At 54.7% G+C, this 115,343-nt stretch carries 105 protein-coding genes, 1 tRNA gene, 1 pseudogene, 2 riboswitches and 1 other annotated feature (1 of these 110 running past the window's edge); of the genes and pseudogenes, 63 read left to right on the top strand and 44 right to left on the bottom strand.

Annotated elements, in window-relative coordinates; all coding sequences use genetic code 11:
* The 4 genes and pseudogenes from gpmI to trmL all read right to left on the bottom strand — a co-directional run.
* A protein-coding gene (gene gpmI / locus R2I50_RS00540; RefSeq protein ID WP_316607106.1) for a 2,3-bisphosphoglycerate-independent phosphoglycerate mutase crosses the window boundary here: on the bottom strand, positions 1 to 244 show its start. 1,277 nt of this gene lie to the left of the window's left edge; the window shows 244 of its 1,521 coding nt (coding positions 1–244); it begins with the start codon at positions 242 to 244; the stop codon falls past the left edge of the window.
* 59 nt (positions 245 to 303) lie between these two features.
* Positions 304 to 1,095, bottom strand: a complete 792-nt coding sequence (tpiA, locus tag R2I50_RS00535; protein WP_316607105.1) for a triose-phosphate isomerase — start codon at positions 1,093 to 1,095, stop codon at positions 304 to 306.
* 60 nt (positions 1,096 to 1,155) lie between these two features.
* Positions 1,156 to 2,305, bottom strand: a pseudogene (locus R2I50_RS00530) (phosphoglycerate kinase).
* A gap of 204 nt (positions 2,306 to 2,509) precedes the next feature.
* Positions 2,510 to 3,052 (bottom strand): tRNA (uridine(34)/cytosine(34)/5-carboxymethylaminomethyluridine(34)-2'-O)-methyltransferase TrmL, encoded by a 543-nt coding sequence (gene trmL / locus R2I50_RS00525; protein ID WP_316607104.1) that lies wholly within the window; start codon positions 3,050 to 3,052, stop codon positions 2,510 to 2,512.
* A gap of 84 nt (positions 3,053 to 3,136) precedes the next feature.
* Here trmL and R2I50_RS00520 point away from each other — a divergent pair, with 84 nt between their 5' ends.
* Complete coding sequence (locus tag R2I50_RS00520; RefSeq protein ID WP_316607103.1) at positions 3,137 to 3,334, top strand: hypothetical protein; 198 nt, start codon at positions 3,137 to 3,139, stop codon at positions 3,332 to 3,334.
* A 273-nt stretch (positions 3,335 to 3,607) separates the two neighbouring features.
* Entirely contained in the window at positions 3,608 to 4,132 is a 525-nt protein-coding gene (locus R2I50_RS00515) for an S-ribosylhomocysteine lyase (protein WP_316607102.1), read from the top strand.
* Between the two features lie 99 nt (positions 4,133 to 4,231).
* Here the strand turns inward: R2I50_RS00515 and R2I50_RS00510 are convergent, their stop codons facing one another.
* Positions 4,232 to 5,383, bottom strand: a complete 1,152-nt coding sequence (locus tag R2I50_RS00510) for a GH25 family lysozyme (RefSeq protein WP_316607101.1) — start codon at positions 5,381 to 5,383, stop codon at positions 4,232 to 4,234.
* 157 nt (positions 5,384 to 5,540) lie between these two features.
* Between R2I50_RS00510 and R2I50_RS00505 the strand changes: the two genes are divergently transcribed.
* The 3 genes from R2I50_RS00505 to R2I50_RS00495 are packed head-to-tail and all read left to right on the top strand — an operon-like array spanning position 5,541 to position 7,096.
* The gene (locus R2I50_RS00505; RefSeq protein WP_316607100.1) at positions 5,541 to 5,996 is read left to right on the top strand and encodes a hypothetical protein; all 456 of its coding nucleotides are present in this window, start codon (positions 5,541 to 5,543) and stop codon (positions 5,994 to 5,996) included.
* A gap of 48 nt (positions 5,997 to 6,044) precedes the next feature.
* The gene (locus R2I50_RS00500; protein WP_316607098.1) at positions 6,045 to 6,704 is read left to right on the top strand and encodes a zinc-ribbon domain-containing protein; all 660 of its coding nucleotides are present in this window, start codon (positions 6,045 to 6,047) and stop codon (positions 6,702 to 6,704) included.
* Entirely contained in the window at positions 6,701 to 7,096 is a 396-nt protein-coding gene (locus R2I50_RS00495; protein WP_316607097.1) for a hypothetical protein, read from the top strand. The genes R2I50_RS00500 and R2I50_RS00495 overlap by 4 nt, the downstream gene beginning before the upstream one ends.
* A gap of 31 nt (positions 7,097 to 7,127) precedes the next feature.
* Here the strand turns inward: R2I50_RS00495 and R2I50_RS00490 are convergent, their stop codons facing one another.
* The 18 genes from R2I50_RS00490 to queD form a co-directional block, all read right to left on the bottom strand.
* A complete protein-coding gene (locus tag R2I50_RS00490) occupies positions 7,128 to 7,916 on the bottom strand; it encodes a polysaccharide deacetylase family protein (RefSeq protein ID WP_316607096.1) in 789 nt (262 codons plus the stop codon).
* A 75-nt stretch (positions 7,917 to 7,991) separates the two neighbouring features.
* Positions 7,992 to 9,404 carry a cysteine--tRNA ligase gene (gene cysS / locus R2I50_RS00485; RefSeq protein WP_316607095.1) on the bottom strand — a complete coding sequence of 471 codons (1,413 nt, stop codon included), beginning with the start codon at positions 9,402 to 9,404 and terminating at the stop codon, positions 7,992 to 7,994.
* Position 9,405: 1 nt separating this feature from the next.
* Positions 9,406 to 10,137, bottom strand: coding sequence for a serine O-acetyltransferase (epsC, locus tag R2I50_RS00480; RefSeq protein WP_316607094.1), 732 nt, complete (start codon positions 10,135 to 10,137; stop codon positions 9,406 to 9,408).
* Between the two features lie 140 nt (positions 10,138 to 10,277).
* Positions 10,278 to 10,512: a binding site (T-box leader), on the bottom strand.
* Positions 10,513 to 10,620: 108 nt separating this feature from the next.
* The gene (gene pgsA, locus R2I50_RS00475) at positions 10,621 to 11,262 is read right to left on the bottom strand and encodes a CDP-diacylglycerol--glycerol-3-phosphate 3-phosphatidyltransferase (protein WP_316607093.1); all 642 of its coding nucleotides are present in this window, start codon (positions 11,260 to 11,262) and stop codon (positions 10,621 to 10,623) included.
* A complete protein-coding gene (gene rimO, locus R2I50_RS00470) occupies positions 11,259 to 12,587 on the bottom strand; it encodes a 30S ribosomal protein S12 methylthiotransferase RimO (protein ID WP_316607139.1) in 1,329 nt (442 codons plus the stop codon). Before rimO ends, pgsA begins: the two co-directional genes overlap by 4 nt.
* Positions 12,577 to 13,197: a regulatory protein RecX gene (locus tag R2I50_RS00465; protein ID WP_316607091.1), complete on the bottom strand. Its 621-nt coding sequence runs from the start codon at positions 13,195 to 13,197 to the stop codon at positions 12,577 to 12,579. Before R2I50_RS00465 ends, rimO begins: the two co-directional genes overlap by 11 nt.
* 8 nt (positions 13,198 to 13,205) lie before the next feature.
* The gene (gene recA, locus R2I50_RS00460) at positions 13,206 to 14,321 is read right to left on the bottom strand and encodes a recombinase RecA (RefSeq protein ID WP_316607089.1); all 1,116 of its coding nucleotides are present in this window, start codon (positions 14,319 to 14,321) and stop codon (positions 13,206 to 13,208) included.
* Between the two features lie 223 nt (positions 14,322 to 14,544).
* A complete protein-coding gene (gene prmC, locus R2I50_RS00455; protein ID WP_316607088.1) occupies positions 14,545 to 15,429 on the bottom strand; it encodes a peptide chain release factor N(5)-glutamine methyltransferase in 885 nt (294 codons plus the stop codon).
* Positions 15,383 to 16,414: a DUF1385 domain-containing protein gene (locus R2I50_RS00450; protein ID WP_316607087.1), complete on the bottom strand. Its 1,032-nt coding sequence runs from the start codon at positions 16,412 to 16,414 to the stop codon at positions 15,383 to 15,385. The genes prmC and R2I50_RS00450 overlap by 47 nt, the downstream gene beginning before the upstream one ends.
* Before the next feature lie 24 nt (positions 16,415 to 16,438).
* Positions 16,439 to 17,902 carry an ATP-binding protein gene (locus R2I50_RS00445; protein ID WP_316607086.1) on the bottom strand — a complete coding sequence of 488 codons (1,464 nt, stop codon included), beginning with the start codon at positions 17,900 to 17,902 and terminating at the stop codon, positions 16,439 to 16,441.
* Positions 17,903 to 18,073: 171 nt separating this feature from the next.
* The gene (locus R2I50_RS00440) at positions 18,074 to 18,778 is read right to left on the bottom strand and encodes a response regulator transcription factor (RefSeq protein WP_316607085.1); all 705 of its coding nucleotides are present in this window, start codon (positions 18,776 to 18,778) and stop codon (positions 18,074 to 18,076) included.
* Between the two features lie 32 nt (positions 18,779 to 18,810).
* Positions 18,811 to 20,109: a VCBS repeat-containing protein gene (locus tag R2I50_RS00435; RefSeq protein ID WP_316607084.1), complete on the bottom strand. Its 1,299-nt coding sequence runs from the start codon at positions 20,107 to 20,109 to the stop codon at positions 18,811 to 18,813.
* 69 nt (positions 20,110 to 20,178) lie between these two features.
* Entirely contained in the window at positions 20,179 to 20,832 is a 654-nt protein-coding gene (gene trmB / locus R2I50_RS00430) for a tRNA (guanosine(46)-N7)-methyltransferase TrmB (RefSeq protein ID WP_316607083.1), read from the bottom strand.
* 242 nt (positions 20,833 to 21,074) lie between these two features.
* Positions 21,075 to 21,572: a preQ(1) synthase gene (queF, locus tag R2I50_RS00425; protein WP_316607082.1), complete on the bottom strand. Its 498-nt coding sequence runs from the start codon at positions 21,570 to 21,572 to the stop codon at positions 21,075 to 21,077.
* Between the two features lie 84 nt (positions 21,573 to 21,656).
* Positions 21,657 to 22,334 (bottom strand): 7-cyano-7-deazaguanine synthase QueC, encoded by a 678-nt coding sequence (gene queC, locus R2I50_RS00420; protein ID WP_316607081.1) that lies wholly within the window; start codon positions 22,332 to 22,334, stop codon positions 21,657 to 21,659.
* A gap of 19 nt (positions 22,335 to 22,353) precedes the next feature.
* A complete protein-coding gene (folE, locus tag R2I50_RS00415) occupies positions 22,354 to 22,920 on the bottom strand; it encodes a GTP cyclohydrolase I (RefSeq protein ID WP_316607080.1) in 567 nt (188 codons plus the stop codon).
* Entirely contained in the window at positions 22,921 to 23,583 is a 663-nt protein-coding gene (queE, locus tag R2I50_RS00410; protein WP_316607079.1) for a putative 7-carboxy-7-deazaguanine synthase QueE, read from the bottom strand.
* Entirely contained in the window at positions 23,580 to 23,999 is a 420-nt protein-coding gene (queD, locus tag R2I50_RS00405; protein ID WP_316607078.1) for a 6-carboxytetrahydropterin synthase QueD, read from the bottom strand. Before queD ends, queE begins: the two co-directional genes overlap by 4 nt.
* Positions 24,000 to 24,403: 404 nt before the next feature.
* Between queD and R2I50_RS00400 the strand changes: the two genes are divergently transcribed.
* The 9 genes from R2I50_RS00400 to R2I50_RS00360 all read left to right on the top strand — a co-directional run bounded on the left by R2I50_RS00400 (position 24,404) and on the right by R2I50_RS00360 (position 36,989).
* Entirely contained in the window at positions 24,404 to 25,633 is a 1,230-nt protein-coding gene (locus R2I50_RS00400) for an argininosuccinate synthase (protein ID WP_316607077.1), read from the top strand.
* A 68-nt stretch (positions 25,634 to 25,701) separates the two neighbouring features.
* On the top strand, positions 25,702 to 27,075 hold the full coding sequence (gene argH / locus R2I50_RS00395; RefSeq protein WP_316607076.1) for an argininosuccinate lyase: 1,374 nt from the start codon (positions 25,702 to 25,704) through the stop codon (positions 27,073 to 27,075).
* Positions 27,072 to 27,995, top strand: coding sequence for an N-acetyl-gamma-glutamyl-phosphate reductase (gene argC / locus R2I50_RS00390; RefSeq protein ID WP_316607075.1), 924 nt, complete (start codon positions 27,072 to 27,074; stop codon positions 27,993 to 27,995). Before argH ends, argC begins: the two co-directional genes overlap by 4 nt.
* Before the next feature lie 147 nt (positions 27,996 to 28,142).
* Complete coding sequence (argJ, locus tag R2I50_RS00385) at positions 28,143 to 29,363, top strand: bifunctional glutamate N-acetyltransferase/amino-acid acetyltransferase ArgJ (RefSeq protein ID WP_316607074.1); 1,221 nt, start codon at positions 28,143 to 28,145, stop codon at positions 29,361 to 29,363.
* A gap of 51 nt (positions 29,364 to 29,414) precedes the next feature.
* The gene (argB, locus tag R2I50_RS00380; RefSeq protein WP_316607073.1) at positions 29,415 to 30,284 is read left to right on the top strand and encodes an acetylglutamate kinase; all 870 of its coding nucleotides are present in this window, start codon (positions 29,415 to 29,417) and stop codon (positions 30,282 to 30,284) included.
* A gap of 58 nt (positions 30,285 to 30,342) precedes the next feature.
* Positions 30,343 to 31,497, top strand: coding sequence for an aspartate aminotransferase family protein (locus R2I50_RS00375; RefSeq protein ID WP_316607072.1), 1,155 nt, complete (start codon positions 30,343 to 30,345; stop codon positions 31,495 to 31,497).
* Between the two features lie 142 nt (positions 31,498 to 31,639).
* Positions 31,640 to 32,626 carry an ornithine carbamoyltransferase gene (gene argF / locus R2I50_RS00370; RefSeq protein ID WP_316607071.1) on the top strand — a complete coding sequence of 329 codons (987 nt, stop codon included), beginning with the start codon at positions 31,640 to 31,642 and terminating at the stop codon, positions 32,624 to 32,626.
* A 146-nt stretch (positions 32,627 to 32,772) separates the two neighbouring features.
* Positions 32,773 to 34,212 carry an NAD(P)/FAD-dependent oxidoreductase gene (locus R2I50_RS00365; protein ID WP_316607070.1) on the top strand — a complete coding sequence of 480 codons (1,440 nt, stop codon included), beginning with the start codon at positions 32,773 to 32,775 and terminating at the stop codon, positions 34,210 to 34,212.
* A 452-nt stretch (positions 34,213 to 34,664) separates the two neighbouring features.
* A complete protein-coding gene (locus R2I50_RS00360) occupies positions 34,665 to 36,989 on the top strand; it encodes a SpoIIE family protein phosphatase (RefSeq protein ID WP_316607069.1) in 2,325 nt (774 codons plus the stop codon).
* Between the two features lie 215 nt (positions 36,990 to 37,204).
* Here the strand turns inward: R2I50_RS00360 and R2I50_RS00355 are convergent, their stop codons facing one another.
* Positions 37,205 to 38,758, bottom strand: coding sequence for an alpha-amylase family glycosyl hydrolase (locus R2I50_RS00355; protein ID WP_316607068.1), 1,554 nt, complete (start codon positions 38,756 to 38,758; stop codon positions 37,205 to 37,207).
* A 79-nt stretch (positions 38,759 to 38,837) separates the two neighbouring features.
* On the bottom strand, positions 38,838 to 39,350 hold the full coding sequence (locus R2I50_RS00350; RefSeq protein WP_316607067.1) for a hypothetical protein: 513 nt from the start codon (positions 39,348 to 39,350) through the stop codon (positions 38,838 to 38,840).
* A 433-nt stretch (positions 39,351 to 39,783) separates the two neighbouring features.
* Between R2I50_RS00350 and R2I50_RS00345 the strand changes: the two genes are divergently transcribed.
* From R2I50_RS00345 to rpe, 4 genes are all read left to right on the top strand, one after another.
* Positions 39,784 to 40,332, top strand: coding sequence for a DUF6512 family protein (locus R2I50_RS00345; protein ID WP_316607066.1), 549 nt, complete (start codon positions 39,784 to 39,786; stop codon positions 40,330 to 40,332).
* A 168-nt stretch (positions 40,333 to 40,500) separates the two neighbouring features.
* The gene (gene rlmB / locus R2I50_RS00340) at positions 40,501 to 41,256 is read left to right on the top strand and encodes a 23S rRNA (guanosine(2251)-2'-O)-methyltransferase RlmB (RefSeq protein ID WP_316607065.1); all 756 of its coding nucleotides are present in this window, start codon (positions 40,501 to 40,503) and stop codon (positions 41,254 to 41,256) included.
* A 49-nt stretch (positions 41,257 to 41,305) separates the two neighbouring features.
* Positions 41,306 to 44,167 (top strand): hypothetical protein, encoded by a 2,862-nt coding sequence (locus R2I50_RS00335; RefSeq protein ID WP_316607064.1) that lies wholly within the window; start codon positions 41,306 to 41,308, stop codon positions 44,165 to 44,167.
* Positions 44,168 to 44,208: 41 nt separating this feature from the next.
* Positions 44,209 to 44,859 (top strand): ribulose-phosphate 3-epimerase, encoded by a 651-nt coding sequence (gene rpe, locus R2I50_RS00330; RefSeq protein WP_316607063.1) that lies wholly within the window; start codon positions 44,209 to 44,211, stop codon positions 44,857 to 44,859.
* Positions 44,860 to 45,106: 247 nt separating this feature from the next.
* Here the strand turns inward: rpe and R2I50_RS00325 are convergent, their stop codons facing one another.
* Entirely contained in the window at positions 45,107 to 45,742 is a 636-nt protein-coding gene (locus tag R2I50_RS00325) for a hypothetical protein (RefSeq protein ID WP_316607062.1), read from the bottom strand.
* A gap of 120 nt (positions 45,743 to 45,862) precedes the next feature.
* Between R2I50_RS00325 and R2I50_RS00320 the strand changes: the two genes are divergently transcribed.
* Positions 45,863 to 46,957: a hypothetical protein gene (locus tag R2I50_RS00320; protein WP_316607061.1), complete on the top strand. Its 1,095-nt coding sequence runs from the start codon at positions 45,863 to 45,865 to the stop codon at positions 46,955 to 46,957.
* Positions 46,958 to 47,009: 52 nt separating this feature from the next.
* Here R2I50_RS00320 and R2I50_RS00315 read toward each other — a convergent pair whose 3' ends face one another.
* Both R2I50_RS00315 and R2I50_RS00310 read right to left on the bottom strand, forming a co-directional pair.
* Positions 47,010 to 47,552, bottom strand: a complete 543-nt coding sequence (locus R2I50_RS00315; protein WP_316607060.1) for a phosphatase PAP2 family protein — start codon at positions 47,550 to 47,552, stop codon at positions 47,010 to 47,012.
* A 157-nt stretch (positions 47,553 to 47,709) separates the two neighbouring features.
* Entirely contained in the window at positions 47,710 to 48,273 is a 564-nt protein-coding gene (locus R2I50_RS00310; RefSeq protein WP_316607059.1) for a hypothetical protein, read from the bottom strand.
* 412 nt (positions 48,274 to 48,685) lie between these two features.
* On the opposite strand from R2I50_RS00310, the gene mgtE reads away from it, so the two are divergent.
* On the top strand, positions 48,686 to 50,065 hold the full coding sequence (mgtE, locus tag R2I50_RS00305; RefSeq protein ID WP_316607058.1) for a magnesium transporter: 1,380 nt from the start codon (positions 48,686 to 48,688) through the stop codon (positions 50,063 to 50,065).
* A gap of 380 nt (positions 50,066 to 50,445) precedes the next feature.
* Positions 50,446 to 51,786 carry a dockerin type I repeat-containing protein gene (locus tag R2I50_RS00300; protein WP_316607057.1) on the top strand — a complete coding sequence of 447 codons (1,341 nt, stop codon included), beginning with the start codon at positions 50,446 to 50,448 and terminating at the stop codon, positions 51,784 to 51,786.
* Positions 51,787 to 51,840: 54 nt separating this feature from the next.
* Here R2I50_RS00300 and R2I50_RS00295 read toward each other — a convergent pair whose 3' ends face one another.
* Entirely contained in the window at positions 51,841 to 53,109 is a 1,269-nt protein-coding gene (locus tag R2I50_RS00295; protein WP_316607056.1) for a chloride channel protein, read from the bottom strand.
* Positions 53,110 to 53,388: 279 nt separating this feature from the next.
* On the opposite strand from R2I50_RS00295, the gene R2I50_RS00290 reads away from it, so the two are divergent.
* From R2I50_RS00290 to R2I50_RS00280, 3 genes are all read left to right on the top strand, one after another.
* The gene (locus R2I50_RS00290; RefSeq protein WP_316607055.1) at positions 53,389 to 53,799 is read left to right on the top strand and encodes a hypothetical protein; all 411 of its coding nucleotides are present in this window, start codon (positions 53,389 to 53,391) and stop codon (positions 53,797 to 53,799) included.
* 121 nt (positions 53,800 to 53,920) lie between these two features.
* The gene (locus R2I50_RS00285; protein WP_316607054.1) at positions 53,921 to 55,333 is read left to right on the top strand and encodes an MBOAT family O-acyltransferase; all 1,413 of its coding nucleotides are present in this window, start codon (positions 53,921 to 53,923) and stop codon (positions 55,331 to 55,333) included.
* A 64-nt stretch (positions 55,334 to 55,397) separates the two neighbouring features.
* The gene (locus tag R2I50_RS00280; RefSeq protein WP_316607053.1) at positions 55,398 to 56,540 is read left to right on the top strand and encodes a DHHW family protein; all 1,143 of its coding nucleotides are present in this window, start codon (positions 55,398 to 55,400) and stop codon (positions 56,538 to 56,540) included.
* A 75-nt stretch (positions 56,541 to 56,615) separates the two neighbouring features.
* On the opposite strand, the gene trpS is transcribed toward R2I50_RS00280, so the two are convergent.
* Both trpS and R2I50_RS00270 read right to left on the bottom strand, forming a co-directional pair.
* Positions 56,616 to 57,632, bottom strand: a complete 1,017-nt coding sequence (trpS, locus tag R2I50_RS00275) for a tryptophan--tRNA ligase (protein ID WP_316607052.1) — start codon at positions 57,630 to 57,632, stop codon at positions 56,616 to 56,618.
* Between the two features lie 128 nt (positions 57,633 to 57,760).
* Positions 57,761 to 58,954, bottom strand: coding sequence for a PLP-dependent aminotransferase family protein (locus R2I50_RS00270; protein ID WP_316607051.1), 1,194 nt, complete (start codon positions 58,952 to 58,954; stop codon positions 57,761 to 57,763).
* A 218-nt stretch (positions 58,955 to 59,172) separates the two neighbouring features.
* Here R2I50_RS00270 and R2I50_RS00265 point away from each other — a divergent pair, with 218 nt between their 5' ends.
* The 4 genes from R2I50_RS00265 to rbr all read left to right on the top strand — a co-directional run bounded on the left by R2I50_RS00265 (position 59,173) and on the right by rbr (position 62,291).
* On the top strand, positions 59,173 to 60,396 hold the full coding sequence (locus tag R2I50_RS00265; RefSeq protein WP_316607050.1) for a DHHW family protein: 1,224 nt from the start codon (positions 59,173 to 59,175) through the stop codon (positions 60,394 to 60,396).
* A 15-nt stretch (positions 60,397 to 60,411) separates the two neighbouring features.
* Complete coding sequence (locus R2I50_RS00260; RefSeq protein WP_316607049.1) at positions 60,412 to 61,101, top strand: NUDIX domain-containing protein; 690 nt, start codon at positions 60,412 to 60,414, stop codon at positions 61,099 to 61,101.
* A gap of 232 nt (positions 61,102 to 61,333) precedes the next feature.
* Positions 61,334 to 61,708: a desulfoferrodoxin family protein gene (locus tag R2I50_RS00255; protein WP_399552805.1), complete on the top strand. Its 375-nt coding sequence runs from the start codon at positions 61,334 to 61,336 to the stop codon at positions 61,706 to 61,708.
* A 43-nt stretch (positions 61,709 to 61,751) separates the two neighbouring features.
* Entirely contained in the window at positions 61,752 to 62,291 is a 540-nt protein-coding gene (gene rbr / locus R2I50_RS00250; RefSeq protein ID WP_399552804.1) for a rubrerythrin, read from the top strand.
* A gap of 69 nt (positions 62,292 to 62,360) precedes the next feature.
* On the opposite strand, the gene R2I50_RS00245 is transcribed toward rbr, so the two are convergent.
* The 3 genes from R2I50_RS00245 to R2I50_RS00235 form a co-directional block, all read right to left on the bottom strand.
* Positions 62,361 to 64,712, bottom strand: coding sequence for an alpha-galactosidase (locus R2I50_RS00245; protein ID WP_316607048.1), 2,352 nt, complete (start codon positions 64,710 to 64,712; stop codon positions 62,361 to 62,363).
* A gap of 80 nt (positions 64,713 to 64,792) precedes the next feature.
* The gene (locus R2I50_RS00240; RefSeq protein ID WP_316607047.1) at positions 64,793 to 66,208 is read right to left on the bottom strand and encodes an MFS transporter; all 1,416 of its coding nucleotides are present in this window, start codon (positions 66,206 to 66,208) and stop codon (positions 64,793 to 64,795) included.
* Between the two features lie 153 nt (positions 66,209 to 66,361).
* Positions 66,362 to 67,828, bottom strand: a complete 1,467-nt coding sequence (locus tag R2I50_RS00235) for a DUF6937 domain-containing protein (RefSeq protein WP_316607046.1) — start codon at positions 67,826 to 67,828, stop codon at positions 66,362 to 66,364.
* 362 nt (positions 67,829 to 68,190) lie between these two features.
* Here R2I50_RS00235 and R2I50_RS00230 point away from each other — a divergent pair, with 362 nt between their 5' ends.
* The 7 genes from R2I50_RS00230 to R2I50_RS00200 all read left to right on the top strand — a co-directional run bounded on the left by R2I50_RS00230 (position 68,191) and on the right by R2I50_RS00200 (position 74,773).
* The gene (locus tag R2I50_RS00230) at positions 68,191 to 68,745 is read left to right on the top strand and encodes a biotin transporter BioY (protein WP_316607045.1); all 555 of its coding nucleotides are present in this window, start codon (positions 68,191 to 68,193) and stop codon (positions 68,743 to 68,745) included.
* Entirely contained in the window at positions 68,742 to 69,119 is a 378-nt protein-coding gene (locus R2I50_RS00225; protein WP_316607044.1) for a DUF1284 domain-containing protein, read from the top strand. Before R2I50_RS00230 ends, R2I50_RS00225 begins: the two co-directional genes overlap by 4 nt.
* 6 nt (positions 69,120 to 69,125) lie before the next feature.
* Entirely contained in the window at positions 69,126 to 69,698 is a 573-nt protein-coding gene (locus R2I50_RS00220) for a manganese efflux pump MntP family protein (protein ID WP_316607043.1), read from the top strand.
* A 126-nt stretch (positions 69,699 to 69,824) separates the two neighbouring features.
* Entirely contained in the window at positions 69,825 to 70,565 is a 741-nt protein-coding gene (locus R2I50_RS00215; RefSeq protein ID WP_316607042.1) for an IspD/TarI family cytidylyltransferase, read from the top strand.
* Positions 70,555 to 71,628 (top strand): NAD-dependent epimerase/dehydratase family protein, encoded by a 1,074-nt coding sequence (locus R2I50_RS00210; protein WP_316607041.1) that lies wholly within the window; start codon positions 70,555 to 70,557, stop codon positions 71,626 to 71,628. Before R2I50_RS00215 ends, R2I50_RS00210 begins: the two co-directional genes overlap by 11 nt.
* An 85-nt stretch (positions 71,629 to 71,713) precedes the next feature.
* Entirely contained in the window at positions 71,714 to 73,423 is a 1,710-nt protein-coding gene (locus R2I50_RS00205; RefSeq protein WP_316607040.1) for a CDP-glycerol glycerophosphotransferase family protein, read from the top strand.
* A gap of 186 nt (positions 73,424 to 73,609) precedes the next feature.
* Positions 73,610 to 74,773 carry an InlB B-repeat-containing protein gene (locus R2I50_RS00200; protein ID WP_316607039.1) on the top strand — a complete coding sequence of 388 codons (1,164 nt, stop codon included), beginning with the start codon at positions 73,610 to 73,612 and terminating at the stop codon, positions 74,771 to 74,773.
* A 103-nt stretch (positions 74,774 to 74,876) separates the two neighbouring features.
* Here R2I50_RS00200 and R2I50_RS00195 read toward each other — a convergent pair whose 3' ends face one another.
* The gene (locus R2I50_RS00195) at positions 74,877 to 75,674 is read right to left on the bottom strand and encodes an SDR family oxidoreductase (protein ID WP_316607038.1); all 798 of its coding nucleotides are present in this window, start codon (positions 75,672 to 75,674) and stop codon (positions 74,877 to 74,879) included.
* Complete coding sequence (locus R2I50_RS00190; protein WP_316607037.1) at positions 75,671 to 76,846, bottom strand: pyridoxal phosphate-dependent aminotransferase family protein; 1,176 nt, start codon at positions 76,844 to 76,846, stop codon at positions 75,671 to 75,673. The genes R2I50_RS00195 and R2I50_RS00190 overlap by 4 nt, the downstream gene beginning before the upstream one ends.
* A gap of 153 nt (positions 76,847 to 76,999) precedes the next feature.
* Between R2I50_RS00190 and R2I50_RS00185 the strand changes: the two genes are divergently transcribed.
* On the top strand, positions 77,000 to 77,716 hold the full coding sequence (locus R2I50_RS00185) for an acyl-ACP thioesterase domain-containing protein (RefSeq protein ID WP_316607036.1): 717 nt from the start codon (positions 77,000 to 77,002) through the stop codon (positions 77,714 to 77,716).
* A gap of 59 nt (positions 77,717 to 77,775) precedes the next feature.
* On the opposite strand, the gene R2I50_RS00180 is transcribed toward R2I50_RS00185, so the two are convergent.
* Positions 77,776 to 78,243 carry an rRNA maturation RNAse YbeY gene (locus R2I50_RS00180; protein WP_316607035.1) on the bottom strand — a complete coding sequence of 156 codons (468 nt, stop codon included), beginning with the start codon at positions 78,241 to 78,243 and terminating at the stop codon, positions 77,776 to 77,778.
* Positions 78,244 to 78,683: 440 nt separating this feature from the next.
* Positions 78,684 to 79,541, bottom strand: coding sequence for a DegV family protein (locus tag R2I50_RS00175; protein ID WP_316607034.1), 858 nt, complete (start codon positions 79,539 to 79,541; stop codon positions 78,684 to 78,686).
* A gap of 147 nt (positions 79,542 to 79,688) precedes the next feature.
* Between R2I50_RS00175 and R2I50_RS00170 the strand changes: the two genes are divergently transcribed.
* Entirely contained in the window at positions 79,689 to 80,177 is a 489-nt protein-coding gene (locus R2I50_RS00170) for an NAD(+) diphosphatase (protein ID WP_316607033.1), read from the top strand.
* Positions 80,178 to 80,244: 67 nt separating this feature from the next.
* Here R2I50_RS00170 and R2I50_RS00165 read toward each other — a convergent pair whose 3' ends face one another.
* Positions 80,245 to 81,768, bottom strand: a complete 1,524-nt coding sequence (locus R2I50_RS00165; protein WP_316607032.1) for an alanine/glycine:cation symporter family protein — start codon at positions 81,766 to 81,768, stop codon at positions 80,245 to 80,247.
* Positions 81,769 to 81,913: 145 nt separating this feature from the next.
* Positions 81,914 to 82,031, bottom strand: a riboswitch (glycine riboswitch).
* 204 nt (positions 82,032 to 82,235) lie between these two features.
* Between R2I50_RS00165 and fliB the strand changes: the two genes are divergently transcribed.
* Together fliB and R2I50_RS00155 are read left to right on the top strand one after the other, a co-directional pair.
* Complete coding sequence (gene fliB / locus R2I50_RS00160) at positions 82,236 to 83,159, top strand: flagellin lysine-N-methylase (protein WP_316607031.1); 924 nt, start codon at positions 82,236 to 82,238, stop codon at positions 83,157 to 83,159.
* Positions 83,160 to 83,194: 35 nt separating this feature from the next.
* On the top strand, positions 83,195 to 83,848 hold the full coding sequence (locus R2I50_RS00155; protein ID WP_316607030.1) for a nitroreductase family protein: 654 nt from the start codon (positions 83,195 to 83,197) through the stop codon (positions 83,846 to 83,848).
* A gap of 69 nt (positions 83,849 to 83,917) precedes the next feature.
* Here the strand turns inward: R2I50_RS00155 and R2I50_RS00150 are convergent, their stop codons facing one another.
* Positions 83,918 to 84,388 (bottom strand): hypothetical protein, encoded by a 471-nt coding sequence (locus tag R2I50_RS00150; RefSeq protein WP_316607029.1) that lies wholly within the window; start codon positions 84,386 to 84,388, stop codon positions 83,918 to 83,920.
* 261 nt (positions 84,389 to 84,649) lie between these two features.
* Between R2I50_RS00150 and R2I50_RS00145 the strand changes: the two genes are divergently transcribed.
* From R2I50_RS00145 to R2I50_RS00120, 6 genes are all read left to right on the top strand, one after another.
* Positions 84,650 to 85,342: an iron-sulfur cluster assembly scaffold protein gene (locus tag R2I50_RS00145; RefSeq protein ID WP_316607028.1), complete on the top strand. Its 693-nt coding sequence runs from the start codon at positions 84,650 to 84,652 to the stop codon at positions 85,340 to 85,342.
* Between the two features lie 14 nt (positions 85,343 to 85,356).
* Positions 85,357 to 86,352 carry a GGGtGRT protein gene (locus tag R2I50_RS00140; RefSeq protein ID WP_201428497.1) on the top strand — a complete coding sequence of 332 codons (996 nt, stop codon included), beginning with the start codon at positions 85,357 to 85,359 and terminating at the stop codon, positions 86,350 to 86,352.
* A 243-nt stretch (positions 86,353 to 86,595) separates the two neighbouring features.
* A complete protein-coding gene (locus R2I50_RS00135) occupies positions 86,596 to 88,086 on the top strand; it encodes a UDP-glucose--hexose-1-phosphate uridylyltransferase (RefSeq protein ID WP_201428496.1) in 1,491 nt (496 codons plus the stop codon).
* Between the two features lie 18 nt (positions 88,087 to 88,104).
* Complete coding sequence (locus tag R2I50_RS00130) at positions 88,105 to 90,516, top strand: glycoside hydrolase family 2 TIM barrel-domain containing protein (protein ID WP_316607027.1); 2,412 nt, start codon at positions 88,105 to 88,107, stop codon at positions 90,514 to 90,516.
* Positions 90,513 to 90,965 carry a C-GCAxxG-C-C family protein gene (locus tag R2I50_RS00125; protein ID WP_316607026.1) on the top strand — a complete coding sequence of 151 codons (453 nt, stop codon included), beginning with the start codon at positions 90,513 to 90,515 and terminating at the stop codon, positions 90,963 to 90,965. The genes R2I50_RS00130 and R2I50_RS00125 overlap by 4 nt, the downstream gene beginning before the upstream one ends.
* A 133-nt stretch (positions 90,966 to 91,098) precedes the next feature.
* Complete coding sequence (locus tag R2I50_RS00120; RefSeq protein WP_316607025.1) at positions 91,099 to 92,598, top strand: YdcF family protein; 1,500 nt, start codon at positions 91,099 to 91,101, stop codon at positions 92,596 to 92,598.
* Positions 92,599 to 92,705: 107 nt separating this feature from the next.
* On the opposite strand, the gene R2I50_RS00115 is transcribed toward R2I50_RS00120, so the two are convergent.
* The gene (locus tag R2I50_RS00115) at positions 92,706 to 93,116 is read right to left on the bottom strand and encodes a rhodanese-like domain-containing protein (protein ID WP_316607024.1); all 411 of its coding nucleotides are present in this window, start codon (positions 93,114 to 93,116) and stop codon (positions 92,706 to 92,708) included.
* 273 nt (positions 93,117 to 93,389) lie between these two features.
* Between R2I50_RS00115 and R2I50_RS00110 the strand changes: the two genes are divergently transcribed.
* Entirely contained in the window at positions 93,390 to 94,556 is a 1,167-nt protein-coding gene (locus R2I50_RS00110) for an iron-containing alcohol dehydrogenase (RefSeq protein WP_316607023.1), read from the top strand.
* Between the two features lie 137 nt (positions 94,557 to 94,693).
* Positions 94,694 to 95,470: a C39 family peptidase gene (locus R2I50_RS00105; RefSeq protein WP_316607022.1), complete on the top strand. Its 777-nt coding sequence runs from the start codon at positions 94,694 to 94,696 to the stop codon at positions 95,468 to 95,470.
* Positions 95,471 to 95,864: 394 nt separating this feature from the next.
* Here R2I50_RS00105 and R2I50_RS00100 read toward each other — a convergent pair.
* Both R2I50_RS00100 and R2I50_RS00095 read right to left on the bottom strand, forming a co-directional pair.
* Positions 95,865 to 95,941: transfer RNA gene (locus R2I50_RS00100), tRNA-Arg, on the bottom strand.
* Positions 95,942 to 96,148: 207 nt separating this feature from the next.
* Positions 96,149 to 96,907 carry an alpha/beta hydrolase gene (locus R2I50_RS00095; protein ID WP_316607021.1) on the bottom strand — a complete coding sequence of 253 codons (759 nt, stop codon included), beginning with the start codon at positions 96,905 to 96,907 and terminating at the stop codon, positions 96,149 to 96,151.
* Positions 96,908 to 97,043: 136 nt separating this feature from the next.
* Between R2I50_RS00095 and R2I50_RS00090 the strand changes: the two genes are divergently transcribed.
* The 8 genes from R2I50_RS00090 (at position 97,044) to R2I50_RS00055 (ending at position 106,402) form a co-directional block, all read left to right on the top strand.
* A complete protein-coding gene (locus R2I50_RS00090; RefSeq protein ID WP_316607020.1) occupies positions 97,044 to 97,529 on the top strand; it encodes a hypothetical protein in 486 nt (161 codons plus the stop codon).
* Positions 97,530 to 97,786: 257 nt separating this feature from the next.
* Positions 97,787 to 97,913, top strand: a riboswitch (TPP riboswitch).
* Positions 97,914 to 97,967: 54 nt separating this feature from the next.
* Positions 97,968 to 98,264 carry a thiamine-binding protein gene (locus tag R2I50_RS00085; protein ID WP_316607019.1) on the top strand — a complete coding sequence of 99 codons (297 nt, stop codon included), beginning with the start codon at positions 97,968 to 97,970 and terminating at the stop codon, positions 98,262 to 98,264.
* Positions 98,233 to 99,015 (top strand): ABC transporter permease, encoded by a 783-nt coding sequence (locus R2I50_RS00080; RefSeq protein ID WP_316607018.1) that lies wholly within the window; start codon positions 98,233 to 98,235, stop codon positions 99,013 to 99,015. The genes R2I50_RS00085 and R2I50_RS00080 overlap by 32 nt, the downstream gene beginning before the upstream one ends.
* 39 nt (positions 99,016 to 99,054) lie before the next feature.
* Positions 99,055 to 100,089: an ABC transporter substrate-binding protein gene (locus tag R2I50_RS00075; RefSeq protein WP_316607017.1), complete on the top strand. Its 1,035-nt coding sequence runs from the start codon at positions 99,055 to 99,057 to the stop codon at positions 100,087 to 100,089.
* A complete protein-coding gene (locus tag R2I50_RS00070; RefSeq protein WP_316607016.1) occupies positions 100,089 to 100,841 on the top strand; it encodes an ABC transporter ATP-binding protein in 753 nt (250 codons plus the stop codon). The genes R2I50_RS00075 and R2I50_RS00070 overlap by 1 nt, the downstream gene beginning before the upstream one ends.
* A gap of 110 nt (positions 100,842 to 100,951) precedes the next feature.
* Positions 100,952 to 101,761 carry a metallophosphoesterase gene (locus R2I50_RS00065; protein WP_316607015.1) on the top strand — a complete coding sequence of 270 codons (810 nt, stop codon included), beginning with the start codon at positions 100,952 to 100,954 and terminating at the stop codon, positions 101,759 to 101,761.
* Positions 101,761 to 102,285, top strand: a complete 525-nt coding sequence (locus R2I50_RS00060) for a CYTH domain-containing protein (protein ID WP_316607014.1) — start codon at positions 101,761 to 101,763, stop codon at positions 102,283 to 102,285. Before R2I50_RS00065 ends, R2I50_RS00060 begins: the two co-directional genes overlap by 1 nt.
* Before the next feature lie 271 nt (positions 102,286 to 102,556).
* On the top strand, positions 102,557 to 106,402 hold the full coding sequence (locus R2I50_RS00055; protein WP_316607013.1) for an InlB B-repeat-containing protein: 3,846 nt from the start codon (positions 102,557 to 102,559) through the stop codon (positions 106,400 to 106,402).
* 287 nt (positions 106,403 to 106,689) lie between these two features.
* On the opposite strand, the gene R2I50_RS00050 is transcribed toward R2I50_RS00055, so the two are convergent.
* Positions 106,690 to 108,387, bottom strand: coding sequence for a hypothetical protein (locus tag R2I50_RS00050; RefSeq protein WP_316607012.1), 1,698 nt, complete (start codon positions 108,385 to 108,387; stop codon positions 106,690 to 106,692).
* A 160-nt stretch (positions 108,388 to 108,547) separates the two neighbouring features.
* On the opposite strand from R2I50_RS00050, the gene R2I50_RS00045 reads away from it, so the two are divergent.
* From R2I50_RS00045 to rplB, 8 genes are all read left to right on the top strand, one after another.
* Positions 108,548 to 109,858, top strand: a complete 1,311-nt coding sequence (locus R2I50_RS00045; RefSeq protein ID WP_316607011.1) for a Na+/H+ antiporter NhaC family protein — start codon at positions 108,548 to 108,550, stop codon at positions 109,856 to 109,858.
* A gap of 117 nt (positions 109,859 to 109,975) precedes the next feature.
* On the top strand, positions 109,976 to 111,013 hold the full coding sequence (locus tag R2I50_RS10105; protein WP_399552802.1) for a GNAT family N-acetyltransferase: 1,038 nt from the start codon (positions 109,976 to 109,978) through the stop codon (positions 111,011 to 111,013).
* Between the two features lie 40 nt (positions 111,014 to 111,053).
* Positions 111,054 to 111,800 carry a hypothetical protein gene (locus R2I50_RS00030; RefSeq protein WP_316607010.1) on the top strand — a complete coding sequence of 249 codons (747 nt, stop codon included), beginning with the start codon at positions 111,054 to 111,056 and terminating at the stop codon, positions 111,798 to 111,800.
* Between the two features lie 423 nt (positions 111,801 to 112,223).
* Positions 112,224 to 112,535: a 30S ribosomal protein S10 gene (gene rpsJ, locus R2I50_RS00025; protein ID WP_201427156.1), complete on the top strand. Its 312-nt coding sequence runs from the start codon at positions 112,224 to 112,226 to the stop codon at positions 112,533 to 112,535.
* Between the two features lie 146 nt (positions 112,536 to 112,681).
* The gene (rplC, locus tag R2I50_RS00020) at positions 112,682 to 113,314 is read left to right on the top strand and encodes a 50S ribosomal protein L3 (protein ID WP_316607009.1); all 633 of its coding nucleotides are present in this window, start codon (positions 112,682 to 112,684) and stop codon (positions 113,312 to 113,314) included.
* Positions 113,315 to 113,330: 16 nt separating this feature from the next.
* Positions 113,331 to 113,954 (top strand): 50S ribosomal protein L4, encoded by a 624-nt coding sequence (gene rplD, locus R2I50_RS00015; RefSeq protein WP_316607008.1) that lies wholly within the window; start codon positions 113,331 to 113,333, stop codon positions 113,952 to 113,954.
* A complete protein-coding gene (rplW, locus tag R2I50_RS00010; protein WP_316607007.1) occupies positions 113,951 to 114,241 on the top strand; it encodes a 50S ribosomal protein L23 in 291 nt (96 codons plus the stop codon). The genes rplD and rplW overlap by 4 nt, the downstream gene beginning before the upstream one ends.
* Positions 114,242 to 114,437: 196 nt before the next feature.
* Positions 114,438 to 115,271, top strand: a complete 834-nt coding sequence (gene rplB / locus R2I50_RS00005; protein WP_316607006.1) for a 50S ribosomal protein L2 — start codon at positions 114,438 to 114,440, stop codon at positions 115,269 to 115,271.
* Positions 115,272 to 115,343 lie beyond the last annotated feature (72 nt).

Here is a 115,343-nt window from a genome sequence, read left to right as displayed (position 1 = left end):
TGGTGATGCGGGTGAGCTCCTGGTAGACGATGCGGCCCGCGCCCATGTTGGTGTGTCCGACCTCGCTGTTACCCATCTGACCGTGCGGCAGACCTACGTCCAGACCCGACGCGCCGATCATGGTAACGGGATTCTTGAAGAACAGCTGATCAAGATACGGGGTACGCGCATAGGTGATGGCGTTGCCGTACTTGGGCGCGATGCCGAAGCCGTCCATAATGATTAATGCAATCGGTTTTTTCATATAATAGTCCTCTCTGTGGTGGGGTGATAAAGTCTTGAACCCTCACCGAAGTGTCAAAATCAGAACTCCGCGGGCTTAGTCGCCGCGACGATCGCCGCGAACTTCTCAGCAACCAGAGAAGCGCCGCCAATCAGGCCGCCGTCAACGTTGGTCTTAGCCAGCAGCTCGGCAGCGTTCTTGTCGTTCATGGAACCGCCGTACTGGATGGTAACGCCCGAAGCGATCTCCAGACCATACAGAGTCTTTAAGCACATACGGATAAACTCACAGACTTCCTCCGCCTGCTCAGCAGTAGCGGTCTTGCCGGTGCCAATCGCCCATACAGGCTCGTAAGCGATGACGACGTTCGCCATCTCCTCGGGGGTGACATCCCACAGGTCGAGCTTGATCTGACGCGCGATGACCTCGTTGGTGATGTTGCACTCGCGCTCCCACAGCAGCTCGCCGACGCAGACGATGGGCTTGAGTCCCGCCGCAAGAGCCGCCTTGACGCGCTTGTTGACGGTCTCGTCGGTCTCGCCGAAGTACTGTCTGCGCTCGGAGTGACCGATCACGACGTATTCTACGCCGATCTCCTTGAGCATACCGGTGCTGATCTCGCCGGTGAACGCGCCGCTCTCAGCCCAGTGGCAGTTCTCGGCGCCGATCTTGATATTGGTTCCCTTGGTCGCCTCGACAGCGGTCGCAAGGTCTACGTAAGGAACGCAGGCGACAACCTCACACGCAGCGTCGGATACGAGGGGGATGATCTCCTCGAGCAGCGCCTTCGCCTCGGAGGGGGTTTTGTTCATCTTCCAGTTGCCCGCGATGATGGTTTTTCTCATACTTTTGGTTAAAGCGTCAAGTATCATAATAAAATTCCTTTCGTATGGTAATAGAGGGCGACGAGAGCCGCCCTCATTCAATGTTGATTAGTCTTTGTCGGCGATAGCCGCGATACCGGGCAGAACCTTGCCCTCGAGATACTCGAGAGAAGCGCCGCCGCCGGTGGAGATGTGGCTCATCTTGTCGGCGAAGCCGAGGTTGACGACAGCCGCAGCGGAGTCGCCGCCGCCGATGATGGTGGTAGCGTCGGTCTCAGCCAGAGCCTTTGCGACAGCGATCGTGCCCTCAGCGAGGATCGGGTTCTCGAATACGCCCATAGGACCGTTCCATACGACGGTCTTAGCGGACTTAACAGCCTCGGCATAGAGCTCGCGGGTAGCGGGACCGATGTCCAGACCCATGCAGTCCTCGGGGATCTCGCCCGAAGCATAGACCTCGGTCTCGATGGGAGCGTCGATCGGATCGGGAAAGCTCTTGGTGCAGACGGTGTCGATGGGCAGGAGCAGCTTCTTGCCGAGCTCCTCCGCCTTCTTGATCATCTCGTTGCAGTAGTCGAGCTTGGTGTCGTCTACGAGGGAAGTGCCGATCGCCTTACCCTGCGCCTTAGCGAAGGTGTAAGCCATGCCGCCGCCGATGATCAGGGTGTCGCACTTCTCGAGCAGGTTCGAGATAACGTTCAGCTTGTCAGCAACCTTAGCGCCGCCGAGGATCGCGACGAAGGGGCGTACGGGAGCCTCTACCGCGTTGCCGAGGTAGTCGATCTCCTTCTGCATCAGGTAACCGACAGCGGTCTCCTTGATGTGGTCGGTAACGCCGACGGTGGAGCAGTGAGCGCGGTGAGCGGAGGTTCTTGGTCTCTTCCTTGCGGAAACGGGTGTTCTGGAGCAGAACGACGTCGCCGTCCTTCATAGCGGCAACAGCAGCCTTGGCGTTCTCGCCGACGACCTCGTCGTCGTTCGCGAAGACGACGTCCTGACCCAGCAGCTCACTAAGACGAGCGGCAACGGGAGCCAGAGAGAACTTCTCCTCGGGGCCGTTCTTCGGCTTGCCCAGGTGAGAGCACAGGATCAGCTTGCCGCCGTCGGCAATGATCTTCTTGATAGTGGGGAGTGCTGCGGTGATACGGTTGTCGTTGGTGATAACGCCGTCCTTGAGCGGGACGTTGAAGTCACAGCGGCAGAGTACCTTTTTGCCCGCGAAGTTGATGTCATCAACGGTGTACTTGTTGAGTTTCATGATAAAAACATCCTTTCTGTATATCGGACGTCCGCGAATTCTAAGCCAAGAAAGCAATAGTGGTTACTTAAAGCTAACCGCAAACTTCCGATACCATAATTTTACTTCATAATTATATAACAAAACACCAATCCATGCAATAGGAAAATGTAAGTTTTATGCACAGATGTACAAAAAAGCCCGCTGTTTTCAAGCGGGCAGTAATCATAAGGTCGTCGTCGGCTGTTCCGCGTCCTCCCAGTGGTGGCGGTGGAGCTCGCCTTTGGTGAGGAGCTCGGGGTAGTTCCACTGGCGGAGTACCTCGTAGCAGCCGACGGCGACGGAGTTCGCAAGGTTCAGCGACCTTGCTTCGTCAATCATCGGGATGCGTACACAGCGATCGGGGTACTTCATGAGAACATGCTCGGGGATGCCGCGGGTCTCCTTGCCGAAGATGATGTACGCGCCGTCGGGGTAGCTGACCTCGCTGTGCGTATGGCGCGCCTTGGTGGAGAAGAAAAAGTATTCTCCGCCGTCGGTCTTTTTGAAGAAGTCGTCGATCGAATCGTAGTAGGTGATGTCGACGAGATACCAGTAGTCCAGCCCGGCTCTTTTCAGATTGCGGTCGGTGATCTCGAAGCCGAACGGGCGCACGAGATGGAGCCTCGCGCCGGTGGCGGCGCAGGTGCGGGCGATGTTGCCGGTGTTCTGCGGGATCTCGGGCTCAAAGAGCACGATGTTCAGTACTTTTTTGTCAGTTTTTTCCAAAAGAAATTCCCTCTTTTATCTTAGTATATACCGAATCCCTTTGCAGACAATAATGATGAAATGATGTGCAAAGGAGGTTTGAAGATGAATAAAAATATGTCGTGTGAGAAGAAGGGCGGAAGCTTGTGGTGCATCATCGGCGGTATGCTCGCGGGAGCGGCGGTCAGTCTTGTCGGGGTCGCCATGATGCAGAACAACAAGAAGACCCTGCAGAAGAAGGCGGATAAGGTCGCCGACGCACTGGGCGATCTGGTCGACAGCGCGAAGGATATGTTCCAGTAACGGCTTTTCGGAGCTTCATACTAAGTATCATTAAAACACTTTAACATTTATTGCGTTAAATTCCGCATAGCGGTGTTGTCGTCCTTGACATCGTCCTTGACATACGCCAGTATGCCTGCGTCCTCCGCCTTGCTCTGCGAAATTTCTCGCTAACAAATTTGTTAAAGCGTTTAATGGATACTTAGTATAAAGTGCGTTTTTTCAATCTTGCTTATTTGAGCTTTTTATGTTACACTTAGACTTAGAATGATAAAGTGTAAAGGAGACAGCAAGATGGAACTGATACAAAGCTTTTCGGTCGATCATACACGCATCATCCCCGGTATTTTTGTCAGCAGGGTAGATACCGTCGCGGGCGCTTCGGTCACGACCTATGATATCCGGCTCAAAAGACCGAACAGGGAGCCGGTGATCGACGTAGCGGCGATGCACTCGCTCGAGCATATCATTGCCACTTATCTGCGCAACGATCCGGAGTACAAGGACGAGATCGTCTATTGGGGTCCGATGGGCTGCCTGACAGGCTTCTATCTGATCATGAAGGGCGACAGAACGCCTCAGGAGATCTATGGACTGCTCCTGAGCGCCTTTAAGTCGGTGGATGATACCGAGGAGGTTCCCGGCGCGACGCCTGTCAACTGCGGCCATTACCTTATGCATAATCTCGGTATGGCGAAGTGGTACGCGGCGGAGTTTGTCACCTATCTGGAAGCGAACCGCGATAATCCGGAGATCTTCGAGTATCCTAAGACGGAGCGGCTCGTCACCGACGACGGTCAGCACTTCTTCGATTCATAACCGTTTTAAAAAGCGCTTACATCCGTAGGCGCTTTTGTTTGTTGTAAATATTCCAAAAAGCACTCTACCGTTTGTCACTACGCGGCGATCTCACCCGGATCACTCGCTGAAATCGGTGAAGCTTAGGTTCAGATCGACCGTGCCTTCTATGCCGTCGATCGTGCCCTCCTTGGTATATTGCCACATGTCAAATTTGTAGTACATGTTCGGGAAGTCGCGGTAGTCGGCGAGCCAGAAGTCGTAGTCCTTCATGGTCTCGAAGTCGTAGCGGGTGAACATCTGGTCGGTATTGGAGTAAACGATCGGCTTGTAGCCTGATTCGCTGATGGTATCGCAGAACGCCTCCGCCATCAGCGTCAGCGTCTCGCCGGTCACATTGTCGGTACGCGCTTCATCGTCGCCGATATTCTCCCAGTCAAAGGCGATCGGATAGCTGAGCTTTCTGCCGTTCAGCTTTTTTAGGATGAAGTTCGCTTCTTCCTTGGCTTCCTCGACGGTGGTCGCCTGTGAGAGGAAGTAAGCGCCGATCTTCAGCCCCGCCGCCTGAGCCTTCTCGTAGAAGTCCTCAAAGACGGTGTCCTCATACATGGTGCCCTTTTCACCGTAATATCTGCCGCCGACGCGAAGCATAACGAATTCGACGCCGGCGTTTTTCAGCGCTTCAAAGTCGACGCCGGACTGGAATTCGCTCAGATCGGCGCCGAGGTGTGAGATCTTCACCCCGTCCTCATAGTAGGCATAGGTGCCGTCCTTCTCTGTGGTCAGATTTTCTTTGGTGAGGGTATTCAGCTTGGCGCCCTTGGCGGTCTGTATCTCGAGCTCGCCCATCTCCGAGTCGGTGACGGTGACGACCTTGCCGCTTGCGGTAGGCTCGGCGGTACTGTCGACGTTCCCCGGCGCGACCATACGGTACACGCCGAAGCCGATGCTGCCGATCAGCAAAACGGTCAGGATGATCAGCACAGCGATCAGCGGCGTGCGGTTCTTCTCTTTATTCTTTGGATTCTTCATATCTTCCTCTGTTTTGGGTTTAACGGGTTCTTCTGCGGGAATCTCCTCGGCTGTCGGTTCGGGCTGCGCCTTATCCTCGGAGGTGTTCTCCTCAGGCTCAGATGTCGGATCATCGGCGGGAGCGGATTGTTCCTCCATCTCGCCGAGAGTGCTTTTCAGCTCCGCCAGCTCGCGGTCGAGCGCCTCCAGCGGATCGCCCGCGGTGTACAGATTCTCGTTATTATCGTCTAAATAAGCCATAAATCGCTCCGTATTCTGAAAAAATATACGAATAGAATACCACAAATCGCGATTATTGTAAATAAACTTCATAATAAGTTTACTTTTACTTGAAAAAATGTTCAAGGTCGTTTATAATATTACCGATAATGTGATGAAATTGAAAGGAGGCGTACGCTTGCATATACCCGGACATCCCGACCTGTCAACCGAAGACTTGATCAGAGCAGTCGATAACTGTCAGACCATCGAGCAGATATTTTCTTTTGTGAAGCATACCGGACTCGTGATAGGGATGAAGAGCCAGCAGAGCGCCTCTTCTCTCCCGAAGCCCGCTCCGGTGCCGATGCCTCAGCTTGCCCCTCTCGACAGCCTCAAACGTCAGGTGAAGGCGGCGATCTACGAGGCGGATCACCGTGAGAAGCGTGAGGATATCCTCAAACAGATCGACAGCTGCAACACGATCATCCAGATATTCCAGCTGGTGCAGCGCCATAATATCGTGATACAGATGAAGAGCCAGCAGAGCGCGTCGTGCCTGCCCAAGCAGAACGTTCCCCTGATCCCCGATAAGTCGCCGCTGGACAGCCTGAAGGAACAGGTTAAGGAAGCCGTCATGAACGGCGGATATTAACGAATCAATATTACGTAAATCGAGTTGCATAACAGAAAGAGAGGTTTCATGATGGCGAGATTCTGTCCGAACTGCGGCGCCGAGGTCAGTGAGCAGAATGTGTTTTGTACCGTCTGCGGTACGCCGATGGAAGCTCAACCGCTTCCGCAGGAGCCGTCCCATAGCCCTCAGCAGCCTGTTATGCCCGTACTGAACGAGCGCCCCGTCTACAGCGTCAACACCTTACGTCCCGCCGAGTCGCATTATACCGCACCGCATGAACAGTACAGCGCTCCTACGCCCTATCCCGCTCCGGCAGAATCTATGCCGCCCGTACGAAAGAAGCACACCGGACGATTGGCTTTTTTGGTTGCCTTTTTAGCAGCGTTGATCGCAAGCCTCGCTTTTTTTGCCATATCATGGGGATGGTTTACAGATAAACACAGCCTTGACGGTGATTATACCTTGAGCGGTTTTGTCAGCGGCGGCGAGGATTTTTCCGCGTCGATCGCTTCCGTCAGCGGCAGTTATACGCTGACCGTCCGCGGAAATGAGTGTACGATGACCCTTGGCGAGGGGAGCGACACCTATCACTATACCATCGATCAAAGTGCTCATACCCTGTCGAACGGCACCGGTGTGACGAGCTTTACAGTCAGCGATTCCGCTGCGGGCAAGTCTATCACCATTCAGTCGGATGACAGCGTGATGACCTTCACAAAACGATGAAGAAGCTGATTGTACTGATTGTCGTTTTGTGCGCGGCGCTCGGCTTTTCCGCCTGCGGTAAGGTCGATATCTCCGGGAGCTATCAGCTGATTTCTCTGAGCGCGAGCGCTTATGACTGGAATCTCGATCCGAGCCTCGATATGCTCGATGATATCATTCTGACCGTTAAAGATAAAGAGGCGACGCTGGCTCTGCCCGACGATACAATCGCTTTGACCGTTGATTACAGAAAGAAAGTTTTCACGGATGAGGAGGGCTTGTCTGCGCCTTATCTCTATGAGAATGGCACGCTGACGCTGACCAGCTCTGCAGGCTCCGAGATGGTGTTCGAGCGGCTAGATACGCCGGCAAAGTCAAAAAAGCCTGCTAATAGCACGGCGGATTCAAAATAATCTTTTTATAAAAAAGTAAAGCACTTCCGAGTTAATCGGAGGTGCTTTTTTCATGCTGAGTCAGTATCATTTTTCCCTCGTGATCGGTCGTATAATCGCCTTCGGGAATGATTTGTGAGATCGGGACAATGGTATAACCCTCGGCGCGGATCGCTTCGATGATACGCGGCAGTGCCTCGGGTGTGTTCTCGGCGCCGTTGTGCAGAAGGATGATCGAACCGGGCACGAGCTTACTTTGGATGCGGCTGACCATTTCATCGGGGGAAGGGTTCTTCCAGTCGAGACTGTCGATGTTCCACTGTACGCAGTACATCCCTTCATCCCTCAGGTTCTGCACGAGCTTGTTGTCGTATTCTCCGTAGGGTGGACGAAACAGAGTCGGGCAGCTGCCCGTCAGCTTTTCGACCGCCTCATTACAGGCGCGGATCTCTTTAAGCTGATCCTCTACGCTGAGCCGCGCCATATGGGGATGGGTCGCGCTGTGGTTGCCGACGTCGTGGCCGCGCGCGGCGATTTCCCTAACGTCGTCGGGGTATTTGTCGACCCACTGCTTGACGAGGAAAAAGGTGCTCTTGATCTCGTATTTATCGAGGATATCCAGCAGGGTCACGGTCTGTTCGTTCCCCCAAGCCGCGTCGAACGAGATGGCGCAGACCTTCTCCTGTGTATCGACATAGTAGATCGGGATCTCGCGAGGCTCGCTCATGGTTGCGACGATCTGTCCCGCAGTGGAGCTTGCGACGACCATCGCCACTGCACCGATCATTACGCATGAGAGTAGGATCATGAGCCGCCGTTTTGTCAGTACCAGAAATTTCATATTATCACCGATACAGTATATGTCCTCTCGACGCAAAAAATACCGCAGCCCTCACTTGAGAACTGCGGTATGATATTATTCGATACTCCAGGTCGTACCCTCTTTGCTGTCCTTCAATATGATCCCCGAAGCCTTCAGCTCGTCACGGATCCGGTCGGCTTCCGCCCAGTTTTTGGCTGCCTTGGCATCTTTGCGTTTCTCGATCAGTGCCTCGATCTTTGCGACGTCTACGCCCTCTGCGGGTGCTGTATCCGCGGCTTTCTTCTCAGCCGCTTCGATCAGCCCCAGCGACAGCACCTTGTCGAAGTCCGCAATCAGATAACGCTTGGTCGCGTCGGAGATATCGCCCTTTAAGACGTCGTACAGCGCCGTGATCGCGAGTGAGGTGTTCAGGTCGTTGTCGAGCGCTTCTCTGAACTTCTCCTGATACGCCTTTGCCGCCTCGAGGTCGGGCTCGCCGTCGGCGCTGAGCTTCGCGATACGCGCGACCAGCTTATTGTACGCCTGTACGGTATTGTCGAGGTTCTCAAAGCTGAATACCAGCGGCTTGCGGTAGTGTGACTGCAGGCAGAAGAAGCGGTATGCCAGCGGATCGTAGCCCTTCTCTTCGAGCAAAGAAACGGTCAGGAAACCACCCTTGGATTTCGACATCTTGCCGCGCTTGTCGAGCAGATGGAGCACATGGAACCAGTACGGGCACCACTGATGGCCGAGGTACGCTTCGCTCTGGGCGATCTCGTTGGTGTGATGGGGGAAAGCGTTGTCCACGCCGCCGCAGTGGATGTCGAGGTACTCGCCCGCGTGCTTAATGGAGATGGCGGAGCACTCGATATGCCAGCCCGGGTAGCCTAAGCCCCACGGCGACTCCCACTTGAGCGCCTGATCCTCAAACTTACTCTGGGTGAACCAGAGGACGAAGTCGTTCTTGTTGCGTTTGTTCTCGTCCTCGGTGACGTCCTCGCGCACGCCGACCTGCAGCTCATCCTCGTTCATGTTGCCGAAGACATAGTAGCTGTCGAGCTTGGAGGTGTCGAAGTAGACGTTGCCGCCCGAAAGGTACGCGTAGCCCTTGTCGATCAGGGTCTGTACCATCTCGATGAACTCGGGGATGCAGTGGGTAGCGGGTTCGACGACGTCGGGGGTCTTGATGTTGAGCTTCGCGGTGTCGGAGAAGAACGCGTCCGTGTAGAACTGCGCGATCTCCATGACGGTCTTGTGCTCGCGCTTTGCGCCCGCGAGCATTTTATCCTCTCCGGTATCCGCGTCGGAGCTTAAGTGACCGACGTCGGTGATGTTCATGATGCGCAGAACGTCGTAACCGATATAGCGGAAATACTTTTCCAGCACATCTTCCATGATGTAGGTGCGCAGGTTGCCGATGTGAGCGTAGTGGTAGACGGTCGGTCCGCAGGTGTACATCTTGACCTTGCCTGCTTCGTGCGGAATGAATTCCTGTTTTGTACCGCCGAGTGTATTGTATAGAATCATTTTAATCTTCCTTTCCTTTTTCATCGCTTCCCAATCCTTGGGGAGCTGTCACTGTAGGTGACTGAGCATTGTTTTTGAGACGATCGGCATTTTTGTTCAACCTGTTTTTCAGATATTGTACCTCCAGTCCTAACTGCTGGATCTCGTTATGCATACGGCACAGCTCCTGCGCGACGGGATCGGAGTAGTGGATCTGGTCGAGTAGGTCGGGGCGTACGCCGTTGATCCTTACTACGCGGGCGGGTACGCCGACAGCGGTGCTGTTCGGCGGGATCTCGGAGAGTACCACGGCTCCCGCGGCGATACGCGAGTTATCGCCGACCTTGAACGGACCGAGAACCTTAGCGCCCGAACCAACCATCACATTGTCGCCGAGGGTCGGATGGCGCTTGCCTTGATCTTTACCGGTGCCGCCGAGGGTGACGTTCTGGTAGATCAGGCAGTTGTCGCCGATGATGGTGGTCTCGCCGATAACGACGCCCATACCGTGGTCGATGACAAGTCCCTTGCCGATGGTGGCGCCGGGGTGTATCTCTACGCCCGTTTTGTGGCGGGCGCGCTGGCTCAGCCACCGGGCGATGAACTTCATGTTGTGGATATGAAACCAGTGGGCACGGCGGTATTTGCGTACCGCCTTGTAGCCTGAGTAGAGGAAGAATACCTCCATCCGGTTGCGTGCCGCCGGGTCGCGCTGCATTACAGCGTTCAGGTCGGCTTTCAGTGTGTCGAACATTGTGATCAAATCCTTTTATCATGGTGAACGGAGAACAGAGAACGGTTGCGGAAAAGCTTCGCTTTTTGAATGATTATCAATCGTAGTGGGATAACCCATCCTTCATCTATCGCTGTAATCTGAAAAAAGCGCCGTCATCCCATAGGGACGACAGCGCCGTGGTTCCACCCAAATTTGGCATTATATAAGGTATAATGCCCTCTAGCCCTTAACGCGGGCTGACGCGCGGCGATACTCGGGATCATAATACCTGTATCCTTTCCCGTCGCGGGCTCATAGGCGCATTTCATCCGGCGTCCACTCAGACGGCTTTCAGCATATGCCGTCCTCTCTGTCAGCTTCTGCGGGATTACTTCTCCTAATCGCTGCCTTTTTATATATCTATCCTATTATATACGATATCTTCGGATTTTGCAACTATTATTATAAATGTTATTGTGAGAAGTCGGGGGTCAAGCCGACGACGCGGCAATCGCAACCGATTTACATATCGCTGATGACTTCTATATTATCTTTCAGGTACTTCACGCCGGAGATCACGGTGACGACCGCAACGATCCATATGAGCACCTGACCGATGATGTTGAATACATTATATATAGTATCGAGGGTCCAGTACGCGGTCCAGTTATACGACTGAAGATGACCGAAGGGTACGACCCAGCCCACCATAGCGAGTGAGATTATATCCAAAGCGGTCTGCATCAGGAAGATCGCGCCGATCGCGACGATCTGGGACACGGTCTTGACCTTGCCCCACATATTGGCGGCGATGACCTTGCCCTTCGCGGCGGCGACGAGCCTTACCGAGGTCACGGCGAACTCGCGGAAGATGATGATGATCAGCGGGACGGCGCCGCACAGCCCGAGCTTGACGAAGCACACCAGCACCGAGATCACGAGGATCTTATCCGCCAGCGGATCGGCGAATTTACCGAAGTCGGTGATCAGGTTATCCCTGCGCGCGATCTTTCCGTCCAGCGCGTCGGTGATCGAGGCGATCCCGAACAGGACTGCCGCCGCTAAAAGGTGGAACGGAAAGTCGATCAGGATACACGCGATCACGGCGGGTACCAGCAGGATCCGCAGCATGGTCAGCTTGTTGGGCAGGTTCATTTTTTTCATAACATCTCTCCTGTCAGATCACAGTCGATATGGTCGGTGATGTGTACGCGAACAATGTCGCCCGGGCGAGGCTTTGTCTCGCCGACGGTGAAGAATACGCAGGGGTCGACCTCCGGCGCGTCAAACAGCGAGCGTCCGAACCAGCAGTCGGCATAGCGGTCGAAGCCGTCGACCAGTACGTCGAGTTCCTTGCCGACCTGATCCTCGCACCAGCTGTCGATGATCAGCGCCTCCTGCTCGCTGATGATCTCAGCGCGGCGGTTCTTGACATCCTCGTCGATCTGATCCGGCAGCAGAGCGGCGGGCGTATCCTCCTCCTGTGAGTAGGCGAAGCATCCGAGCCGCTCAAAGCGCGTCTGTGCGACAAAGTCGCTCAGCTCCTCAAAGTCCTCCTCCGTCTCACCGGGGAAGCCCGCGATCAGGGTGGTTCGCAGCACGACGCCGGGGATCTTCTCGCGGATATGGCTCACGAGCGTCAGAAGGCTTTCCTTATCGCCGCGGCGGTTCATTGCGCGCAGCACTCTGCCGTTACAGTGCTGCAGCGGCAGGTCGATATATTTGACGATTTTTTCTTCCTCGCGGATGGTGTCGAGAAGCTCGTCGGTGATACGGTCGGGGTAGCAGTAGAGCACGCGGATCCACTGCAGACCGTCGATTTTGCAGAGCTTTCTGAGCAGCTCCGCGAGCTTTAGCTCACCGTAGAGATCCTCGCCGTAGCGGGTGGTGTCCTGCGCGATGACGTTGAGCTCTTTGACGCCGTTTCTGACGAGGCGCTCGGCTTCTTCGATGATGTTCTCCATTCTTCGGGAGCGGAACGAGCCGCGGATCAGCGGGATCGCGCAGTAGGTGCAGCAGTTGTCACAGCCGTCGGCGATCTTGAGGTACGCCCAGTGGCGCTCGGTGCTCTGTACGCGGCCGCCCTCCATCGGCAGTTCCATCTTGTCGGGAAAAACCTCGGTCTTCTCGCCGTCGAGTGCCTTTTGCACCACATCGGCGATATCGGCGTTCTTGCCGATACCGATGACCGCGTCGACCTCCTCGAGCTCCTTCATGATTTCGGTATTATAGCGCTCGGCGAGGCATCCGGTGACGATGATCGCTTTGATCTTGCCTTCCTTTTTCAGTTGAGCAAGCTCCAAAATTTCGTCGATGCTTTCCTGTTTGGCGCTTTCGATGAAGCCGCAGGTATTGACGATGACGGCGTCCGCCATCGCGGGGTCTTCCTTGAGCTGGAAGCCCGCCTGATTCAATTGATACATCATCATCTCGGCGTCTACGCGGTTTTTGGCGCAGCCGAGGGATACGATTCCTACGCTACTCATAATCGTCCTCTATCTCTGTATATTCACGCAGCACGCTTTTTATGTCCGCGTAGCGGAAGCCCATGCGCGCCAGCGCGTTGGCGGCGCGGCGCTGATCCTTCTCGTCAAGGATCGCGCGCGCGTATTTTCTCTCTATCACAAGGCGAATCTGATCTTTTTCGTCGATGACGAGATCGTCGACTACTTCATCGATCAGGTCACGGTCGATGCCCTTCTCGCGCAGCTTCTCGCGAACGCCGCGCTCGGAGAGATGCTTGAGGTTCACGAGATCGGCGGCATATCGGCGCGCGTAACGCCCGTCATCGATCAGCCCGAGTTCCTCCAGCCGTCCGACCGCCGCCTCGCAGGTATCCTCCCTGTAATCGCGTCTGAGCTTCGTTAAAAGCTCGTGCCGTGAGTGATCGCGGAAGGAGATCAGCCACATCGCCTTGTCCTTACAGCGCTTTTTATCGGAGGCTTGCACACAGTCGTGCAGTTCCTCGTCGGTGATCTCGCGCCCCACGTCGAAGCGATGGGACAGGAGCACCTCGGTGTCGAGCTTCATCGCCTCTTCACCGTCGATATAGAGCGCAGAGAGCCCCTTACGACGGGGCTCAACAGCGGTTATTTGCATTTTATTGATCAATCCTCGACCAGAATGTCGATCTTAGCGCTCTTTTTCTTCTTCTCGGCGGGAGCGGCGGGAGCCGGAGCAGGCTCGGCGGCTACCGGCTTCGCGGCAGCCTTTGCGGGCTTCTTCGCGCGGGAAGTGAGCTTGTCGACATTCTCCCAGAGCTTAGCTTCGATCTCGTTACGGAGCGCGTCGTCGTTTTTCAGCAGCTCCTTGACGTTGTCGCGGCCCTGACCCAAACGGGTCTCACCGTAATAGAACCATGCGCCGCTCTTCTGTACGACGTCTGCTTTCACCGCAAGGTCAATCAGCTCGCCGACGCGGCTGATGCCTTCGCCGTACATAATATCGAACTCTGCTTCCTTGAAGGGAGGGGCGATCTTGTTCTTGACGACCTTGGCGCGGGTGCGGGAGCCGACCATCTCGCCGTTGGACTTGAGGGTCTCGATGCGGCGGATGTCGATACGAACGGAGGAGTAGAACTTCAGCGCTCTGCCGCCCGTGGTGACCTCGGGATTACCGTAAACGACGCCGACCTTCTCACGCAGCTGGTTGATGAAGATCGCGACGCAGTTGGACTTGTTGATCGCGCCGGCAAGCTTACGCAGCGCCTGAGACATCAGCCGGGCGTGCAGACCGACGTGGCTGTCGCCCATCTCGCCCTCGATCTCCGCCTTGGGGACCAGCGCGGCGACCGAGTCGATGACGATGACGTCGATCGCGCCGGAGCGGATCAGCGCCTCGGCGATCTCGAGCGCGTCCTCACCGGTATCGGGCTGAGAGACCAGCAGGCTGTCGACGTCGACGCCTAAGGCGGCGGCGTAGACCGGGTCGAGCGCATGCTCTACGTCGATGAAGGCGACGTTGCCGCCGTTCTTCTGACCCTCCGCGATACAGTGCAGGGACAGGGTGGTCTTACCCGAACTCTCGGGTCCGTAGATCTCGACGATTCTGCCGCGGGGCAGACCGCCGATACCCAGCGCGATATCCAGGCTCAGCGAGCCTGTCGAAATATGCTCGACATTCATATGCGTGTTCTGACCCAGGCGCATGACAGCACCCTTGCCGAACTGCTTCTCGATTTGTGATAACGCGGTTTCCAGAGCTTTGTTCTTATCCAGAGCCATGAAAAATCTCTCCTTTGGTTTCTGATTCAAATAGCATTGTGAGGGCGAAGATTATTCGCCTGTAGTGATCTCAACTGATGAAATTATAGCATATATGTTTGAAATAATCAAGATTTTCGAACAAAAAATCTATTTTCAGCAAACAGTGAAAGGTGATTGATGAACGGTGAAAGGGGGTTCTGTTCGCATACGATTTAAAGGAACCCAAACGCGAAGCGTTCCCTTAACCATTCTTCGTTAACCGTTCTCCATATTCGGCTGTTACCGCGCGGGTGATGCCCTGGATATCGGGGTAACCTATTATATTGGTATATCCGGCGGCTTTCAGCAGGTTTGCGACATAGTCGAACTGCCCTTCACCTAGCTCGAAGGCGATAGTTCCGCCGTCTTTCAGCTTCGGCGTCCATAATCGGATGATCAGCTCGTAGAAATCGTACCCGCTTTCGCCGCCGTCCAGCGCGAGCCTCGGCTCATACTGAACCTCATTTTGCAAGTCGGCGATATCGTTCGAGCGGATGTAGGGCGGGTTCGATACGATCATATCGAGTGAACAGTCGCCGAAATCGACGACACAATCCTTTATATCGGCGCGGATTGCCTTGACGTCCGCCTGATTCAGTGTGATGTTTTCTTTAAGATAGGCGAACGCCTCGCCGCTTTTCTCCACGGCGTAAACCGTTGCGTCAAGCTCCTTTGCGAGCGTGATCGCAATGATGCCCGAACCCGAGCACAGATCAACGATACGCGGACGGGGAACGGACCTTATCATGCGCAGCGCTTCACCGACGAGCACCTCGGTGTCGTCGCGGGGGATCAGCACGCCCTGTCCAACCTTATAATCTCTGCCCATGAAGCTCCACATACCAAGCACATACTGGATCGGCTCGCCCGACGCGCGTCTTTTCGCCATCGAGACCGACCTGTCGAGCTGTTCGGAGGACAGGATCGTTTCATATTTTAATCGCAGAAGATTCGGCTGACAGCTCATGACCGCCGCCAGGATCTCTCTCGCGTCGCCTGCGGGATTCTCTGTCCCCGCATGGGCGAGTATTATTTCAAGCTTACGGAGTTGCGCAAGCGCAGTTGTTGACGATGTCGGAGCCATCATCGGGGATCACCGCCTTCATGGCTTCGATCGCGCACTCGATCATCTCGTCCTCGGGTTCCTTGGTAGTGATACGCTGAGCCCAGAGACCGGGAGTCGCGAGGATACGGGTCAGCTTGTTGTCGTGTCTGCCGCAGAGCTTGATGAACTCATATCCGAGCCCCACCATGACCGGCAGGAGCAGCAGACGGAAAACGGGGTTGAGCAGCTTGACGCCGAAGGGAGCGACGGGAATGAACAGTCCGACGAAGATGCTGACTAAGAGCGTGACCACGAGGAACGAGGTGCCGCAGCGGGGATGGAAGCGGGACTGCTTACGTACGTTCTCTACGGTCAGCTCCTCGTCGTTTTCATAACAAAAGATGGTTTTATGTTCCGCGCCGTGATATTTGAACACGCGCTTCATATCCGCCATCTGGGACACCAGCAGCATATAGCCGATGAACAGTGCGATCTTCAAAACGCCGCAGAAGGCGGATTTCACGAACTGACCCGCCACGGTGTAGGAGACCGCCTGCGTCGCGGGGTCGACGACCTTGAAGGCGCCGCCCAGCGTCCAGTCAAAGAGCGCCGCCGGCAGAAACACGAAGAGTCCCAGCGCCAGCGCTATGCCTAAGACGGAGGCGATGACCATGACGACGTTCATTAGCTTGTCACCAAAGGTTTTTTCGAGCCACTTTTCAAATTTGGAGGGTTCCTCCTCCTCGACGGTACCCGCCTCGAGCGCCTTGTCCGCGGCGAGCCCCAGCGCCTTGTAGCTCAGGCGCATGCTGTCGATCATACCCGCGATACCGCGGATCAGCGGCAGCTTCCAGAACTTCGCCTTGAACAGCGGCTTGACCTCGATATCCTCGGTGTAGATATGATCCTTATCGATCCTGCACGCTACGGTGGTGCGCTTGGGACCGCGCATCATGATGCCTTCGATCAGCGCGGAACCGCCGATGGAGGTGATGCGTTTTTGCTGTTTTCTGTCTTGTTCTTTCATAAGTACCTTCTTATCGTTGATGTTTTACGCTGTAGGCGGGGTGATGCCTCCCAGCGGCTGAGAGTCGTCGTCCAGCGCTGCCGCCTCGTTATAGATCGGGATGGTGATGGTGACGGTGGTGCCGACCTCGGGCGAGCTCTCGAGCTCAAGCGAGCCCTTATGCATCTTGATGATCTCGTCGGCTACCGCCAGTCCGATGCCGGAGCCGTTGATCTTCTGATTCGCTTTATAGAATTTTTCTTTGACCTTAGGCAGATCCTCCGCCGCGATGCCGCAGCCGTTGTCGGCGACGACGACCTTGACGGTGTGCTCCTTAAAGTCCTGATATACCTGCACGCCGATCATACCGCCCTCGGGGGTGTATTTCAGCGCGTTGTCGATTACGTTGAGGAATACCTGCTTGAGTCGGTTGCGATCGCCGTAGATGATCGGCATCTCCTCGGGATCGTCATACAGCAGGTGCTTGCCCTCCGATAGGGCGCGTTCCTTGAGCATATAGACTGCCTCGTCGATCTCGGCGAGGATATCCATACGCGCCATCTGCATAGTCAGTCTGCCGCTCTGAAGCTTCGAGAAGTCCAGCAGCTCCTCGACCAGCGAGGTCAGGCGCGAGCTCTCCTTGACGATGACGCTCATACCCTTCTCGAGCGTGATGCGGTCGGGTACGCCGTACTGCATGGTCTCCGCCCAGCCCTTGATGGCGGTCAGCGGAGTGCGCAGCTCGTGCGATACGCGCGAGATAAAGTCGTTCTTGAGCTTTTCATTCGCATCGAGCTCCTTCGCCATGTCGTTGATGCTGTCGCACAGATCGCCGATCTCATCGTCGTACATTTTATCGATTTTTGCGGTAAAGTCGCCTTGTGCGATGCGACGGGCGGTGTCGCTCATCTCATTCACGGGCTTTACGATGGAACGGATGAAGTAGTAGCCCGATACCGCGACGACCGCGATGATAATCAGACCAACCGCAGCAGCGATTAGGGTGTAGATGAGCACCTTAGCGTCGGCATTACGCAGAGAGGATATATAGCGAACCGCGCCCAGTTCCGCTCCTTGTGCGTTGCGGATTACGCGGCTGACAGCCATGATCTTCTCACCCGACGGATTACGTCCGATGTAGCGCGCCTTTCCGTCACTGTTCCTGAGCGCGTTCTTGTAATCCGGTATGTCCTCTTCATCAGTGCCGAAGCCGGTGGACGACGTTACTACCTTACCGTCAGCGTTAATGACCTCGATCTCCATTTCATCCTTGTAGTCAAAGTCAGCTGCGTAAACGGAAGCCGCCGACTGAAAGAGCTCGGCGTTCTCAGCGGTATAGCCGGGAAAAACGGACGCGAGCTCCTCGCCGTGAGTCGTCAGCGCAGCTTCAACCGTATTGTAGCATAAGGAGTGTACGGAAACGGATAAGGTTATGACCAGCAGAATTATGATGGCTAATATGACGCAGAAGGTATTGATCAGCCAGCGCCGGTTGATACCCTTAAACATGTATTCACTCCCTCTCGTTTTGGTTAATGGTGAATAGTGAATAGTGAATGGTGAAGGGAGGGCTTTTCCTCAGCCGGAGACGGCATCCCTCTCCCCGGGGAAGGGAATGACCGACATGATGCTTTCTTCTGTATTTCAGTACTCATTATTCATTGATCTGTCTTTGACAAATCACACGGTATCCCATTTGTAGCCCAGACCCCATACGGTTACAATGTACTTGGGGTTGGACGGCTCGTCCTCGACCTTCATACGCAGGCGGCGGATGTTGACGTCGACGATCTTTTCCTCGCCGACATACGCCTCGCCCCAGACATGGTTAAGGATGTCGGTACGGTCGAGCGCAACGCCGGGATTGGAGAAGAAGTATTCCATGATCTGAAACTCGACCTGCGTCAGCTCGATCATCTTGCCGTTCTTCATCAGCGCGCGGTTTCTGAGGTTGAGGGTGAAGATACCGCTCTGCAGCTCTTCCTTGAAGTTGTTCTCGTTCTTCTGCTCCGAGAGGGAGACGCGGCGGTACAGCGAGTCGACGCGTGCGGTCAGTTCCGAGGGGGAGAAGGGCTTGGTGATGTAGTCGTCGGCGCCCAGCATGAGGCCGGTGACCTTGTCCATCTCCTGGGTGCGTGCGGAGAGCATGATGATACCGATGCCGGAGTTGCGGTTTCTGAGCTCCTTACAGACCTGTAAGCCGTCGATGCCGGGCATCATGATGTCGAGGATCGCGACGTCAAAGTCGCCGTTTTGCTCCTCGTACTTCTGCAGAGCCATCTCGCCGCAGTCAGCCTCGACGACCTCGTAGCCGGCTCTTCTGAGATTGATCACGACGAAGTCGCGGATAGCGGCTTCATCTTCGCATACCAAAATCTTTTTCATAAGAATAACCTCCGTTCAGGATTATCTGTATTTTAATTATTATCAATCAGCGTAAAGCTGTTTTTGATTTCTTTATCGGACAGGGGACATTTGTCGCTCCTGATGCAGGTGTAGACGGCTGAGCCGCTCTCACGGATGACCTCCTCGGAGATGGTCGAGCTGTCAAAGTCGCCCGCGTCATAGCGCTTGATCGTCAGGAGAACTTCGCCGAGCTGAGGCTCGGTTCCCTTGTAGGTCAGCGCATGCAGTGTGAAGGTGTTCTCGCCGTCGTAGCGGGCGGTGACGGTGGTCGAGAGCTCCGCGTCGAGTTTGAGCATAAAGCCTGCGGGTTCGCACAAAAAGGTGGTGACCTTTGAGAGCGGGATCAGGCTCGAGGGATCGTAGCAGCACCACTGCGCCAGCGCGCAGACATGCGAGATATCTTCCTTCCCGCTGTGTGCCGTCAGTGAACAGAGCGGGAATTCGATCATTCCGTCGTCGTCTATATCTCTCGACAGCAGCGGAATGGTGCGTCCGTAGCTCGCATAATTAGCGGATACGAACAGCGGATTGGTCAGCGCATCTTCCGCCCGGTCAAACATAATCAGTTGGGTGGCATACTTGCCGTCCTCGGTTACCCCGTCCGCGATAGCACCCTTTTGACCCGAGCCGATATCGGAAAACTGCAGTAAGGGGTAGGCGGTTATATCGGGATCGATCTCGCAGGACGAGCGTACGGTAAAGACGCTTCCGTCATAGCTCAGCAGCTTCGCCGTAGCAGTCGCTTCGGGACTGACGGGTGTGAGGATCAGCACGTCCTCGCCGCTGTCGCCGTCAAAATCGCCCGTGATGTAATCGGTGAAGCCTTGTGCGATATCGACCTGCTTGAGCTCCGAGTTCATGAGGTACATACTCAACGAGGCGGCGGGTAAACCCGCGTCACAGCTGATGAGGATTTCATCAATGCCGTCTCTGTCGATATCGGCGAAGCGCATGCTGCCGATGTTCGCCGACTGCAGCTCGGCGATGCCGACACTCTTGTAGCTGCCGCCTTTTTTCTCGGCGGCAAGAATCCTCGCGCTGCCGCCGACGGTATATAGAGCGATCGCCTCGTCGGTTCCGTCGCGGTCGAGGTCACGCATGATGACGCCGCTCTTGCGGTCGCCCGCGTCGGGATAGATGAGTTCGTAGTTTTTGCCCGCGTCCTTCTCGATCATCTGCTGGATGTCGGCGCGGTCACCCGCGGCGTGGGGAGGGGAGAGAATGTCGCGTCCGTTGAGGCTCAGAGAGGTACAGCCTGACAGCAGCGCCGCCACTGCCGTGACAGCCGCGATCATGCGGTAACGTTTCATTCTCCTACCTCCTTGGTGTAGTCGTTGTAGGGGCTCGTAAAGAGCCGCTGCAAGCCTGACCAAATGTGCTTATACGGTCGCTTCCAGATATTTGATGGGGATACCCTCGTCGGTGAACATTTGCTCATGCTCGGTGACAATGTTGTCCTTGATGTCGCTGTTGTGCAGGTCGCGGGTGATGAAGCGGATATGATACTTCGCTTCTTCAAAGTAACCGACGCTGTCCTCGAAGAGCATGTCGTCATCGGTCTTGAAGTAGATCACCGCGTCCTTTGTCAGAAATTCGCGGTACATACTGAGCTTCTTCGGGTAGGTCAGCCTGCGCTTTTGATGCTTCAGGCGCGGCCATGGATTACAGAAGTTGATATACATCACCGCGATCCCGTCCTCCGGAGCGATGATCCTGTCGAGCTGCTCGACGTTGAAGCGTGCCAGCGCGATGTTGTCCGGCGTTCTGCCTTCTTCCGAGAAGATGCGTTCGATGTTGCGCCTGCCGACGCCCAGCATATCATTCTTGATATCTACTGCGATAAAGTTCTTGTCGGGATCGCGCTTCGCTTTCTCGGCGATGAAGGTACATTTGCCGCAGCCGATCTCAAGCTCGATGGGATGATCGTTGCCGAAGAACTCCCGCCAGCGCCCGCGATAGCTCTCGGGCTCCTTGACGTAGTAGCGGCAGGCGTTCAGCTCGGGCTCCGCCCATTTCTTCTTTCTGATTCTCATATACCTTGGTTTTCCTGTCCTGTTTTATCAGGGATAACCCTAATAACCCATGATATAGTTATATACACTACAATAGTATAACAAACTGTTGTGTTTTTTGCAATCTTTTTTTACATATATATGGCAAAAAATTGATAAAAACGGCGTAAAATTTACAATTTGTTAAAATGGTAAATCAAAAATGACGATTTAAAAACAAATAAGCCGCCGCGAATTTCACGCGACAGCTTATGTTAATTCGGTTATCGGTTGTCGATCTTTTCGGGGTAGAGGTCGTGCTGAGCGAGTCTGTCCCACGCCAGCTTCTCGAACTTGGTGCCCGGCTTTCCGTAGTTGCAGTAGGGGTCGATGGAGATACCGCCGCGGGGGGTGAACTTGCCCCACACCTCGATGTAGCGGGGATCCATCAGCTTGACAAGGTCCTTCATGATGATGTTCATGCAGTCCTCGTGGAAGTCGCCGTGGTTGCGGAAGCTGAACAGATACAGCTTGAGTGATTTGCTCTCGACCATGATCTTGTCGGGGATGTAGGAGATGTAGACGGTCGCGAAGTCCGGCTGACCCGTAATGGGACACAGGCTCGTGAACTCCGGACAGTTGAACTTGACAAAGTAGTCGTTGTCGGGATGCTTGTTGGGGAAGGTCTCCAGCACCTCGGGGTTGTAGTCGCTCTTATATTCTATATGATTTCTTCCGAGCAGGGTGATGGTACCGCGCTCGTTCTCGGTTCTGCCGGTCATATTGTCCTCCGTGATAATAAAATGTCATTGCGAGTTTCTGCCACGCATGTCGGGAGCTGTGTCGATCTCAACAGATTAATGTAATCAGAGCGCGGGGTCTATGACACCGTTCGCCTCAAACGCAGCCGCTCTGTCGCGGCAGGTGCCGCATACGCCGCAGGGCTTTTCGCCGCCCTCGTAACAGCTCCAGGTCAGCTCGTAGGGTACGCCTAAACGCAGCCCCTCGGCGACGACCTGCGCCTTGCTCATGCCGATAAAGGGCGCTTTGACGCTCAGCTGATTGCCGCTGCCGAGATAGATCGCGCGGTTGATGCTCTCGTTGAACTGTGCGGAGCAGTCGGGGTAGGCGCTGCCCGCCGCGTCGTCGCTGTGAGCGCCGTAGTAGATCTCGCTGCAGCCGTGTGACAGCGCTATGCTCGCTGCCGTCGAGAGGAACAGACCGTTCCTGAACGGTACATAGGTGGAGACAGGCGAGCCGTCCGTCTGCGCGAGCTGATCGGCGTAGCTCTCCTTGGGGATCTCGACGTCGGAGCCTTGCAGCAGGGAGCAGTCCGAGCCTTCAAAGATCGTAGAGAGGTCGAGCGTCATCAGCCTGACGCCGTAGTGCTTCGCGAGCTTCTGTGCCGCCTCGATCTCCTTTGTATGCTTTTGTCCGTAACTGACCGAGAGCGCCAACACCTCGTCGGCGCCGTATTTTTCTATCGCGAGTGCAAGACAGGTGGTGCTGTCTACGCCGCCGCTGAATAATACCAATGCTTTCATACTTTTCTCCTCGAAATTATTATACTTCTACCAGTTTTTTCAGCTCGCGATCGGTTCTGAACGCGCCCATATAGGTGGTGGTGACGGTTTTTGCGGAAGGGTTGCGGATGCCGCGCGCCGTCATACAGCTGTGACAGCCGCTGATGACTACGCCTACATCGGGTGTATCCGCCGCCTCGGCGATGATCTCGGCGATATCCTTGCCTAATCGTTCCTGCAGCTGCAGGCGTTTCGCCGCCATGTCGCAGATACGCGCGATCTTGCTCAGTCCCAGTACCTTGCCGCGGGGGATGTACGCGACGTTGACCGTCATATCGTACATCAGCGCGAGGTGGTGCTCACAGTAGCTGAACACCGTGATATCACGCATCACGACGGCGCTGTCGATGTCACTGCCCGCCTCGTTCGTGAAGGTCTTGCCGAACATCTCGGCGATCTCGTGATTGGTATAGGCGGTGCCGGCGAGCGTTTCTTCCAGCATCCTCGCGACCCGTGCCGGCGTCTCGACCAGCCCTTCGCGCCCGGGATCCTCGCCGATCGCCTTGAGTATCTCATATACGTGGTATTCGATTGCTTTTGTATCCATTTATACCCCTCTTTCGTTCGGATCCCATATAAACTTGTGCAGCTGTAATTGCAGCCGAACATTTGTCATGTTATATCGTTGCATGTATTCAACCATCGCCGCGGGCTCGATCTGACCGAACACGGGGCTGAGAAAGATGTGACAGGGTGAATCGTTCAGGTAAGCGCCGATGATTTCTCGCGCACGTTCCAGATCGCCGGTACTCCCGACGACGAATTTCACGGAGTCGTGCTTGTTCAGAAGAGCAAAATTCTCGACTCGCATATGTTCCTCCATCCCGCTCGACGGCAGCTTGTAGTCCGTGGTAAAGACCGGCCGACGGGGGAGAGCTGCGAGGCGCTCGAGCGGGATACTGCCGTTGGTCTCGATCTCGACGCGATTGCCCTGTAGGATCAGCAGATCGATCAGCTCGGCGATATCCGTTTGCAGCAGCGGTTCGCCGCCTGTCAGCGTGACGTTGATCACGCCGCTCTCCTTGACCCATGCCGCCAGCTCGTCGGGCTTCTGCTCGGTAAACGGCGCGTCGGGCTTATTCGCCCATGAGGTATCGCAGTAGGAGCAGCGCAGGTTACAGCCCTTGAAGCGAACGAACGCCGAGAGCTCGCCCGCGTGAGCGCCCTCGCCGTTGATGCTGATGAATTTTTCGACTGTTTTCATACTCATGCCTCGTAGCTCGCGCAGTTATCCGGCGTTTCGTAGACGGTAACGCGGGTGACCGGCAGCTTTCTGTCGGTCAGCACATCGTAGAAGTATCGCGCGAAGTTCTCCGCCGTCGGACGAAATTCGACTTCGATGATGCGGAAGCCCTCTTCCGAGAGCGCCTGAGTCGTTTTCGGCTTCAGGGAATCTTTCTCGACGATCAGCGCGTGATCGAAGCTGTCCGCCAGCGCCCGCACTTCCTTTTTCAGATCGCCGAAGTCGATCACCATCCCGCGTTTCTCGCCGTTGTCGATCAGCGTATCGCTGCCCGCGCGGACCTCGATCGTCCAGCGGTGACCGTGGATATTGGCACATTTGCCGTTGTAGCCCTTGAGAAAGTGCGCGCTGTCAAAGGCGGCTGAGGTTTTCAGTGTGTACATAATGCTTCTCCGTAATAAATCGGTTGAGATTGATAAAAAGAAAAGCGCCTGCCATCGCAGACGCATCCGAGTCGGTATAAGGGCATAGTAAGCCCCTTGGATGCCCTGGTTTTGTTTAACGACAGGATGGCGCAAACGAACTGTCGGTTTGTGTTTATCCTTATGGATTATAGAGGCTTTATGCGCTTTTGTCAAGTATTATATAAGATACGCGCGCGAAAAATCCCTCTGATGACTTGATTAATCACCAAAAGTCGGCTATAATAATAGGCGGAATTTGTCAAGGCTGACAGAAAATGCAAAAATCTGCAATAATATGCAAATATTCCTTGACAAATATGCGATTTGATGTATAATAAATGCATAAACAACAAATCTAACGCATATTCATTCGGAGGTACATTATGAACGCAATCAATAAGGAAAACATTAAAAAGGTCGTCCTCGCTTATTCGGGCGGTCTGGATACATCCATCATCATCCCGTGGCTGAAGGAAAACTACAATAACTGCGAGGTCATCGCGGTATCCGGCAACGTCGGTCAGAACGACGAGCTGGGGGGCTTAGAGGAGAAGGCGATCAAGACCGGCGCCTCCAAGCTCTATATCCTCGATCAGACCGAGGAGTACGTTGACGAGTATATCATCCCTACCATGAAGGCGGGCGCTGTCTACGAGGATTACCTGTTGGGTACCTCTACCGCTCGTCCCTGCATCGCGAAGGGTCTCGTCGAGATCGCCCTCAAGGAAGGCGCAGACGCGATCTGCCACGGCTGTACCGGTAAGGGTAACGATCAGGTGCGTTTTGAACTGGCGATCAAGCACTTCGCGCCCAACATGCCCATCATCGCTCCGTGGCGTGAGTGGACGATCAAGTCCCGTGAGGAGGAGATCGAGTACGCCGAGGCGCACAACATCCCCCTGAAGATCAACCGCGAGACCAACTACAGCAAGGACAAGAACCTCTGGCATCTGTCCCATGAGGGTCTGGATCTTGAAGATACCAACAACGAGCCGACATACGAGAAGCCCGGCTTCCTCGAGATGGGCGTTTCCCCGATCGACGCCCCCGACGAGCCCACATACGTGACTATCAACTTCGAGAAGGGCATCCCTGTCGCGATCGACGGTGAGAAGATGTCCGCGAAGAATATCATCTTGAAGCTCAACGAGCTGGGCGGCAAGAACGGCATCGGTATCATCGATATCGTCGAGAATCGTCTCGTCGGCATGAAGTGCCGCGGCGTATATGAGACCCCCGGCGGCACCATCCTCTACAAGGCGCATGAGGCGCTCGAGTCCATCTGCCTCGATAAGCTGACCATGCATGAGAAGCAGAGGCTTTCCATCACCTTTGCCGAGCTCGTCTACAACGGTCAGTGGTTCACCCCCCTGCGTGAGGCGCTCTCCGCCTTCGTCGATAAGACCCAGGAGAAGGTCACCGGCTACGTCAAGCTCAAGCTCTACAAGGGCAATATCATCAAGGCGGGCGTTGACAGCCCCTACAGCCTCTACAGCGAGGAGATTGCGACCTTCGGCGAGTCCGATTATGACCAGAAGGACAGCGCGGGCTTCATCAACCTCTACGGTCTGCCGATCAAGGTCCAGGCAGTTGTTGATGAGAAAAACAAGTAATTTACACACAACCATCTGGGTCGGGATAATCTCCCGACCCTCACGGCGTATATAAAGGAAAGATTCTTATGGCTAAAATGTGGGCGGGACGTACCGCCGGAGACACCAGCAAGCTGGCTGACGAATTCAACAGCTCCATCGGCTTTGACAGTCGTATGTATAAAGAGGATATCACGGGCTCTATCGCGCATGCCCAGATGCTTGCGAAGCAGGGCATCATCGAGCGGTGGGAGGCTGACGCGCTGTGTGACGAGCTGTTGAAGATCCTCGACGATATCACCTCGGGTAAGCTCGAGATCGATATGAACGCCGAGGATATCCACATGTTCGTGGAGGAGGAGCTGACCCGCCGCGTCGGCGACGTCGGCAAGAAGCTCCATACCGCGAGATCGAGGAACGACCAGGTTGCACTCGATCTCAGAATGTACCTGATGAACCGTGTGGACGAGCTCTCATCTGAGATAAAGCGCCTGATCCTCGCGCTGACCGAACAGGCTGAGAATTATAAAGAGGCGATCATGCCCGGCTATACGCATCTGCAGCGTGCCCAGCCGATCATGTTCGGTCATCACCTCTTAGCCTACGCCATGATGCTCCTGCGTGACCGCGAGCGCCTTGCGGACTGCAAGCGCCGCATGAATATCTCGCCGATCGGCTGCTGTGCCTTAGCGGGCACCACCTACGATACCGACCGTTACTTTGAGGCGGAGCAGCTGGGCTTCGACGATATCGCGATGAACTCGCTCGACGGCGTTTCCGACCGCGATTATGTGATCGAGCTTCTGTCCGATCTCTCCATCCTGATGATGCACCTCTCCCGCCTGTCGGAGGAGATCATCCTCTGGTCGAGCTGGGAGTTCGGCTTCGTCGAGCTTTCCGACGCTTACACTACCGGCTCTTCCATCATGCCGCAGAAGAAGAACTCCGATATGGCGGAGCTCGTACGCGGCAAGACCGGACGTGTCTACGGCGACCTGATGGGCGCTCTGACCGTCCTCAAGGGTCTGCCCCTCGCATATAACAAGGATATGCAGGAGGATAAGGAGGGCGTGTTCGACGCGGTCGATACCGCCTATATGTCCCTGCAGATCTTTGTCGGCATGATCTCGACCATGAAGGTCAAGACCGAGAACATGAAGAAGGCGGCTCAGCGCGGGTTTATCAACGCGACCGACCTTGCCGATTATCTCACGAAGAAGGGCATGCCCTTCCGTTCGGCATATAAGATCTCGGGCTCCATCGTCGCCTATTGTATCGCGAACGGCGAGGTGCTGGAGACCCTTCCGCTCGAGAAGTACAAGGAGTATTCCGACCTGTTCGAGCAGGATCTGTACGATGATATCGACCTGTACACCTGCGTCAATAAGCGCAACTCCGTCGGCGGCACCTCCGTGCAGTCGATCGAGCAGCAAATTAAATATGTGAAAGAGAAATTGCAATGATAAAAGTTTTTATAGACGGCAGCGCCGGCACGACCGGCCTGAGGATCCGTGAGCGCCTCAGCGAGCGTAAGGACATCGAGCTGATGCTTCTGCCCGATGAACTCCGTAAGGATATCTCGGCGCGTGCCGAAATGCTCAACAACAGCGATATCAGCTTTTTGTGCCTGCCCGACGCGGCGGCGGTGGAGGCGGTTTCGCTGATCCAAAACCCCAACGCCGTGGTGATCGACACCTCGACGGCTCACCGTACCGCCGAGGGCTGGACCTACGGCATGCCCGAGCTCAGCGGACTGAGAGAACAGCTCGGCTCCGCGACCCGTATCGCAAATCCCGGCTGTCACGCCAGCGGCTTCATCTCGCTGGTCAGACCGCTCGTCGAGCTCGGAATCATCGGGAGCGACATTGCCCTTTTCTGCTACTCGCTGACCGGTTATTCCGGCGGCGGCAAGAAGATGATCGCCGAGTATGAGAGCCCCGACCGCTCCCCGCTGCTCAGCGCTCCCCGCGTTTACGCCCTCCCTCAGGCGCACAAGCACCTCCCCGAGATGGTCAAGCTCTGCGGACTTGAGAAAGCGCCGGTTTTCAGCCCCATCGTCGCCTCGTACTACAGTGGTATGGAGGTCAGCGTGAGCCTTATGCGCGAGGATGTGAACGGCACCCTGGAGGATATCAGAACGGCGTATAAAGATTATTACAAGAGCGGCCTGATCCGTTACGACGACAGTACCGAGGACGGCTTCATCAGCGCCGCCGCCTACAGCGGCCGTGACGATATGGCTGTCGCCGCGTTCGGCTGCGACGACCGTATCACCCTGATCTCGCGCTTCGATAACCTCGGCAAGGGCGCTTCGGGCGCCGCGATCCAGAACATGAATATCCGTATGGGTCTCCCCGAAGATACGGGACTGGTGATCCGATAAAGCGTCATTGCGAGCCCCTTCGGGGCGTGGCAATCCCACAAAGAGGAGCAAAGCGCTTTTCACTGCAACCGTCATTTCCGACAGGGGGATTCCCACGTCGCAGGTATATTGCCTGTTCCTCGGAATGACAATGATAAAGGAAGGTATATGAATATGAAAATGATTGACGGCGGCGTGACCGCGGCTCAGGGCTTTATCGCCTCGGGCGTACATTGCGGCATCCGCAGAAATACATCGAAGAACGACCTCTCGCTGATCGTCAGCGAGATCCCCGCCTCCGCGGCGGCGGTCTACACCACCAACCTCGTCAAGGGCGCTCCCCTGACCGTTACCAAGGCGCATATCGCCGACGGTAAGGCGCAGGCGGTGATCTGCAACTCCGGCAACGCCAATACCTGCAACGCCGACGGTATTGAGATCGCCGAGGGTATGGCGGCGCTGGTATCAAGCGCGCTGGATATCGATTCTGCCGACGTCGTTGTGGCGTCTACCGGCGTCATCGGCCAGCCCCTGAGCCTTGAACCCATCAAGGCCGGAATGGATGAGCTGGTCGCGGGACTGAGCGTTGAGGGCGGTCACGAGGCGGCTCTCGGTATCATGACGACCGACACGATCCCCAAGGAGGTCGCGGTCGAGTTCACCTGCGGCGGCAAGACCTGCCGTATCGGCGGTATCGCCAAGGGCAGCGGCATGATCCATCCGAACATGGCGACTATGCTGGTATTCATCACCACCGACGTTGCGATCGCTCCCGAAATGCTGCAGAAGGCGCTTTCGGGCGATATCCAAAATACATTCAATATGATCTCTATTGACGGCGACACCTCCACCAACGACATGGTGACCGTGCTCGCGAACGGTATGGCGGGCAACGACGAGATCACCGCTGAGGGTGAGGATTTCACCGCCTTTATGCAGGCGCTCAACACCGTGACCGTAGCGCTGTGCCGCATGATCGCCGGCGACGGCGAGGGCGCGACCAAACTGCTCGAATGTCAGGTCAGCGGCGCGGCTTCCCTCGATATCGCCAAGACCGTCGCGAAGTCCGTTATCTGCTCGAGCCTGCTCAAAGCGGCAATGTTCGGCGCCGACGCGAACTGGGGCCGTGTGCTCTGCGCGATCGGTTACTCGGGCGCTCCCGTCGACGTGAATAAGATCGACGTCAGCTTTAAGAGCGAGAAGGGCGAGATCCTCGTCTGCAAGGACGGCGCGGGCGTCGCGTTCAGCGAAGAAAAGGCGAAGGAGATCCTGCTCGAGAAGGAGATCGAGATCCTCGTCGCCCTGAACGACGGCGATTTCTCCTCCACCGCCTGGGGCTGTGATTTAACATACGATTATGTCAAGATCAACGGAGATTATAGGACTTAATGAATCGGCTTCGCCGTGATTTGTACTTTGTGCATGAAAACAGAGGTAATTATGAGCAACGATTTTTCGAATGCGGAGAGGGCGGAGGTACTGTGCGCCGCTCTCCCGTATATTAAGAAATACACCGGCAAGATCGTCGTCGTCAAGTACGGCGGCAACGCCATGATCAATGAAGAGTTAAAGCAGCAGGTCATGCAGGATATCGTTCTGTTATGGCTGATCGGTATCAAGGTCGTGCTGGTCCACGGCGGCGGTCCCGAGATCAACGATATCATGCGGCGCGTCGGTAAGAAGCCCGAGTTTGTAGACGGCTTGCGCGTGACCGATAAGGAGACCATCGAGATCGTCCAGATGGTGCTCTCCGGCAAGGTCAACAAGACCCTCGTTAACCTGATCGAGTCCAAGGGCGGCAGAGCGATGGGCATCTCCGGCATGGACGGCAGACTGATCGAGGCGGAGATGAAGGATGAGCGCCTCGGCTTCGTCGGCAACGTTACGAAGATCCGTCCCGAGCCGATCATGGATCTGCTTGAGAAGGGCTATATCCCCGTCGTGTCCACCATCGGCTGTGACAAGGACGGCAACGCCTATAACATCAACGGCGATACCGCCGCCGCCTATATCGCGGGCGCGATCAACGCCGAACGCCTGATTATGATGACCGATATCGCGGGCATCCTCAAGGATAAGGACGACCCCTCGAGCCTGATCCCCCAGATCACGGTATCTCAGGCGCAGACCCTCTATCGTGACGGCATCATCTCCGGCGGCATGATCCCCAAGGTCGGCTGCTGTATCGAGGCGATCTACCGCGGCGTCCAGAAGGTCATCATCATGGACGGCAGAGTGCCGCACTCCATCCTTATGGAGCTGATGACCGACGAAGGCGCCGGTACGATGGTTCTGGCGGACGAGAAATAACGCGCCGAGGAAAAGACCGTTTTCATCATAAATTGCCTTCGGCTTTAAAGGAGAAACAATGAGCATTAAACAGACTGATGAGCGCTATGTAGCGCATACCTATAAACGCTTTGATATCGCGATCGCCGCCGGTGAGGGCTCGATCTGCTATGACGATAACGGCAAGACCTATATTGACATGACCTCCGGTATCGGCGTCAATTCCTTCGGCTATGCCGATCCCGTGTGGGCGGAGGCTGTCGCGAACCAGGCGAAGCTTCTCCAGCACACCTCCAACCTCTATTACGCTTCCCCCTGTGCCGAGCTGGCGGAGATTCTCTGCACCCGCACCGGGATGGATAAGGTGTTCTTCTGCAATTCCGGCGCCGAGGCGAACGAGTGCGCCGTGAAGGTTGCGCGTGCTTATGCCGCCGCGCATAAGGGCGCCGATTATTACAACATCATCACGCTCAACAAGAGCTTCCACGGCAGAACACTGACGACCCTCGCCGCGACCGGACAGGAGAACTTCCATACGAAGTTCACCCCTCTCACCGAGGGCTTCCTGTACGCTGACGCGAACGATATCGAGGGACTCGAGCGGCTCGTCGCCGATAACAAGGTCGCCGGTATCCTGATCGAGACCGTACAGGGCGAGGGCGGCGTGAACGCCCTTGATAAGGAATTTGTGCAGGCTTGCGAGCGACTCTGCCGCGAGAACGATCTCGTCTTTATGGTGGACGAGGTGCAGACCGGCAACGGACGTACCGGCAAGCTCTATTCCTATATGCACTTCGGCGTTCAGCCCGACGTCGTATCGACCGCGAAGGGGTTGGCGGGCGGTCTGCCGATGGGCGCGACCCTGATGAGCGAGCGCGTCAGCGGCGTGCTCGGCTACGGCGACCACGGCTCCACCTTCGGCGGCAATCCCGTATGTGCCGCCGCCGCGATTTCGGTTATGAACCGTATGGACGAGGCGTTCTTGGCTGATGTTGCCGCTAAGGGCAGGTATATCAAGGAGAGGGTCGAGCAGGCGGGATATCCTGTCAGCGGACTGGGTCTGATGATCGGTATCGTGCCGAAAAAGCCGGTCTCCGAGGTGCTTGCCGCCTGTATGGAGAACGGTGTTCTCTGCCTTTCCGCTAAGGAGAAGCTGCGTTTGCTCCCCCCGCTGAATATCCCCATGGATCTGCTCGAGAAGGCGGTCGATGTGATCATCGCAGCGCTGGGATAAAGCCGAAAGCGCTGATGATGAAAGCTTTATATACACATTGTTTTATTATTTCTAACTTTAAGCTTTGGGTTTTAAGCATTAAGTTTTGAGCTTTAAGTTTTGAGCTTTAAGCTTTAAGCTACAATAATTTGGTGGTGATAGTATGAACCTGAAAAACAAGCATTTCTTAAAGCTGCTGGACTTTACCCCCGACGAGATCGCGGGTCTGCTCGACCTCGCCGCCGATTTGAAGGCGAAGAAGAAGGCGGGTATCCCGCACCGTATGTGCGAGGGCAAAAGTATTGCGCTGATCTTTGAAAAGACCTCTACCCGCACCCGCTGTGCGTTCGAGGTCGCCGCTGCCGATCTCGGTATGCATCCGACCTACCTCGACCCCTCCGGCTCCCAGATCGGTAAGAAGGAGAGTATCGCCGATACCGCGCGTGTGCTCGGACGCATGTACGACGGTATCGAGTACCGCGGCTACGGTCAGCAGATCGTAGAGGAGCTCGCGAAGTACGCGGGCGTTCCCGTGTATAACGGCTTGACCAACGAGTTCCACCCGACCCAGATCCTCGCCGATTTTCTCACTATCCGCGAGCATTTCGGCTCCTTAGAGGGTAAGAAGCTCGTTTATATGGGCGACGCGCGCTATAACATGGGCAACTCCCTGATGGTCGGCTGTGCCAAGATGGGGATGCACTTTGTCGCCTGCGCGCCGAAAAAGTATTTCCCCGATCCTCAGCTCGTCGCGCAGTGTCAGGCTGTCGCCGAAGAGACCGGTGCGACCCTTGAGTTCATCGAGGATCCCATGGTTGCCACCAAGGGCGCCGACGTGATCTACACCGACGTATGGGTCAGCATGGGAGAGCCGGATGAAGTCTGGGAGGAGCGCATCCGCGACCTCAGCCCCTATCAGGTGAACAAGGCGCTGATGGATAACGCCGGCGCGCAGTGCCGCTTCATGCACTGTCTGCCCGCTTTCCATGATCTGAATACCACGATCGGTAAGCAGATCCATGAACGCTTCGGTATCGACTGTATGGAGGTCACCGACGAGGTCTTTGAGAGTGATCGGTCCATCGTCTTTGACGAGGCTGAGAACCGCATGCACACCATCAAGGCGGTCATCGCCGCAACGCAGGCATAATTGTAAGATACGCAGGCTTGTCAAGCGCAAGCCTGCGTTTTTTCCTTTTAGGAAATCGCAGCTACCTCAATCGATACAATTGTAAGATTGACAAAACCGCGGGATAAAGGTATCATGAAAGGCAGAAACACATCACGGAGGCGCTTATGAAAGAAGTATTGATCATCGGCGGCGGCGTTGCGGGACTCTCGGCGGGTATCTTTGCCCAGCTGAGCGGATTTCATGCAACCGTCTGTGAACAGCATGCGATCGCAGGAGGCTGCCTGACCGCGTGGGAGCGCGGCGGCTACCATATCGACAACTGCATCCACTGGCTGACCGGTACCAACCCGCATACCGACCTGTATGAGCTGTGGCGCGACCTCGGCGTGCTGACGGGTGCTGACGGCGAGATCTACCGCCGTTCGGCGCTGTACACCTTTGTCAACGGCAAGGATCGGATGGCGCTCGACCGAGATATCGACGCGCTGTACGCCTCTATGCTCGCGCTCTCTCCCGATGACGGCAAGGAGATCACAGCCTTCATCAAGGCGGTCAAGGTACTCCAAGGCGTTTTGGGGATCGCGGGTAAGGATCACGACGAGGAGATCCCGCTCAGGCGGCTTGTGTCCTCCGTCCCGAACCTGATTAAGTATTACCGCCTGTCGCTAGGCGAGTTGAGCCGTCGCTTCAGGCACCCGACCCTGCGTCATTTCTTCATGTCGTTCCTGCCTGAGAATTTCGGCGTGCTGGGACTGCTCTATGTGATCGCGAACTACTGCGGCGCCAGCGCCGATCTGCCCAGCGGCGGGTCGGAACAAATGGCGCAGCGGTTGATCGAGCGCTTCACCTCCCTCGGCGGCACCCTGCTGACGGGTAAGAAGGCCGTCCGACTGAATACAGAGCGCCGCAGGGCTGTATCTGTCACCTGCGCGGACGGCGATATCCTCTTTGCCGACAGCTTCATCCTCACGATCGACCCCGCGCGGATCTTCGGCGCCTTGACGGACGTCAAGATGCCTCAAATGCTGCGTGAGAGATACCGTAAGCTCAGACGGTTCTCCGCCTATCACTGCGCGTTCGGCGTAGAGCTTGAAGAACTGCCTTTCAGCGGCGATGTTACCCTCTATATCCCTCAGATATATCAGAAGAAGATGCACGCGAGGTATCTGCTGATTCGCAACGATTCCCATGAAAAGGGCTATGCGCCCGAGGGCAAGAGTCTTGTTCAGGTGATGGTATATTGCGGCGAAAAGACCTCCCGCGCCCTGATCCGAGCCCGCGCGAAGGATCGCGAGAAATATACGTCGTTCAAGAACGATACTGCGGCGATCATCGAAGAACTGCTGATAAATCAGTATCCCGCGCTCAGCGGGAGGCTGACTCTGCTCGATACATGGACGCCCGCGTCCTACCGCCGCTATGTCGGCTCCCAGATCGGCTCGTTCATGAGCTTTGTCCTGCCCTCGAAGTACCTCCCACGAGAACAGGGCAACGAGATCAGGGGGCTCGATAATGTGCGCTTGGCGGGTCAGTGGCTCCAGCCGCCCGGCGGATTACCTATCGCCGCCCTCAGCGGAAAGCACGCCGTAGAGAGCCTGAGGTGAGTGAGGAGTCGTAGGGGCGACCATTGGTCGCCCGCGAATGACGGGCGTGAAGGGCGGGGCTTGCTCCCGCCGTAGAGTGAGGAGTTAGGAATGAGGAATTAGGAATTATTGGAAAGCCTGACGGCTTTTGGATTGATAGTACGACTGCATAAAGAAACGTCTGCGACTCTATATCGGGTCGCAGACGTTATTGTTATATCAAATGAATTATCAATCGGGTGCGGGCTTTGCCCGCCATTCATTCCTAATTCCTCATTCCTAATTTATAATGATTCCTAATTCCTCATTTTCACATTCCGTTCTTCTCTCTTCACTGGATTCCCCTTGCGCTCTGCTCAAAGCGCGAAAACATTCTCTAAATTGACCGCCACACGGCGACAAAACGGCATGTCTGCATTCGTTATACTGATAGTAAATCATTTATTGATATCAGAACCGAAAGGAATGTTGTTATGTCTGTTGTACAAGCCGTGCATAAGGATACCTCCGATCGCGGGGTGCGGCGGGTAGCGCGTGAAGCGGCGCTGCATGTAAGTTACTTCATTGCGGGAGCGGTGATCTCACGCGGCGCGACGCTGGGGGAGCTGTCGCCCTTCGGCGCGTCGTTTACGGCGGCATTGCCGTTTCGTTATCTGCCGTCGGGTATGCTGGGTGCCGCGCTCAGCTACCTCTTCTCTTCTCCGCTGTCCTCCTTCCGCTATATCGCGGTGGTGATCGCTGTCGGCGCGATACGTTGGGTGTTCCACGAGCTGAAGAAGGTCTCCGAGAGCCGTCTGTACCCTGCCGCTGTGGCGTTTATCCCGATCTTTGCGACGGGGATCGCGCTGACCTTCTCGAATCAGTCGGAGTTGTCCGAGGTTTACGAGTGTGTGATCGAAGCACTGATAGCCGCCGCGGGAGCCTACTTTATGAGTCGTACGGCGCGGATGTTTGAGTCACGGCGGGCGCTGTCGGGTTTCTCTCAGCAGGAGCTTGCCTGCCTTTCGATGACGGGATGCATCCTTCTGTTGTCGCTGTCGCCGCTTTTGATCGGCACGGTGTCGGTCGGACGCTTGCTCGCCGTGCTGGGGGTACTGCTGTTCGCGCGTTACGGTTCTGTCAAGGGCGGGAGCATCGCGGGTGTGGCAACGGGCGCGGTGTTTGCTCTGTCGGATAACGGGCGGCTGTTTCTCGCGGCGGGATATGCGCTGACAGGGCTGATCGGCGGACTCCTTGCTCCGATGGGCAAGGTCGCCGTCGTGTTCTCGGCGCTCGTATGCAATACGATGTTCGCTGTTGCCTCTCCTGAGCAGGGGATGGTGGTAAGTATCGCGCTGGAGACCGCTATCGCCTCCGTCGTGTTCCTTCTGGTCCCTAAGGATGCGGGCAACTTTCTCTCCGCGATCTTCACCGACGACAGCGCTGCGGTCTCGCAGGAGGCGGTACGGCGCAACGTGACGATGCGCCTCGACCACTGCGCCGGCGCTCTGGAGAACGTCAGCTCCTGCGTGACGGCGGTGTCGGACAAGCTTTCGCGGCTGTATGAGCCGAACGCCGACTGGATCTATGAGCACGCCGCCGAGGATACCTGCCGCGGCTGCGGTCTGCGCGTCTATTGCTGGGAGAAGCAGCGCGACATGACCCTCGATGACTTCCACCGCCTGACGGAGCTCTTGAAGGAGAACGCGGCGGTCGGGGCGGGCGATATCGAGGATCGTTTTCTCAAGCGCTGCTGTAAGTCGGGCGAGCTTGCGCGCAGTATCACGCGGAGTTATCGGGAGTACCGTCAGCTCGAGGCGGCGCGGCACAGGATCACGCAGGTGCGAAGTGTGATCGCGGGTCAGTTTGCGGGGCTGAGCGACATCCTTCATGACCTCGCGACCGAGTTCGACGAGGCGGAGGGCTACGATACCGCTTGCTCCGAGCGCGTGATCGAGGCGTTATCCGCCGCGGGGATGACCGTGGTGGACTGCTCCTGCCGTACGGGTTCCGTGGGCGGGATGACGGTGGAGCTGGAGCTCGCCGTCGGGCGCAAGACGGCGCTGTCTCAACAGCAGCTTTGCCGTGAGGTCGGCAAAGCCTGCGGACGGTACTTTGAACAGCCCTCGCTGAGCTTTGAGGGCGACAGAGCGCGGGCGGTGATGTGTGAGCTGCCGCTCTATGATCTCGAGATCGGCTCATCCCAGCATGTCTGCGACAACGGCGAGCTGTGCGGTGACTGCTTGAACTACTTTTCAAACGGCGCGGGCAGCACCGTTGCGATGATCTCCGACGGTATGGGATCGGGCGGCAGAGCCGCTGTAGACTCCAACATGGCGGTCAGCATCATGAGTAAGCTCTGCAAGGCGGGACTGAGCTATGATTGCTCGCTCGCTGTGGTCAATTCCTCGCTGATGATCAAGAGCGAGGAGGAGAGCCTCGCGACCCTCGACCTTATCGACTTCAACTGCTTCACGGGCAGGGTAAAACTGATGAAGGCGGGCGCCTGCACGACCTTCGTTCGCCGCTCGGGCAATATCCTACAGAAGGACATGCCCTCTCTGCCTCTCGGGATCCTCAACGAGGCGCGGTTCGTCACGGACGACCTCGTCCTCAGTGCCGACGACTGGATCGTGATGGTCTCCGACGGCGTGATGGTCGGCTCTGTCGACTGGATCGTCGAACTGATCGACTCGTGGCACCGCGGCTCCGCCGAGGAGCTTGCGCGGCATATCGTCGAGGAAGCCCGCCGCCGCCGCGAGAACGCCCACGACGACGATATCACCGCCGTCGCTATGCGCGTAACGGAAAACGCGTAGGGGAGCGAGAAGTGAGAAGTTAGGAGTTAGGAGTGAGAAATTAGGAATTGTGGGAAACGCTTCGCGTTTTGGATTGATAGAACGACTGCATGAAAAAAACGTCTGTGACTCTGTATCGGGTCGCAGACGTTATTGTTATATCAAACGTATTATCAATTGGGTGCGGGTTTTACCCGCCATTCATTCCTAACTCCTCATTTCTCATTTCTAACTCTTCAGCTGTGCTTGATCAGCAGAAAACTCCTAGCATTGATCGTGACGGTGTTTTCATCCGCCGACCAGTCTCCGATCGTGTAGGCGACCTCTGCTCCGTCCATACGGTATTCGATCGTGCGGTCGTCGTCCGAGGGATTGACAAAGGCGACGAAGCTGCCGCGGCGATAGGCGAAGGGGTAGTCGTGACTCTTCGCGTAGACGATCTCGAACTCGCTGTCGTTGCTAAGCTCCGGGAACTCCTTCCTCAGGGCGATCAGGGCTTTTAGGTTCTCGTAGATACTGCCTTGTACTCCCGCCTGGTTCTCGACGGTAGGTGCCTCGGGACGATTATCGACCGGCAGATACAGCATATCTTCGTCTGCGTCGGAGAAGCCGAGGTTCTTCGTGTGATCCCACTGCATCGGGGTGCGCGAGCCGGTGCGGGAGAAGCCGCCCTCCTTGCTGACCAGATCGGTGCGGTAGATCATGCCTATTTCGTCGCCGTAGTAGACGAACGGTACGCCCGGCATTGTCATCATGAAGGCGTGGCTGAGGCGTATGATCTCGTCGCTCATGTAGAACGGTGCGCGGGGCATATCGTGGTTGTTGGTGATGAAGCTGATGTAGCCGTGCTCGCGGGAGCACAGGTAGGCGGGCGTGTAGTCCGCGAGGAACTCCTCGATGTCGCCGTGGGCGTGATCGGCAAAGAAGCTGAGGTTATCGCCGTCGCCGAAGCGTTTGCGGAAGAGACTGTTATAGCCGTTGCCCTGATGGTCAAGGTAGAAGTCGGCGTGAAAGCCTGAGTTGACGATGGCGCGCAGCGGGTTGCTCCACTCCGAGATCAGCACTGCGTCGGGATAATCCGCATCCATCATCAAGCGGATATCGCGCCAGATCTTCGCAGTGGAGATCTTTTCATCATCATTCTTCACCAGCGAATCCGCCATATCGACGCGGAAACCGTCGATCCCCTTATCAAGCCAGAAGCGCATGATGTCCTTGAGCGCTTCGACCGTCTCCCATGCCTCGGGGGAGTCGGCGGAGAACTGCCACGCGGGGTACTTGACCTCGTGAAAGCCGTAATTCAGCGCAGGCTGAGAGGAGAAATAGTTGACCAGATAGTTGCCGTCGCGCTCGCATACGCCGCACATCAGGCGGTATTCGGGCGGCGCGTCCCACACGCTTTTGGTGAAGATGTAGCGGTTGTCGTACTCGCTCGGATAGCCGGTTTTCGCCGCTTTGAACCACTCGTGGGTATCGCTGGTGTGACCGGGCACGAGATCGAGCAGAATCTTCATGCCGCGCTTGTGCGCTTCATCCAGCAGGTGCTTGAAGTCGTCCTCTGTGCCGTAGCGGGGAGCGATCTTTTTATAATCACGTACGTCATAGCCCGCGTCCATGAAGGGAGAGTCGTAGATCGGGTTGATCCACAGCGCGTTACAGCCGAGCTCCCTGATGTAATCCAGCTTCAGGGCGATACCGCGCAGATCGCCGATACCGTCTGAATTGCTGTCGTAGAAGCTCTGGGGATATACCTCGTAAAATACCGAATTTTTCAGCCAGCTTGTGCTCATATCCATACCTCCTGTCGGTTATGACAATATTTTACAATAAGCAGCACGAGCTGTCAATGGTTAAGTAGGCTTCGGTTAATCAGAAATTTCGCTGATTCACTTTTTCGCCATATTCTTTTACCCTCGCAAGCATGATTCGGTCGGCGGCGATCATCCTACCGTATTCGCCGAGCCGTCGCCGCTGAACGAGGGATAGGGTATGAGAGGGAAGCAGTACAAACAGTCCGCGAAAGCGATAGAGCGTATAACGCAGATCGCGTTCCCTCAGCATCCAGTCAAGCAGATCGTCCATGCGCTCAAATACGCAGACCACGCTCGGAAATCCGCCCTTGACCCGATAGACGTGCCTACGGGCAGAGCGGACTGAGATCAGCAGCAGGCAGCCTTCCTTTGACGGCAGCGCTTCGATGAGGAAGCTTCTGCCTCCCGGGGTGATGGAACAACGCTCCCCGACGTGGTGTAAAAGACGTTTGAGTCCGCTATGTACGGCGTTTGGTTCTGTTTCTTTGCCGAAGTCAAGTTTATAATCACGTAAATCCTGCGCCGCCATCGCGACCAGTATCGTCCCCTGATTCAGTCTGTCGATCTTCATATTGTCCCCTCCGTTACTGCCATCATCATACACGCTGCAAAAGCACGGAGCAAGCGGGAATGGTTGGATGGCAGGTATTTCCATCTCTATGCTATTCCGGGAACGATAAAAAGTGAGGAAAAGTTTTTATTTTTCTCGCTTGACAATTGACATTGGTTATATTACGATTTGTATAATTATTTTTGATTTTTCAAATAAAGAAGATAGGATAATTCTGTTAAAAAATTTATGGAAAACTCGGAAAACCCGTCAATTAAAGGAAGTGTCGGCTTGATAACTGCCGTTTTGAAGGTGAGTTATTCCACTTTTCCACAGAGTTATCAACATTCTTATTGAAAAATACGAATAATACAAATTGTATAATTTCTAAATAATAATTATTCTGCGAAATATTCCGGACGTGTTCCGCATACATTTCATCGGAGGGATGTACATGCCGAACAGAAAGTTGATATGGAGCGAGCTGTCGGGAGCGGTCGCGGTATATGCGGCGGCAGTGTTCCTGCATTTTGCTTATGCGCTCAGCGGAGGATCGGCGCTGTGGATGGTGTTCGGCGCGGTGAACGAGAGCGTATGGGAGCACGTCAAGATCTACTCGGCGGCATATACCGCGTGGGCGCTGCTCCAACTGTGCTGGCTCAGGGTCCCGTTCAAAAGCTATGTGGTTGCAAAATGCGTTGGGTTGTATCTGCTGATGGGACTGATGATCGGCTTTTTTTACGCCTATACCGCCTTTACCGGCTCACCGATCCTGTTTGTTGACATCCTTTCGTCAGTGGTGTTCACGATCATTTCTCAGACGGTTTCATGTCTGCTTACGCTAAAATGCAGAAAGCTTTCGGAGTACTATCATCCTGCCCTGATGTTGCTGCTCCTGTATTATCTGATGTTTTTCTCATTTACGGTTTTTCCGCCGAAGCTCGGGTTGTTCCGTGATCCGCTCGGAGGAGGGTATGGGATCGCGGGATTACGTGTAATCTGAGGATAAGTCCCCCGATTCGTTAAAATAACCGAATAGCGGCTCAGATAAAGCCTGATTTTCCCCGTCTATTTTTCCTTTTATTCCGAGAGAGAAACAAATACCATGTCTTTACATGTTATACTAAACTGGTATAGGTATAAACATCAAGTATCGGATAAAGGAACGCTTATGGTTGATAACAAGCATGAAAAATATCAGAATGACGAGCTCTTGATAGGGCGCAATCCCATTGCGGAGGCGCTCTCCTCGGGTCGCTCCATCATCAAGATCATGATCGCCAAGGGCAGTGCGTCAGGTCCCGCCGTTGAGATCGCCGCCAAAGCGAAGAAGGCGGGGATCCCCGTACAGGAGGTAGAGCGCAGAAAGCTCGATTTCATGACCGGCTCGGCGGCTCACCAAGGGGTCGCGGCGCTGTGTGCCATGAAGGATTATGCCTCGGTGGAGGATATCCTGAAGCTTGCTGAAGAACGCGGCGAGCAGCCCTTTATCATCATTCTTGACGAGATCGAGGATCCCCATAATCTCGGGGCGATCATCCGCTCGGCGGAATGTGCCGGCGCTCACGGCGTCATCATCAAGAAGCGCCGTTCCGCCGGACTGACTTATACAGCATACAAGGCGTCGGCAGGGGCTTTGGAGTACCTGCCGGTCGCGAGAGTGACCAACATCGCCGATACCATCGACGAGCTCAAAGCCCGCAATATATGGGTCTACGGCGCGGATATGGACGGCGAGGATTATCTGAAAACCGACTTCAGCGGCGGCGTCGCGCTGATCATCGGCAACGAGGGCAAGGGGATCTCCCGTCTCGTACGCGAGAAGTGCGACGTGATCGTATCGCTCCCCTTAAAGGGACACATCAACTCGCTGAACGCCTCGGTCGCCGCGGGTATCCTGATGTATAAGGTCGCTGAAAAAAGATAAATAGCCGTTCCCTTACGGGAGCCTTACGATAGAGAAAGGAGATGAGAGAATGAGTATATTCCGTAAGCTGATGGATGTGGATAAGATCAAAAACAGGTTCAAGAAGCAGAATCCCTCCGAAATCGAGAACGAAGCAGAGGACGCCGTCGTACAAATTACAACCGATGACCTGCAAAAGGAAGAAGCGCCCAAAGCTCCCACTGTCGATCAGCCCGATGAATCCGCCGGCAGCGAACCCGAGCGAAGTGAAGAGACAGAAGCGGAATACAATTCATCCCCACAGAATCCCGATACCCCGATGGAGGAGATTTACTCCACCAAGGATAAGCACGTCAAGTACCGCCGTCAGCAGCCGTTGGAAGCGGAGGCGGCAGCAAGGCGTACAGCCGCCGCCAAGGACGAGCTCAAGCGCGGTAAGATGGAATTATACTTTGATGATGAACCCGACGCACCGGAGGTTAAGCTCGAAGCCGAGCTCGATCCGGAAGCGGTTGTCGCGGACGACATCATCGAGGACATCGTTGACGTAAAGAAGCTGAAGGGTATCTTTGTACGCGATATTGACGATATCGACGTCAGCCTTGAGCCCGACGCCTATCCTCCCGAGCATGACGAAAAGCCCCGGGTGAACGCGGAAGAGACGCATACCCCACCGTCCGATGTGATCGTCGCTAAGGTGCCTGCGTATCAGCACGAGAGCACCGTGGATCATATATATCTGAAAGCGGGTCGATTCACCGATGTAGTCGAGAGCGAGTACGATGAGTATCTCCGCTCCACCGATCCCGCAATTTCTCAGAATTACCGCTCAAAGCAGCCGGATGTAAAGCCTCACCAAAGCCTTCTGTACACTCTCAGTCAGGCGGCGGCTCGCCGCAAAGCGGAGTCCGAGCAAAAGCAGAAGAACAAAGAGGTCATGCGCAAGAACTTCGACGAGGAACTCCCGAAGTCGAAGAAAGTCAAGACCTCCTCCAAGGTCGAAAAACTGCTCAAGAAGGCCAAGTCGGAAAAGGCCAAGTCAGAAAAGGCGGAAAAGCCCGTCAAATTCCAAAAGGCGGTAAAGTCCGATCAGCCCATAAAGAAGAAGAAATCCACGAAGGCGAGTAGGGCGTTCGGTGTTATGCGAAACCGCGCGCTGTCTAAGCTTGCCGCTCCCTCACGATCTCAGCAGGAGCGCATGCTCAGCTACAACAGCCGTGAGGACGAGGCATATATCTCCGACCGCATCCGCAAGAATCAGCGCCGACTGATGATTCAGCTGGGGCTGTATGCGCTGTTCGCGATCGTTTTGCTGGCGCTTGTCATTTGGGAGCGTACTTCCGGAGCCGCTGCTATCGCCCAGAAGGGAGCGAGCGCTGCATTCATCTACTGTGCCGTCAGCACCGTATTGTGCTGGGGTATGGGTATTATTGCACGCCAGACCCTGATTGACGGTTTGAAGCCGCTCAGGCGGTTCAAGGCGAACAGTGAGACTCTGTTGTCTCTTGCGTATATCGCATGTCTGTTGCAGGGAATCGTGTCGCTGTTTACTTCGTCCTCCTTTGTCGGCGCAGACCATCACCTCTACGGCTTCATCATCGCTTTCGCGCTGATGCTGGACGTTGCGGGCAGACTGATGATGGTGCTCAGGGTAAAGAGTAATTTTGAATTTATCAGCGCTCATTCCCCCGCTTATGCCGCGGAGCTCTTTGATGATGAAGAGACTGCCCGCCGCATGGTAAGCGGCACCACCGCCTCGCGCGGTAATGTGGCATATCAGCATGTTACCAGCTTTTTATCAGATTTTCTGAAGATATCCTACGCGCCCGATCCCAGCGAGGAGCACTCCGGTAAGACTGCTCCGATCGCCATGATCAGCGCGGTTGTCGTCGCGATCCTGTATGCGATCCTGTTCAAGAGCGTACAGGGCGCTGTTTCGGCGCTGACGGTTATGCTCTGTGTGGGTATCCCGTTTACAGCGATGATCGCGGGCAATCTGCCGATGCTCCTGTTCAGCCGACGGATGCTGGACGAGGATGCGATGGTCGCAGGTTATCCCTCGGTCAGACAGTTTGCGGATACTTCGGCGCTGATCCTCTCGGCAGCCGATCTCTTCCCATCGGGCTGCGTGACCATCGAGCAGCTCGTACCCCTCCAGCAGTATCGGGTGGAGGAAGGTCTTCTGATGGCGGCGGCTGTTCTGCGTGAGGCGGGCTCGCCGATTGCTCCCGCCTTTGATGAGCTCGTCATGGAGAACAAGGGCGTGCTGCCCTCGGTCGAGAGCGTGATGTACGAGGATCAGAGCGGATTGGTCGGCTGGATCGGCGGCGAGCGTGTGCTGATCGGTAATCGCAAGCTGATGGATCGCTATCATATCAATATCCGCGAGGACTTCCCGATCAGTAAGATGAAGAAGCTCGAGAAGCATACCACCTACATCGCTGTTTCGGGACAGGCTGTCGCCGTGATGGCGCTCAATTACAGCGCCGCTCCCATCACCAAGGAACAGGTGCAGAAGGCGGAACGCGCCGGTCTGGCGCTGGTCGTCAGCACAACCGACGCAAATGTCACCGATGACCTGATCGCTTCTGCTTATGGATTGTTCCACCGCTCCGTCAAGGTCACCACCCCCGGCTACACCAACGTTATCGACGAGGCGACCGGCAGCGTGGAGGAAGCGTCCCGCGCGTTCATCGCTACCCGCGGTCGTATCGGCTCGCTGGCGCGTGCGATCGGCGGCTGTATCGGTGTTAAGACCAACATCAACCTCGGTATCGCGATCGAGATCTTCGGTACGATCTTAGGCCTGATCCTGTGCGCAACGCTGGCGCTGTATGCTTCCGTCGCCCGACTGTCGGTCGTAGAGCTGATTATCTATATCGGATTCTGGACTGCCGCGACCGTGATTGCCGAGCTGATCCGACGGCCGTAATAACGAGAGAGGGTTCTCCCTCCCATTTTAGGAGAAAGCTTATGTTAATTGCACCATCCCTGTTATCCTGTGACTTCTCGATTTTTCGCGACGAGATCATCCGCGTCGATGAGGCGGGAGCCGACATTATGCACCTCGACGTCATGGACGGTCACTTCGTCCCGAACCTGACCTTCGGCGCTCCTGTGATCAAGAAGCTGCGCGGCGCCACCGACAAGCCTTTCGATGTCCATCTGATGATTTCCGAGCCACACCGTTATATCAACGATTTTGCCGATGCGGGAGCGGACATCATCTCGTTCCATACCGAGTGCGATTCCGATATCGCCGAGACCCTCGACCTGATCGAAAAGCGGGGCGTCAAGCCCGCCCTCGCGATCAAGCCCGGTACCCCTGTCGATGCAGTCCTACCGTATCTCGATCGGCTGTACATGGTTCTGGTAATGACCGTGGAGCCCGGCTTCGGCGGACAGAGCTTCATGCCGGATATGATGGAGAAGGTTGTTTTTCTGCGCAAGGAGATCGCCGACCGCGGACTCAAAACCCTGATCGAAGTAGACGGCGGTATCGCCAAGAACACCATTGCCACCGCCGCAAAGGCGGGCGTGGATATCTGCGTGGCGGGTACGGCGGTATTCGGAGCGCCCGACGCAAAAGCCGCCATCGACGAGCTCAAGGTGCTGTGCGGATAAGGAGAACAATATACGAGCAAGATAACAAAACGAATTATTATTCAATAGTCATTGCGAAGCCCCTTTAGGGGCTGTGGCAATCTCAACCGCTTAAAAAGGGTAAAGTGTCCGGTGGACACTTTAGTGCTTGTACCGGGGAAGTTTATTTCTGTTCGAATTGACTTATCTTGCCGGAATACTGCATATAAAACCGAAAACCGGACATAATAAAAAGCAGGAGCATTCGCCCCTGCTTTTTTTGATAGTTTTAATTGGCCAGCAGATTGCCGTCTCCGTCGTATCTGTACTCGACATAATTACCGTCGCTGTCCTTTACGAAGGTGATGTAAGACTTCACCTTGTCCTCGCCTTCATAAATGGTGTCGCGGGTCAGTCTGCCGCTCTCGTCATACTCGAACACCTCGCGGTCGGTCACCTTGTTGGCATTGTCGTAGTTGGTGACGGAGGTAGTAAGCCCCGCGTCGTTATACTCGGTGACGGTCACCTTAACGACTGCGCCGTTTTGGTCGAGCTCGGTGTACTTGGTCGGCAGCCCCTCCGGGGTCTTTTCCCACAAGAGCTGAGAGGTTACAGCGCCTGAAGCGTCATAGATGATGTTGCGGATCTCGTTGCCGTTCTCGTCATACTCGTAAGCGGTAGCGCTGAGCAGCTTTCCGTTCACGTCGTAGGATTCATTGCGGATGATCCTCTGCTGATCGTCGTACTGGTTCTTGAAGTAGCCGGTCGGCTTGCCGTCCGAGTTCACGCTGTAGGGAGTCAGATCAGCGGGGATCTGAGCAGAAGCGGCGTCTGTGCCGGTGTCTGCGTCTTTTTGACAGGCTGTAAGCGATACAACAGATAATACCATCAGAACAGCCAGCATAAAAGCAACTAACTTTTTCATGATTATTCTCCTAAATATCGTGTTCCTGAATGTGTACATATAAATCAAAAGAATGATTTATGAGAGTATTATACCAAATTTCAGCGATTTAGTCAACCTGCATATTTCGGAGGGTTTTTTATGGCGTTAGTTGTCGAAAAAAACAAGATCGGGCTGAGTTGTCCGATCGACCTGTACGGACGGGGGATTCCCGCCCTGAGCATCACGACAGAGGGAGATTCTCTGCCGCGTGAGAGCAGTCTGTTTAGCCCTTCTCTCGCGAGAGTCGCCGCGGTGCTGAGCCTGTCGGCAGCAGAGGAACGGTTGCTTGTCGCGAATCTCAGTGCGCTGGGGTACGGTGATCCGCTGATCGCAGACAGCCCCGGCAAGCTCCGGATGATTATAGGAAGCCGCGTCAGGGATAACTATCTGGAGACTGCTGTTGTCATCCGGGGGAGCGAGGGCGATGAGTGGTACTCCAACTTCGATATCGGCTACGCCGCGGAGCACAGCGGCTTTGGTAAGGCGGCGGACATCGCCGAACAGCAGCTCTCGGATTATATCTTTACCCGACTGATAGGACTTGAGCCGCGGTTCTTTATCACAGGCTACAGCCGCGGAGGAGCGATAGCGAACATCCTTTGTAAGCGCATGTGCGATCGTTTCGGTACGGACAGTGTGCGGGGCTATACTTTGGCGTCCCCGGCGGTGACGCTCAGCCGCCGTCAGGCGCGTTACAACAGCATTTTCAACCTTGTGCGGGAGGAGGATTTCTTCACCCGTATTCCGCTCGAGAGCTGGGGTTATACGCGCTATGGGAAGGATATTCTGCTGGGCGGCGACGTCAGCGAGGGTTATCGTGAACTGACCCGTGAGGATTACGCGGGCTTTGTAGGAAGAGGCGAGGCGGACTGCCTGCTCGCTGCTGTGATGCGCCTTGCGCCTAACGTTCCCGCCTATTACAAGCGCCGCCGTGTTGTGGGGGACAGGAGCCTGAGTTTGTATGAGTTCATGCGCTCCGTTGCCGATACGCTTGCGGGACATCCCGAGGACGCGGGAGATGTGTTACTCAGCGCGATGGTCAGCGATTACAGCGACTTGATGGAGCTGCTCGCAGCGGGCATGGAGATCCCGGAATTTCTGACCTGTACGGGTACGCCGCGGTGCTCGGTAGCCGACAGCCACAGCCCCGCCGCCTATCTCACAGCTCTCAGAGAAGCTGAGAAACATTGGTAAAAACGATTCATTATAAACAAAGCAACCCTGTTCATCGGAACAGGTTTGAATATTATCCTTGTGTAAAGACGACGGAGTGGAAGAACAGCGTCATCAAACTGCCGTCGATCAGTCCGAGCAGAACTCCGCCGATCACGTCGGTGAGGTAATGGACTCTCAGGTACATGCGTGAAAACGCGATGGTACCCGCGAGCGCGAGGGCGGGCAGCCAGATCCACACGGGACAGCACCAGAACATGACAGAAAACGCGCAGAACGACGACGCGCTGTGACCCGAGGGGAAGGAGTGATCCTTGGGCTTATGGATCTTCATATCCTCGTCGGCAATCAGCGTGGAGGGTCGCGCGCGACCAACCGTTTTTTTGATGATGATCTCACCCAGTACATAGTTGAAGCCGATCGCGGCGGTCAGGATGATTCCGGTTCGGCGGTAGGGGCGGCTGATCAAAAAGGGTAGGATGAACAGGATCCACCAGATAAAGCCGCCGGTACCCGCGTAGGTAAACATCACCATAAGCTTATCCAGAACCGGTCGGTGTATCTGCGACATCCGCTCGACGACACGCTCATCCAGTATGCGTAATTTCCGAAACATATTTCGCTCCAAAACGACAGAAGATGATCTTCTGGTATCTATGATCTTATTATATAGTATATCCGCGAAAGCTGTCAATATCAAAGGAACAAGATCGGAAAATTCTTTATATGGGTACAAAAAACGCTCCCCGAGGCGGGAAGCGTCGAAGGTTTTATTACGGATTCTTGCGGGAGTGGATCGCGTTGAGCAGCGCTTCGACGTCATCGTCGGTGGTCGAGGTGTCGAGGGTGTGGTCCTCGTCGGGGTTCTCGGCGCGGAAGTCCTGTACAGACGGTTTCTGTTCCTCAAGGTTCACCCGCTCGGGGTTGCGCTGATGTCGCTTGATCTCTTCGGGCTTTACGGGTTCTTTATCCACTTTTTTCTCTGCGTTTTTGATCAATATATCGCTCAGCAGCAGTCCCAGATACCCGCATACAAAGTAGCTCACCATATAGACCAGCACCGTGATCCATGAGGCGCGCCACATCCCGTATAGCAATGCCGATATCGCATAGAACAGCGGCGCCAGAAGACAGACGTAGATGTCGTTCTGCCTGTGCTTGAATTTGTAGAACACCGCGCAGCCGATCGCCGTCAGCGGGAATACGCCGACCTCTACGAGGTAGGTCGCGACGCCTGCCGAATGTCCCATGAACAGCGGCATCAAGAGGAAGATGATCGCCTCAATGATAATATATGGTAAAAGCTCCTTGAGCTTTTTTTCAAGCTTGTCGTCCATTTGTTTCTCCAAAAATCAATGGTTCTTTTGATGGTTCTTCCATTATAGTGGATTGGTGCTATAAAATCAAGCGAAATATTGTAAAAAATCATGCACAAATTCGTTGACTTATTTGTCAATGCAGAGTAAAATAATAATACTATCGGCTTTTGTCGAGGAATTCAGAATGAAAGAGGCGAGATAATGGACGCAGGAAGTACGAGCGGCGCTGCCGGAGGGCGACGATGGGGTTCTGTTAAGATGCTGACCGAGGTACAACTGTGCGTTCGGTCTTGCTGATTATTGTCTGAATGACAAATTAAATAGATAACCATTCTCCTCCATACAGTGCCTCCCCGCTCCCCAGCCATAGCTTGTTGCGCCCTTCTGCACGGCTATACGCGGCAGAAAGGCGATCGTAGGAGGTTTTTTAATGGAAAGAAATACCGTGAGCTTGTTCGAGACGATCCAGACGTTGCTCGATAACAAGCGATATGCCGCCCTGCGCGACATCCTCAACACGATGAACCCTGTCGATATCGCGGCGGTGTTTGAGGATCTGCAGAGCGAGAAAACGGCGCTGCTGTTCCGGCTTTTGCCGAAGGAGACAGCCGCCGATTCCTTCGTCGAGATGGACGAGGGCACCCAGGAGCTGTTGATCCACGGCTTCTCGGACACCGAGCTCAAGGAGCTCATCGACGAGATGTACGTTGACGACGCGGTCGACCTGATCGAAGAGATGCCCGCGAACGTCGTCAAGCGTATTCTCCGTCAGGCGGACCCCGAAACGCGCAAGGAGATCAACGAAATATTGAAGTACCCCGAGGACAGCGCAGGCTCGATCATGACGACCGAGTGCGTCATCCTCCGACCCAAGATGACCGCTGAGGAGGCGATCAAGCGCATCCGCCGCACCGGCATCGACAAGGAGACGATCTACACCTGCTATGTGTCTGATTCGTCCTCCACCCTGATCGGTATCGTTACCATCAAGACGCTGCTGCTCTCTGATGACGACGAGGTCATCGAGAATATCATGGAGACCAACGTCATCTCGGTCAACACTCTCGACGACCAGGAGGTCGTCGCCCAGATGTTCAATAAATATAACTTCCTCGCTCTCCCCGTTGTGGATCAGGAGAACCGACTCGTCGGTATCGTCACGGTCGACGACGCGATCGACGTCATGGAGGAAGAGGCTACCGAGGATATCCAGAAGATGGCGGCTATCACCCCGAACACCGAGAAGCCATACGACCGTATCGGCGTTTTTGAGACCTACGTTGCGCGTATCCCATGGCTCTTGATCCTGATGATCTCCGCGACCTTCACCGGCATGATCATCACGGGCTTTGAGGACGCCCTGGCGGGTTCTCTGGTGCTCTCCGCCTTCATCCCGATGCTGATGGATACCGGCGGTAACTCCGGCTCTCAGGCGAGCGTTACCGTCATCCGTGCGTTGAGCTTAGGTGAGATCGAGTTCAAGGATATCTTTAAGGTCATATTCAAGGAAGCCCGCGTCGCGCTCTTGTGCGGTATCACGCTGGCGATCGCGAACTTCGCGAAGATCATGCTGTTCGACCGTCTGGTGCTCCACAACGAGGGCATCACCGTTACCGTCGCGCTGGTGGTCTGCCTGACTATGGTGGTCACCATCTTTATCGCGAAGCTCGTTGGCTGTACCCTGCCGATGATCGCGAAGAAGCTCGGCTTCGACCCCGCCGTGATGGCGTCGCCGTTCATCACGACCATCGTCGACGCGATCTCCCTGATCGTCTACTTCGGCATCGCCACCGCCCTGCTGCATATATGATGTTGTTGCGAAGCTCCCGAGGAACTGCGGCGATCTCAACCATATAGAATCGCTCCCCCTGCCAAAATGATCGGCAGAGGGAGCTTTCTTGTTGATTCTGACCAATTTTGCGGTATGTTTTTTGACTTGCACATGGATATGCAATATGGTAAAATATGAGTGCCAACAATTTTTCTTGTAAATATAGGATAACCTTCATCTTTTCGGGAATAGTGTTTTTATTTCATGATAAAAACACTACGCTCTTATCTTGCTATTCCCGTTTTATGATGGTTATTCTTGATACGAAAAATTGTTTGGCGACATTTTCGGGAGCTGTGTGTTTTTTGGCGCACGCTTCGGTGTGCGTCTTTTTATTTGGCTGAGGAGGAAACATAAAAATGAAAGGCATATCTTTAGTATTGTGTTTGTTGCTGATTGTAACTGTGAGTACAGCAGTTCCTGTGCTTGCAGAAACAATTGATCAACATTCATCGGTTGCCGCTTCTGCTCAGGGAGAGACAGAAGTCATCGAACCTTCTGAAAACGGCGGCAATATTGCGCCTACAGAGGCGGGTGCACAAAATCCGTATAACGGGAACGGCGTAATCTATTTTGATTCGACCGGTACCGGTTGGGATGAATCTGCAAGCGTGTCGATTTATATCAGATCTACTCAAGGAGAAATCCTTCCATGGGGTTCAAGAAGACTACAATGCAGCTATGAAGGTGACGGGTTATGGTCGTGGAAAGATTCAAACGGTTATCTTAGCAGTGACATGCAATATTCCGTTTTATTTACTAATAATGATTCTTTCAGACAAACCTATGAATTGCTTTTTACGACCGATTGTATGGGAGATACTGTGTTTTGTACGGGAAAAACTTTTGACTATTATGCAACGCCACGCTACGAAACTGCTTGGAGGAATCATCCTCAGTATCAACCTGTGTTGTATATTACAGAAAGCGGAGATGCAATCGGAAAGAGCTGTATGGATTCACCGTATAAAATGCTGGTTACCTTTTTGAAAAGAGATTTAATGACTGCACGTTATCAGAATGACAAAGACGATCAGGCGTTGTTGGATTATTTAGCAGAAAAACTCGGGTTGAGCGATATTGAGGTACATAACGCAATCAAAGAGGCAAATGTACTGGTGGACTGGAAACCCCATGCTGTTGCTGATCGTTACGGATATTGCGTCGGCTCCTATTACCTAGTCGGTTCGATCAACGGAGATAACAGCGGAATTAATAACGTTCACCAAGAACTGAAATTTGAAGCTAATACTGCCAGCGATTTGAAGCTTGGAGGTATCAGATTGCTAAAGGGGGATTCAGTAAGGGTTGCGTTGTATATCGGAACCGGCATTTTCTATCTTTATCCCGATGGTAAGGGTAAAGAGTTTGTGATGGAAGAAACCGGTGTATATGACTTTTATCTTAAGCCGTATGAGATCGGCAATCCCAATTACTGGTATTGTGAGCACTCAGCCGCACTGAACACATCTGAGTACCCCTTAGGTGATACAGACGGAAGTGGAAGTGTCGAGTCGACCGATGCTGCACTAGTACAGCGTAACTTAGCATCTATCGGCACCTCGTATAGTGATACAGAGCTGTTAAGGGGAGATGTCGATCAAAATAACAGTCTGGAGTTGACGGACGTTACAGCCATCCAGTACTATCTGGCGAATATAGAAACGCCCTACGCTATCGGAAAAGCCTTTGAATTATAGGTTATATAATTAAGCCAACATCCCGCAATTAGCAGGATGTTGGCTTGTTTTATGTTATTTCGCATTTCTATTGATGTAGCGAGCCCTGCGCTTACTGTACATGATCTTCTGACCCGAGTAGAGGCTGTAGTAGCCGGACAGCATATAACTTACGCAAAGAGAAACCGCAAAGAAAATGAGCCCCCTGCTCCCGAAGAGCTCGATCGAGAGGATGATCGAGGCGATGGGGCAGTTGACTACTGCGCAGAACAACGCCACCACGCCGACCGCCGCGCCGAAGCTCGCGGGAAGTCCCAGAAGCGGCGCCAGCGTCGCGCCCATCGTCGCACCGATGAAGAAGGTCGGGATGATCTCGCCGCCCTTGTAGCCGAAGCCGATGGTGATGACGGTGAACAGCATTTTGAGGATAAAGTCATACGGCAGTGCCTTACCGTCGGTGATCGCCTGCGCGATGACGTCGCCGCCGATACCGTTGTAGCGGATGCCGAGGATCATGGTCAGCCCGACGATGATCGCGCCGCCTACCGCTGTTCTCAGGTATTCGTTGTTGAAGTATTCCGCCGCGAAATGATGGGTCTGCTCCAGCGCGACGCAGAAGAGGATGCTGACCAGCGCCGCCGCGAGTCCCAGCCCCGCCACGCCGAGTATGCTGAGAATACTCAGTTCGGGGTATGCGGTGACCTCAAAGGCGGTCGGCTCCAGTCCGAAGAGGTTCGTGATCGAGAACGCCGCCAGCGCCGACACGATACACGGCAAAAACGCGCTGTAGTAGAATACGCCGACCGAGATGACCTCCATCGCGAACACGGTCGCGGTCAGAGGGGTGCCAAACAATGCCGAGAACAGTCCCGACATGCCGCACATTACGCTGAGGTGCATATCCTTCTCGTTGAGCCTTACCGCTCTGCCGATCGCGCTGCCGATACATCCGCCGAGCTGTAACGCCGCGCCCTCACGACCCGCCGAGCCGCCGAACAGGTGGGTGATCACGGTCGAGAGGAAGATCACGGGAGCAAGGAGGAGCGGCACCCTGCCCTCCTCGCGTACGGAGTTGATGATGAGGTTGGTGTCCGCGTGACCGCTGAGCTTCGTGACACGGTACAAAAAGGCGATGATCAGACCGCCTACCGGCAGCAGATAATGCAGCCACGGGTTCGTGAGGCGTACGTCGGTGACGAGGTTGATCGCCCAGCGGAACGCCGCGCCCAGCGCGCCGCCGACAGCGCCTGTCACCAGCGCGATCAGCGTCCATTTGAGGAACGAAAGAATGTACTGCCGCACCCGCGAGGCGTTATGGATGGTATGTTCTTTGAGTTCGTTCATAGTACTCCTTATCGGTTAACGGAGAATAGTTTCGGGATTCTGCTTCGATCGGTTGCTTATGATCAGGTGCGGACGGAGTCCGCCCTCCACCGTTCACCGTTATCCGTTAACCGTTCTCCAAATAGTCATTCTGCATAAAAGTATAACTCTTAATTCGGCAATATTCAATAGAGCACGGAAATTATTTTCTTGAAAAAACCCTGTTTTTATGATAATATATAGGTTAATTGGGCTAACCGAGATTAATTGACAATTAACCAAGAAGGCTTTGGTGAGAATATGCGTAATTTTCTGCAAAAGGCCGCCGCGTTCATGAACGGCAGATACGGCAACGATAAGCTGAACACCTTTATATGGGTCGTTGCGGGCGTGCTGTACCTGATCAACCTTTTCGTGCGCAGTCCGATCCTGGTGGTCATCATCCTGCTGCTGATCCTGCTCGCCGTTCTGCGGGCGCTGTCGACCAACATCAATAAGCGCCTGTATGAGAACAACCGCTTCATCGGTATTTTTACGGCGGTTTCCGATTTCTTCAAGCGCCAGTACATGAAGGTGAGGGACTTCAAGACCCACCGCTATGTCCGCTGTCCCTACTGCAAGGCGCAGCTCCGCCTCAAGAAGCGCACCGGCGTACAGCACATCCACTGTCCCCGCTGCAACGAGGATTTCAGGAAGAATATCTTGTTTTAATTTAGGATAACAGAGAACGGTATCCTGTTCCGAAAGACCAATCCTTTCGATCAGGTGCGGACGGAGTCCGCCCTTCACCGTTCAACGTAAACCATTCACCGGATAGAAAGGGGGTTCGCCCATGGTATTTTCATCGCTGCTGTTTTTGTTCGTCTATCTGCCGATCGTTCTGCTGAGCTACTATATCTGCCCGCGCAAATGGCGCAACCTGCTGCTGTTCGCGGTGAATCTGATCTTCTACGGCTGGGGCGAGCCGATCTACGTTTCGCTGATGATCATCTCGACCATCGTCGACTATACCTGCGGCTACTTCATCGACAAGAACCGCGATTCCAACCCCAAGGTCGCCAAGCGCTTTCTGATCGCCTCGATGGTGATCAATCTGAGCATGCTGGGCTTCTTCAAGTACTCGGGCATGGTGCTGAAAACGCTCAACCTCCTGCCCTTTATCAACATCCCGATCCCGAATCTCCCCGCGCTGCCGATCGGCATCAGCTTCTATACCTTCCAGACGATGTCCTACTCGATCGACGTCTACCGCCGTGAGGCGCCGGTGCAGAAGAATGTGATCACCTTCGGTACATACGTATCGCTGTTCCCTCAGCTGATCGCGGGTCCGATCGTCCGCTATAAGGACGTCGCCTATCAGCTCGACCACCGCCGGGAGACCCTTGACGACTTCACCAAGGGCGTATGCATCTTCTGCGTAGGTCTCGCGAAGAAGGTGCTGATCGCCAATCAGATGGGCGCCATGTGGGAGGCGATGCGCGCGACCGGACAGGATAACGGCTGGCTCGGCGCGTGGCTGGGGATTATCGCCTACAGCTTCCAGATCTACTTCGACTTCTCCGGCTATTCGGATATGGCGTGCGGTCTGGGCAATATGCTGGGCTTTGAATTCCTCAAGAACTTCAACTATCCCTATATCTCCAAGAGCATCACCGAGTTCTGGCGACGCTGGCATATCTCGCTGGGCACCTGGTTTCGAGAGTATGTGTACATCCCGCTGGGCGGCAACCGCAAGGGTATCGCACGCCAGATGATCAATCTGTTGATCGTTTGGTTCCTGACCGGACTCTGGCACGGCGCGTCGTACAACTTCATCCTATGGGGTCTGTACTTCGGACTGCTGCTGGTGCTCGAGAAGTTCATCCTCAAGAAGTGGCTCGATAAAGCCCCCGCCGCTGTTCAGCACATCTACGCGCTGTTCTTTATCATCATCGGCTGGGTGATCTTCTTCTTCTCCGACGATATGGGCGGCATGACGGCGCTCTGGGCACAGCTGAGATCGATGTTCAGCTTCGGCGGCATCGTCATCGGCAACAACGCCCTGACTCTCGTGATGTCTTATCTGCCCGTACTGCTGATCGCCTGCGTCGCTTCCACCCCGCTGGGCGTTAAGCTGTATGAGAAGGTGAAGGAGAGCGCAGCCGCTCCCGCGCTGCAGACCGTCTACTGCGGTATCGTGCTGCTTCTGAGCACCGCGTTCTTAGTTGCGGGCAGCTACAATCCGTTTATCTACTTCCGATTCTGATCGAGGTTTTTTGACAGACCCTTGTGATAAAATTGTTTGATGTAACGAGAAAAAGGACTCGCTTATGAAAAAGCTTTACAAACATCTCCCCGCCGTGATTTTCGGCGGCTTCATCTCGGTCATGCTGATCCTCCTGATCGTTCTGCCGAAGAAGGATTTCAGCTCCTCCGAGAAGCGCTATCTGGAGAAGGCGCCGGCGTTCAGCCTGTCCGCCGTATTTTCCGGACAGTTCGAAAAATCCTTTGAAAATTTCATTTCCGACCATACCGCGGGTCGTAACTTCTGGGTCGGCTTCAACGCCTATTTCAACAAGGCGATGGGCAACAACGCGCCGAAGGGCGTCTATTTCGGCAAGGACGGGTACCTGATTAACGATCCCTGCGAGATGACTAACTTCTCGCGCAACGCGGGCTATCTGGAGGAGTTTGCCGCCGACGTAAAGCAGCGTACCGGCACGCCTGTGACCGTCGCTGTCGCCCCTTCTACCGGCTATGTCTGCGCGGACAAGCTCCCGAAATTCCACAATACCTATCATGACGATGAGGCGTTCGCCGAGCTGCGGGAGACCTTCAAGACCGCGGCCTTCGCCGATCTGAGAAGCTGCTTACAGACCGCCTACGCGGACGGTAATCAGGTGTTCTACCGCACCGACCACCACTGGACCGCTTACGGCGCCTATTCCGCGTATCGTGAGCTGGGCTCCGCCCTCGGTTATACGCCGAACGATGAGAGCGTCTACACCAAGACCCCGTACCCCGGCTTTTACGGCACGACCTATTCCACCTCCGGCTTCTGGATGGTGCCGTCCGAGAATATCGAGGTCTGGGACAATCCCGCGAACGACGAGACCGTCTCCGTGACCATCACCGACGGCGACAAGGTCATCGAGCAGAAGAATATGTTCTTCTACAGCCACCTCGACGAGGACGACAAGTACCCTGTCTACCTCGACGGCAACCACCCCTACACGGTCATCAAGAACACCAAGGCGACCTCGGATAAGAAGCTCATGGTCATCAAAGACAGCTTCGCCCATTCGCTGGTGCCGTACCTCGCCGATCACTACAGCGAGATCATCATGGTTGACCTGCGTTACTTCGCGAACCCTCTCTCCGATATCGTTGAGAAGGAGAAGGTCGATCAGGTGCTGGTGCTCTATTCGCTGGATAACCTCGCCACCGACGACAGCGTCGGCAGAATCGGTTGAGTATTGTAATCGGAACATCAGAAATAAAATGCCCCTTGAACGTGCGGTTCAAGGGGCTGTGTTATTTTATGTCTGTTATCTTTTAGGCAGAACGTAACCGATTTTTTTCATCGCTTTTTCGACAGTGCGGTGGCTCAGTCGCTGAACGAACTCGAGAGATTTGGTGTAACATTCTTCGATGTATTTTTTGTCTTTTAAATACTCCTGATAGCGCTTGCGGATGGGGGAGAGCTCCGCGACGACAGCCTCGCCGACGGCAGTCTTGAAGTCGCCGTAGCCCTTGCCGTCGAAGTCGTGCTCGATCTGCTCGTAGCTCAGTCCCGTTACGGCGGAGTAGATGGACATGAGGTTGTTGATGCCGTCCTTGCCCTCGGCGTAACGAACCTTCGCCTCGCTGTCGGTGATCGCGCGCTTGAACTTCTTCATGATGACGTTGTCCTCGTCGGTCAGGAGGATAAAGCTGTTGGCGTTCTCATCGGATTTGCTCATCTTGGCGGTCGGGTTCTGCAGACTCATGACGCGCGCGCCGTCCTTGGGGATGAAGCCCTCGGGAATCTTGAACACGTTGCCGTAGATGCCGTTGAAGCGGTTGGCGATGTCGCGGGTCAACTCGAGGTGCTGCATCTGATCGCTGCCGACCGGTACCTTATCCGCCTGATACAACAGAATATCGCCCGCCATCAGGCTCGGGTAGGTGAACAGACCGGCGTTGATGTTGTCGGCGTGCTTCGCGCTCTTGTCCTTGAACTGAGTCATGCGGCTGAGCTCGCCGAACTGGGTGTAGCAGTCCAGGATCCAGCCCATCACCGCATGATCGGGGTTGTGACTCTGGATGAAGAACGGCGCCTTGTCGACGTCCACGCCGCACGCCATGATCGAGGCGTACATGTCGATGATGTTCTTGCGGAACTGCGCGGGATCCTGACGCACGGTGATGGTGTGCAGGTCAGCCAGCGCGTAAATGCAGTTGTATGCGGGATTCTCCTGCATCCTGACCCAGTTCTTCACGGCGCCGAGGTAGTTGCCGAGGGTGATGGAGCCGCTGGGCTGGATCGCGGAGAATACGATTTGCTTCTTTTCGGTGTTTTCCATATTATATCAGTCCTTTATTGTATGTTGATCGGAGAGCGGACGTTGACGTAGGGGCGAGCATTGTTCGCTCGCTGATATCGATGATGTCCGTCGCTTTGCGGTCGACCGATGGTCGTCCCTATACATTGTTAACCGATGATCTCCTTCGCGAGCTTACCGATCTCCTTGATACCCTCGGTGAGGTCCTTGTCGGTGGGGGTGGAGAAGTTGATGCGGAAGCTGTGGCACGGCAGATCACTGTCGGTGAGGAAAGCGTTGCCCGGTACGACGCAGACCTTACGTTCGGTCAGCTTCTTGCAGAAATCGAGCATATCGACATCCTCCGGCAGATCGCACCAGATGAACAGACCGCCCTGAATCTTGTTGTAGGTGATGCCGTTCGGGACGACATACTCGTCGAGCAGCTGCATGCACAGGTCGGCCTTCTGTGTATAGAGCTTTCTCAAAAAGCTCAGATGACCTTCAAAGTCATACTTCGTCATGTATTCGTTACAGATCATCTGTGACCACATGGTAGTGTGGACGTCCTGACCCTGCTTGCATATAATCATCTTCGCCATCGCCGCCTTGGGAGCGACCATAAAGCCGACGCGGATGCCGGGGGAGATGACCTTAGAGAACGAGCCGGAGTAAATCACGATGCCTTCGGTGTCCCAGCTCTTGATGGAGGGGACGTCCTCGCCGTAGTAGCGCAGGTCGCCGTAGGGGTTGTCCTCGATAATCATGCAGCCGTGAGCTTTCGCCAGCTCATAGAGGCGCTTTCTCTTCTCGAGCGACATGGTGACGCCGGAGGGATTCTGGAAGTTGGGGATGGTGTAGATCATCTTGGCACGGGGATTCTCATCGAGAACCTTTTCAAGCGCGTCCATGTCCATGCCGTCGGGCTGTACGGGAACGCCAACCAGCTCCGCATTGTAGCTGCGGAAAGTGTTTAAGGAGCCGACGAAGCTCGGCGCTTCACATACGAGCACGTCGCCCTCATTGAGAAAAGTCTTGGCGGCAATATCCATAACCTGCTGGGCGCCCGAGACGATGATCAGCTCGTCGTCCTCTGAGCCGATGTTATGCTTTTCTTTCAGATAAGTCTTGAGGGTGTCGCGCAGGGGATTATAGCCCTCGCTGACGCCGTATTGAAGAACGCCGATGGGATTGTCGCGTAGGATACGCGCGGAGATCTCGCTGATCGCCTCTACGGGGAAGGCGTCGGGAGCGGGATTGCCTGCCGAGAGTGAGATGACCTCGGGGTCGGAGGCGCTTTTGAGTATTTCGCGAATGGCGTTCGGCTTGAGCGCCAGTACGCGGTCGGAAAATTGATAGTCCATGAAATCACGCTTTCTTTATAATATAACCTTACCTATCATAGCACAAGATGGATGAAAGCGCAAGAATAATAAGAAATCCGTGTGAATTTTCGAAAAATAACGGTGGATTATGCTGTTTTTTCTGAATTAAATGTTGTATCTATCTTGTTTTTGTAGTATAATAACTTAGAATATAGGATTTTTATACGAGCATATTTTTTTGAAACGGAGGGATTTGCGTGAACTACGATTACAACGGCGGTAATGATACCCGCCGTGCAAGCGATAGTTTAAAACGCCAGAGGGCGATCGCTCAGATGAAGCGCGAGCGCAGAAAAAAGCTGCTGATTCGACGCACGATCATCGTCGTCGTCGGTCTGCTGATCGTTTTCCTGGCGATTTTCCTACTGGTACAGCTGTTCCGTGCTATCTTTGGCGGCTCAGGCGGCAACAAGACCGTCGAGACGACAGCAGTCGTCGCGGAGGCCGCTTCCGAAACACCGACTCAGGCAGCGGCGGACACAGCGACCAACTTTATCACACCGAACATCAAGGATGACGGCAAGGAGGGCTACTACTCAGCCTCTAACGGCGGCATCTATATCTATAACAACATGGCGCTGGAGCTGTTCAGCGGCTCCGACGATTCGGCTCAGGCATATGCCGATACGATCTCGAAGTTCAAGACCAACGCTCCGGAGTTTACGGTCTACAACATGGTTGTCCCGAATCACACCGAGTTCGCGATACCGCCTCGTCTGATCCAGAGCGGCGCTGTTTCGACTACCTCTCAGGCGGATAACATCAAGGCGATCTATTCAAAGTATTCTGCCGACGTCAAGCCGATCAACGCTTATAACAATCTTGCTAAACATCTTGACGAGTACATCTACTTCAACACCGACCACCACTGGACGGGACTGGGCGCGTATTACGCGTATCAGGCGTTTTGTGAGCAGACGGGCCAGACCCCGCTCGACCTCTCTACCTGCACCGAGCACACGATCGAGGGCTTTGAGGGCTCGATGGTCGACAGCGATCCATCGCTCTATGAGCATCTTGACACCGTCCACTTCTGGACCTTCCCGTACCAGACCCACGCGATGCGCCAGGATAACCCCGGCGAGGAGCTGTATGAGACCTCCGTGCTGTACGAGCAGGAGAGCGGCGGCTCAATCGCTTACGGCGTATTCATCTACGGCGACGCGCCGCTGTTTGTCGAATACAACGACGAGCTGAAGAACGGTAAGAAGATTGCCGTCGTCAAGGAGAGCTACGGCAACGCTTTTGTGCCCTTCCTGACCAACAATTACGAGGAAGTCCACGTGATCGATTTCCGCCATTTCGGACAGAATCTCAAGAGCTATATGCAGGACAACGGTATTACCGAGGTGCTCTTCCTGAACAACACGGTCGCCGCGAACGCCGCTGTACAGCTCGATCGTATCGAAAGCATTTACTAAAGGAGGTGAGACGGAATGATAGCAAAGAAGGTCAAGGTGAGTGTCTACGGTATTCTGGCGGACGACCTGTATTCGGGTTATGCCGACGCCGATACCTTTAAACATAAGAGCGCATACATTATCTCCCGCAAGCCGCTTCGCGATTTTGTGTTCGGCGTTGTCATCGCCGTCGTCACCATCAAAGGGGTCGGAGAAAAGCTGATCGTTGCACCCGAGGGCGAGATCTACTACGAGCCCGGAATCCGCGAGAAGCTCTCGCGCTTGCATAACGCCCGGATCGAGAAGATCACCTGCCTGTATGAGAAGAGCTGCGGAGCTATCGTGATCTATAAGCAGGGCGACCGCTGTAAGATCCTTCTGGTTCGCAACCATAACGGTAGGAACTACAGCTTCCCCAAGGGTCATGTGGAGCAGGGCGAGACCGAGCAGGAGACTGCTATCCGCGAGGTCTATGAGGAAACGGGTCTGAACATCCGTATCATCGACTCTTTCCGCGAGGTCGCCGACTACTGCCCCTTCGGCAAGATCCGCAAGCGCGTTGTTTTCTTCATGGCACAGACCATGTCCGACAAGGTGAGGATCCAGGAGGAGGAGATCGACAGCTACATATGGGTCGATCTCGAGGAGGCGCATCACCGCTGTACCTATGATAACGACCTGCGCGTCATCCGTAAGGCGCGTGAGAATATAGACAAGCTCAAATGATCGATCACAGGCGAAGCCCAAGGTTTGCCTGACCGAAACCCAATACAGTACAGCAGCCCGCCGGATTCATCCCGGCGGGTTGTTGTTTATGTGTGCTTTTTTATCCAAAAAGATTAGCCGACGCTAATCAAAAAAACACTTGTGTTCCGACATCCTTTATGGTAGAATCAAGAAAATTTATGCCGAGCTTCGATGATTATTCGTTTGAGCTCTGACACAAGGAGGTTATTCTATGGAAATGAAATTCTACATCTGTGAGCATTGCGGCAACATGATCGCGATGGTCAGGGACAAGGGCGTACCAGTGATGTGCTGCGGTCAGAAGATGACCGAGATCGTTCCCGGTACCACCGACGCCGCTGTTGAGAAGCACGTTCCTGTCTTTGAAGTCAAGGACAACATCGTGCATGTCAAGGTTGGTTCCGTCGCTCATCCGATGCTCGACGAGCATTATATCGAGTGGATCGCGGTTCAGACCACTGCGGGCAACCAGCGTAAGGCGCTGAAGCCCGGCGACGCGCCCGAGGCGTGCTTCGCGCTGTGTGAGGGCGAAGAGGTCGAGGCTGTCTACGCCTACTGCAATCTCCACAGTCTCTGGAAGGCATAATCATCGAGCGCTGAACCATACTAGGAAAAAGGAGTGTATCATCATGGCAAATAAATACGTAGGAACACAGACCGAAAAGAATCTGGAGGCGGCTTTCGCGGGCGAGTCGATGGCGCGCAACAAGTACACCTACTTTGCGTCAAAGGCGAAGAAGGAGGGCTTCGAGCAGATCGCCGCGCTCTTCCTCAAGACCGCCGAGAACGAGAAGGAGCACGCGAAGCTCTGGTTCAAGGAGCTGAACGGTATCGGCGATACCGCCGAGAACCTTTCCGCCGCGGCTGACGGCGAAAACTATGAGTGGACCGATATGTATGAGAACTTCGCCAAGACCGCTGAGGAGGAGGGCTTCGCTGAGCTTGCTGCCCGCTTCCGTCTGGTCGGTGCGATCGAGAAGCAGCACGAGGAGCGTTACCGCGCACTGCTGAAGAACGTTGAGACTGCTCAGGTGTTTGAGAAGAGCGAGGTCAAGGTGTGGGAGTGCCGCAACTGCGGTCACATCGTAGTCGGTACCAAGGCGCCCGATGTCTGTCCCACCTGCAACCATCCGCAGAGCTACTTCGAGGTTCACGAGGCAAATTATTGATCATAAATACCGATAAAAAGAGGACTTCCGGCACTGATGTAGGAAGTCCTTTTGCTGTATTTATAGGTATCAGTCGATCGCTTCGATGAAGTACATGCGCGAGGAGAAGTCGGGGAAGAGGCGGACGTTCTCATTGTAACCGTTGCCGGAGAACTGCTGTCTCAGCGCGACGCCCGCGCCCATGAGGACGGAGCCCTTGGCTGTATAATCCTCGACCTCGCCGCCCATCTTGACGAAGCGGGCGATCAGATTATGGAGAACACCGTCCTGACGGATATGGATCGGCGTCATGGTGTTGATCAGCGAGCCGAAGAGTTTGATGTTCACCTTGCCCGAGATGTTGTGGAAGCGGTAGGTGCGGTCGGGGTCGAGCCCCTTGCATATAAACCGATGGGACTGCAGGTCGGGCTGTACCAGCTCCTGCATGAGCATGCCGACAGCGCGGGATTGATCCTCGCTGACGGCAATCCATTCGTGATGGTTGCCGCCCGTTCGGATGCGGTGCATATCGCCGTACTGGAGCACATCGCGCCAAACCTTGTAGAGTGTGATCTGCAGGCGTACATGCTCCTTGTCGTCGGAGCTCAGGTCGCCTACGTTCAGCTCGTAGCCCAGTGCGCCGAAGGACGCGATATTGAAGCGGGTCTCGAGCGGGGTAGAGCGGAGGGTCTGGTGATTCGGACATGCCGAGACATGCGCCGCGACGCAGCATTGCGGATAGCCGTAGCTGTAGCCCTCCTGGATATGGGAGCGGCAGAGCGCGTCGGTGTTGTCGGAGCCCCAGATCTGCGGGAAGTAGCTGAGGATACCGAGGTCAAAGCGGCATCCGCCCGAGGCGCAGCCCTCAAAGAGGATATGCGGGAATCGTTCGGTCAGCGCCTTCATCACCTTGTAAAGACCCAGCATGTAGCGGTGGGCGGTCTCGCCCTGTCGCTTCGGCGGCAGATACGGCGAGAATACGTCGGAGAAGATGCGGTTCATATCCCATTTGACATAGGTGATATCACCTGCGGAAAAGACCTCGCTCATTTTCTCGATCATCCAGTCGGATACGGCGGGATTGCTCAGGTCGAGGATGCGCTGGTGTCTGCCCTCGCTGTGGAGCTTGCCGGGGATCGCCATCGCCCAGTCGGGGTGGGCTTCATAGAGGCGGGAGTTCACGTTGACCATCTCCGGCTCGACCCAGAGACCGAAGCCGATCCCGAGGTCGGTGACCTTTTTCGCGAGGCGCTTGAGTCCGCCGGGGAGCTTCTTCGGATTATAATCCCAGTCGCCGAGTGCGCGGAAATCGTCGTTGCGGTCGCCGAACCATCCGTCATCCATGACGAACAGCTCAATACCGAGATCCTTGCCCGCTTTCGCAAGCGAAACAAGACTGTTCTCGGTGATATTGAAGTAGGACGCCTCCCATGAGTTGAGCAGAACGGGGCGTTCCTTATGCGCCCATTCGCCGCGCAGGATATGCTCGCGGACGAAGCGGTGCATGTTGCGGCTCTGGGCGCCGAAGCCGCGGTCGGTATAGGTCATGACCGCCTCGGGCGCTTCAAAGTTCTCGCCTTCTTCGAGCAGCCAGCGGAAGCCCGCGGGATTCACGCCCTGTACGACGCGGGTCTTGAAAAACGCGCTGACCTCCGCCGAGGCATAGTGATTGCCGCTGTAGATCAGGTTGAAGCCGTAGACCGCGCCGATGTCCTCGCTCGTATCGGGACGATGGAGCATGAAGAAGGGATTCGTGCGGTTCGAGGAGCAGCCCGTGCGACTCTCGATGATGTACTTGCCTCGGTTGGGTACGACGGTGGACTTATCCATCTCACGTGCCCATGCGCCGTGGAACGCGGTGACTGCCCATCCGTGATCGGGCAGATCCAGCTGTACGGACATCATCCGCTCGACCTCGACAGGCTCGGCGCCGTGATTAGTCAGCTTGGCAGATCGGGTGATCACGTCACAGTCGGGATATACATAGTAGTGCAGCTGAAGCGCCAAATCTTCATCGGAAAGGTTCAGCGTAAGGTGCTCGACCTTTCCGTCTGCGCTGTAGGAGCCGGGGAGCGAGTCGAACGCCGGCTTTACGTCGGTGATCTCATAGCCCTGATAGAGAAAATCGGTGGTGCGGGAGCCGTCCGCGCGAACGATCTCGAGGAAGGGCTCGCGCACGTCGCCGTGACCCTCGCCCGAGCACTCGAGGCAGATATCCTCCAGCGAGGTCGTATTGTGCTCTTCGGAATAGACGATCACGTTGCCGGGCTCGAACTCGCGCTTCTGACTGAGAGCAAAGAGATCATCGAGCGAATCTGCGTCTATACGGGAACCGTAATAAAGGTGCTCGGGATGCCCCGAGGGCAGGATCGAGATCACGTAGGCGGTATTTTCGGTCTGCAGGAGAAAGGCATCCCGCTCGCCGGTTAGTTTTTTGATCATATTATCACCATTTATAAAAGTGTCAATGTAAGGAAACGGCGAAGCCGATTGGCTGGCAATCACTGCCGGGTATTAATGATTTATTTGTTCTTTTTGTCGATCGTAGCCATGATCTTCTTTTCATTATAGAAGCTGAGGATGACCGCTCCGAGTACGCAGAACGCGACCGCGACCCATCCGACGATCGTCATACCGGTGACGGAAGCGGTAATGTCGTTACTGTTGGTGTTCTGAGTGGTGCCGATGATCGCGAGCGAGGTGAATACCAGCATCGCCAGCGACTGCCCGAACTTCATCGCGAAGGTACGCGCCGCAAAGAACATGCCCTCGCGGTTCTCGCCGGTCTCGATACCGTCAGCCTCGGCAACGTCGGCGACGATAGACTGAGGAATGATGCCGAGCAGCGCCATCGGGAAAGCCGCGATCACGCAGATCAGGATACCGAAGATCATACCGGGGATGGAGCTGTTGCCGTGCTCAGCGGTACCGAGGATACCGATCAGCGCTGCGATGACGTAGGCGAGCGCAAGGCCGAGGAAGCCTGCGATGACCAGCTTCTTCTTACCGAACTTCTTGACCATCTTGGATACGAAGGGATAGAAGCACGCCGAAAGTACGGTCATGCCGCCGAGGAAATACATGGTGAATGCCTCGCTGATATTCATGGAGACCTTGACGAAGAACGGCAGACCCGTCTGGAAGAGGGTCAGACCGACCCAGTACATGATGTCGGAGCCGACAAAGGTACGGAAGCTCTTGTTCTTAAAGGTAGCGCCCAGCGACTTGAGCATATTGACGTTGGAGGGCTTGGTATCGACAAATTCCTTCTCGTTGAGGCAGAAGGTGGGGATCAGCATGCAAATGCAGGAGATGACCGCCAGCACGATGAAGCAGATGCGGTAGCTCCACGCAAAGCCCACGCTGCCGCGCAGAAAGCCCGCGAAGACGAAGGGGGTGTAAGCGAGCATCGTGCCGGCGAAGAAGGTCAGCGAGATCGCGGTAGAGATATACATACGGTCGTCCTGGGTCTTGCCGAATTCGGAGATCAGGGCGTTATAAGGCGTGCAGTACATGGTCATAAACAGGTAGAACAGGACGATGAATACCGAGATCCACGCGATGTTCCAGCCGCTGATCATGTTTACGGGAGCACAGAACAGCAGAACGGTCACAACAGAAAGCGGGATCGCCGCGTACTGCATGAAGGGGATACGTCTGCCGCGCTTGTTGGTGCTGCGGTCGGACATCGATGCGATCCACGGGTCGGTCACCGCGTCGAATACACGCGACAGCGCGGTGATCAGTCCCAACACAGTCAAGAAGCCGCCGATCACCAGACCGGGGGTGATGTACTGGATCGCGCCGTTCTCACTGATATCCGCCTGCGTCGGCAGATAGAAGGTGACGAACCACGCGCTGATGATGCCGCTGAGGGTCGACCATCCGAGCTGACCGACAGCGAAGATTCTCATTTGTTTCTTGGTTAAGCGTTTCATGTTTTTCCTCCGAAAAATGTTTTTGCTGTTTCTGCGGAACTGCCGCATATCGTGTTTGTTATTACGAGGACTAGGGGAGAAGCGTTTCCGGCGAGGAAGCCGATAAAAAGGTCAAATTCCTACCCTTACCATGAGCGGCAATACGCCGATCGTTTACTGATTCTTCTTATTCATGGCGAGCTTGACTACCTCGTAGGCGCCGTCGTAGAGCCCCGCGATTTTGTTCGCCTTGATACGGTCGCACATGTACTTTAAGGTGTCCTCCTCCTCGAGGAAGAGCTTCACCATCTGCAAGGTGTGCGGGATATCCTCGCACTCGAGCGTGCCGTCGCCCATCTCGGCGGAGTGGATCGCGCCCCACTTCTCATGGCCGCCGATACGCTTCAGGAACAGCTTCGGAACGGGATAGAACGCAAGCTCCGAGGGCTTGGTCAGCAGCACGTCACAGGAACGCATGAGAAGGTTCGTGCAATATACCGCCTCAAAGATGTTCTCGTGCCAGAAGGCGTGTACGCCCTCGACAGCGCCGTCAAGCGCCTCCTGAGCGAAGCGGTTGGTGTCGTCCCAGTCGTTGAAGTGGGTGGTGGAGAGCGCATCAAGACCGCTGATCTCGCCGACCAGCTCATCCCATACCGCACGGTAGTCGCCGACGTTGACGTACAGCGCCGCCTTCTTCGCCTTGACGGCGGGGAGTAGGTATTTGATGACCGCGGCGAATAGCTCGCGCTGAGCGCCCGCGCCGCCGATGGTCAACAGGAAGCGCATCGGTTCGCCGTTCTTCTTGCGGTTCATGCGCTCGTCGCAGTCGCGCTCGATATTCGCGACCAGCTCGTGGTCGATATAGTGTCCGGTATAGACCAGATCCCCGGCGGGCATGGGGTTGAGGATCTCTTTCTTTTTAAAGCCGTTGAGGATACGGTAGCCCATATAGCTCTGGTGGGTCTGGATAGTGTGGGTCGCGCCCTCGGCGAGATGCAGCGCCATCGGCCAGTTATCGGGGATCGCGTTGACGACGTACTTCATCCCCGCGTGGATCGCCGCCTGAGCCGGCCATACGTGGGTGCCGATCAGCGGGATATCCTTCGGGACGCTGTGGAACACCGGCGCCATCAGCTCGGCGTTCTTCTGGTCGGCGGCATTGTAGGAAAGCTGTCTGAAGCCTTCATAGTTCATCGGCTCCCATACGAGCTTGTTGAAGAGCTTGATCTTCTGGCTCAGGCGTGAGCCGAGACTGTACAGATCGTTCTGCGCGCCGATAACCTTGGTGCAGGTGGTATCCTTGTAGGAGTTGAGGTCCATCCAGTAGGGAGTGTAACCCAGCGCGTGAGCGGCGGACGCCATGGCGATGGAGATACGGTAGTGACCGAAGCCCATACGGATGTTGCCGACGATGATGCCTTTCTCGGTATCGAAGGGGATCTCGCTCTCGCCCTCGTTGACGCGGATATCCATAACGCCTAAGGGCGCATGCAGGGTCGCGTTCTCAACGACCTTGGCTGCGTAGGGCTTCTTGCTGTCGTCGCCGTATTTTTTCAGATATTTCTTTTTGCTCTGCAGCGCCTTTTTATAGTCCTTTGCGCTCATTTGATTGCCGAAGATGATCTTGCTTTTTTCTGCCATATTGCTGCCTCCTCGCAGATGGGGAAAGAGAAAATCAGGGCGGAAACTTTCACACTTTCATTCGTTAATGTGTGAAAAACGCACGGATTTCTCCATTGAAATTTTATACATATTAAATAATAACACAGAAGGTCGAAAAAGACAATTCGCTTTATGGATAGTTTTTGTCGGCTTTTCTATTAATAATACACAAAAAGCTTCGATACACATGTCTTTAACGGCAGTGAAATCATCGCGTCGGGCTTTGAGCTTATTCGCAATGCTGCTGATGTAAGGAGCAATGTGGCAGGTAATTGTTTCATTGACTTTATTACCTCTATAGAGTATAATTATCCTTGATATTTTGGAAAGAGGTATGGTTTATGTCTGCAAATTCCCATGACAACAACAAACCGCGTACAGCGGTCAAGGATATGGTCTTTACCGCTATGTTTGCCGCGCTGATCGCGGTATGCTCGATCATCAGTATCCCCATCGGCGAGGTGCCCGTCACCCTCCAGACCTTTGCGATTTGTCTGACCGCCGCGATGCTCGGATGGAAGCGCGGAACGCTCGCTGTTTTTATTTATATTCTGCTCGGTGCGATCGGCGTGCCCGTATTCGCCGGGATGTCCGGCGGTATCGGAATCCTTGCGGGTCCTACCGGAGGCTATATCATCGGCTTTATCCTCACCTCCCTGATCGTCGGCTTCGCGGCTGATCGTTGGGCGCGTAAGGCGCTCCCGCTCGCGATCTCGATGGTCGCGGGCGTACTCGCGTGTTATGTGACGGGTACGATCTGGTTCATGGTCGTGACCGGCATGGGACTTGTCGAATCCCTCATGCTCTGCGTGGTGCCGTTCCTTCTCTTTGACGCGGCGAAGATCGCTTTGGCGGTGCTTCTGTCGAACCGCCTGTCTAAGGTCGTCAACCTGTGAGTGAGTTGAAGCTGCGCCCTCATCACGTGTTGTGTATGCTGTTTTATGAGGGTAAGGGGTATAATGAGGACTTTGTCCGTCATATGGATGAAGTGTGCGGCGCGCCGGTCGACGACCTGCGCGTCTTTTTGACCGGGGGCTGTGATGAGATCTGCGCTGCCTGTCCCCACAGGCTCGGTGATCGTTGCGATCATGATGAGAAGGTCTCGGCAATCGACCGAAGAACGCTTGAGCGTATGGGGCTGACCGTCCCCGCGGAAATCGATTGGCGGGAGCTGTCGACGCTTGCGAACGAACGGATCATCCGCGCGGGAAAGCTGCGGGAGGTCTGCCGAGACTGTCAGTGGATAACGATTTGTGATAAAGAGAGCTGATTAACCATGTGGTTATTCGTCTTCAACTCAATATTGCTCGGCGTAGGTTTGGCGATGGATGCTTTCTCGGTTTCGATCGCGAACGGACTCTCCGAGCCGCGGATGCGTCCCTTGAAGAGCGCAGCCGTAGCGGGCACCTACAGCGTGTTCCAGTTCATGATGCCGATGCTCGGGTGGCTTTTGGTACGCACGGTGGTTTCCTGGTTCGGGGTCATCGAGCGTTTCGTGCCGTATATCGCGCTGATTCTGCTCCTGTATATCGGGATCAAGATGATCGTCGAATGTCTTAGAGGCGGGGAAGAGGAGACTCGCCGCCTGACCTTGGGTGTTCTTTTGGTGCAGGGAGTGGCGACCTCGATCGACGCGCTGTCGGTAGGCTTCACCATTGCCGCGTACGAGCTGCCTATGGCGCTGCTCGCCTCGCTGATCATCGGCGCCGTGACCTTCGCGATCTGTTCGGCGGGACTGTGGATCGGCAGGCGCTTCGGCGGTATCTTCAAGCACGCCGAGGCGGTCGGCGGCGTTATCCTCATCGCCATCGGAATCGAGATCTTTGTGAAAAACGTATTTTTCGGATAACCGTTCTGTTTTAAACAGGGCGGTTATTCGTTTGTTTTGTTGACAGCCCTGCGCCTGTGTGATAATATAATGATGTATGACTATATCCTCTTGTCACGAACAGGATAAGGAAAGGAAATTTCAGTTATGATCACTGCGATGTTATTTGCCGGCGGTAAGGGCGCGCGGATGAAGTCCGTCGACCTGCCCAAGCAGTTTTTAGAGGTCGGCGGCAAGCCGATCATCATCCACACCATGGAGCACTTCGCCTACCATCCTCAGGTCGACCATATCGTCGTCGCCTGTAAGGAGGACTGGATCGACTACCTCGAGGAGTTGATCGAGAAGTTCAACGTCCCCAAGGTCAAGTCTATCGTCCCCGGCGGCGCGAATGGCTTCGACTCCATCCACAACGGCGTTGTCGCGACCCACGAGTTCTCCCGCGATCCCGAGGATCTGATCCTGATCTGTGACGGCGTGCGTCCGATGCTCTCCGAGAAGCTGATCTCCGATTGTATCAGCCATACCAAGGAGCATAAGACCGCCGTACCCGTTACCCCGTCTATCGACAGCCTGCTCTACAGCGAGGACGGCGAGACCTGCGGCAAGAGCTACCAGCGCTCGACCATGTATATCACCCAGGCGCCGCAGGGCTACACGATGGAGCGCATTCTCTGGGCGCACGATCAGGCGTACAAGCGCGGAATCCTCAACCCCGTGTCCTCCAGCGAGCTGTTCATCGAGCTGGGCGAGAAGGTACATATCTTCCTCGGCGAACGCTTCAACATCAAGGTCACGACCCCCGAGGATCTGACCGCCCTGCGTTCCCAGTATTACTATGAGAATTATAAGAAATTTGCGAAGGAGGAGCTGAAATATGGCTTATAAGGTACAGGACTGCGTCAAAAAGAGCATCTATACCAACCTGCTGGATATCGCCGAAGCCCCCATCTCATGGGACAAGCTCAGGGGCAAGACCCTGCTGCTGACCGGTGCGGGCGGCTTCATCGGCTACTATATGACCTGCGGCATTCTGCTGCGCAACGATCTATACGGCGACAACATCAAGGTGCTGGCGCTGGAGCGCTTCGGCGACTTCGCGCGCAAGCGCTTCGGTCATCTTCTCGAACGCGATGACGTCGAGCTGATCGAGCAGGATATCACCGTGCCGATACAGGCGGAGCGTGCAGACTTCGTGATCCATGCCGCCTCACAGGCGAGTAATATCGAGTTCGAGCGAGATCCCGTCGGTACCATCAGCGCAAACCTCGGCGGTACCGTCAACGCGCTGAATTACGCCAAGGACAGCGGCGCTGAGGCGGCGCTCGTCGTATCATCCCTCAAGGTCTACGGCGCGCTGCATACGGGCAAGCCGTATATCGAGGAGGATGATACCGGCTACGTCGACTTTACCTCCTACAAGAGCTGTTATGCCGTCGGAAAGCGCGCCGCCGAGACTATCGCCGCGAGCTATATCAAGGAGTACGGCATGAACGTCCGTATCGTCCGCCCGAGCTATATTTTCGGCGCGAGCCGTCTGGATGACGACCGTGTATGGGCGCAGTTCATCGCGAATATCGTACGCGGTCAGGATATCCTCTTGAAGAGCAACGGCGCGACCAACCGCTCCTTCTGCTACGTGACCGATACCGTTACCGCTATGCTGCACGTTCTGCTCGACGGCGAGAACGGTGTGCCTTATAATATCAGTAACGAAGCCTCCAACACCACCATCCGCGGCTTTGCGCAGGCGGCTTGCGAAGTGTTCCCCGAGCGCAACATGAAGCTCGCGTTCGCGAATCCCGAGGACGAGATCATGCCCGAGCCTTCGCCGAACGATCCGACCCCCGAGATCATGGATAACAAGCGTATCCGTTCGATCGGCTGGGAGCCGAAGGTCGACCTCAAGGAAGGCATCCGCCGCGCGGTAGCCATTCTGGAGGAAGCTTGATTTTTGCTGAACCGTTCCGACGGTTCATTCATTTGATTATCAGCGCCGCGCGGGTCAGCGATGCGGCGAATTCGGAGATGGTTGTGTGATTTATCTGAAGGACGCCTCATGGGAGAGGATCCACCTGACCCTGACGCTTGACCTCGGTCAATATGCGGAAAAGCCTGAATCTCTTCGCTTCTACCTCGCTGATCTTTCGGGAAAGGTCGAATCGCAGCTTCGGTTCATCGACCGCGACGGGGTGCTTGTCCGTCTCTCTCTGAACGTGACGAACAACGGCATCGACCGCTGTGTGGAGAACGGAACCTACCGCGTCCTCGCCTTTGACGGCGCGGGCGATCCCGTCGCCGTGCTGTATGAGGGCTCGTTCGAGACGCTCTCCCGCTATGGACGGAATTTTGTCTATAACGGTTCAAAGGGCGTTTATTCCGTCAGCTTCATGGTCGATGAGTTTACCGACCTTCCCGAGCTGAGGCTGATCTTTCTGAATACAAAGAGCATACCCGCTGATGAGGGCGACATCTATCGTAAGGCGGGCTTCTCCGCAAGGCTCAAGCGCTTCATCGGGAGAGCCGCCGACAGGGTCAACGTCGCGTTTCAGCGGGCGGTCTATGGCTGCGTGAGGGCATTCCGGTTCCTCAGAAAACCCCACATTCTTTTCCTGTGCGAGAAGAGGGACGTCCTGTCCCCGAATATGCTGGCGGTGTACGACCGTCTGATCGAGCGCGGGATGGATAAACGCTTCAAGATCAAAACCTCCCTGCGTAACACGGAGAGCAGGAGCTATTCCAAGCTGTCTACCGCCGGCATGATCGCGAAGATCGCGAAGGCGGATATCATCCTCGTCGATGACTATGTTCCCGCCTTCAACAGCGTCAGGCTCGCCGACAGCGTCAGGGTGATCCAGCTCTGGCACGCCGGCGCCGGCTTCAAGGGCGTCGGCTACGCGAGATGGGGACACTTCGGCTGTCCCGCTCCCTACTCCGCCCACCGCCGCAATGATTTTGCGATCGCCGACTCAATGGCGATCCGTGAGTTTTTCTCCGAGCCCTTCGGCTTGCTCGAGGAGCAGGTCATCCCCACCGGTATGCCCCGTATGGACGCTTATCTTGACGAGGCTAATCGCAAGAAAACGGAGCAGGCGCTTTATGAGAGCTATCCCGACTTTAAGGAAAAGCGTGTCATCCTCTTCGCGCCGACCTATCGCGGGAGAAACCGCAAGACGGCGTATTATCCATACGAGCTGATCGATTTTGAGGCGCTGTACCGTTATTGCGAGGATACAGACTCCGTGGTGCTGTTCAAGATGCATCCGTGGGTACCCGGCGAGGTGGAGATCGCACCGCGATACCGCGACCGTTTCTTCTCTATGAACGTCTATCCAAACATCAACGACCTGTTCTATATCACCGATCTGTTGATCACCGACTATTCGTCGTGCATCTATGAGTTTATGCTGATGAAGAAGCCGATGCTGTTCTTCGCCTTTGATCGGGAGCGGTATTCCGTTTCCCGCGGGTTCCACCGCGACTATGCCTCCAATATCCCCGGAAAGCTGTGTACGACCTTCGACGAGGTGCTCCGTGCGATGCGCGAGGAGGACTACGAGTTCGATAAAGTCGAGCGTATGCTTCCGCAGTATTTCGATCATGCCGATACCGGAAGCTGTGACCGCGTTATCGACTGGCTGGTGCTCGGTGAACTTCCCAAGGAGTATGCAGACGCTTTGCGGAAGCGCCGCGAAGAAATTTCGAAGGCACGGACGCTGAAGTTCCCGCCCGTATCTTCCGTGTAAGATCATCTGCTATTGATAAAAAGTTAACACATTGAATTTGTATAACCGCCTTGCTTTTTGCAGGCGGTTATGTTAGTATTAAGGCAGCAAATATCCGCACGCTTTTTCGCCTGACCGACAACTGTTGTATGTACGAAAAGCCGCGGGTTTTCTGTTATCTGCAATTTTTACCAAGGGGGAGTTAAAATGAAAAGGATCCTGTCCGTGATACTATGCGTGATGCTGTTGATGACCGCTTCTGTACAGGGGTTCGCCGCGACGGTCGATATCGCTGCTTCGGGTGATGATTATGTGTACATCGATATCTACCTGTATCCCGACTCGGAGAGTCCGGTCGCCGGCGCGCAGTATAAGCGGGGTGATGTACCGACCCGTCCTGCTGACCCCGGACGTGAGAACATGGCTTTTATTGACTGGTACACATCTCCGGCGTTTACGACCCGCTTTGATTTCAGTGTACCTCTGTATGAAGATACGGCGATTTATGCGCGCTTTGTCCCGAAAGACCGGGTGATCGGCGTGAATGTGTTTGAGGCTCCCGACGCTCCGGAGCCGACCTTCGGATATTTGCTTGCAAAGGGTGATTATGCCGAGTATCAGGGTGAGCCCGACGTCCCCGACGGGATGACGTTCCTCGGCTGGTATTCCGATCGTGAGCTGACGCAGGAATTCGATTTTTCACAGCCGGTGTATGATTATGTGAGCCTGTTCCCGCGTATCGCGGCGGACGAGAATATCATCTATGGTGAACTGTACCTCTACGCTGACAGCGAGTTTCCGACCTCCGGCTTTGCTCTTGAAAAGGGCGATCTTTGTCCTGTTCCCGCCGATCCCGGCAGGGAGGACGAGGCGTTCGTCGGCTGGTACACCGACCGCGCGCTGACAGAGCCCATGGATTTTACCAAGCCCATGTACAGCGACTTTGCGCTTTTCCCGAAATTTGAGAAGATCCATCACCATGATCTTGTGATGGTGGATATCATTCGGGCTACCGATACATGCGACGGCTGCAAGGCGCACCTGGAATGTACGACCTGCGGCAAGTGGTTCGAGCCCATCTACACCGCGCTGGTCGAGATCGAGGATCACGATTCACTGATTGTCCCCGCGAGAGGTCCCTATCTGCTCGGCGATGTGGACGGTGACGGTGAGGTGGATGTTTCCGATGTGACGAAGCTGCAGCGCTATCTCAGCGAGATCAAGCTCAGCGGAGGCTTCTGCCGCGGAGCGGCTGATGTGGATGAAGACGAGGAGATCTCTGCTATTGACTGTGCCTTTATCCAGCGCTACAACGCTTTGATACCTACGCCGTGTGCTATCGGAGAGCCGGTAGTTCCGTCGATTAAGTAAGCATAGATCAAAAAAAGCACTTCTGACCGAAATCAGAAGTGCTTTTTTGACGTCGTTGTGCGGGAAAATTGTATGAGCCCGCGAAGATCAATATAATAGATCGTTATTTAGAGTAGATCATGCCGACGAGGTAGTTGCTCAGACGGCGGGGGAGGAGCTTTGTGAGGATCGAGATCGCCTTGTAGCTGATCCCGATTGCCTTCATGGGACGGGTACGCTTCTTCATCGCGAGCTTTGCGATGTATCTCCCTGCCTTGTCGGGGCTCATGCCGCCGCGCTCGTCCTTTTCCATCGTTGCGACCGATCTTTCGATCCGTCCGCTGTAGATTTCGTTGCCGCTGTCGGATTTTTTTCTCGCGTCGGTAAAGCCGGTGGCGATATCCCCGGGCATCACCGCACATACGCTGATCCCGTAGGGGCGGACTTCATTTTGCAGAGCAAGCACATAGGCGTTGATTGCTGCCTTGCTCACGCTGTACCACAGCTGGAAGGGGATCGGCAGGATACCCGCGATCGAGCTGACGCTGACGATACGTCCGCTTTTTCTCTCGCGCATATAGGGGAGGACCGCTCGGGTGACGTTGTCCATGCCGTGAAGATTCAGCTCCAGCTGCGCGTGTGAATCGGCGCTGTCGGTCATCTCGGCAGCGCCCGAGATGCCGTAGCCCGCGTTGTTGACGAGGATATCGATCTTCCCCTCGCGGGAGATGACCTCGCCGATCGCTTTCTTTACCTGCTGTTCGTCGGTGATGTCGGCAGTCAGGTGGCTGACGCCTTCGGGCGGGTTATCTCTGCGGGAGAGCTCGTACACGGTACAGCCCTTTGCAGAGAGCGCCTGAGCGGTCGATCTGCCGATACCGCTGCTGCCGCCGGTGACGACAGCGATTCTATGCTCGGTCATTTCTTTTCAAGCAGAACCTTGGCGATGATCGAGACTGCCTCGTCGATGAGGTCCTCGGTCAGGGTCGCCATGTAGCTGGTACGCAGGAGACACTCGTTCGGCGCGGTCGCGGGGGGCAGAACGGGATTGACGTAAACGCCCGCCTCGTAGACCTCCTTCGCCTTGCGCAGGGTATTCTCCATCGAATAGGTGTAGATGGGTACGATAGGAGTGTTGCTCTCGCGGATCTTCAAGCCCGCCTTGCGCAAGCCGTCTCTCGCGTGGGCGGAGAGGGCGTTCAGCTTTTCAGGCAGCTCGGGATGCGCCTTGAGGTGTCTCAATGCTGTCAGCGCGACCGCACAGCATGCGGGCGGTATGGAAGCTGAGAAGATGAACGGGCGGGAGTTGTGGCGCACATAGTCGCATACCTTGTGGGAAGCCGCCATATAGCCGCCTAAGGAGGCGAGGGACTTCGAGAAGGTACCCATAATGATGTCGACCTTGTCCTCAAGGCCAAAGTAGCTTGCCGTACCTCTGCCGCCTTCACCGATCACGCCTAAGCCGTGCGCGTCGTCGACCATGACTCTCGCGCCGTATTTCTCCGCAAGCTTGCAGATCTCGGGGAGCTTGGCGATATCGCCGCCCATCGAGAATACGCCGTCGGTGACGATCAGGATGCCGGCTGTCTCGGGTATCTTCTGTAGGATCCTTTCGAGATCCGCCATATCGTTGTGCTTGTAGCGCTCCATCTTGCCGTAGCTGAGCTTGCAGCCGTCGTAAATAGAGGCGTGGTTCTCTCGGTCACATACGACGTAGTCGCCTCTGCCGACGATAGCGCTGATAATGCCGAGGTTACTCTGGAAGCCGGTCGAGAAGGTGACCGCCTCGTCCATGTGGACGAACTCGGCGAGCTCCTGCTCGAGCTCCAGATGCATGCGCAAGGTACCGTTGAGGAAGCGTGAGCCCGAGCAGCCGGAGCCGTACTGCTCCAGCGCTTTGATGCCCGCTTCAACGACAGAGGGCTCGGTGGTCAGTCCGAGGTAATTGTTGGAGCCCAGCATGATGCGGCGCTTTCCCTCCATAATGACCTCCACGTCCTGACGGGTCTCCAGTGCGTGAAAGTAGGGGTAGATCCCCATTTGGCGGTATTCATCCGCGAGCGTAAAACGATCGCATTTTTCAAATATGTCCATATATCTTCCCCCATTTTCATCTGATTTGAGTTTGTGCAGAAAAATATACCGCAGAATATTTTACATGATAATTCGCGGTGTGTCAAGAAAAACGCGGTTTTATCATTGATTCCGTCCGTATTTTGTGTTAAAGTATTAACAAGGAGGCGTATTATGAAACTGATCAAAGAGGCGGTCGTACCCGCCAGCATCTGTGATTCCAACGTAAAGCTTGCCGTCAAAGGTACCTTCGATCTGGTACAGGATTACCTGACCGAGATGATGGGCGAGCTGCATATCGACGGCGTAACGCTTCGCCGTGAGTACGGCTGCGTGTGGATCTTCACCCGCAACCGCGTCGAGATCGACCGCGAGCTCGACTGGATGGAGCCATATACCGCTGAGAGCTATATCTCCTCCGCCAAGGGTGCGAAGATGACGGTTGATACCGTATTGAAGGATAGGACGGGCGCGGTCTGCGTCTATTCGCGCATCGAGATGTGCGCGCTGGATCTCAAGACCCAGCGTATCCGCCGCATCCGCGACGTCGGCATCACCTCGGATACCCATGTCGAGTCTCCCGAGCGGGAGATCGCTTTCAGCCGTCTGAAGCACGAAGGACTGACCGATCTCGAGACCCGCGTCGTCAAGTCGGGCGATATCGATTTTGTCCAGCATACCAACAACGTGTCCTACGTGCGCTTCATCATGGATACCTACACGGTCGCCGCGCTGCGTGAGCGCCCTGTAAAGGCTATCGAGGTGCGATACGCGGGACAGACTCATGAGGGCGATATCCTTACGATCCGTAAGGCACAGCAAGACGGACGGGAGCTTTTTGACGTTGTTCTGGGCGATACCGTAGCCGTAGAATGTGAGATCACCCGATAAATGGATTGAATCCGGCGCAAATAAAAACACCCGCTCACTCGCGGGTGTTTTTATTTCAGCTAAAAGCTGCTGTAATCGGCAAGCGGGGGAAATCCCATTTGACCCATTACTGCCGCTTCTTCCTTCATCAAAGCGTTTTTTTTGTTCTGGTCGGTGTAGTAACGACCGAGTAAATTAAAAACGCCGTGAACAGAAGCGTAAACCATGCCCATTTCAAACGGACGATCATAGACCTTAGTGAGCTCTAAAACACGTTCTATCGAGATGATGAGCTCTCCCAAGCTCTCTTCTCCGTCCTGCGACGGAATCGCGATAACCTCAGGCGCCTCAAAGTTACTGGCGCGCTGTGCGCTGTGGGCGTTGAGGATTTCGTTATCCGTAAAGGTGACGGAGATCGTAGTCTGTTTGTCATACAGCTCATGCAACAGAGCGGCATGACAACTGCGTCTGACGAGCATTCGGGTACCCGAAGGGATCTTAATTTTCGACTGGTTATTGTCGATGATAACCTTAAGATTACTTGCCATGTTATCGCCTCCCTTGCTTTGTGTCGATTTATTGTAACATAGAAAAAGAGTTTTGTAAACATTAAACGAAACAGAAATACAATATTTGGCAAAAACTTACATAATTCTGATGTGTTTTTAGATAAATTAACGTCGAAAAAACGCCGTTTTTTCCCATTAATAAGCCATATATCGCGTATGTAAATGTATTAACGTACCCCGTATGCTAAATTTTCTGGGTATTGTTAATATTTTCTATGTTAGTTTATTATCTGTTTTATGTAATATGCACCTGTCGAAATGTCGCATAACCACACCACATAAAGCAAGTTTTCAGATGATCGCGTTTTATGTGTCTTGCTATGAAAAAAACCTGCCGTTTTTGTTGGCAGGTTTTTGGATTCATAATAAAGAGACGTTTAGATCAGCCGGAGGTCTCGTGTTTTGGATTATGTAGCGGTTTATTTCGTCATGAAGAACAGGGCAAAGGTACCCGGTCCGCAGTGAGAGGTAATGACGCACCCCGCGGTAGATACGATAATCTCATCGCAGTCGATCAGCTTCTTGAGCTCTTTCTTATAGTACTTACGATCCTTCTCGCTGATGTCGCAGGTCATGTGCAGAACGATACGGCGCGTGTCGATGACGTCCTTGTATTCGTCCAGACGTTCCTTGAGGAATTTCAGACGGCATGCCTCGTCCTTGCCGCGATACTTCTTCGCAACGCTCATCGCGCCGTCCTTGACGACGATGGTGGGTTTGATGTTCAGCAGATTTGCACCCAGCAGCGATACGCTCGAGCAGCGGCCGCCCTTGTGGAGGAATTCCAGCTGGCTCAGCAGGAAGCCGCCGACGTTCTTCTCGATCAGGTCGCTGACGAGATCGCAGATGCGGTCCGGCTTGAAGCCCATCTCACGGAACTCACACGCTCGGATCGCCAGCAGCGTCATACCGCTCGACAGCACGCGGCTGTCGATCACGTGTACTTTGCCGCCGAATTCCTGTGAGGCGATCACAGCGTTCTGGTAGGTGGAGGACATTTCCGAGCAGAACGCAATATGGATGATCTCCTCAAAGCCCTCGTCAAAGATTTCCTTGAAGAAGTGCAGATAACCGTCGGGTGTTACCGCAGAGGTCGAGGGCAGCTCACCGCGCTCCTTGTAGCGGTTGAGTATATCCTCGGGGGTGATGTCGACGCCGTCCGCATAATCCTCATCGTTATACAGTACATGCAGCGGAGCAACGCGGATATCATATTTTTCAGCGACAGAAGCGGGCATATCCGCTGTGCTGTCGGTAGTAATCATCAGTTTCGTCATATTCTCTCACTCACTTTCCTTCATCACGGTGATTTTACCACGATGACTAGAGCTTGTCAAGCATACTGTTGCGTGCCGGGGATAAATATGTTGCACGTCCGGGATGAATATGTTACTATAACAGAAAGAAACTAACGGAGGGTACGAATGAGTTATTGTGAAGAATGCGGCGCGGAGCTTACTGACCGTTATCTGGAGAACGAGGGGATCATCCCTTACTGCAACACCTGTAAGACATACCGCTTTCCGAAATACAACGTAGCGGTCAGCATCATAACCGTTGACGATGTCAACCGAAAGATTCTGTTGATTAAGCAGTACGGCCGCGACAGCTTCATTCTTGTCGCGGGATATATCAACAAGGGAGAATGTGCCGAGCATGCCGTTGCGCGGGAATTGAAGGAGGAAACAGGATTGACTGCGGGTGAGATACGCTATAACCGCTCCGAGTACTTCGCGCGCAGCAACACCCTGATGCTCAACTTCACCTGTCATATACAGGGAGATCCTACCGTATCTCCGACCGACGAGGTGGACGAGGCACAGTGGCTCGGCTTTGACGAAGCAAGGGCGAATATCCGTCCCGACAGCTTGGCGCAGCGGTTCCTGAACGCTTGGCTGGACGAGCAGAAGTAATCTACGAAGGGCTGTCGCGGCGATTGTCACGACAGCCCTTCATTATATACCAAAAGTTGAAAGCCGATTATTGCATTTCGATGTCTCCGGACGTAATATCCTGCTTGAACTCCTCGTTCATATCGGGATAGGCGGAGAGCATCGGCTCGACGTCGACACCCTTCTTACGGTCGAAGTAGTTCTTCGTGATCTTGGCGACCAGTCCGCTGAGCGCGACCAGACAGATCAGGTTCGGCAGCGCCATCAAGCCGTTACAGGTGTCGCTGATATCCCATACCACCTGGCTGTGGATCGTTGCGGAAACAGCGATCAGCACGACATAAAGCACCTTGAAGATGGTGACGGGGATTTTGCGCTTATCTTCGTTCATGAAGCTGAAGAAGAACTCAACGCCTTTTTCGCCGTAGTACGACCAAGCGATGATGGTGGTGAAGGCGAACAGAGGCAGAATGATCGAGAAGGTCGCCGTACCGAACGCGCCGAAGTTGTCGGAGAACATCGACATCGACATGACGCTGTCGTTCATATCGGGGCTGAGCTTGGTGACGTCGTTGGTGGTCAGGAACATCAGCGCGGTCAGGGTGCAGATGATGAAGGTGTCGAAGAAGATCTCGAACACGCCCCACAAGCCCTGCTTGACGGGCTCGCGGGTCTCAGACGCGGAGTGGGCGATGACGGAGGAGCCCAATCCCGCTTCATTAGAGAATACGCCGCGAGCCATACCCTTCTTGATAACAGTCGCAAAGGTAAAGCCCAGGATACCGCCGCCGGCAGCCTCAAAGCTGAATGCCTTGGAGAAGATCAGGCCGAACGCCTGACCGATGCGGTCGTAGTGCATACCGATGGAGATCAGCGCCAGAATGATGAACAGGAGCGACATGAAGGGCACCAGCATGGACGCGACCTTGCCGATACGCTTGATACCGCCGATGATGATTGTCGCCGCGATCACCGCGACGATGATACCGATGATCAGCTTGACAGTCTCGGCGTTGTCGGCGGAGCCGGTCACCCGCGCAAAAGCCTCAGCCAGCGAGCCGGAGATTTTGTTTGTTTGTACGCCGCTCATGCCGATCGCCGCTAAGATACAGAAGACGGAGGCGACATACGCCAGCCACTTCCATTTCAGACCGTAGGCGATATAGTAGAATGCGCCGCCTGCAAGATTTCCCTTGCTGTCCCTTTTACGATAGTACAGACCCAGCACATTCTCGGCGTAGTTGGTGACCATGCCGAAGAACGCGGAGATCCACATCCACAGCACCGCGCCGGGACCTCCCGTGAGGATCGCCGCAACGACGCCGATGATGTTGCCGGTGCCGACCGTGCCGGAGATCGCGGTCGAGAACGCCTCGAACTGGCTGATGGACTGCACTCTGCCGTCCTTTTGTTTTTTCTTACCCAGACTCTTGAAGGTCGGGACGATGGTGGTGTTCAGCGATTCGCCGAACTTGCGCACCTGCAGAAAGCGGGTGCGGATAGTCAGCAGCAAGCCTGTGCCGAGGATCAGGATGATGGTCGGCCATCCCCAGACATAGCTGTTGATCACGCCGTTGATCTCTTCAACGGATTTGAGAAAACTTTCCCACATGTGTTTTATACCTCCTCTTGTATCGTGTGATATGTGTCGGTCAAAAGCGCAGTTTGTATTTGTTTGTATTTGTCGGAAATAAAGAAAAGAGCCGTTGTAAAACGACTCTCAGACACGATGACGGATGCCATACCACGCAGCTCGACATCCTTCCTCCGTCCTTTTGCCTGAGAGATTGACGCGGCGAGCCGCGCTTGCACCTTCGGCATCCATCCGCGTGACGTGTAAACTGCGCCGCGATGGAATTCTCCGGAGTGCCGTCCTCACGCGGTCAAGCTGCTGTTACCAATATATGAGTGTTCGCTCTTCTGCATGATTCATCCGACACATATTCTGTTCCAAAAGGTATTATACCACCTTGTACAAAAAATGCAATAGTTTTTGTTGACTTTCTAAAGATTATGACGGATAATGAATAATGATTGATAGTACACGGCAACCGTTTGTTTTTTTGAAGGAGTTTTTCCGTGAAGCATTTGTACCCCTCCTATTATGAGAAGTTCCGCTGTATCGCCGCCGCGTGTCCCGACTCCTGCTGTCAGGGCTGGGATGTGGTGATCGACGAAAAGACCGAGGCGTTTTACAACTCTGTAAAAGGTGATTTCGGCGATAAACTGAGGAATGCGATTTATACCGATCCCGACGGCGACCGTGTGTTTCGCTTGGCTGATGAGAAGAAATGTCCTTTCTGGGGCGATGATAAGCTCTGTGATATCTACAGGACGCTCGGTGAGGAGCACCTGTGCCTGACCTGTGCGATGTTTCCGCGTATTACGATGAATTACACCACCTTTGCGGAGCATACGCTGGCGCTCGCCTGTCCCGAGGCAGCGCGGCTGATCCTCGCCGGAGATCACGCCTATAACTGCTTTGATGCGACAGAATTCGACCCTTGCGAGGCTTACGACGCGGAGATCATGTCGTTTCTGTTACAAACGCGAGGTGAAGCGGCTCGGATCCTTGCGTCCGATCAGCCGCTTGAACAAAGGCTCCGCGATCTGCTCGGCTTTGCCGACAGGGTACAGAAAGAGTTGACGGGGGAATCATCGGCTTTTGATACTTCAGCTTTACCCGAGATCTACGGCGATCTGGAATATATTGATGAGGATAATCGCAGTCTGGTGATAAGCTCGGTTATAGGCAGCCCTGATCTAAGCGTTCACGAAAGGGAACTGACAAACCTCGCGCTCTATTACCTTTACCGCTATTATCTCGGCGCGATCGACAGCCTCGATATACTCGCTCCCGTTCGTTTTTCCGTTTGCTCCGTTCGGGTGATCGCGGCGCTCTCTCGGCATTGGGAGATCACCGCCGCCGCTCAGCTTTACTCCAAGGAGATCGAACAGAGCTATGAGAACATGGAGCGCTTAACGGAAGCGCTCGGTCTCTGAATTATCAGAATTAACCTATTAAACCGGAGGTCATTATGACAGACATGGAAGCGATCAAGGCGCGCCATTCGGTACGCGCTTATCAGAACAGACCCATCACCCCGGAGCTTGTCGAAAAGCTTCAAGCACGCATCGACGAGCTGAACAGCGAATATGATCTGCGCATGCAGTATATCGAGCCCGCGGGCGAGGTGTTCGGCGGACTGGCGTCAAAGCTGACCGGCTGGAGCGGTGTGCCCGCCTATATCGCTGTCGTCGGCAGAAAGCGCGATGACCTCGACGAGGTCTGCGGCTACGCGGGCGAAAAGCTCGTGCTGTATGCCCAGACGCTGGGGCTCAATACCTGCTGGGCGGGCATCTTCAAGCGTAAGCGATGTACCGCAGAGATTGGGGAGGATGAGCGATTGGTGCTCTCGATCGCGATCGGCTACGGTGTGACCCAGGGCACGCCTCGCCGCTCCAAGAGCGCTGAGGATGTGACGGATGTGAAGGAAATGCCGCGGTGGTTCCGCGACGGGATCGAAGCGGCGTTGCTTGCGCCTACGGCGATCAATCAGCAGAAGTTTTTCTTCACCCTTGACGGCGATAAGCCCTCGGTCAGGGTCAGCGCCAACGGCCCCTTCGTCAAGCTGGATCTCGGCATCGTCAAATGCCATTTTGAGATCGCTTCGGGCAGAAAAATAGATTAAAATCAATGAGTATGAGATAAAAAAACAGCGCTTCCGCATCAGGAGCGCTGTTGCCGGTTATATCGGATTTCATGGTTCTGTTACGACGGTCCCTTTACTGATCCACTTGCGCATGGCGATTTTGATCTCGCCGAAGATTCTCGAACCGTCCTCGGGCATATTACCGCTCGTTACACGGGTGTAGCCGCCGTTGCCGTCCGGAAACTTACAGACGTTTGACCGTCCGCATATCGCGATCCCTTCGCGGCTGTTCCAGCGCGCCATGCCGCTTTTCTTTACCGCGGTCAGCATTTCCTGAGCGCCTTCGATCGGGATAAGGTACCGCGTGATCGTCTCGTCGTCCATCCCTCCGTTTTCGATCTCCTCCAGCGTCGATTGCGTGTCGGAGTAGGTGTACAGCACAAGCTCATAGTACGGCTGCTTCATCGGTGTGCCGACTGTCTGCTCATAGTAGTCGAGCAGCATGGTATTCTTCTCCGCGTCCAGATAGGTCTCGATATCGAATTGCGCATTGTTTGTACAGCCGAATAACCCGAACATAATCATCACCGCCGTTATCAAAGTCGTAAATCTGTATGCCTTCGTCATCGGTCATCCCCGCTTTACGTCGTGTTGTATTCAGCATAGCATACGTGTAATAAGATGTAAAGCGTTTTTGCTGAAAAACCGCCGATTTATTGTCGTTTTCCATCAAGATTGTATTGACTTATCACGGCTGTTCGTCTATAATGAACATAAGCATAGTCAGATCATCGGAACAGTTGATTTGGCACTTGTTTCATTCTAAAGGAGGACAAGCTTATGAATTACACAGCAGAAGTAATGAATATGTGCCCCGTAGCGAAGGGCGCGTATCACGGTCCTGCTCCCATCCCCGAGGAGGGTCAATGGGTACAGGCGAAGGAGATCAAGGATATCTCCGGCTTTACACACGGCATCGGCTGGTGTGCACCCCAGCAGGGCGCCTGCAAGCTCACCCTGAACGTGAAAGAGGGCATCATCGAAGAGGCTCTGGTCGAGACCATCGGCTGCTCCGGTATGACCCACTCCGCCGCAATGGCGTCCGAGATCCTGATCGGCAAGACCCTCTTAGAGGCGCTGAACACCGACCTCGTATGTGACGCGATCAACACCGCTATGCGCGAGCTGTTCCTGCAGATCGTCTACGGCAGAACCCAGAGCGCCTTCTCCGAGGGCGGCCTGCTCGTCGGCGCTTCCATGGAGGACCTCGGTAAGGGTCTGCGTTCTCAGGTGGGTACCATGTTCGCTACCCGCGAAAAGGGTCCCCGTTACCTCGAGATGACCGAGGGCTACTGCTCTCAGATCGCCCTGAACAAGGACAACGAGATCATCGGTTACGAGTTTATCAGCTTCGGCAAGATGATGGACTTCATCAAGGCGGGTATGGACGCCAACGAAGCGATCGAAAAGGCGAAGGGTCACTATGGTCAGTGGGATAACGCTGCCAAGTATATTGACCCCCGCAAGGACTAAGGGAGGTGCACAGTATGGCTTTATTTGAAAACTACGACAGACGTATCAATAAGATCAACGGCGTTTTAGCCGAGTACGGTATCGCCTCCGTTGAGGAGAGCCGTGAAATCTGTAAGGCAGCGGGCTTCGACCCCTATGAGATCACCAAGGGCATCCAGCCCATCTGCTTCGAGAACGTATGCTGGGCTTACTGTGTAGGCGCCGCTATCGCTCTGAAGGCAGGCGCCAAGAACGCTGAGGAAGCTGCGCGCTACATCGGTATCGGTCTGCAGAGCTTCTGTATCGACGGCTCCGTTGCCGAGAACCGCAAGGTCGGTATCGGCCACGGTAACCTCGCCGCGATGCTGCTCAGTAACGAGACCAAGTGCTTCGCGTTCCTCGCGGGTCACGAGTCCTTCGCAGCCGCTGAAGGCGCGATCGGTATCGTCCGCAACGCGAACAAGGTTCGCCAGCAGCCCCTGCGCGTTATCCTGAACGGCCTCGGTAAGGACGCCGCTCAGATCATCTCCCGTATCAACGGCTTCACCTATGTACAGACTCAGTTCGATTACTTCACCGGCGAGCTGAAGATCGTTAAGGAGACCGCTTACTCCGACGGCGAGCGCGCGAACGTCCGCTGCTATGGTGCCGACGACGTCCGTGAGGGCGTTGCGATCATGCACCACGAGGGCGTTGACGTCTCCATCACCGGTAACTCCACCAACCCCACCCGCTTCCAGCATCCCGTTGCAGGCACCTACAAGAAGGAGTGCAACGAGCAGGGTAAGAAGTACTTCTCCGTTGCTTCCGGCGGCGGTACAGGACGTACCCTCCATCCCGATAATATGGCTGCGGGTCCCGCTTCCTACGGCATGACCGACACCATGGGCCGTATGCATTCCGACGCTCAGTTCGCGGGTTCCTCTTCCGTTCCTGCTCACGTTGAGATGATGGGCTTCCTGGGCATGGGCAACAACCCCATGGTCGGCGCTACCGTCGCAGTTGCTGTTGCTGTTCAGAACAGCCTGTAAGCATCAACTATTCCGACAACAAAGGCTCCGGGTTATTCCGGAGCCTTTTTGCGTATATAGAAGCAAGCTTTCCAAATGCCTGTTTTTTCAGTGAAAATGTGGGTTTTCGGTTGACTGACAAGGCGGTTTATAGTATCATGAAAATGAACGTATTCCCGACGGTGAACGCTTGCCGATCGGGAGAAATAATCGCCCTGCGGCGTCCCGAAGCGCCCGGCAAAATCCACATAAAGGAGCAGTATTATGATTTGCAAAGACATCCAACGACTGATCGAATATTCGGTCAAGAACGCTCTGATCACCCGCGACGACGAGCTGGTCGTCCGTAACATGCTGATGGACGCGCTGCATGTATGTGACTGGCAGGACGAGCCCGTCGACGGCGCCGACGCCGAGATCGACGAGATTCTGCAGCCGCTGATCGACTACGCCTGCGCGAACGGCGTGATCGAGGACACCACCGCCAACCGCGATCTCTTCGATACCAAGCTCATGGGCATCCTCACCCCGATGCCGCGCGAGATCATCCGAGATTTTTGGGAGAAGTATCGGGAATCGCCGAAGACGGCGACGGACTGGTACTTTGATATCAGCCAAAAGCTGAATTACGTCCGTGCCGGAAGGATCAGAAAGGACGTCAAGTGGACATATGAGTCCGAATTCGGCACGCTTGACATCACCATCAACCGCTCAAAGCCCGAGAAGGATCCCCGCGATATCGCCAAGGCGGGCGCCTCCGCCTCCGTCGCGTATCCGAAGTGTCAGCTTTGCGCCGAGAATATGGGCTACGCCGGCCGTCAGAACCATCCCGCGCGCCAGAACCTGCGCCCCATTCCCATCACGATCAACGACGGCGACTGGTACCTACAGTATTCGCCCTACGGCTACTACAACGAGCACTGCATCGTCTTTAACAGCAAGCATATCCCGATGGTCATCGACGCGGCGGTATTCCGCAAGCTTTTCGACTTCATCGGTCAGTTCCCGCATTACTTTGTCGGCTCCAATGCCGATCTCCCCATCGTCGGCGGTTCGATCCTCTCTCACGAGCATTTTCAGGGCGGTCACTACACCTTCGCGATGGCGAAAGCGCCCGAGGAGCACGGCTTCACCCTGTCCGATTATCCCGACGTCCATGCCGCGACGGTCAAGTGGCCGATGTCGGTGATCCGTCTGCGCAGCGCCGACAAGGCGCAGCTCTCACAGGCGAGCGCCGTGATCCTCAAGGCGTGGCGTGCTTATACCGACGAGAGCGCGAACATCTTCGCCTTTACCGACGGCACGCCTCATAACACGATCACCCCGATCGCGAGGATGAAGGAAGGGCTGTTCGAGTGCGATCTGGTACTGCGCAACAACATCACCTCCGAGGACAGACCCCTCGGCGTGTATCATCCGAACCCCACCCTTCACCATATCAAGAAGGAGAATATCGGTCTGATCGAGGTCATGGGTCTCGCGGTACTGCCCGCACGCCTCGCGACCGAGCTCGAGGCGGTCAGGGACGCCCTGCTCAGCGGCGCCGATCTCTCAAAAAATCCGCAGACGGCGAGTCACGCCGCGTGGGCGGCTGAGTTCATGCCGCGCCATCCCGAGTTCTGCGCCGAAAACGCGATGGAGATCATCCGCGCCGAGGTCGGAGCAGTGTTCGAACAGGTCCTCTGCGACGCCGGCGTATTCAAGCGCGACGAAGAGGGACAGGCGGCGTTCATGCGCTTCATCAATTCTCTGTGATCAATCAGTGAGGATTTTATGCGACAGATACTACATATAAATAATGACTGGGAGTTCACTCCCGCATTTGATATCGCGTTCTTACGCGGAGAGGGCAAAGCGGAGGCGGTGCGCCTGCCGCACACCTGTAAGGTCACGCCATATAACTATTTTGACGAGAGCATCTACCAGATGGTCTGCGGCTACCGCAAGCGGCTCGACCTGAGCGCCCGCGGCGATCGCAGAGCGTTTATCTGCTTCGGCGCGGCGGCGCATTACGCGCGGGTCTATCTCGACGGTGAGCTGATCGGCGAGCACAAGAGCGGCTATACCTCCTTTGAGTTCGAGCTCGTTACCGATAACCTCTCGCCGCTGCTGGTCGTGGAGCTCGATACCCGCGAGAACCTGAACTTCCCGCCCTTCGGTAAGGTCATCGACTACCTGACCTACGGCGGACTCTACCGCGAGGTAAGGCTCGAGTACCGTGAGCAGAGCTATATCGACGATGTGTTCGCCAAGCCCTCGATCCCCGATACCATCCGCGTCACTCCGCGGATGAACCCGAAGCTCGTAGCGGGTCTGACCTTTGAGGGTACGGTCGACTGCGAGATCGACCTTGTCGGCGAGGCTGATGAGATCCGCCTGTCATTAACGGAAAAGGGCGGAAAAACCGCTCTCGCTGAAGCGACCTTTGCCGTCGGCAGTGATTATACGCTGAAGGTGCCCCGCGTCCACCTGTGGGATCCGCTCTCTCCCGCTCTGTATGAGCTGAAAGCCGAGTTGATCAGGGACGGCGTCGTGATCGATACGCTGACCCGCAGAGTCGGTTTCCGCCGTGCGGAGTTCAGAAAGGACGGCTTCTTCCTCAACGGCAGACGCTTCAAGCTGCGCGGTCTGAACCGCCACCAGTCCTATCCCTACGTCGGCTATGCGATGCCGCGCTCCATGCAGCGGATGGACGCCGATCTGTTGAAGGGAGAGCTCGGCTGTAACGCCGTTCGCACCTCCCACTATCCCCAGTCGCACCACTTCATCGGGCGCTGTGACGAGCTCGGTATGCCCGTCTTTACCGAAGCGCCGGGCTGGCAGAATCTCGGCGACGACGAGTGGAAGGATGTCGGCGTAGAAGCGGTCAGGGAGATGGTGCGCGAGTACCGCAACCATCCCTCGATCATCCTCTGGGGCGTTCGTATCAATGAAAGTCAAGACGATCATGACTTTTATGTCAGGACGAATGAAGCCGCACGCAGCCTCGACCCGACACGCGCCACCGGCGGCGTTCGCTGTCACAAGAACAGCGAACTGCTCGAGGATGTCTATACCTATAATGATTTTGTACACGACGGCGTACAGCCCGGATGTGAGCCGAAGAGGGCAGTCACCTCTGATGTTGAGAAAGCATATCTTGTGTCGGAGTACGGCGGTCACATGTACTCCACCAAGGCGTATGACGATGAGGAACACCGCCTCGAGCACATGCTCCGTCACGCGCGCACGCTCGATGCTGTCGCCTCCTACGACGATATCGCCGGTTCCTTTGCATGGTGCATGTTCGATTATAACACCCATAAGGAGTTCGGCTCCGGCGACCGTATCTGCTACCACGGCGTATGTGATATGTTCCGTAACAAGAAGCTTGCCGCTGAGCTCTACGCGATCCAGGACAGCGATCAGCCGATCCTACAGCTGAGCTCCTCCATGGATATCGGCGACCACCCCGCCACCAACCGAGGACGCGTCTATATCCTTACCAACGCCGACAGCGTGCGTTTCTATAAGAACGATTCCTTTATCCATGAATATACCCACGAGGGAACGGACTTCCCGCATCTCAAGTTCCCGCCTATCGAGATCACCGATTATATCGGCGACCGGATCGCCGAGAACGAGGATTTCACCCCGAAGCAGGCGGAGTATGTCAAGGATATCCTCAACGAAAGCTCCCGCTTCGGCATGAACAATCTTTCCGTTGACGCCAAGGGCAAGGCGGCTTACCTGATGATGCGCTACGGGATGGATCACGACGCCGCCTACCGCCTGTACGGTAAGTACATCGGTAACTGGGGCGACAAGAGCACCGTGTTCCGCCTCGAAGCCTATAAAGACGGCAAGCTCGTCAAGGAGCTGCGCGTTTCTCCGTTCGAGAAGCGCGTCCTGACCGCACAGGTCGACCATACCGAGCTTGTCGAGGCACAGACCTACGACGTCGCGGCGGTTCGTATCCGCATGACTGACCAGAACGGCAACGATATGCCGTACTTCTTCGGCGCTGTCAATGCTCAGGTCAGCGGCGATATCGAGCTGATCGGCGAGTCTCCCGTCATCCTGCGCGCGGGTATGGGCGGCGTGTATGTCCGTACCGTCGGTACGGCGGGGGAGGGCACCCTCACCCTGAGCGCGGAGGGCTGTGACAGCGTGACTGTGCGCTTTTGTATCGAGGTCAAGGCATGACGGATCACGGCAGTCTCGCGGAGGAATACTTCCGACAGGGCTATAACTGCGCCCAGAGTGTGTTGCTCGCGTTCTCCGATCTCACGGGACTCGACGGCGATACCGCCCTGCGGTTGAGCTCGTCGTTCGGCGGCGGCTTAGGCAGATTGCGCGAGGTCTGCGGCGCTGTCAGCGGCGCTTCGATGGTGCTCGGGCTGTTGAAGGGTTATTCCGATCCCGATGACCGTGAGGCGAAGAAGGCGCATTATCACCTGATACAGGAGCTTGCGCGACGATTCCGCAAGGAGCATGGCTCAATCGTATGCCGCGAGCTGCTCTCGGGCGTGCAAAAGACTGACGGCGGCGATCCGGAGGAACGAACGGCGGCGTATTACAGGAAGCGCCCCTGTCCCGAACTCTGTCGACGCGCGGCGCAGCTCGTTGATGAAATGCTGACAGATTATTTATAAACGTTAAGGGGCTGATCATCTCAGCCCCTTCTATATTACAGGATTGTTATTGAAAATACTACCGAATCGGTTGCAACCTTAATCCGAAAATGCTACAATGATAAGGTAAATTTATGGAAACGGTGTGAGCCAAATGACGAAAAATACACGCGTGAAGAAACGGCGAAAGATCAAACGTCGCTTTATCTTTCTTAACATCCTTGCGGTCGTTCTTATCGTTTTCGGGATTCGTTATATGGATATCGTGGGCGATCGTTATGATATGCATACATTCACTTATTTTACCGATGAGGCCGGGCCGGATTTCAACGACACCGAGGTCGCTGCCGAGCCCGAAGGTGTGGTGCGTATTGAGTCGCTGGAGCTTTCCGATGAGCAGGAGCTGATTATCAAGCTGAGCTCCGTAAAAAAAGGCAGCGCTGACATTACGATAACGACGTACGATGAGGAAGGAAAGCCCAACCGTATAAAAAACTCTCATGTGGATGTCACCATGACGGGCGTGATCATCGAGCACAGGGATTATAATACGAATTTCAGCGGGTACGAGGTCGTCACATGGCTGTTCCTCGGCTATATCGCGGCGGTACTCGTCGTGATGCTGTACTCCTTCTACGAGTGTTACAAAAAGAGCGATTACTCCTATTCGATGGTTGCTTACGGCGGTATCTCGCTGTTTCTCGCTGTACTTCTCGCGATCATCGTCTATAAGTGGATGAACAACGTGGTCGGCTCCTTCTCGGCGCTGGTCAGCTTACTGACGGAGACGGGCGAATGGTTCCTTGTCCTGATGTTGCCAGTCATGCTGGTGATGGCAGTGGCGCTGTCGGTCAGCAATATCTGGCTGCTCCGTCACGAGGGCTTCCGTCCGGTGAACGCGCTGGGTATCGCGATCAGTGTTGTGTGGCTTTTAGCGTTGGTCTTTTCGCTCAATTACAGACTTTTCCATATTAATCCGTTTGAAAATACAACGTTGATATGGCATATTCGCAACATCATGAGCTTCGTCGTGACCTACTTCGAGTGCATGCTTCTTTCGACCTCAGCCTGTGCCTTTATCTCTACACGACACACCCCGCCGCTCGACCGCGACTATATCATCATTCTCGGCTGTGCGATCCGCAGGGACGGAACACTCACGCCGCTGCTGCGCGGACGAGTCGACAGCGCACTGAGCTTTGAGAAGAAGCAGTTTGAAGAGACCGGTAAGCACGCGCGCTTCGTTCCCTCCGGCGGTCAGGGCAGTGACGAGATCATCTCCGAGGGCGAGGCGATGGAGCGCTACCTGATCGAGCAGGGCGTCGAGCCCGAGCGCATTGTGCGCGAGGACAAGAGCGTGAACACCTTCCAGAACATGCAGTTCTCCCGTGATCGCATCATGGACGATACCGATGATTTTGAGGAGCAGAAGATCGCTTTTTCCACCACGAACTACCATATTTTCCGCGGCTATATCCTCGCGGACAAAAACGGCTTCAAGGCGCAGGGCATCTCCGCTAAGACAAAGTGGTATTTCTTCCCGAATGCCTTTATCCGCGAGTTTATCGGCTTGCTGTTTGACCAGAAGATCCGCCACCTGCTGATCGTCGCGCTGATCGCCGCGATCGTTGTCGGAGTCGCCTATATCCTGTAGCAAAGCGTTGCCGGCTTAATATTCGAAATATAACAAAACACCCCTTTGGCTGTGCCGTGCCGTAAATGCCGGCTGTACCGAAGGGGTGTTATATTTTGTTGGATGGATCAGTCCTTCACGACCTCGCCCGGCCAGTCGATGATCCCGCCGAACTCCGCGACGTTGAGGTAGCCCCGGTCGGCGAGCTTCTGTGAGGCTTCCTTGCTGCGTCTGCCGCTGCGGCAGTAGACGAGGATCAGCTGCTCCTTGTCGGGCAGCTCCTTCAGATCGGCTGTCTCGATCTCCTCGTTCGGGATGCAGATGGCGCCCTTGATATGACCTTCGGCAAATTCCTCGCGGGTACGAACATCCAGGAGGATGTAGCCCGTCTCGGTCTCGATGATCTGCTTCGCGATATCCATCGTGATCTGCCGGTAGGTGCGGGCGGTTGCTGTCGGTTCTGTTTTGTTCTGTGATCCGCACGCTCCCAGCGTAAGTATCAGCAGAATGCTCAGTAATAATGCGGTGATCCTTTTCATGAGTACGCTCCTGTCATTTTTTAACTATATGTGCCCGCTCAGTTTGTTGCTTCGCGACAACGAGCGACGGCTATGCGAAATGAGCGCAAAGCGCTTTCTTGTGATTATAGCGTAAAACGGAGGAAAAGAAAAGCCTTTTTTCTAGACTGACACTATGCATATTATACAAAGTTTCAGCGGATTTTTTGGCGGGCTTCACCTGCGTAAAACCGCTTGCGCTATATTGTTATTTTCGATATAATGAATCCATAAAACGATGCTAGGAGGAAACTTATGTTAGGAAATTTCAGTTACCATAACGCGACAAAGCTCTATTTCGGCGACGATTCGCTGCAGTATCTCAACGAGGAGCTCCCGAAGTACGGCAAGACCGTCCAGCTGATCTACGGCGGCGGTTCCGTCAAGCGCAACGGCATCTATGACGCGGTCGTCGAGATCCTCAAGGCGAACGGCAAGACCGTCGTCGAGGATGCGGGCGTTATGCCCAATCCGACGGTCGAGAAGCTTCGCGAGGGCGTGAGTATCGCCCGCGAGAACCACGTTGATTTGCTGCTGGCGATGGGCGGCGGCTCCTGCTGTGACTACGCCAAGGCGGTCTCGGTCTCCGTCCACTGTGACGACGATCCTTGGGAGAAGTATTATGTTCGTTTCGAGGAGCCCGACTGCGAGATCGTTCCCGTTGCGTGCATCCTCACCATGGCGGGTACCGGCTCCGAGATGAACGCCGGCGCCGTCATCACCAACCATGAGCAGAAGCTCAAGATCGGTCATGTGTTCGGTGAGGAAGTCATGCCGAAGTTCTCGATCCTCAACCCGAAGTTCACCTTCAGCCTGCCCAAGCGTCAGATGGTTGCGGGTATCTACGATATCTTCAACCATATCTGTGAGCAGTATTTCTCCGGTGAGGATGATAACACCAGCGATTATCTTGCCGAGGCGCTGATGCGCTCGGTCGTCCACAGCTCCCTGATCGCGGTGGAGAACCCCGAGGATTATGAAGCCCGGTCCAATATCATGTGGTCGGCTACATGGGCGCTCAACACCCTGATCTCCCGCGGCAAGCGCACCGATTGGATGGTACACATGCTGGGTCAGGCGGTCGGTGCAGTGACCGACGCGACTCACGGTATGACGCTCGCGGCGGTTTCCCTGCCGTATTACCGCACCATCATGCCCTACGGGGAGAAGAAGTTCGCCCGCTTTGCGACCGAGGTCTGGCGCGTCAATCCCGAGGGCAAGAGCGATCGCGAGCTCGCCGAGGCGGGTCTCGAGGCGCTTGAGAACTGGATGAAGCAGATCGGCGTTGCGATGAACATCACTGAGCTCGGCGCGAGCGAGGATGTGATCGAGGATATCGCCGACGCGACGATCATTCTCGACGGCGGCTACAAGGTGCTGACCCGCGACGAGGTCGTCAGGATCTTGAGAGAGAGCCTGTGATCTGTTATTGAAAAGAAAACCCCTGAAAAGTGAGTCCGAACTCGCTTTTTGGGGATTTTTGCGATACTTGAAAAAATCGCGATTTTATGCTATAATGCAAATGGTATTTGACAGAAAACAAATGATAGAGTGATACTATGAAGAAACAAACCATCCGCATCGCCGCTGTCGGCGCGGCGGTCGTCGTGCTTCTCGCGGCGGGAACGGCGATCGGACTGAGCAGCCGACAGTCTGCAACAAAAGCGACTCCGGATACGGCGGTCGTCGCGACCGAAGACCCGATGCCGTCCTCCTACATGATCGAGGGCGTTCCCGCGAAGCAGCAGGACGAGCTCAAGGCGGGCTGTGAGACCCATGCCGTAACGGCGCTGCTCCAGAGCTACGGTTACGATATCGACGAGTTCGGCTTCGCAAATAATTATCTCGACGTCCACTATGTTTTTGATGACGGCGAAGGGCATATGTACGGCCCCGATATGAACTCGGGCTTCGCCGGTACCGCTTACGCAGGCTGGGGCATCTATGCGCCCGCGATGGCGAAGTGCATGAATCATTATCTCTCCGACGTCAAGTCGAAACAGAAGGCGGTCGCCTATGAGGGCGGTACCCTCGCCGATCTGTGCCGCAAGTATATCGTCAACGGTACGCCTGTGGCGGTATGGGCGACGACCGATATGCAGGAGCCCGTTCCGCATGATACCTGGGAGGTCAATTACGTCGATGAGAACGCCAAGTATAAGATGGGAGATTCGTTCACCTGGCCGCTGCACGAGCATTGTTTGGTGCTTGTCGGTTATGATGAGCGGGAGTACTACTTTTCCGATTCCGTCGCCGGCACCACCTCGCATTTTGAGAAAGCACTGTGCGAAAAGCGCTTTGAACAGCTCGGCAGCCAGTATATCGTATTGGAATAAAGAATAAATCAAGGATAGAGAAAGGGATCGGCATAATGTCGATCCCTTTTATGCTGATATGATCTCAAAACGCGTCAACAGAAGCTCGCCTTCAAGTCCCTTTCGGCTTGCAGATTATAGGTAAAATAATAACGGATACACCTTTTGGTGTATCCGTTATTATGGCGCGCCGGAAGTACGCTTGATTGATTTCGAACAGCGATCTCGTCTTAGGAGCATCCTGCGGGCGACAGGAACAGCATCTACGCTCTCGTTAAAAATGATCCACCGGATCATTTTTACTTTCGGTTTGCGCTGACGCTTAAACCTCGGCACACTCGCCTTCAAGTCCCTTCCGGCTTGCAGATTATAGGTAAAATAATAACGGATACACCTTTTAGTGTATCCGTTATTATGGCGCGCCGGAAGGGACTTGAACCCCTGACCTACTGGTTCGTAGCCAGTCACTCTATCCAGCTGAGCTACCGGCGCGTATCTCCGATGTGCCGATGTGCGGCACAGGGTATGTAAACGGCTTATCTGCCGTAATTGATATCATATCACACTTCTGTCGAAAAATCAAGTAAAAGATTACACCTTTTTGCAAAAAGATTTTTGGCAGAGTGTACAATGGCGGGATATAAACGGTTATTTATATACCATATCATTCAGTGTGTCCCTTGGATCGCACAATAATTTTTAATTCAGCCCCAGCCCTTCGACGATCAGCTTGATCGCCAGATCCATCTTTACGGGATCGGTGAAGCGGTGATCCGCGTTTTCGACGGTGTGGAAGGTGATCCCGTTCTCTTCGGCGAAGAACCAGTCGGTATCGTGGCCGATGATCTCATCCTTGTCGCCGTGGATGATCGTGATATCAGCGGCGTATGGAGAGAAATCCCATGTCGTGATGTCCGCCTTCTGCAGATCGGTCAGGAAGTCGCGCGTCAGCCGTATCTTGCGGTCGAAGCCGACCTGAGCGGGTCTGCCTTTCTCGATCGTTTCGATCTCGTCGGACGTGATGATGCGTGAGGTCAGGCTCTCGTACATGTTGACGGCGGGGCAGCGCAGTACGGTCTTTTTGAAAGGACTGCCGTGTTCGTAGATGTATTTGAGGTAGAGGTAGCCGCCGAAGCTCGTCGCCGTGCCGTAGAGCTCCTCGGTTCGGAATCGCTTGCGAATATAGCCGAGCAGAACGCTCAGATAGTGATCACAGACCTCCAGCCGCAGCTGAGGGGAGGCGTCGTCGCCGTGACACGGCCAGTCGAAGGCGATCAGGGCGATGCTCTTATTGCGCTTGAGCAGACGTGCGGCAAGCCTCGAAGCGGCGCGGGTGTCCTTATGTCCGCCGAAGCCGCTGCCGAACAATACGACTCGCTTGATGCTGCGCATATCCTCGCAGTAGATTTTACAGTGAATGCTGACGCCCTGTTCGTTTACGCTGAAAAACTTTTCCATAACTGCCTCCCTTGCTCTGTGTAGATTATAGCATATCGACCGCTTTGATGCAAGCGCATACATACAGAGATCGCCTTGACAAGCGTGATTAGGATGTGCTATCATCATATTATCAGCTGAAAACGGAGGTATTATTATGACAGCAAAAAGAGTATTCGCGATCATCGCTCTATGCTTGATGACGGTCGCCCTTCTCACGGCATGCGGCGATAAGAAGGTAATCACGCCGGAAGAATTTTCACAGAAGGCGACTGCTGACGATATGCAGATCGGCGACGCGACTGAACAGTATGCTCAGTACGATCATATCGTTAACGTTACCGTCGCGAAACACTCCGACGGCTGGCAGGTCGAGCTGCTGACCTCGAAAGATGCGGAGACAGCCATTGGTATGTATGAAAGCAACAAAGAGGACTTTGAGAATACCGGTTCATCTGCTACGGAGGATCAGACGGGGTCGGCTTATTCTCAGATCGATGTCGGCAACAGCAATGTTTATTCTGCCGAACGCGGCGGAAAGTTCCAGTACCTTTGCCGCGTTGATAATACGCTTCTTTATGCCAATGTAGATATGCAGTATAAGGACGCAGCTCAGGATTTTATAAAGAAGATCGGTTATTAAGTAGACACTGATTAATTCGGGTGTACAAATTGTGTCAGTAGATTTTTCGTCAGTTTGGACAAATAATCAGTTCGCATACTGACGTATGGGTGCTGATTTTTGGGCAAAATGGCGGAAAAGATACAAGCAAGTTGTACACCCAGCTGTCAGGCGTGAATTAATCAGTGGGTACTTAAGTAAAAAAGCGAGGCGTTTCCGCTTCGCTTTTCTTTTTGCATACTTGACAAAATAGCTTCCGGGGATTATTATAGTAGCGGAAAACACCACGGGGGTGCCTGCGCGAAAGCCGGCTGAGATTGGGATAGACGCTTCCCTGACCCTTGGCACATGTTGCCTGTACCTGATACGGATAATGCCGTCGTAGGGAGCTGTAAGAGATTTAGCGCCATGCGATCGCGTGGTGCTTTTTACTTTATATTATGATTTGGAGGTAGTATTATGAACGCAAGCGTAGCGATCCAGACCTTGCCCGAGGCTAAGAACGACGAGGAACTGATCCGCATCGTCGACGAGGTCATCGCCTATATCAAGAGCACGGGGCTCAAGTGCTATGTCGGTCCCTTCGAGACCGCGATCGAGGGCGATTACGACGAGCTGATGGATATCGTCAAGGAGTGCCAGCATATCGCGATCCGCGCAGGTGCGCCGTCGGTGCTGGCGTATATCAAGGTCGATTACCGGCCGGAGGGGGATGTGCTGACCATTGAGCGCAAGGTTACGAAGCACCATCAGTAAGGCAGCTTTCCCCGTCGCGGCTCTGATTCTGCTCTTCGCCGCGTGGCAGCTGATCTGTACCGTCGGCAATATCCCGAAGTACATGCTGCCGTCGCCTGCCGATGTATTCGCCGCCTTCAAGGCGGATTGGCGGCTGATGCTCAGCCATGCGAAGGTCACGCTGCTCGAGACTTTCATCGGCTTGTTCTTCGGCATCCTGATCGGCTTCTTGATGGCGGTGGTGATGGATCGGTTCTCCGTTATCCGGAAGATGATCTACCCGCTGGTGGTTATCAGCCAGACCATCCCCACGGTGGCGATCGCGCCGCTGCTGGTCATCTGGATGGGTTATCAGATGCTGCCGAAGATCGTGCTGATCATCTTAGTCGTCTTTTTCCCGATCACGATCAGCCTTCTCGAGGGCTTTTCGTCCGTGGACGCCGATACGGTGAATCTGATGCGCTCGATGGGCGCGAGTAGGATGCAGATCTTCCGCTATGTGAAGCTGCCGAACTCGCTGGGACAATTCTTCTCCAGCCTGAAGATCTCGGTTTCCTACGCGGTTGTCAGCGCGGTAGTATCCGAGTGGATCGGCGGAACCGAGGGACTCGGCTGTTACATGACCCGCGTGCGCAAGTCCTTCTCATCGGACAAGATGTTTGCGGTGATCATCCTGATCTCCGTGCTGAGCCTGATCCTTATATGGCTGACAACGGTACTGCAGCACGCGTGCATGCCGTGGGAGAAGGTCAACAGCGAACAAAAACGTTAATCAGCAATTTTACTGAATGAATTATTTGGAGGTATTGATATGAAAAGATTTTTTGCAATACTACTCGCCTGCGTCTTGATGCTGGCGGTATTTACCGGCTGCGGCACACAGAAGCCCGCCGAGAACAAGGCGACTGCCGATTCCGCCGCGACCGCGGATACAGCCGCCAAGACCAAGATCACCTTCGTACTGGACTGGACGCCCAACACCAACCACACCGGTCTGTACGTTGCTCAGGAGAAGGGCTTTTTTGATGAAGCGGGTCTCGATATCGAGATCGTTCAGCCGCCCGAGGACGGCGCCGAGATGCTCGTAGGCTCCGGCGGCGCCCAGTTCGGCGTATCGTTCCAGGATTCGATGCTCCCCGCCGTAGCGGGTGACAATGCGATGCCTATCGAGGCGGTCGCCGCGGTGGTTCAGCACAACACCTCCGGCATCATCTCCCTCAAGGGCAAGGGCATGGATACCCCCAAGGGCATGGAAGGTAAGAAGTACGCGACCTGGGATCTGCCGATCGAGAAGGCGACCCTCAAGCAGGTCGTCGAGGCTGACGGCGGCGACTTCAGCAAGGTCGAGCTGATCCCCTCTACCGTGACTGATGAGGTATCCGCGTTACAGTCCGAAGCCGTGGACGCGATCTGGGTATTCTACGGCTGGGCAGGCGTCGCGACCGAGGTTGCGGGTCTTGAGACCGACTACTTCGCGTTCAAGGACATTGATCCCGTATTCGATTATTATACTCCCGTCATCATCGGCAACACCGACTGGATGAAGGCGAATCCCGACGCGACGAAGGCCTTCCTTTCCGCTTTGAAGAAGGGCTACGAGTACGCGATCGAGAGCCCCGAGGACGCTGCGGAGATTCTGCTCAAGAATGCTCCCGAGCTCGACCGCGAGCTCGTTATCGCGAGCCAGAAGTACCTCTCCAAGGAGTACAAGGCGGACGTCGAGCGTTGGGGTTACATGGATCCTCAGCGTTGGAATGCGTTCTATAACTGGATCAATGAGAACAAGCTCTTCACCGCTGAGATTCCCGAGAACACCGGCTTCACCAACGAGTATCTCCCCGAGTAATGGCAACGCTGGAAGTCAGAGACCTGACCTTTGCCTACAACAATACCCGCAATATCCTCGAGAACATCAACCTCACCGTGAACGATGGCGAGCTGGTGTGCCTTTTGGGTGTGAGCGGCGGCGGCAAGACCACGCTGTTCAATATCATTGCGGGACTGTTGAAGCCGCAGCAGGGACAGGTGCTGCTGAACGGTGAGGATATCACCGGTCAGACGGGCAGGGTCAGTTATATGCTGCAGAAGGACATGCTTCTGCCGTATCGCACGGTCGAGGATAATATCGCTCTGCCGCTGCTGATCAAGGGCATGAAGAAGAAGGAAGCCCGAAAAATCGTGCGCGAGAACACCGAGCGCTTCGGTATCGCGGGCAGAGAGAAGAAGTACCCCGCCCAGCTCTCGGGCGGTATGCGCCAGCGTGCCGCGCTGCTGAGGACGTACCTGTTCTCGGCTGATGTCGCTCTCCTGGACGAGCCGTTCAGCGCGCTGGACACCATCACCAAGAGCGCCATGCACCGCTGGTATCTTGATGTGATGGAGAACATCAAGATGTCGACTGTCTTTATCACCCATGATGTGGATGAGGCGATCCTGCTCTCCGACCGCATCCTTCTGCTCGGCGGCAGACCCGCGACCCTTACCGATGAGATCGTTATTGACGAGCCGAAGCCGCGCAGCAGCGACTTCGTGCTGACCGACCGCTTCCTGCAGTACAAGAGGCGGATCATCTCAAAGATACAAGCTCCCGAAGCATAATCCTGTCAACTGTACCGTCCGCTTTCGCGGGCGGTATTTTGCGTTTTGCGGATATTGCAAAAAAACCTTGCATAGTATATAATAATAAAAACCGAAACGGAGGTGTGAGTATGTCGAAAGCTGTGGTAACGCGCTATACGGTCGACAGCGGGCTGCATTTGTCGCGACCGGTTCGTATCGCGCATGTATCCGATATACACGAGCGCCCATGCGACGATATCCTCGCGCTGATCCGTCGCGAAAAGCCCGATTTGATCATGATAACGGGGGATACCTTCGAGCGATACGATAACCGTCCGCAGTATGAGATGGAGCACCGACCGATCAAGCGCCTGATCGTTACACTGATCCATTACGCGAACTTTCTTTTGACGAAGCTGTTGCCTAAGAAGGATAAAGCAAATATCGAGAATGTCAAACGTTTTTTAGAGGGAGCGACAGAGCTCGCGCCCGTTTATATGAGCCTCGGCAACCATGAACAGCAGCTGATCGACGACGATTATCTTTTGCTCGGCAAGCTCGGCGTGACCCTGCTCGATAATGCCGATACGCCCGTACAGGTGCGGGATTTTTCCTTCATCCTCGGCGGCATGTCCGTCTGGGATTATGAAGAATGGCTGCCGACTTATCTGAATAAAAGCGGCTATAAGCTGCTGATGTGCCACCGTCCGAACGAGTACTTCGACCATATCGAGGATTCGGATGTCGATCTGACCCTCTCCGGTCATACCCACGGCGGTCAGATCAGGATAGGGAAGAAGGGCAGGGGCTTCTTCGTCCCGGGACAGGGTGTATTCGGGAAATTTGCTCACGGCAGATTCAGCGACGGCAGACTGATCATATCGGCAGGCTGCTCCAATACCGCCGCCTGTCCGCGATGGTTCAATCCCCGTGAGCTGGTGATAGTGGAGGTGAAATAATGGAAAAATTTGATATCAATAAAGCACCTCTGGAGATCGAGCGGAAATTCCTGATCCGTTATCCCGATATCGACGCGCTGCGGGAGATGCCCGGCTACCGCGTCGTTCATATCGAGCAGACCTATCTGTCCGCCGACAGCAATTTTAAGGGCGGTAGGATCCGCCGCATCACCGACGGAGCTTCCACCCGCTATGTATATACGTTTAAGGAGCGGTTGAGCGATATGACCCGCCTCGAGTTTGAGCACGAGATCGGCGAAGCGGAGTATCTGGAGCTTTTGTCCCGCCGTACTCCGAACACCATTACGATCGAGAAGGACAGGCATATCTTCGAATACGCCGACCTGACCTACGAGCTGGATGTATATACCTTCTGGGATGAACAGGCGACGCTGGAGGCGGAGGTCGACAGCGAGGATACGCCCATCCCCATCCCGCCGTGTGTGGAGCTGATCCGCGAGGTCACCCACGACCGCCGCTACAACAACTCTCAGCTCGCCGTCAACCAAGGAAAAATCGAATAGATAAAGCGCACTCCGCAGGCTTTAATGCCTGCGGTTTTTCTTTACCTGATAGGGAAAACATCTTAATACGGTGTTTCATCAGATAACAGCATCCGTAAAATAGCCGGAGAATCATGCGGGTTTTGTTATAGTTTCAAAAAAGTGTCGAAGCACTTTGTTGAATATGCACAATAATCGGATTGTATTTTTGTTTTGCTAATAAAGGTATCACATGGTATAATTAACTTGATAGTCATTTGTGCTTAAAACCCATATTCAAGGAGGAATGATAATGAAAAAGGGTTTATCAATTTTACTTAGCTTGGTTATGTTACTAAGCATATTTACCGTCATTCCCGCCTCGGCGAAGGAAGTCGACGTGGCAGGTACGGGAGCCGTAAAGACCCGTGACGAAGCAGTTGCATGGCTGCGGTCACAGGATGGCGCCAAATACGATTTTGGTAACTTTACGGATATTTACGGAAGATATTGGTACGGTACGCAGTGTGTTGAGTTTGTCCGTGCCTATGTTAACTGGGTAAATACCGGCGATCCGTGGTCGGATACATGGCACCGTCCAACCGGCAACGGCGGAGAAATCTATAAGAACTCCTTATGGGGAGAGTTAGGATGGAGCGTGCTCTGGAACTCAGCCGATCTGGTTCCCCAGCCCGGCGATATCTTTGACGCGCCCGGTCATACCGGCGTAGTAATCTCATCGGACGCCCATACCGCGCTTATCGCAGAGGCAAATTCCAGAAATTATGATCCTTGTGACGGCGATCCTGTGTGGGTGCATCAGATCAATTGGCGAAACAACGGCGAGAATCATTCTCACGCAGCACATCATTACATCAGACCTGTTTTTCGCAGCATCGTTGTGCCGCCCGCAGCGCCCGGTTCGGTTAATTTGAACAGCAGAGATTTAGGCAAGTCGGATACTCTGGTCGCAAACTGGGGCGGTGTATCGGGTGCGACAGCTTATGACGCAAAGCTTATTTGCTCGACAAACTCTGCAAATAATCAGACAAAGAGCAACTTGGGCGGAACAAGCGTGTCGTTTAAATTGACACAAGCCGGTACCTATTATGTAGCGGTAAGAGCGAAGAATTCCGCCGGCGCGAGTGCCGAAAGGAATTCTGCGACAGCGGTTGTTCACGAAGACCTGACGGTCAATTGGGTCGATTATGACGACACGGTTATCAAGACCCAGACCGTAAAGTATAACGGTAACGCGATCGCTCCGGCTGCAAATCCCGTGCGTGAGGGCTACACCTTCCAAGGGTGGGATAAGAGTGCGAATAATATCAAGCAGGATACAACGATCAAGGCGACCTACAAGATCAATACCTATACGGTAACCTTTGTCGACTACACCGGCAGCATGATCGGAGGCATGCAGAAGGTCGAGTACGGCAGCGCCGCGACTCCGCCGACCGATATCCCGACCAAGGACGGCTATGTTTTTGTCGGCTGGAACACCAAGGATTATGAGACCGTCAAGAGAAATATGACGGTGACCGCTGTGTATGAGTGGGGCAACACTGATCTGCCTAACATCCTGCACATTACCTCCGCGGTCAGAAACGAAGAAGCCACCGGCTATCATGTCAAGGTGAAGCTGACGAACTTCCCCAATGATTTTACCAAGGGTAAGCTGATCGTTGCGTTAAAGACAAAGGAAGGTAAGATGGTAGCCTCCGAGACCCGTTCCGTCAGTATGCCCGCCGAGCAGGAATATACCGAGGATGTGCTGGTACTTTATTCCGGTGTCGTCTCGACCGTTGAGGTCTCGATGGTGGGTGTACTGGACGACGAGACCACCGGTACTCCCAAGGCGAAATCTGTGACCGCTCCCATCGATATCGGCAACGAGTGGTCCGACTGGAGCGTTAATGTTCCTGAGGGTAATGATATTATCTCTGAGAGTCGTACCGAGTATCGCTACAAGGATCATCAAGTCATCAAGGCGACCAGTCAGCCTGCGACTCCTGCCGGTTATACGTTTGAAAAATCTGAAAAGACCGGTACTTATACAAACTGGAGTGGTTGGAGCGGCTGGACTACTGCATGGCATGGGAATTCTACGTTGAAAAATGTTCGCACTACTACCGGATATCGATACTATGCTTTTGTATGTCCGAATTGCGGGACAAGGGATCCATTTAATACTCCCGGGAAAGCCAATTGTTCGAATTGCGGATATACAGGCTCCTTGAATTGGAACGAAATGTATTATGAGACTATTGGCGGTAATATTCATGCCGGTGATGCTGCCGGAAAAGGTTATGTGTATATCAACGGAACAAAATGGTATTATGAGTATCCGGGACAGAGCAATGGATGGAACGGTACCGGTCAGCCGACCTGCACAATGTATAGTTACCAGACCAGACAGGAGTATGTAAACTACTTCTACGTTCAGTCATCCTTCAGCGCTTGGCAGCCCGACAAGGTGACTTCTTCCTCAACCAGAGATGTTGAGACAAGAACCACCTATCGCTTTAAAACTAACAGCACAGAGGTGCCCTGCTATAACTACAAGCGTTATAGGTACACCAATCTGAACAACGGCAAGACCATCTACACCTATTCAGCCGCTTATCCGGACAGCATGGATTATCCCGGTGAGTGGGAGTACTTTAAGTCCTTTGCTCAGCTCGCGCTGTTCTCTACCGTTGACGGTGATATCGAACTGTACAACGGCTTGGGCGATAAATCATGGTATAAAGCAGATTTGAATAACGAGAGTGAGTCGACGGTATTTGAGACCGCTTCCACTCTGGAAGATACCTCAGGAGAGAAGAGACATATCGAGGGCACCTTGGAAAATGCCTCTAACAAGGTTGTGACTCTGATCGTTTATAAGGGTCAGAACTCCGATCCGACTGCCAGCCAGATCGAGTACGCCGGTCAGACCGTCACCGACGCAAATGGCTTCTACAGCTTCGACTTCATCACAAAGGAGGAGCCTTCTGTCAAGACAGGCGACTTTGTTATCACCATCGGCGCGGAGGGCAGCACCAACTATATGAATATCGGTAAGATCGATGCCCCCAAGCCTATCTATGTAGTTGACTTCGTGACGGAGGACGGTACTTTGATTCAGGAGGTCAGCGTGGCTGCCGGAGGTACGGCTGAGGCTCCCGAGGCTCCCGAGGTCGAGGGCTATGAATTCATCGGTTGGGATACCGCGCTGAAGAACATTCAGGAAAACACATTGGTGACCGCTGTCTACAGACAAAAGACTTGTGTTGTTGTTTTCGTGGATTGGGATGATTCTTATATCTCGATGAAGGAAGTACCTTACGGTTCTATGCTGACATCCGATGTTATGCCCGAGCGCACAGGAAAATTCTTTGCTGGCTGGTCTGAAGATGGCAATCTTGTTACCACCGTAACGCAGAATATGATCGTTACCGCCCGGTATGATGACGCCAGATATATCGTCAAATTCCTCGACGCGGATGGAAATGTTCTCAGTGAACAGACGGTTGATTACGGTAATGCGGCAACCGTGCCCGAAGATGCAGAGGCACCTAGCGAGCTCCAACTCTTCGAGGGATGGGACAGCAAGGGCGCAGAGCTCTTCGTTACCGGAAATATGGAGATCAGACCGGTATTTAAGTATATTGAAACCAGCGAGACTCCCCACCTCACCTTGGAATCCGGCACATATAGTGATACGCAGAAGTTAGGTATCTACTCGCTGTCTTCCGCTAAGCTGTACTATTATGTATCCGATTACGATACGGAGGGCTTCCCCGACCTTAATGAAGTTACATTCAGCGAGTACAAATCTCCGATAACAATCAGCGATAGCTCAATTGTATATGCTTACGCTGAATCCGAGGGCATGAACCGCAGTGATTATGCAATCGTCGCACTGAACATCGGCGAAGAGCAGGAGGAATTCATCCTCGGCGACATCGACGGTGATGAGGAAGTATCGGCTATCGACGTGACGTATATCATGCGCTATTGCTCGTCTATTCCTGTCAAGTTTACGGAAGAAGAGATGATGCATGGTGATGTTGATGGTAATGAAGATCTGGACGTTATTGACGCGACCTTTATCCAGCGCCACCTCGCAGCTATAAAAACGCCGTATAAAATCGGAGAGCTTGTAAAAAAATAATACATATAAGACAAAGCGACAGCGCCTCTGAAAAGAGGCGCTGTTTTTGCGATAATTGATTTGCAGGAATGATACTAATTTCTAATTAAACACTTTAACATCTATTGTGTTAAATTCCGCATAGCTTCGTTGTCGTCCTTGATAGGCGCCAGCCTATCGGTGTCCTCCGCCTCGCTCTGCGAAAGTTTCCACTAATATCTTTTTAAAGCGTTTTATCAAAAATTAGTATGACACATCGGTCGCCCCTACAAGCTTTGAGCTTTAAGTATTGAACTTTAAGCTTTAAGCTAAACAAGGTGCTTGCTGTCGATCTCCTGCTTCATCTGGTCGAAGGTCACGCCGTATTTGCGCGCGATATCGGCGGCGTAGCTCACGCCCTGCGGCGGCGCGATGCTGACCTTGAAGCTCCGCTCGCCGTCGTGTACGCCCGTTACCAGACTCTCGGCGCGGCTGTCGCCCTCGACGGCTTCGTTCAGCTCGCCGACCGAGGTCGCGAGGTCGTGCATATGGGTGTTGAAGATCGCCCGTGTTCCGAGGTAGCGCATCGCCTTGACGACATCCTTCGCGATGAATACGCCCTCGGCGACGCTGGTGGTCGCGAGGCTCTCGTTGAGCAGGAGCAGGCTGTACCGCGTCGCGATCTCGAAGATCTCCGCGAGCCGCTTGCTTTCTTCTCCCAGTCGTCCGAGGTCGACCGTGTCGTTCTCGTCGGCGGGGAAGTGGGTGTAGATGTTGTCGCAGGGACTGACCGCCGCTTCGCTTGCGGGGATATACACGCCCCACTGCGCCATCAGCATCGCGAGTCCGATCGCCTGGGTGAAGATGGTCTTGCCGCCGCGGTTGGGTCCCGTGAGGATGTAGATGCGGCGCTCGTCGCTGAACTCAAAGTCGTTTGTGATGATATTGATCTCCTCGCCGCGCGCCTTGTTGATCGCGAGCTTGAGGTTATAGACGTCCTTGAAGCTGCATCTGCGCTCCTTCGGGTCGAGGATATCGGGCTTGCACATCGGCATCCCGGTCGCTCTGATCTTGTCGACCAGCTCCGCCCAGCGGTTGTAGAAGAGGATCTCGGGCATCAGGCTGATCAGCGAGTAGCCGCTGATGTTGACATATTTCTTGATCCGCGCCTTGATCTCATTCACGGTCTTGCGCATGATCTCGGTAACCTGCTTGCGCATCGCGTCCGAGAGCGGGTCTTTGCCGGTCGCGCCGGTTTCTTCGAGTTGAATACGATGTGTGGTTGCTTCCGTCACCACCATGCCTGCGCTGATTTTTGAACTCAATGGGTTCGCGGGGTGGAACCGCTGTCCCTTGCCGTCGTTCGCGCCGTGGTGGAGCTCCTTAGCGTCCGTGAACTTCATGAGGCGGCTCATCAGCCCCGAATCGGCGAACTTGGTATCGTTCAGGGTGATGATGCCTGCGTATTCGGGACGGAGGAACTTGTCGAGGTTCACGCCGATGGTCACGCTCTTCAGCCGCTGCGCCTTCTGCATGGTCTCGTCGATATCCGCTTTCAGCGCGTCGAAGCCGCTCTCACGCTCGATGTCGGTCACGATGTCGCGCAGGGCCCTCATGCCGTCGGACTGCACGTCCAGCCGGGTGAGGGTATCCTTGATCATCGTGATACATTCGATGTAGTCGTCGATCTCGCGCAGACGGTTGATCAGCGACCAGAGCGCCGAGGCGTCGCCGTCCATCTGGAAGCGCTCAAGATCGCGCAGGTCGGCGAGCTTTAATACCAGCTCCGACATCGCCTTCCTCAGCTCGGGAAAACGCAGGAAGTCCTCGAATACGTCGTGACGGTAGCGGATGACCGCCGCGTCGGACGGCAGCCGGCTCAGCATACCGAGCAGATGCGGGCGCTCGTAGCGGTTGTCGGTCAGCGCGTCGAGGATAAAGTCGAGCGACAGGTCGTTGACCGCTTCATCGGTGAGCTTTTTGTATGAGGTATCGGCGTTTTGCGGGTGCATCAGACTGAAATCCATGGCGGCCTCCATCTGTTGGATTGTTTTATAAAGCAAGTATAATACAGCGGCTGTAAATTTTCAAGAATAATTGAACAATACGGTAGACAAAACATGGGGAATCTGGTATGATGAAAAAGCCGTATCTACAGTGAAATACCCATAGAAAAGAGTTATTACCATGCAAAAGCCTCAAGCAAGACCCATAGCGTTACTGCCGATCGCCATTTTTCTGCTGCTGTATCTGGGCAGCGGAATCTACTTCGAGTATGTCCGACCGGTAGAGGACGGCATGGGTTTTTACATTATGTCCGTCGTTGTCGCGTTCGGTATCGCGCTGATCGTCGCGTTCTTCCAGAACCGCAGCCTGAACTTTAATCAGAAGGTCGCTGTCTGCGCCAAGGGTATCGGTGATGATAATATCGTCATCATGCTGTTCATCTTCCTGATGGCGGGAGCGTTCAGCGGACTTGCCAAGACCGCCGGCGGCGCCGAGAACACCGCGAACCTCCTGCTCAGTATCATCCCCGGGAACCTCGCCCTGCCCGGCATGTTCCTGATCGCGTGCCTGATCTCGATGGCGATGGGTACCAGCGTGGGCACGATCACGGTCATTGTCCCGATCGCCGCAGCTGTCGTCAAGAGCACCGGCATGAGCATGCCGCTGATGGTCGGCGCGGTCGTAGGCGGCGCGATGTTCGGCGACAATCTCTCGGTCATCTCCGATACTACCATCGCCGCTACCCGTACGCAGGGCGTCGAGATGAGGGACAAATTCCGTACCAATATCCTGATCGCCCTTCCCGCGGCGTTGATCACACTCGCTGTCCTCGTGATCCTCGCGTTGAATTACCCGAGCGCCTCGATGGCTTCTTATACCTATAATATATGGCTCGCGATCCCGTACTTTATCGTGCTGATCCTCGCTTTGACGGGACTGAACGTCTTTTTGGTACTGGGTATCGGTATCATCCTGTTCTTCCTGATCGGCGGCGCGGCGGGAACGCTGAATTTCTCGACCGCCTTTTCCGCGATGGGCGACGGTACCTCCGGTATGTTCGAGACCATCATCGTCACGATCCTGGTCGCTTCCATCAGCGCCTTGATGAAGGAGTACGGCGGCTTTGAGGCGATCCTCGCCTTTATCCGCAGGTTTGCGAAAGGCAAGCGCGGCGGTATGCTTGGTATCTGCCTCTTGACGGGCTTTATGGATATCGCGACAGCCAATAACACGGTCGCGATCGTCATCGCCGCCCCGATCGCAAAGGAGATCTCTCATGAATACGGCGTCGAGCCGAAGAAGGTTGCTTCTCTGCTCGACAGCAGCTCCTGTATCTTCCAGGGCATCATCCCCTACGGCGCTCAGCTGTTGATTGCGAGCAGCCTCGCGGGTATCTCCAGCATGTCGATCATCCCGTATCTGAGTTACCCCTTCCTGCTTTTGATCTGCATGCTGATCTCTATTCTGCTGGACAGAAAGAAGAAGGCATAAGTATCTCTTAACCCCCTTGTCGAGTACAGGTCGGATTTTGATACCGAAAAAATATGGACAAGCGCGGGATTTTGTAGTATCATGCATAAGGATAAGATACTGATTTGGGAGGATAATATGGAATTGTTCCGTGGCTCGCCTGCCGATCTGACGGGCAGAAGCGAGCGTGAGGCTCGCGCTTACCGTTTTCTGGATGATCTCGGTATCGATTTCGTCCGCACCGACCATCCCGATACGCCGGCGACGACGATGGAGGTCTGTGCCGAGGTCGACGCGGTGCTTGACGTGAAGATCTGCAAGAACCTCTTTCTCTGCAACCGGCAAAAGACGAATTACTACCTGTTGATCATGCCCGGCGACAAGCCCTTCAAGACCAAGGAGCTGTCGAAGCAGATGGGCATCAGCCGCCTCTCCTTCGCCGATGAAGAGGCGATGGAGACATTCCTGGACGTACATCCGGGCAGCGTTTCGGTATTGGGCTTGATGAACGACCATGACCGCCGTGTGCAACTTGTGATAGATGAGGATGTATTAAAGGACGACCGCTTCGGCTGTCATCCGTGTGAGAACACCTCTTCCATCCGCTTCTCGACTGCTGACTTGACAGAAAAGATCCTCCCCGCTCTGGGCGTGACACCGGTGACGGTTTGTTTACAGGGTTGGGAGTTGAGTCTTGATGAGCTCGACGGCTCTGATGAGCAGATCGCTGAGATGTCCGCTCTCGCGAGCGCGATCATCAAGGAGTACTACGATCCGCTTCTCGGTGAGGCGCAGAACGACTATATGATCGAGATGTTCCAGTCCGAGCATGCGATCCGTGACCAGCTCAGCCACGGCTACCGTTATATTTTTGTTCGTGCGAACGGCGAGGATATCGGCTTCATGGCGTTCTATCCCCGCGGCGACGCGCTGTACCTGAGCAAATGGTATCTGTGCGCGGATATGCGCGGCAGAGGCTTTGCGAAAACGATGCTCGACTATCTGATGGATGAAGCGCAGAATGCCGGACTCAGCGCGATCGAGCTGAACGTCAATAAGCATAATAAGACCGTTGCGGTCTATGAACGGCTGGGTTTCGTCCGCATCCGGGACGAGAAAAACGATATCGGCAACGGATATTTCATGGACGATTATGTTTATCGTAAGACTCTGTGATGATATACAATATAAAATGTATAATGATGGAGGAATTGAAATGAAAAGATTATGCGTATTATTACTCGCTGTCGTTCTGATGATCGGCATGTGCGCCTGCGCTAAGCCCGAGGATATCGTCAAGGTCGATGACAGCACCGTTAACGTCAGCGACAACCGCTCTAATTACGATAAGGCGGTCTCGTTTGTCGAGCGTTCGATCGATGTCAGCAAGATGTCGGTTTCTACGCAGGATGAGTCCGACGGTCAGGATCTGTACTGTGCGTGGATGGTCGACGGTGAGCAGCCTGCTGCCGAGATCGGAAAGGAAGTTACTCTTGACGGGCAGAAACTTGTGCTTGGAACGACGCTCCTCAAGGAGGCCAAGGATATGGGCTTCACCTGTGAAATTCCCGCAGAAACCATAGAAACCGACACGGTTTATGGCTTTACGCTGAATAAGGGTACTAAGTGGATCAACGCCGACATCGACAACCACACCGGTTCTGATCAGAAGGCCGACGACCTGGCGATAACCGGACTAAATCTGATAGCGGGCGACAACGAGCTTACCGCGGAAGCCATGCCCTTCGATTATTACGGTATCAAGAGCGGCACCTCTTTTGAAGATATTCTCAAGATCCTCGGTGATCCTAACAGCGGCGTATCCCTCAGCACCGGTTCCACAGGCTGCTCGATCGAGCTGAACTATTTTGCCGATAACACCTCTCTCTCTGTGTTCCTGAGGTACGACCCCGCCGCGGACGTCGCGACGCTCGGCAGCATTAACCTGAGCATCAGCGAGTGATAAGTGGCTTGTAGTCGGAATAGAGTGACACACAAGATATAGTTTGATTGTATAATATGCACAAAAAGATTGCCGAAAGTTCGTGAGATTTCTCAATCGCGAAATTTCGGCAATCTGTTGCGTTTTGGGGGATTCTATTGTATAATCAACCATGCGTGACTGCACAAGATATGCGATGAAGCGGGAGGTTGCAACGTTTACCGTTGGTTTTTCCGTGGAGTATGTCCGATTTTAAACCGGGCGAAAGAATAGTTTGAGCTTGCTGTGACATTGGGGTTGCTATGTCATACCGCTCCCATCCGCCTCCGGTTGCCGCACCGCGGCTATCGGCTTTTTTAACGGATGGTCTGGGAACACCCGGACGGGTGTTTGAAAGTTTGAACGAAATGTCGCGCCCAACCAATATGATTAGGAGGCGAAGATATGGCAGTCAAGGAAAAAATCAGGATAAGATTAAAGGGTTACGATCACCAGCTGGTGGATCAGTCCGCTGAGAGAATCGTCGCTACCGCGAAGCGTACCGGCGCGAGAGTTTCGGGTCCCGTCCCGCTCCCGACCGAGAAGCAGGTCGTTACGATCCTCCGTGCTGTTCATAAGTATAAGGACAGCCGCGAGCAGTTCGAGATGAGAACTCACAAGCGTCTTATCGACATTTTAAGACCGTCCAACAAGACAGTCGAGGCTCTTATGAGCTTAGAGCTCCCTGCCGGCGTTGAGATTGAGATTAAATTATAATTGTAAACCCTAATTGTAGGGCGGGGCTCGCTCCCGCCGAGCGCACATCAAGTTACTCGGTGTGCCTCAATACAAGATATACAATTATATCGATCACATTCCCAACCTACCACGCAGACAGGGTCATGTCGGCGAAAGCCGACAGAATGCAGAAAGCATTAATCGGCAAGAAGATCGGTATGACACAGATCTTCGACGAGAAGGGAAAAGTAGTTCCCGTAACCGTAGTCGAGGCGGGTCCCTGTGTTGTTTCACAGGTCAAGACCGTCGAGACCGATGGCTACAACGCCATCCAGATGGGCTTCGGCGACATCAAGCCCAAGCACGTTACCAAGCCTTTGCAGGGTCACTTCAAGAAGGCTGACGTAGCTCCCAAGAGAATTCTGAAGGAATTCAGATTTGATGATTGCGCAGCTTACGAGCTGGGTCAGGTCATCAAGGCAGATTTATTTGAGACCGGTGACAAGGTTGACGTCACAGGCAAGAGCAAGGGTAAAGGCTATGCCGGCGTAATCAAGCGCTGGAACTTCGGTCGTCTTAAGGAGACCCACGGTTCCGGTCCTGTTGCCCGTCACGGCGGTTCCATGGGCGCCTGCTCCTCTCCCTCCCGCGTTTGGAAGGGCAAGAAGATGGCGGGTCACCTGGGCGCTGAGAAGGTCACCGTTCAGAACCTCGCTGTCGTTAAGATCGACGCTGAGGATAACCTCATCGCCATCAAGGGCGCCATCCCCGGCGCTAACGGCGGCTACGTTGTCATCAAAGACAGCGTAAAGGCTTAAGGAAGGAGGAAATCACATGCCTAATGTACAGGTCGTAGATATGCAGGGCAAGAAGGTTTCTACCGTAGACCTTGCTGATTCGATTTTCGGCATCGAGCCGAACGCGGCTGTCATGCACCAGATGGTGGTCAGCTACCTCGCTAACCAGCGTCAGGGCACCCAGTCCGCTCTTACCCGTTCTGAGGTTTCCGGCGGCGGCAGAAAGCCCTGGAGACAGAAGGGTACCGGTCGTGCCCGTCAGGGTTCGACACGCGCTCCCCAGTGGTACCACGGCGGCGTCGTATTTGCTCCTAAGCCCCGCGACTATCGCTTCTCCGTGAACAAGAAGGTTCGCAGACTGGCTATGAAGTCCGCTTTCTCCGCTAAGGCAGGCGCCGAGGAGATCATCGTGATCGACAAGATCGCGCTGGACGAGATCAAAACCGCTAAGATCGCCGCTATGCTCACTGCCGTAGGCTCTGAGAAGAAGGCGCTGATCGTGCTCCCCGAGGTTGACGAGAAGGTCATCAAGTCCGCTCGCAACATCGCAGGCGTCAAGACCGCTCAGGTCAACGAGCTGAATGTTTATGACATTCTCAACGCTGATAAGCTGATTATCGCGCAGGACGCGCTCAGAAGTATCGAGGAGGTATACGCATGATTGCACAGGATATCGTTATCCGCCCCATCATCACTGAGAAAGCGATGCTCGGCGTAACTACCAAGAAGTATGTGTTCGAGGTAGCGAAGAACGCTACTAAGATTGACGTTGCCAGAGCTGTAGAAGAGCTCTTCAAGGTCAAGGTCGAGAAGGTGAACACCGTTCACGTTCGCGGCAAAATGAAGAGACAGGGCCGCTTCGAGGGCTACACCCGTTCCTGGAAGAAGGCTTATGTACAGCTGACTGCCGACAGCAAACCCATCGAGTTTTTTGAAGGCATGATGTAAGCTTGTGCTCGCGTTGCTCGCGGTGAATGGTGAACGCGAATGGTGAACGGCGGGCTCCGTCCGCACCCGATTCCTGTTCGGCGTTACCGTACCCTGAGCGTGACACAGACATCTTTTAACTTGATTTTAAGCACAGGCATGAATGTATGGGATGCGCCATCATCCCGCAAAGCCATCATGAGGAGAGTGAAATAACATGGCTATTAAGGTTTATAAGCCGACAACTAACGCCAGACGTAATATGTCGGTTACGGATTACTCCGGACTTTCTAAGGTCGCTCCCGAGAAGAGCTTGCTCGAACCCCTCAAGAAGAACAGCGGTCGTAACAGCTACGGTCGCATCACGGTTCGTCACAGAGGCGGCGGCAACAGGAGAAAATACCGTATTATTGATTTCAAGAGACAGAAGTTCGATGTAGAAGGCACCGTAAAGACCATCGAGTACGATCCCAACCGCTCCGCGTTCATCGCGCTGGTCGAGTATGAGGACGGCGACAAGGCGTACATCATCGCGCCCCAGGGCCTGAAGGTCGGCTACAAGGTCGTAGCCGGCGCTGCCGCGGATATCAAGCCCGGCAACGCTCTGCCCCTCAAGAACATCCCCACCGGTACTTTTGTACACAACGTTGAGCTTTATCCCGGCCGCGGCGCTCAGCTTGCCCGCGCAGCAGGTAACATGGCTCAGCTCATGGCTAAGGAAAACGGCCTCGCGCTCTTAAGACTGCCCTCCGGCGAGTTGAGAAACGTGCCCGAGACCTGCATGGCCACCATCGGTCAGGTCAGCAACATCGACCACGAGAACGTGAAGATCGGTAAAGCCGGCCGTAAGAGAAACATGGGTATCCGCCCGACCGTCCGCGGTTCCGTTATGAACCCGAACGACCATCCGCACGGCGGTGGTGAGGGTAAGTCCCCCGTTGGTCGTCCCGGCCCTGTTACCCCCTGGGGTAAGCCGGCTCTGGGTTATAAGACCAGAAAGTCCAACAAGTCTTCCGATAAGCTGATCGTAAGACGCAGAAACAGCAAGTAAGGCAGAAAGGAAGGAACTTAATTTATGAGTAGAAGTACTAAAAAAGGACCTTTTGTTCAGCCGGTGCTGCTC

The sequence above is a fragment of the uncultured Ruminococcus sp. genome, from assembly GCA_902785355.1.
GTDB lineage: Bacteria > Bacillota > Clostridia > Oscillospirales > Acutalibacteraceae > Ruminococcoides.
The sequence above is the reverse complement of the archived record's forward strand: the minus strand, read 5'-3'. Positions and strand labels throughout refer to the sequence as shown.

Excerpts from the sequence above, each read along its gene's own strand:
- R2I50_RS00230 (WP_316607045.1), top strand. The coding sequence starts at position 68,191 with ATGTCTGCAAATTCCCATGACAACAACAAACCGCGTACAGCGGTCAAG.
- R2I50_RS00355 (WP_316607068.1), bottom strand. The coding sequence starts at position 38,758 with ATGAGCACAAGCTGGCTGAAAAATTCGGTATTTTACGAGGTATATCCC.
- R2I50_RS00335 (WP_316607064.1), top strand. The coding sequence starts at position 41,306 with ATGAGTATATTCCGTAAGCTGATGGATGTGGATAAGATCAAAAACAGG.
- argC (WP_316607075.1), top strand. The coding sequence starts at position 27,072 with ATGATAAAAGTTTTTATAGACGGCAGCGCCGGCACGACCGGCCTGAGG.
- R2I50_RS00400 (WP_316607077.1), top strand. The coding sequence starts at position 24,404 with ATGAACGCAATCAATAAGGAAAACATTAAAAAGGTCGTCCTCGCTTAT.
- R2I50_RS00120 (WP_316607025.1), top strand. The coding sequence starts at position 91,099 with ATGACGAAAAATACACGCGTGAAGAAACGGCGAAAGATCAAACGTCGC.
- R2I50_RS00490 (WP_316607096.1), bottom strand. The coding sequence starts at position 7,916 with ATGAAATTTCTGGTACTGACAAAACGGCGGCTCATGATCCTACTCTCA.
- R2I50_RS00210 (WP_316607041.1), top strand. The coding sequence starts at position 70,555 with ATGGCTTATAAGGTACAGGACTGCGTCAAAAAGAGCATCTATACCAAC.
- rplC (WP_316607009.1), top strand. The coding sequence starts at position 112,682 with ATGCAGAAAGCATTAATCGGCAAGAAGATCGGTATGACACAGATCTTC.
- R2I50_RS00270 (WP_316607051.1), bottom strand. The coding sequence starts at position 58,954 with ATGGACTATCAATTTTCCGACCGCGTACTGGCGCTCAAGCCGAACGCC.
- R2I50_RS00295 (WP_316607056.1), bottom strand. The coding sequence starts at position 53,109 with ATGAACGAACTCAAAGAACATACCATCCATAACGCCTCGCGGGTGCGG.
- R2I50_RS00235 (WP_316607046.1), bottom strand. The coding sequence starts at position 67,828 with ATGGCAGAAAAAAGCAAGATCATCTTCGGCAATCAAATGAGCGCAAAG.
- R2I50_RS00060 (WP_316607014.1), top strand. The coding sequence starts at position 101,761 with ATGGAAAAATTTGATATCAATAAAGCACCTCTGGAGATCGAGCGGAAA.
- R2I50_RS00320 (WP_316607061.1), top strand. The coding sequence starts at position 45,863 with ATGGCGTTAGTTGTCGAAAAAAACAAGATCGGGCTGAGTTGTCCGATC.
- R2I50_RS00325 (WP_316607062.1), bottom strand. The coding sequence starts at position 45,742 with ATGAAAAAGTTAGTTGCTTTTATGCTGGCTGTTCTGATGGTATTATCT.
- R2I50_RS00180 (WP_316607035.1), bottom strand. The coding sequence starts at position 78,243 with ATGGCAAGTAATCTTAAGGTTATCATCGACAATAACCAGTCGAAAATT.
- R2I50_RS00495 (WP_316607097.1), top strand. The coding sequence starts at position 6,701 with ATGAAGAAGCTGATTGTACTGATTGTCGTTTTGTGCGCGGCGCTCGGC.
- R2I50_RS00240 (WP_316607047.1), bottom strand. The coding sequence starts at position 66,208 with ATGAAACGCTTAACCAAGAAACAAATGAGAATCTTCGCTGTCGGTCAG.
- R2I50_RS00165 (WP_316607032.1), bottom strand. The coding sequence starts at position 81,768 with ATGTGGGAAAGTTTTCTCAAATCCGTTGAAGAGATCAACGGCGTGATC.
- rplB (WP_316607006.1), top strand. The coding sequence starts at position 114,438 with ATGGCTATTAAGGTTTATAAGCCGACAACTAACGCCAGACGTAATATG.
- R2I50_RS00280 (WP_316607053.1), top strand. The coding sequence starts at position 55,398 with ATGAAAAAGCTTTACAAACATCTCCCCGCCGTGATTTTCGGCGGCTTC.
- R2I50_RS00145 (WP_316607028.1), top strand. The coding sequence starts at position 84,650 with ATGAATTACACAGCAGAAGTAATGAATATGTGCCCCGTAGCGAAGGGC.
- R2I50_RS00150 (WP_316607029.1), bottom strand. The coding sequence starts at position 84,388 with ATGTTCGGGTTATTCGGCTGTACAAACAATGCGCAATTCGATATCGAG.
- R2I50_RS00085 (WP_316607019.1), top strand. The coding sequence starts at position 97,968 with ATGAACGCAAGCGTAGCGATCCAGACCTTGCCCGAGGCTAAGAACGAC.
- R2I50_RS00130 (WP_316607027.1), top strand. The coding sequence starts at position 88,105 with ATGCGACAGATACTACATATAAATAATGACTGGGAGTTCACTCCCGCA.
- R2I50_RS00190 (WP_316607037.1), bottom strand. The coding sequence starts at position 76,846 with ATGGACATATTTGAAAAATGCGATCGTTTTACGCTCGCGGATGAATAC.
- R2I50_RS00055 (WP_316607013.1), top strand. The coding sequence starts at position 102,557 with ATGAAAAAGGGTTTATCAATTTTACTTAGCTTGGTTATGTTACTAAGC.
- R2I50_RS00030 (WP_316607010.1), top strand. The coding sequence starts at position 111,054 with ATGAAAAGATTATGCGTATTATTACTCGCTGTCGTTCTGATGATCGGC.
- rbr (WP_399552804.1), top strand. The coding sequence starts at position 61,752 with ATGGCAAATAAATACGTAGGAACACAGACCGAAAAGAATCTGGAGGCG.
- queD (WP_316607078.1), bottom strand. The coding sequence starts at position 23,999 with ATGTACACACTGAAAACCTCAGCCGCCTTTGACAGCGCGCACTTTCTC.
- epsC (WP_316607094.1), bottom strand. The coding sequence starts at position 10,137 with ATGTTCGACACACTGAAAGCCGACCTGAACGCTGTAATGCAGCGCGAC.
- R2I50_RS00090 (WP_316607020.1), top strand. The coding sequence starts at position 97,044 with ATGACAGCAAAAAGAGTATTCGCGATCATCGCTCTATGCTTGATGACG.
- argH (WP_316607076.1), top strand. The coding sequence starts at position 25,702 with ATGGCTAAAATGTGGGCGGGACGTACCGCCGGAGACACCAGCAAGCTG.
- pgsA (WP_316607093.1), bottom strand. The coding sequence starts at position 11,262 with ATGAAAAAAATGAACCTGCCCAACAAGCTGACCATGCTGCGGATCCTG.
- R2I50_RS00310 (WP_316607059.1), bottom strand. The coding sequence starts at position 48,273 with ATGGACGACAAGCTTGAAAAAAAGCTCAAGGAGCTTTTACCATATATT.
- argJ (WP_316607074.1), top strand. The coding sequence starts at position 28,143 with ATGAATATGAAAATGATTGACGGCGGCGTGACCGCGGCTCAGGGCTTT.
- R2I50_RS00285 (WP_316607054.1), top strand. The coding sequence starts at position 53,921 with ATGGTATTTTCATCGCTGCTGTTTTTGTTCGTCTATCTGCCGATCGTT.
- R2I50_RS00515 (WP_316607102.1), top strand. The coding sequence starts at position 3,608 with ATGGAACTGATACAAAGCTTTTCGGTCGATCATACACGCATCATCCCC.
- R2I50_RS00215 (WP_316607042.1), top strand. The coding sequence starts at position 69,825 with ATGATCACTGCGATGTTATTTGCCGGCGGTAAGGGCGCGCGGATGAAG.
- R2I50_RS10105 (WP_399552802.1), top strand. The coding sequence starts at position 109,976 with ATGGAATTGTTCCGTGGCTCGCCTGCCGATCTGACGGGCAGAAGCGAG.
- R2I50_RS00345 (WP_316607066.1), top strand. The coding sequence starts at position 39,784 with ATGCCGAACAGAAAGTTGATATGGAGCGAGCTGTCGGGAGCGGTCGCG.
- R2I50_RS00435 (WP_316607084.1), bottom strand. The coding sequence starts at position 20,109 with ATGAAACGTTACCGCATGATCGCGGCTGTCACGGCAGTGGCGGCGCTG.
- R2I50_RS00510 (WP_316607101.1), bottom strand. The coding sequence starts at position 5,383 with ATGGCTTATTTAGACGATAATAACGAGAATCTGTACACCGCGGGCGAT.
- rpsJ (WP_201427156.1), top strand. The coding sequence starts at position 112,224 with ATGGCAGTCAAGGAAAAAATCAGGATAAGATTAAAGGGTTACGATCAC.
- R2I50_RS00255 (WP_399552805.1), top strand. The coding sequence starts at position 61,334 with ATGGAAATGAAATTCTACATCTGTGAGCATTGCGGCAACATGATCGCG.
- tpiA (WP_316607105.1), bottom strand. The coding sequence starts at position 1,095 with ATGATACTTGACGCTTTAACCAAAAGTATGAGAAAAACCATCATCGCG.
- prmC (WP_316607088.1), bottom strand. The coding sequence starts at position 15,429 with ATGATGGCTCCGACATCGTCAACAACTGCGCTTGCGCAACTCCGTAAG.
- R2I50_RS00200 (WP_316607039.1), top strand. The coding sequence starts at position 73,610 with ATGAAAAGGATCCTGTCCGTGATACTATGCGTGATGCTGTTGATGACC.
- rpe (WP_316607063.1), top strand. The coding sequence starts at position 44,209 with ATGTTAATTGCACCATCCCTGTTATCCTGTGACTTCTCGATTTTTCGC.
- R2I50_RS00140 (WP_201428497.1), top strand. The coding sequence starts at position 85,357 with ATGGCTTTATTTGAAAACTACGACAGACGTATCAATAAGATCAACGGC.
- R2I50_RS00365 (WP_316607070.1), top strand. The coding sequence starts at position 32,773 with ATGAAAGAAGTATTGATCATCGGCGGCGGCGTTGCGGGACTCTCGGCG.
- trmB (WP_316607083.1), bottom strand. The coding sequence starts at position 20,832 with ATGAGAATCAGAAAGAAGAAATGGGCGGAGCCCGAGCTGAACGCCTGC.
- trpS (WP_316607052.1), bottom strand. The coding sequence starts at position 57,632 with ATGGAAAACACCGAAAAGAAGCAAATCGTATTCTCCGCGATCCAGCCC.
- recA (WP_316607089.1), bottom strand. The coding sequence starts at position 14,321 with ATGGCTCTGGATAAGAACAAAGCTCTGGAAACCGCGTTATCACAAATC.
- R2I50_RS00445 (WP_316607086.1), bottom strand. The coding sequence starts at position 17,902 with ATGTTTAAGGGTATCAACCGGCGCTGGCTGATCAATACCTTCTGCGTC.
- R2I50_RS00070 (WP_316607016.1), top strand. The coding sequence starts at position 100,089 with ATGGCAACGCTGGAAGTCAGAGACCTGACCTTTGCCTACAACAATACC.
- R2I50_RS00155 (WP_316607030.1), top strand. The coding sequence starts at position 83,195 with ATGACAGACATGGAAGCGATCAAGGCGCGCCATTCGGTACGCGCTTAT.
- R2I50_RS00450 (WP_316607087.1), bottom strand. The coding sequence starts at position 16,414 with ATGAAAGAACAAGACAGAAAACAGCAAAAACGCATCACCTCCATCGGC.
- R2I50_RS00375 (WP_316607072.1), top strand. The coding sequence starts at position 30,343 with ATGAGCATTAAACAGACTGATGAGCGCTATGTAGCGCATACCTATAAA.
- R2I50_RS00105 (WP_316607022.1), top strand. The coding sequence starts at position 94,694 with ATGAAGAAACAAACCATCCGCATCGCCGCTGTCGGCGCGGCGGTCGTC.
- R2I50_RS00185 (WP_316607036.1), top strand. The coding sequence starts at position 77,000 with ATGAAACTGATCAAAGAGGCGGTCGTACCCGCCAGCATCTGTGATTCC.
- R2I50_RS00110 (WP_316607023.1), top strand. The coding sequence starts at position 93,390 with ATGTTAGGAAATTTCAGTTACCATAACGCGACAAAGCTCTATTTCGGC.
- R2I50_RS00195 (WP_316607038.1), bottom strand. The coding sequence starts at position 75,674 with ATGACCGAGCATAGAATCGCTGTCGTCACCGGCGGCAGCAGCGGTATC.
- R2I50_RS00520 (WP_316607103.1), top strand. The coding sequence starts at position 3,137 with ATGAATAAAAATATGTCGTGTGAGAAGAAGGGCGGAAGCTTGTGGTGC.
- R2I50_RS00095 (WP_316607021.1), bottom strand. The coding sequence starts at position 96,907 with ATGGAAAAGTTTTTCAGCGTAAACGAACAGGGCGTCAGCATTCACTGT.
- folE (WP_316607080.1), bottom strand. The coding sequence starts at position 22,920 with ATGGATACAAAAGCAATCGAATACCACGTATATGAGATACTCAAGGCG.
- R2I50_RS00135 (WP_201428496.1), top strand. The coding sequence starts at position 86,596 with ATGATTTGCAAAGACATCCAACGACTGATCGAATATTCGGTCAAGAAC.
- R2I50_RS00075 (WP_316607017.1), top strand. The coding sequence starts at position 99,055 with ATGAAAAGATTTTTTGCAATACTACTCGCCTGCGTCTTGATGCTGGCG.
- R2I50_RS00500 (WP_316607098.1), top strand. The coding sequence starts at position 6,045 with ATGATGGCGAGATTCTGTCCGAACTGCGGCGCCGAGGTCAGTGAGCAG.
- R2I50_RS00465 (WP_316607091.1), bottom strand. The coding sequence starts at position 13,197 with ATGCAAATAACCGCTGTTGAGCCCCGTCGTAAGGGGCTCTCTGCGCTC.
- rplD (WP_316607008.1), top strand. The coding sequence starts at position 113,331 with ATGCCTAATGTACAGGTCGTAGATATGCAGGGCAAGAAGGTTTCTACC.
- R2I50_RS00300 (WP_316607057.1), top strand. The coding sequence starts at position 50,446 with ATGAAAGGCATATCTTTAGTATTGTGTTTGTTGCTGATTGTAACTGTG.
- R2I50_RS00315 (WP_316607060.1), bottom strand. The coding sequence starts at position 47,552 with ATGTTTCGGAAATTACGCATACTGGATGAGCGTGTCGTCGAGCGGATG.
- queF (WP_316607082.1), bottom strand. The coding sequence starts at position 21,572 with ATGACCGGCAGAACCGAGAACGAGCGCGGTACCATCACCCTGCTCGGA.
- argF (WP_316607071.1), top strand. The coding sequence starts at position 31,640 with ATGAACCTGAAAAACAAGCATTTCTTAAAGCTGCTGGACTTTACCCCC.
- rlmB (WP_316607065.1), top strand. The coding sequence starts at position 40,501 with ATGGTTGATAACAAGCATGAAAAATATCAGAATGACGAGCTCTTGATA.
- R2I50_RS00260 (WP_316607049.1), top strand. The coding sequence starts at position 60,412 with ATGATAGCAAAGAAGGTCAAGGTGAGTGTCTACGGTATTCTGGCGGAC.
- R2I50_RS00065 (WP_316607015.1), top strand. The coding sequence starts at position 100,952 with ATGTCGAAAGCTGTGGTAACGCGCTATACGGTCGACAGCGGGCTGCAT.
- cysS (WP_316607095.1), bottom strand. The coding sequence starts at position 9,404 with ATGATTCTATACAATACACTCGGCGGTACAAAACAGGAATTCATTCCG.
- queE (WP_316607079.1), bottom strand. The coding sequence starts at position 23,583 with ATGAGTATGAAAACAGTCGAAAAATTCATCAGCATCAACGGCGAGGGC.
- mgtE (WP_316607058.1), top strand. The coding sequence starts at position 48,686 with ATGGAAAGAAATACCGTGAGCTTGTTCGAGACGATCCAGACGTTGCTC.
- R2I50_RS00440 (WP_316607085.1), bottom strand. The coding sequence starts at position 18,778 with ATGAAAAAGATTTTGGTATGCGAAGATGAAGCCGCTATCCGCGACTTC.
- R2I50_RS00115 (WP_316607024.1), bottom strand. The coding sequence starts at position 93,116 with ATGAAAAGGATCACCGCATTATTACTGAGCATTCTGCTGATACTTACG.
- R2I50_RS00050 (WP_316607012.1), bottom strand. The coding sequence starts at position 108,387 with ATGGATTTCAGTCTGATGCACCCGCAAAACGCCGATACCTCATACAAA.
- R2I50_RS00045 (WP_316607011.1), top strand. The coding sequence starts at position 108,548 with ATGCAAAAGCCTCAAGCAAGACCCATAGCGTTACTGCCGATCGCCATT.
- R2I50_RS00350 (WP_316607067.1), bottom strand. The coding sequence starts at position 39,350 with ATGAAGATCGACAGACTGAATCAGGGGACGATACTGGTCGCGATGGCG.
- R2I50_RS00175 (WP_316607034.1), bottom strand. The coding sequence starts at position 79,541 with ATGACGAAACTGATGATTACTACCGACAGCACAGCGGATATGCCCGCT.
- R2I50_RS00290 (WP_316607055.1), top strand. The coding sequence starts at position 53,389 with ATGCGTAATTTTCTGCAAAAGGCCGCCGCGTTCATGAACGGCAGATAC.
- rplW (WP_316607007.1), top strand. The coding sequence starts at position 113,951 with ATGATTGCACAGGATATCGTTATCCGCCCCATCATCACTGAGAAAGCG.
- R2I50_RS00220 (WP_316607043.1), top strand. The coding sequence starts at position 69,126 with ATGTGGTTATTCGTCTTCAACTCAATATTGCTCGGCGTAGGTTTGGCG.
- R2I50_RS00245 (WP_316607048.1), bottom strand. The coding sequence starts at position 64,712 with ATGATCAAAAAACTAACCGGCGAGCGGGATGCCTTTCTCCTGCAGACC.
- R2I50_RS00170 (WP_316607033.1), top strand. The coding sequence starts at position 79,689 with ATGAGTTATTGTGAAGAATGCGGCGCGGAGCTTACTGACCGTTATCTG.
- R2I50_RS00360 (WP_316607069.1), top strand. The coding sequence starts at position 34,665 with ATGTCTGTTGTACAAGCCGTGCATAAGGATACCTCCGATCGCGGGGTG.
- queC (WP_316607081.1), bottom strand. The coding sequence starts at position 22,334 with ATGAAAGCATTGGTATTATTCAGCGGCGGCGTAGACAGCACCACCTGT.
- R2I50_RS00125 (WP_316607026.1), top strand. The coding sequence starts at position 90,513 with ATGACGGATCACGGCAGTCTCGCGGAGGAATACTTCCGACAGGGCTAT.
- argB (WP_316607073.1), top strand. The coding sequence starts at position 29,415 with ATGAGCAACGATTTTTCGAATGCGGAGAGGGCGGAGGTACTGTGCGCC.